General features: G+C 63.7%; 109 protein-coding genes, 1 tRNA gene and 3 pseudogenes (2 of these 113 only partly in view). 71 read left to right on the top strand and 42 right to left on the bottom strand.

From position 1 onward, the window contains the following. The 10 genes from benB to HH800_RS24475 all read left to right on the top strand — a co-directional run. A protein-coding gene (gene benB, locus HH800_RS24520) for a benzoate 1,2-dioxygenase small subunit (protein ID WP_169862969.1) crosses the window boundary here: on the top strand, window positions 1-113 show its end. 403 nt of this gene lie to the left of the window's left edge; the window shows 113 of its 516 coding nt (coding positions 404-516); its start codon lies beyond the left edge, outside the window; its stop codon occupies window positions 111-113. Window positions 114-123: 10 nt separating this feature from the next. Continuing rightward, window positions 124-909: a benzoate diol dehydrogenase BenD gene (benD, locus tag HH800_RS24515; RefSeq protein ID WP_169862968.1), complete on the top strand. Its 786-nt coding sequence runs from the start codon at window positions 124-126 to the stop codon at window positions 907-909. Window positions 910-922: 13 nt separating this feature from the next. Continuing rightward, window positions 923-1,630 carry a CoA transferase subunit A gene (locus HH800_RS24510; RefSeq protein ID WP_169862966.1) on the top strand — a complete coding sequence of 236 codons (708 nt, stop codon included), beginning with the start codon at window positions 923-925 and terminating at the stop codon, window positions 1,628-1,630. Continuing rightward, the gene (locus HH800_RS24505; protein ID WP_169862964.1) at window positions 1,630-2,277 is read left to right on the top strand and encodes a 3-oxoacid CoA-transferase subunit B; all 648 of its coding nucleotides are present in this window, start codon (window positions 1,630-1,632) and stop codon (window positions 2,275-2,277) included. Before HH800_RS24510 ends, HH800_RS24505 begins: the two co-directional genes overlap by 1 nt. 14 nt (window positions 2,278-2,291) lie before the next feature. Then, window positions 2,292-2,609: a 2Fe-2S iron-sulfur cluster-binding protein gene (locus HH800_RS24500; RefSeq protein ID WP_169862962.1), complete on the top strand. Its 318-nt coding sequence runs from the start codon at window positions 2,292-2,294 to the stop codon at window positions 2,607-2,609. A 2-nt stretch (window positions 2,610-2,611) separates the two neighbouring features. After that, the gene (gene pcaD, locus HH800_RS24495) at window positions 2,612-3,382 is read left to right on the top strand and encodes a 3-oxoadipate enol-lactonase (RefSeq protein WP_169862960.1); all 771 of its coding nucleotides are present in this window, start codon (window positions 2,612-2,614) and stop codon (window positions 3,380-3,382) included. A gap of 5 nt (window positions 3,383-3,387) precedes the next feature. Next, complete coding sequence (gene pcaF, locus HH800_RS24490; protein ID WP_169862959.1) at window positions 3,388-4,590, top strand: 3-oxoadipyl-CoA thiolase; 1,203 nt, start codon at window positions 3,388-3,390, stop codon at window positions 4,588-4,590. Window positions 4,591-4,595: 5 nt separating this feature from the next. After that, entirely contained in the window at window positions 4,596-5,846 is a 1,251-nt protein-coding gene (locus HH800_RS24485; protein ID WP_169863438.1) for an NAD(P)/FAD-dependent oxidoreductase, read from the top strand. 311 nt (window positions 5,847-6,157) lie between these two features. Next, window positions 6,158-6,988 (top strand): 23S rRNA (adenine(2030)-N(6))-methyltransferase RlmJ, encoded by an 831-nt coding sequence (locus HH800_RS24480; RefSeq protein ID WP_169862957.1) that lies wholly within the window; start codon window positions 6,158-6,160, stop codon window positions 6,986-6,988. Window positions 6,989-7,644: 656 nt separating this feature from the next. Next, the gene (locus HH800_RS24475) at window positions 7,645-8,865 is read left to right on the top strand and encodes an MFS transporter (protein WP_169862955.1); all 1,221 of its coding nucleotides are present in this window, start codon (window positions 7,645-7,647) and stop codon (window positions 8,863-8,865) included. Between the two features lie 279 nt (window positions 8,866-9,144). On the opposite strand, the gene HH800_RS24470 is transcribed toward HH800_RS24475, so the two are convergent. Beyond that, window positions 9,145-10,176 (bottom strand): IS110 family transposase, encoded by a 1,032-nt coding sequence (locus tag HH800_RS24470; protein ID WP_020818605.1) that lies wholly within the window; start codon window positions 10,174-10,176, stop codon window positions 9,145-9,147. A gap of 117 nt (window positions 10,177-10,293) precedes the next feature. Then, on the bottom strand, window positions 10,294-11,106 hold the full coding sequence (locus HH800_RS24465) for a TauD/TfdA dioxygenase family protein (RefSeq protein ID WP_169862953.1): 813 nt from the start codon (window positions 11,104-11,106) through the stop codon (window positions 10,294-10,296). A gap of 145 nt (window positions 11,107-11,251) precedes the next feature. Between HH800_RS24465 and HH800_RS24460 the strand changes: the two genes are divergently transcribed. After that, complete coding sequence (locus HH800_RS24460; RefSeq protein ID WP_235681968.1) at window positions 11,252-12,592, top strand: metal-dependent hydrolase family protein; 1,341 nt, start codon at window positions 11,252-11,254, stop codon at window positions 12,590-12,592. A gap of 38 nt (window positions 12,593-12,630) precedes the next feature. Here the strand turns inward: HH800_RS24460 and dmpG are convergent, their stop codons facing one another. Next, complete coding sequence (dmpG, locus tag HH800_RS24455) at window positions 12,631-13,668, bottom strand: 4-hydroxy-2-oxovalerate aldolase (protein WP_169862951.1); 1,038 nt, start codon at window positions 13,666-13,668, stop codon at window positions 12,631-12,633. Then, a pseudogene (locus tag HH800_RS24450) lies at window positions 13,668-14,597 on the bottom strand (acetaldehyde dehydrogenase (acetylating)). Before HH800_RS24450 ends, dmpG begins: the two are co-directional and overlap by 1 nt. A 93-nt stretch (window positions 14,598-14,690) precedes the next feature. Between HH800_RS24450 and HH800_RS24445 the strand changes: the two are divergent. The 4 genes from HH800_RS24445 to HH800_RS24430 all read left to right on the top strand — a co-directional run bounded on the left by HH800_RS24445 (window position 14,691) and on the right by HH800_RS24430 (window position 18,135). Continuing rightward, window positions 14,691-15,491, top strand: coding sequence for an aspartate dehydrogenase (locus HH800_RS24445; RefSeq protein WP_169862950.1), 801 nt, complete (start codon window positions 14,691-14,693; stop codon window positions 15,489-15,491). A gap of 118 nt (window positions 15,492-15,609) precedes the next feature. After that, window positions 15,610-16,296, top strand: a complete 687-nt coding sequence (locus tag HH800_RS24440; RefSeq protein ID WP_235681967.1) for a GntR family transcriptional regulator — start codon at window positions 15,610-15,612, stop codon at window positions 16,294-16,296. Window positions 16,297-16,363: 67 nt separating this feature from the next. Next, complete coding sequence (locus HH800_RS24435) at window positions 16,364-17,599, top strand: FAD-dependent oxidoreductase (RefSeq protein ID WP_169862948.1); 1,236 nt, start codon at window positions 16,364-16,366, stop codon at window positions 17,597-17,599. A gap of 14 nt (window positions 17,600-17,613) precedes the next feature. Continuing rightward, window positions 17,614-18,135, top strand: a complete 522-nt coding sequence (locus HH800_RS24430; RefSeq protein WP_169862946.1) for a cupin domain-containing protein — start codon at window positions 17,614-17,616, stop codon at window positions 18,133-18,135. A gap of 72 nt (window positions 18,136-18,207) precedes the next feature. Here the strand turns inward: HH800_RS24430 and HH800_RS24425 are convergent, their stop codons facing one another. Genes HH800_RS24425 through HH800_RS24410 form a run of 4 tightly spaced genes read right to left on the bottom strand, consistent with a single transcriptional unit; the run spans window position 18,208 to window position 21,296 of the window. Continuing rightward, window positions 18,208-19,020: a protocatechuate 3,4-dioxygenase gene (locus HH800_RS24425; RefSeq protein WP_169862944.1), complete on the bottom strand. Its 813-nt coding sequence runs from the start codon at window positions 19,018-19,020 to the stop codon at window positions 18,208-18,210. Then, window positions 19,013-19,291 (bottom strand): hypothetical protein, encoded by a 279-nt coding sequence (locus HH800_RS24420; protein WP_235682137.1) that lies wholly within the window; start codon window positions 19,289-19,291, stop codon window positions 19,013-19,015. The genes HH800_RS24425 and HH800_RS24420 overlap by 8 nt, the downstream gene beginning before the upstream one ends. Before the next feature lie 2 nt (window positions 19,292-19,293). Next, the gene (locus HH800_RS24415) at window positions 19,294-20,115 is read right to left on the bottom strand and encodes an alpha/beta fold hydrolase (RefSeq protein ID WP_169862941.1); all 822 of its coding nucleotides are present in this window, start codon (window positions 20,113-20,115) and stop codon (window positions 19,294-19,296) included. A 20-nt stretch (window positions 20,116-20,135) separates the two neighbouring features. Further along, window positions 20,136-21,296 (bottom strand): Rieske 2Fe-2S domain-containing protein, encoded by a 1,161-nt coding sequence (locus HH800_RS24410; RefSeq protein ID WP_017503080.1) that lies wholly within the window; start codon window positions 21,294-21,296, stop codon window positions 20,136-20,138. An 83-nt stretch (window positions 21,297-21,379) separates the two neighbouring features. Here HH800_RS24410 and HH800_RS24405 point away from each other — a divergent pair, with 83 nt between their 5' ends. Further along, entirely contained in the window at window positions 21,380-22,411 is a 1,032-nt protein-coding gene (locus HH800_RS24405) for an IS110 family transposase (RefSeq protein ID WP_020818605.1), read from the top strand. A 274-nt stretch (window positions 22,412-22,685) separates the two neighbouring features. On the opposite strand, the gene HH800_RS24400 is transcribed toward HH800_RS24405, so the two are convergent. After that, on the bottom strand, window positions 22,686-23,471 hold the full coding sequence (locus HH800_RS24400) for a 2-keto-4-pentenoate hydratase (protein ID WP_169862939.1): 786 nt from the start codon (window positions 23,469-23,471) through the stop codon (window positions 22,686-22,688). A gap of 69 nt (window positions 23,472-23,540) precedes the next feature. Here HH800_RS24400 and HH800_RS24395 point away from each other — a divergent pair, with 69 nt between their 5' ends. Both HH800_RS24395 and HH800_RS24390 read left to right on the top strand, forming a co-directional pair. Further along, entirely contained in the window at window positions 23,541-24,536 is a 996-nt protein-coding gene (locus tag HH800_RS24395) for an FAD-binding oxidoreductase (RefSeq protein ID WP_169862937.1), read from the top strand. Window positions 24,537-24,645: 109 nt separating this feature from the next. Then, complete coding sequence (locus HH800_RS24390) at window positions 24,646-24,957, top strand: non-heme iron oxygenase ferredoxin subunit (RefSeq protein WP_051035668.1); 312 nt, start codon at window positions 24,646-24,648, stop codon at window positions 24,955-24,957. Between the two features lie 27 nt (window positions 24,958-24,984). On the opposite strand, the gene HH800_RS24385 is transcribed toward HH800_RS24390, so the two are convergent. After that, complete coding sequence (locus HH800_RS24385; protein ID WP_206379187.1) at window positions 24,985-26,793, bottom strand: gamma-glutamyltransferase family protein; 1,809 nt, start codon at window positions 26,791-26,793, stop codon at window positions 24,985-24,987. 163 nt (window positions 26,794-26,956) lie between these two features. Between HH800_RS24385 and HH800_RS24380 the strand changes: the two genes are divergently transcribed. After that, on the top strand, window positions 26,957-28,468 hold the full coding sequence (locus tag HH800_RS24380) for a tannase/feruloyl esterase family alpha/beta hydrolase (protein WP_169862935.1): 1,512 nt from the start codon (window positions 26,957-26,959) through the stop codon (window positions 28,466-28,468). A 78-nt stretch (window positions 28,469-28,546) separates the two neighbouring features. Here the strand turns inward: HH800_RS24380 and HH800_RS24375 are convergent, their stop codons facing one another. Genes HH800_RS24375 through HH800_RS24365 form a run of 3 tightly spaced genes read right to left on the bottom strand, consistent with a single transcriptional unit; the run spans window position 28,547 to window position 31,800 of the window. Beyond that, entirely contained in the window at window positions 28,547-29,323 is a 777-nt protein-coding gene (locus tag HH800_RS24375) for an alpha/beta fold hydrolase (protein ID WP_169862933.1), read from the bottom strand. 11 nt (window positions 29,324-29,334) lie between these two features. After that, window positions 29,335-30,456: an LLM class flavin-dependent oxidoreductase gene (locus HH800_RS24370; RefSeq protein WP_169862931.1), complete on the bottom strand. Its 1,122-nt coding sequence runs from the start codon at window positions 30,454-30,456 to the stop codon at window positions 29,335-29,337. Between the two features lie 24 nt (window positions 30,457-30,480). Continuing rightward, the gene (locus HH800_RS24365) at window positions 30,481-31,800 is read right to left on the bottom strand and encodes an MFS transporter (protein ID WP_169862929.1); all 1,320 of its coding nucleotides are present in this window, start codon (window positions 31,798-31,800) and stop codon (window positions 30,481-30,483) included. Window positions 31,801-32,087: 287 nt separating this feature from the next. Here HH800_RS24365 and HH800_RS24360 point away from each other — a divergent pair, with 287 nt between their 5' ends. From HH800_RS24360 to HH800_RS24335, 6 genes are all read left to right on the top strand, one after another. Continuing rightward, the gene (locus HH800_RS24360; RefSeq protein WP_169862927.1) at window positions 32,088-34,145 is read left to right on the top strand and encodes a TonB-dependent receptor; all 2,058 of its coding nucleotides are present in this window, start codon (window positions 32,088-32,090) and stop codon (window positions 34,143-34,145) included. A gap of 89 nt (window positions 34,146-34,234) precedes the next feature. Then, window positions 34,235-35,758, top strand: coding sequence for an IS21 family transposase (gene istA, locus HH800_RS24355; RefSeq protein WP_086485527.1), 1,524 nt, complete (start codon window positions 34,235-34,237; stop codon window positions 35,756-35,758). After that, a complete protein-coding gene (gene istB / locus HH800_RS24350) occupies window positions 35,748-36,554 on the top strand; it encodes an IS21-like element helper ATPase IstB (RefSeq protein WP_069338825.1) in 807 nt (268 codons plus the stop codon). Before istA ends, istB begins: the two co-directional genes overlap by 11 nt. Window positions 36,555-36,617: 63 nt before the next feature. After that, window positions 36,618-37,145 (top strand): exodeoxyribonuclease III, encoded by a 528-nt coding sequence (locus tag HH800_RS24345; RefSeq protein ID WP_419248217.1) that lies wholly within the window; start codon window positions 36,618-36,620, stop codon window positions 37,143-37,145. A 341-nt stretch (window positions 37,146-37,486) separates the two neighbouring features. Continuing rightward, complete coding sequence (locus HH800_RS24340; RefSeq protein ID WP_235681966.1) at window positions 37,487-38,470, top strand: sensor histidine kinase; 984 nt, start codon at window positions 37,487-37,489, stop codon at window positions 38,468-38,470. Window positions 38,471-39,010: 540 nt separating this feature from the next. Beyond that, on the top strand, window positions 39,011-39,568 hold the full coding sequence (locus HH800_RS24335) for a PRC-barrel domain-containing protein (protein WP_052076527.1): 558 nt from the start codon (window positions 39,011-39,013) through the stop codon (window positions 39,566-39,568). A 223-nt stretch (window positions 39,569-39,791) separates the two neighbouring features. Here the strand turns inward: HH800_RS24335 and tnpC are convergent, their stop codons facing one another. From tnpC to HH800_RS24310, 5 genes are all read right to left on the bottom strand, one after another. After that, the gene (gene tnpC / locus HH800_RS24330; RefSeq protein WP_169863432.1) at window positions 39,792-41,312 is read right to left on the bottom strand and encodes an IS66 family transposase; all 1,521 of its coding nucleotides are present in this window, start codon (window positions 41,310-41,312) and stop codon (window positions 39,792-39,794) included. Between the two features lie 154 nt (window positions 41,313-41,466). Continuing rightward, entirely contained in the window at window positions 41,467-41,820 is a 354-nt protein-coding gene (gene tnpB, locus HH800_RS24325; RefSeq protein WP_010336289.1) for an IS66 family insertion sequence element accessory protein TnpB, read from the bottom strand. Continuing rightward, window positions 41,817-42,278, bottom strand: coding sequence for an IS66-like element accessory protein TnpA (gene tnpA, locus HH800_RS24320; RefSeq protein ID WP_084491345.1), 462 nt, complete (start codon window positions 42,276-42,278; stop codon window positions 41,817-41,819). The genes tnpB and tnpA overlap by 4 nt, the downstream gene beginning before the upstream one ends. A 275-nt stretch (window positions 42,279-42,553) precedes the next feature. Next, entirely contained in the window at window positions 42,554-43,066 is a 513-nt protein-coding gene (locus HH800_RS24315; RefSeq protein ID WP_169862925.1) for a hemerythrin domain-containing protein, read from the bottom strand. 112 nt (window positions 43,067-43,178) lie between these two features. Next, the gene (locus HH800_RS24310; RefSeq protein WP_235681965.1) at window positions 43,179-43,829 is read right to left on the bottom strand and encodes a DUF6766 family protein; all 651 of its coding nucleotides are present in this window, start codon (window positions 43,827-43,829) and stop codon (window positions 43,179-43,181) included. 295 nt (window positions 43,830-44,124) lie between these two features. Here HH800_RS24310 and HH800_RS24305 point away from each other — a divergent pair, with 295 nt between their 5' ends. The 5 genes from HH800_RS24305 to HH800_RS29175 are packed head-to-tail and all read left to right on the top strand — an operon-like array spanning window position 44,125 to window position 47,540. After that, the gene (locus HH800_RS24305; protein ID WP_169862921.1) at window positions 44,125-44,700 is read left to right on the top strand and encodes an SRPBCC family protein; all 576 of its coding nucleotides are present in this window, start codon (window positions 44,125-44,127) and stop codon (window positions 44,698-44,700) included. Continuing rightward, window positions 44,700-45,890 carry a zinc-dependent alcohol dehydrogenase gene (locus tag HH800_RS24300; protein ID WP_169862919.1) on the top strand — a complete coding sequence of 397 codons (1,191 nt, stop codon included), beginning with the start codon at window positions 44,700-44,702 and terminating at the stop codon, window positions 45,888-45,890. The genes HH800_RS24305 and HH800_RS24300 overlap by 1 nt, the downstream gene beginning before the upstream one ends. Window positions 45,891-45,901: 11 nt before the next feature. Next, entirely contained in the window at window positions 45,902-46,684 is a 783-nt protein-coding gene (locus HH800_RS24295) for an SDR family NAD(P)-dependent oxidoreductase (protein WP_169862918.1), read from the top strand. A 9-nt stretch (window positions 46,685-46,693) separates the two neighbouring features. Next, window positions 46,694-46,876 (top strand): hypothetical protein, encoded by a 183-nt coding sequence (locus tag HH800_RS24290; protein ID WP_169862916.1) that lies wholly within the window; start codon window positions 46,694-46,696, stop codon window positions 46,874-46,876. Between the two features lie 28 nt (window positions 46,877-46,904). After that, complete coding sequence (locus HH800_RS29175) at window positions 46,905-47,540, top strand: response regulator (RefSeq protein WP_235681964.1); 636 nt, start codon at window positions 46,905-46,907, stop codon at window positions 47,538-47,540. 242 nt (window positions 47,541-47,782) lie between these two features. On the opposite strand, the gene HH800_RS24275 is transcribed toward HH800_RS29175, so the two are convergent. After that, window positions 47,783-48,355 (bottom strand): DUF4142 domain-containing protein, encoded by a 573-nt coding sequence (locus tag HH800_RS24275; RefSeq protein ID WP_169862914.1) that lies wholly within the window; start codon window positions 48,353-48,355, stop codon window positions 47,783-47,785. Window positions 48,356-48,480: 125 nt separating this feature from the next. On the opposite strand from HH800_RS24275, the gene HH800_RS24270 reads away from it, so the two are divergent. Continuing rightward, the gene (locus HH800_RS24270; RefSeq protein ID WP_169863430.1) at window positions 48,481-48,915 is read left to right on the top strand and encodes a DUF3597 domain-containing protein; all 435 of its coding nucleotides are present in this window, start codon (window positions 48,481-48,483) and stop codon (window positions 48,913-48,915) included. A gap of 107 nt (window positions 48,916-49,022) precedes the next feature. Here the strand turns inward: HH800_RS24270 and HH800_RS24265 are convergent, their stop codons facing one another. Continuing rightward, window positions 49,023-49,916: an SDR family oxidoreductase gene (locus HH800_RS24265; RefSeq protein WP_169862912.1), complete on the bottom strand. Its 894-nt coding sequence runs from the start codon at window positions 49,914-49,916 to the stop codon at window positions 49,023-49,025. Between the two features lie 161 nt (window positions 49,917-50,077). Between HH800_RS24265 and HH800_RS24260 the strand changes: the two genes are divergently transcribed. Then, a complete protein-coding gene (locus HH800_RS24260) occupies window positions 50,078-51,919 on the top strand; it encodes a glycoside hydrolase family 15 protein (protein ID WP_235681963.1) in 1,842 nt (613 codons plus the stop codon). A 48-nt stretch (window positions 51,920-51,967) separates the two neighbouring features. Here HH800_RS24260 and HH800_RS24255 read toward each other — a convergent pair whose 3' ends face one another. The 5 genes from HH800_RS24255 to HH800_RS24235 form a co-directional block, all read right to left on the bottom strand. Next, window positions 51,968-52,165, bottom strand: a complete 198-nt coding sequence (locus HH800_RS24255) for a hypothetical protein (protein WP_137405533.1) — start codon at window positions 52,163-52,165, stop codon at window positions 51,968-51,970. After that, complete coding sequence (locus HH800_RS24250; protein ID WP_161731146.1) at window positions 52,165-52,608, bottom strand: pyridoxamine 5'-phosphate oxidase family protein; 444 nt, start codon at window positions 52,606-52,608, stop codon at window positions 52,165-52,167. The genes HH800_RS24255 and HH800_RS24250 overlap by 1 nt, the downstream gene beginning before the upstream one ends. Before the next feature lie 100 nt (window positions 52,609-52,708). Next, on the bottom strand, window positions 52,709-53,506 hold the full coding sequence (locus HH800_RS24245) for an alpha/beta hydrolase family protein (protein WP_169862910.1): 798 nt from the start codon (window positions 53,504-53,506) through the stop codon (window positions 52,709-52,711). Next, window positions 53,503-54,594: a DUF3182 family protein gene (locus HH800_RS24240; protein WP_235681962.1), complete on the bottom strand. Its 1,092-nt coding sequence runs from the start codon at window positions 54,592-54,594 to the stop codon at window positions 53,503-53,505. Before HH800_RS24240 ends, HH800_RS24245 begins: the two co-directional genes overlap by 4 nt. A 150-nt stretch (window positions 54,595-54,744) precedes the next feature. After that, window positions 54,745-54,954 (bottom strand): hypothetical protein, encoded by a 210-nt coding sequence (locus HH800_RS24235; RefSeq protein ID WP_137405537.1) that lies wholly within the window; start codon window positions 54,952-54,954, stop codon window positions 54,745-54,747. 148 nt (window positions 54,955-55,102) lie between these two features. On the opposite strand from HH800_RS24235, the gene HH800_RS24230 reads away from it, so the two are divergent. From HH800_RS24230 to HH800_RS24220, 3 genes and pseudogenes are all read left to right on the top strand, one after another. Beyond that, complete coding sequence (locus HH800_RS24230; protein WP_169863428.1) at window positions 55,103-55,861, top strand: histidine phosphatase family protein; 759 nt, start codon at window positions 55,103-55,105, stop codon at window positions 55,859-55,861. Continuing rightward, window positions 55,858-56,745: an NAD(P)H-hydrate dehydratase gene (locus HH800_RS24225; RefSeq protein WP_161731148.1), complete on the top strand. Its 888-nt coding sequence runs from the start codon at window positions 55,858-55,860 to the stop codon at window positions 56,743-56,745. The genes HH800_RS24230 and HH800_RS24225 overlap by 4 nt, the downstream gene beginning before the upstream one ends. A gap of 253 nt (window positions 56,746-56,998) precedes the next feature. Then, window positions 56,999-57,780 (top strand): annotated as a pseudogene (locus HH800_RS24220) (IS5 family transposase). Between the two features lie 405 nt (window positions 57,781-58,185). Here the strand turns inward: HH800_RS24220 and HH800_RS24215 are convergent. Further along, window positions 58,186-58,422, bottom strand: a complete 237-nt coding sequence (locus HH800_RS24215; protein ID WP_169862906.1) for a DUF5818 domain-containing protein — start codon at window positions 58,420-58,422, stop codon at window positions 58,186-58,188. Window positions 58,423-58,696: 274 nt separating this feature from the next. Here HH800_RS24215 and HH800_RS24210 point away from each other — a divergent pair, with 274 nt between their 5' ends. After that, on the top strand, window positions 58,697-59,599 hold the full coding sequence (locus tag HH800_RS24210; RefSeq protein WP_235681960.1) for an exonuclease domain-containing protein: 903 nt from the start codon (window positions 58,697-58,699) through the stop codon (window positions 59,597-59,599). Window positions 59,600-59,736: 137 nt separating this feature from the next. On the opposite strand, the gene HH800_RS24205 is transcribed toward HH800_RS24210, so the two are convergent. Further along, window positions 59,737-61,095, bottom strand: a complete 1,359-nt coding sequence (locus HH800_RS24205) for a tyrosine-type recombinase/integrase (protein WP_021226406.1) — start codon at window positions 61,093-61,095, stop codon at window positions 59,737-59,739. 186 nt (window positions 61,096-61,281) lie between these two features. Beyond that, window positions 61,282-61,371, bottom strand: a tRNA-Ser gene (locus tag HH800_RS24200). A gap of 146 nt (window positions 61,372-61,517) precedes the next feature. Here HH800_RS24200 and hspQ point away from each other — a divergent pair. The 7 genes and pseudogenes from hspQ (at window position 61,518) to HH800_RS24165 (ending at window position 70,468) form a co-directional block, all read left to right on the top strand. Further along, complete coding sequence (gene hspQ, locus HH800_RS24195) at window positions 61,518-61,889, top strand: heat shock protein HspQ (RefSeq protein ID WP_004210078.1); 372 nt, start codon at window positions 61,518-61,520, stop codon at window positions 61,887-61,889. Continuing rightward, window positions 61,846-62,634 carry a GDSL-type esterase/lipase family protein gene (locus HH800_RS24190; RefSeq protein ID WP_169862905.1) on the top strand — a complete coding sequence of 263 codons (789 nt, stop codon included), beginning with the start codon at window positions 61,846-61,848 and terminating at the stop codon, window positions 62,632-62,634. Before hspQ ends, HH800_RS24190 begins: the two co-directional genes overlap by 44 nt. A 120-nt stretch (window positions 62,635-62,754) precedes the next feature. Beyond that, on the top strand, window positions 62,755-64,689 hold the full coding sequence (locus HH800_RS24185) for an OPT family oligopeptide transporter (RefSeq protein ID WP_202600257.1): 1,935 nt from the start codon (window positions 62,755-62,757) through the stop codon (window positions 64,687-64,689). Window positions 64,690-64,834: 145 nt separating this feature from the next. Further along, window positions 64,835-64,975, top strand: a complete 141-nt coding sequence (locus HH800_RS24180) for a hypothetical protein (RefSeq protein WP_017499045.1) — start codon at window positions 64,835-64,837, stop codon at window positions 64,973-64,975. Window positions 64,976-65,107: 132 nt separating this feature from the next. Continuing rightward, window positions 65,108-67,909: pseudogene (locus tag HH800_RS24175) on the top strand (TonB-dependent receptor). Window positions 67,910-67,985: 76 nt separating this feature from the next. Continuing rightward, window positions 67,986-69,386: a purple acid phosphatase family protein gene (locus tag HH800_RS24170; RefSeq protein ID WP_169862903.1), complete on the top strand. Its 1,401-nt coding sequence runs from the start codon at window positions 67,986-67,988 to the stop codon at window positions 69,384-69,386. 11 nt (window positions 69,387-69,397) lie between these two features. Continuing rightward, window positions 69,398-70,468 (top strand): phytase, encoded by a 1,071-nt coding sequence (locus HH800_RS24165; RefSeq protein ID WP_169862901.1) that lies wholly within the window; start codon window positions 69,398-69,400, stop codon window positions 70,466-70,468. 42 nt (window positions 70,469-70,510) lie between these two features. Here the strand turns inward: HH800_RS24165 and HH800_RS24160 are convergent, their stop codons facing one another. From HH800_RS24160 to queF, 3 genes are all read right to left on the bottom strand, one after another. After that, entirely contained in the window at window positions 70,511-70,915 is a 405-nt protein-coding gene (locus HH800_RS24160; protein WP_169862900.1) for an NUDIX hydrolase, read from the bottom strand. 49 nt (window positions 70,916-70,964) lie between these two features. Further along, window positions 70,965-73,613, bottom strand: a complete 2,649-nt coding sequence (locus HH800_RS24155; RefSeq protein ID WP_169862898.1) for a M1 family metallopeptidase — start codon at window positions 73,611-73,613, stop codon at window positions 70,965-70,967. A gap of 256 nt (window positions 73,614-73,869) precedes the next feature. After that, window positions 73,870-74,322 (bottom strand): preQ(1) synthase, encoded by a 453-nt coding sequence (gene queF, locus HH800_RS24150; RefSeq protein WP_004210067.1) that lies wholly within the window; start codon window positions 74,320-74,322, stop codon window positions 73,870-73,872. A gap of 109 nt (window positions 74,323-74,431) precedes the next feature. On the opposite strand from queF, the gene HH800_RS24145 reads away from it, so the two are divergent. The 6 genes from HH800_RS24145 (at window position 74,432) to HH800_RS24120 (ending at window position 80,809) form a co-directional block, all read left to right on the top strand. Beyond that, on the top strand, window positions 74,432-75,751 hold the full coding sequence (locus HH800_RS24145; protein WP_169863426.1) for a hypothetical protein: 1,320 nt from the start codon (window positions 74,432-74,434) through the stop codon (window positions 75,749-75,751). 66 nt (window positions 75,752-75,817) lie between these two features. Beyond that, window positions 75,818-76,666 carry a 3-mercaptopyruvate sulfurtransferase gene (sseA, locus tag HH800_RS24140; protein WP_169862896.1) on the top strand — a complete coding sequence of 283 codons (849 nt, stop codon included), beginning with the start codon at window positions 75,818-75,820 and terminating at the stop codon, window positions 76,664-76,666. Then, the gene (metC, locus tag HH800_RS24135) at window positions 76,663-77,871 is read left to right on the top strand and encodes a cystathionine beta-lyase (RefSeq protein WP_169862893.1); all 1,209 of its coding nucleotides are present in this window, start codon (window positions 76,663-76,665) and stop codon (window positions 77,869-77,871) included. The genes sseA and metC overlap by 4 nt, the downstream gene beginning before the upstream one ends. Continuing rightward, window positions 77,868-79,163: a mechanosensitive ion channel family protein gene (locus HH800_RS24130; RefSeq protein ID WP_169862892.1), complete on the top strand. Its 1,296-nt coding sequence runs from the start codon at window positions 77,868-77,870 to the stop codon at window positions 79,161-79,163. Before metC ends, HH800_RS24130 begins: the two co-directional genes overlap by 4 nt. A gap of 271 nt (window positions 79,164-79,434) precedes the next feature. Next, window positions 79,435-80,175 carry a TorF family putative porin gene (locus tag HH800_RS24125; RefSeq protein WP_069335594.1) on the top strand — a complete coding sequence of 247 codons (741 nt, stop codon included), beginning with the start codon at window positions 79,435-79,437 and terminating at the stop codon, window positions 80,173-80,175. A 115-nt stretch (window positions 80,176-80,290) separates the two neighbouring features. Further along, the gene (locus tag HH800_RS24120; RefSeq protein WP_029547609.1) at window positions 80,291-80,809 is read left to right on the top strand and encodes a sterol desaturase family protein; all 519 of its coding nucleotides are present in this window, start codon (window positions 80,291-80,293) and stop codon (window positions 80,807-80,809) included. Window positions 80,810-81,430: 621 nt separating this feature from the next. Here HH800_RS24120 and HH800_RS24115 read toward each other — a convergent pair. After that, a complete protein-coding gene (locus HH800_RS24115) occupies window positions 81,431-82,156 on the bottom strand; it encodes a class I SAM-dependent methyltransferase (RefSeq protein WP_169862890.1) in 726 nt (241 codons plus the stop codon). Beyond that, the gene (gene prfB / locus HH800_RS24110) at window positions 82,156-83,283 is read right to left on the bottom strand and encodes a peptide chain release factor 2 (protein ID WP_004210053.1); all 1,128 of its coding nucleotides are present in this window, start codon (window positions 83,281-83,283) and stop codon (window positions 82,156-82,158) included. The genes HH800_RS24115 and prfB overlap by 1 nt, the downstream gene beginning before the upstream one ends. A gap of 228 nt (window positions 83,284-83,511) precedes the next feature. On the opposite strand from prfB, the gene HH800_RS24105 reads away from it, so the two are divergent. After that, entirely contained in the window at window positions 83,512-83,949 is a 438-nt protein-coding gene (locus HH800_RS24105) for a hypothetical protein (protein WP_169862888.1), read from the top strand. A gap of 33 nt (window positions 83,950-83,982) precedes the next feature. Here the strand turns inward: HH800_RS24105 and HH800_RS24100 are convergent, their stop codons facing one another. Then, entirely contained in the window at window positions 83,983-86,517 is a 2,535-nt protein-coding gene (locus HH800_RS24100; RefSeq protein ID WP_169862886.1) for a penicillin-binding protein 1A, read from the bottom strand. Between the two features lie 136 nt (window positions 86,518-86,653). Further along, window positions 86,654-87,934: an N-acetylmuramoyl-L-alanine amidase gene (locus HH800_RS24095; protein ID WP_169862884.1), complete on the bottom strand. Its 1,281-nt coding sequence runs from the start codon at window positions 87,932-87,934 to the stop codon at window positions 86,654-86,656. A 519-nt stretch (window positions 87,935-88,453) separates the two neighbouring features. Here HH800_RS24095 and HH800_RS24090 point away from each other — a divergent pair. The 9 genes from HH800_RS24090 (at window position 88,454) to HH800_RS24050 (ending at window position 97,143) form a co-directional block, all read left to right on the top strand. Continuing rightward, window positions 88,454-91,180 carry an Rne/Rng family ribonuclease gene (locus tag HH800_RS24090; protein ID WP_235681959.1) on the top strand — a complete coding sequence of 909 codons (2,727 nt, stop codon included), beginning with the start codon at window positions 88,454-88,456 and terminating at the stop codon, window positions 91,178-91,180. A gap of 166 nt (window positions 91,181-91,346) precedes the next feature. Beyond that, on the top strand, window positions 91,347-92,693 hold the full coding sequence (locus tag HH800_RS24085; protein WP_169863424.1) for a M48 family metalloprotease: 1,347 nt from the start codon (window positions 91,347-91,349) through the stop codon (window positions 92,691-92,693). Then, entirely contained in the window at window positions 92,690-93,457 is a 768-nt protein-coding gene (locus HH800_RS24080) for a DsbA family protein (protein ID WP_169862883.1), read from the top strand. The genes HH800_RS24085 and HH800_RS24080 overlap by 4 nt, the downstream gene beginning before the upstream one ends. Window positions 93,458-93,627: 170 nt before the next feature. Next, entirely contained in the window at window positions 93,628-93,762 is a 135-nt protein-coding gene (gene rpmH, locus HH800_RS24075; RefSeq protein ID WP_004210039.1) for a 50S ribosomal protein L34, read from the top strand. A 32-nt stretch (window positions 93,763-93,794) separates the two neighbouring features. Continuing rightward, window positions 93,795-94,196: a ribonuclease P protein component gene (rnpA, locus tag HH800_RS24070; protein WP_037518557.1), complete on the top strand. Its 402-nt coding sequence runs from the start codon at window positions 93,795-93,797 to the stop codon at window positions 94,194-94,196. Further along, window positions 94,193-94,405 (top strand): membrane protein insertion efficiency factor YidD, encoded by a 213-nt coding sequence (gene yidD / locus HH800_RS24065; protein ID WP_004210035.1) that lies wholly within the window; start codon window positions 94,193-94,195, stop codon window positions 94,403-94,405. Before rnpA ends, yidD begins: the two co-directional genes overlap by 4 nt. A gap of 35 nt (window positions 94,406-94,440) precedes the next feature. Beyond that, a complete protein-coding gene (gene yidC / locus HH800_RS24060) occupies window positions 94,441-96,147 on the top strand; it encodes a membrane protein insertase YidC (protein ID WP_169862880.1) in 1,707 nt (568 codons plus the stop codon). Window positions 96,148-96,188: 41 nt separating this feature from the next. Beyond that, window positions 96,189-96,836, top strand: coding sequence for a ribosome biogenesis GTP-binding protein YihA/YsxC (gene yihA, locus HH800_RS24055; RefSeq protein WP_004210031.1), 648 nt, complete (start codon window positions 96,189-96,191; stop codon window positions 96,834-96,836). Between the two features lie 4 nt (window positions 96,837-96,840). Beyond that, a complete protein-coding gene (locus tag HH800_RS24050; RefSeq protein WP_004210029.1) occupies window positions 96,841-97,143 on the top strand; it encodes an alkylphosphonate utilization protein in 303 nt (100 codons plus the stop codon). 6 nt (window positions 97,144-97,149) lie between these two features. Here the strand turns inward: HH800_RS24050 and HH800_RS24045 are convergent, their stop codons facing one another. Beyond that, window positions 97,150-97,701: a 2'-5' RNA ligase family protein gene (locus HH800_RS24045; protein WP_169862878.1), complete on the bottom strand. Its 552-nt coding sequence runs from the start codon at window positions 97,699-97,701 to the stop codon at window positions 97,150-97,152. A 119-nt stretch (window positions 97,702-97,820) separates the two neighbouring features. Here HH800_RS24045 and HH800_RS24040 point away from each other — a divergent pair, with 119 nt between their 5' ends. Further along, the gene (locus HH800_RS24040; protein ID WP_004210025.1) at window positions 97,821-98,255 is read left to right on the top strand and encodes a pyridoxamine 5'-phosphate oxidase family protein; all 435 of its coding nucleotides are present in this window, start codon (window positions 97,821-97,823) and stop codon (window positions 98,253-98,255) included. 17 nt (window positions 98,256-98,272) lie between these two features. Beyond that, a complete protein-coding gene (locus HH800_RS24035; protein ID WP_169863423.1) occupies window positions 98,273-98,650 on the top strand; it encodes a DoxX family protein in 378 nt (125 codons plus the stop codon). A gap of 3 nt (window positions 98,651-98,653) precedes the next feature. On the opposite strand, the gene HH800_RS24030 is transcribed toward HH800_RS24035, so the two are convergent. Continuing rightward, window positions 98,654-99,892 (bottom strand): aminotransferase class V-fold PLP-dependent enzyme, encoded by a 1,239-nt coding sequence (locus HH800_RS24030; protein WP_169862876.1) that lies wholly within the window; start codon window positions 99,890-99,892, stop codon window positions 98,654-98,656. Between the two features lie 151 nt (window positions 99,893-100,043). Here HH800_RS24030 and HH800_RS24025 point away from each other — a divergent pair, with 151 nt between their 5' ends. Continuing rightward, window positions 100,044-102,092, top strand: coding sequence for a carbon starvation CstA family protein (locus HH800_RS24025; protein ID WP_169862874.1), 2,049 nt, complete (start codon window positions 100,044-100,046; stop codon window positions 102,090-102,092). Continuing rightward, complete coding sequence (locus HH800_RS24020; RefSeq protein ID WP_169862873.1) at window positions 102,089-102,274, top strand: YbdD/YjiX family protein; 186 nt, start codon at window positions 102,089-102,091, stop codon at window positions 102,272-102,274. The genes HH800_RS24025 and HH800_RS24020 overlap by 4 nt, the downstream gene beginning before the upstream one ends. Window positions 102,275-102,288: 14 nt before the next feature. On the opposite strand, the gene HH800_RS24015 is transcribed toward HH800_RS24020, so the two are convergent. Both HH800_RS24015 and HH800_RS24010 read right to left on the bottom strand, forming a co-directional pair. Continuing rightward, complete coding sequence (locus HH800_RS24015) at window positions 102,289-103,206, bottom strand: XdhC family protein (protein WP_169862871.1); 918 nt, start codon at window positions 103,204-103,206, stop codon at window positions 102,289-102,291. Between the two features lie 70 nt (window positions 103,207-103,276). Then, window positions 103,277-103,945, bottom strand: a complete 669-nt coding sequence (locus tag HH800_RS24010) for a S24 family peptidase (protein ID WP_169862869.1) — start codon at window positions 103,943-103,945, stop codon at window positions 103,277-103,279. A gap of 115 nt (window positions 103,946-104,060) precedes the next feature. Between HH800_RS24010 and HH800_RS24005 the strand changes: the two genes are divergently transcribed. After that, window positions 104,061-104,246, top strand: coding sequence for a hypothetical protein (locus tag HH800_RS24005; RefSeq protein ID WP_004210013.1), 186 nt, complete (start codon window positions 104,061-104,063; stop codon window positions 104,244-104,246). Continuing rightward, window positions 104,243-104,614, top strand: coding sequence for a hypothetical protein (locus tag HH800_RS24000; protein ID WP_169862867.1), 372 nt, complete (start codon window positions 104,243-104,245; stop codon window positions 104,612-104,614). Before HH800_RS24005 ends, HH800_RS24000 begins: the two co-directional genes overlap by 4 nt. A 9-nt stretch (window positions 104,615-104,623) precedes the next feature. On the opposite strand, the gene HH800_RS23995 is transcribed toward HH800_RS24000, so the two are convergent. After that, complete coding sequence (locus tag HH800_RS23995) at window positions 104,624-105,745, bottom strand: hypothetical protein (RefSeq protein ID WP_235681957.1); 1,122 nt, start codon at window positions 105,743-105,745, stop codon at window positions 104,624-104,626. Window positions 105,746-105,757: 12 nt separating this feature from the next. Further along, window positions 105,758-106,981 (bottom strand): TIGR04063 family PEP-CTERM/XrtA system glycosyltransferase, encoded by a 1,224-nt coding sequence (locus HH800_RS23990; protein WP_169862865.1) that lies wholly within the window; start codon window positions 106,979-106,981, stop codon window positions 105,758-105,760. 101 nt (window positions 106,982-107,082) lie between these two features. On the opposite strand from HH800_RS23990, the gene HH800_RS23985 reads away from it, so the two are divergent. From HH800_RS23985 to HH800_RS23960, 6 genes are all read left to right on the top strand, one after another. Continuing rightward, the gene (locus HH800_RS23985) at window positions 107,083-107,220 is read left to right on the top strand and encodes a hypothetical protein (RefSeq protein WP_169862863.1); all 138 of its coding nucleotides are present in this window, start codon (window positions 107,083-107,085) and stop codon (window positions 107,218-107,220) included. Beyond that, window positions 107,213-108,577: a putative O-glycosylation ligase, exosortase A system-associated gene (locus tag HH800_RS23980; RefSeq protein WP_010336883.1), complete on the top strand. Its 1,365-nt coding sequence runs from the start codon at window positions 107,213-107,215 to the stop codon at window positions 108,575-108,577. Before HH800_RS23985 ends, HH800_RS23980 begins: the two co-directional genes overlap by 8 nt. Beyond that, the gene (locus tag HH800_RS23975) at window positions 108,574-109,287 is read left to right on the top strand and encodes a hypothetical protein (RefSeq protein WP_169862861.1); all 714 of its coding nucleotides are present in this window, start codon (window positions 108,574-108,576) and stop codon (window positions 109,285-109,287) included. The genes HH800_RS23980 and HH800_RS23975 overlap by 4 nt, the downstream gene beginning before the upstream one ends. 78 nt (window positions 109,288-109,365) lie before the next feature. Then, window positions 109,366-110,373, top strand: coding sequence for a DNA topoisomerase IB (locus HH800_RS23970; protein ID WP_169862860.1), 1,008 nt, complete (start codon window positions 109,366-109,368; stop codon window positions 110,371-110,373). Between the two features lie 32 nt (window positions 110,374-110,405). After that, window positions 110,406-111,563, top strand: a complete 1,158-nt coding sequence (locus HH800_RS23965; protein ID WP_037507347.1) for a mechanosensitive ion channel family protein — start codon at window positions 110,406-110,408, stop codon at window positions 111,561-111,563. A 114-nt stretch (window positions 111,564-111,677) separates the two neighbouring features. After that, window positions 111,678-112,076 carry a hypothetical protein gene (locus HH800_RS23960; protein ID WP_004209999.1) on the top strand — a complete coding sequence of 133 codons (399 nt, stop codon included), beginning with the start codon at window positions 111,678-111,680 and terminating at the stop codon, window positions 112,074-112,076. 384 nt (window positions 112,077-112,460) lie between these two features. On the opposite strand, the gene dgcA is transcribed toward HH800_RS23960, so the two are convergent. After that, window positions 112,461-113,021, bottom strand: the 3' portion of a protein-coding gene (gene dgcA / locus HH800_RS23955; RefSeq protein WP_169863421.1) for an N-acetyl-D-Glu racemase DgcA. Its footprint extends 414 nt past the window's final position; 561 of the gene's 975 nt are visible here — the last part of the coding sequence; its start codon lies beyond the right edge, outside the window; the stop codon is at window positions 112,461-112,463.

The raw sequence follows: 113,021 nt of genomic DNA, 5'->3' as shown, positions 1-113,021 counted from the left end.
GAACCAGCTTCGTCACGCTGGACATCAGCGGCGCGGCGCCGAAGATCCTGAAGAAGACGATCGTCCTCAAGGACGACTATATTCATCAGGTCATCGACGTCTATCATATCTGAGGGGCGGGCGATGATCTTCCAGGGACGCTTCGCCGGCAAGGTGATGGTCGTGACCGGCGCGGCGCAGGGTATCGGTGCCGGTGTCGCCACCCGTGCCGCGGCCGAGGGCGCCAGCCTCGTGCTGGTCGACCGGGCGGACTTCGTGACCGATGTCGAGCAGGCGATCGTCGCGGCCGGTGGCAAGGCGATTTCGGTCACCTGCGACCTTGAAACCTATGAGGGCGCGGCGCAAGCGATGGCGGCGGCAATCGCGGCGCTCGGGCGCATCGACATCCTCATCAACAATGTCGGCGGCGCGATCCGCATGCGGCCCTATGCGCAGTTCGAGCCGGATCAGATCGATGCGGAAATCCGTCGCTCGCTGATGCCGACCCTCTATTGCTGCCATGCGGTCCTGCCCGCGATGCTGGAGCAGGGGGCGGGGACGATCGTCAACCTGTCGTCCAACGCCACGCGCGGCATCCGCCGCGTGCCCTATTCGGCGGCCAAGGGCGGGATCAATGGCCTCACGCAAGCACTGGCGATGGAGTATGCGGAGGCGGGCATCCGTGTCGTCGCAACCGCGCCCGGCGGCACCAGCGCGCCGCCGCGCCGCGTGCCGCGCAATGCCGAGGGCGACAACCGCCAAGAACAGGGCTGGATGGCCGAGGCGGTGGAACAGGTGACATCGTCGGCCTTCATGAAGCGCTACGGCACGCTGGACGAGCAGATCGCCCCCATCCTTTTCCTCGCCTCCGACGAGGCCAGCTATGTGACCGGATCGGTCCTGCCCGTTGCGGGCGGCGATATCGGCTGAAGGGACTGAAGACATGCAGAAAATCTACGACAGCCCGGCGCAGGCCCTTGATGGCCTGTTGTTCGACGGGATGACGATCATGTCGGGCGGCTTCGGCCTGTCGGGCAACCCCGAAAGCCTGATCCCGGAAATCCGCGCGAGCGGCGTGAAGGATCTGACCGTCATTTCCAACAATGCCGGCGCCGACGGCTTTGGCCTGTGGATGCTGCTGGAAAGCCGGCAGGTCCGCAAGATGATCTCGTCCTATGTGGGCGAGAACAAGCTGTTCGAAAGCCAGTATCTGTCGGGCGAGCTGGAATTGGAGCTGAACCCGCAGGGGACGCTGGCCGAACGTATCCGTGCCGGTGGCGCCGGCATCCCGGCCTTCTACACCAAGACCGGCGTCGGCACGGTGGTGGCCGAGGGCAAGCCGGTCGAGAATTTCGAGGGCGAGGACTATGTCCGCGAAACCTGGCTGCGCGCTGATCTGTCGATCATCAAGGCCTGGCGCGCCGACCCCGCGGGCAACCTGATGTTCCGCAAGACCGCGCGCAACTTCAACCCGAACATGGCGACCGCCGGCAAGGTGACAGTGGTGGAGGTCGAGGAAATCGTGCCCGAGGGCAGCTTCGACCCCGACTGCATCCATACGCCGGGCATCTATGTCGACCGCATCGTCCTTTCCACCATCAACGAGAAGCGGATCGAGAAGCTGACTGTTCGCGAAAGGGAGACCGCCTGATGCCTTGGACCCGCGACGAGATGGCGGCGCGCGCCGCGAAGGAACTGCGCGACGGCTATTATGTGAACCTTGGCATCGGCATCCCGACTCTGGTGGCGAACCATGTGCCCGAAGGCGTCAACGTGACGCTGCAATCCGAAAACGGCATGCTCGGCATCGGTCCCTTCCCGTTTGCGGGCGAGGCGGACCCGGACCTGATCAACGCCGGCAAGCAGACGATCACCGCGCTGCCGACCAGTAGCTTCTTCTCCTCGGCGGACAGTTTTGCGATGATCCGGGGTGGCCATATCGACATGGCGGTGCTGGGGGCGATGGAGGTGGCCGCCAATGGCGACCTCGCCAACTGGACCATCCCCGGCAAGATGGTGAAGGGCATGGGCGGCGCGATGGATCTGGTCGCGGGCGTCAAGCGCGTGGTCGTGGTGATGGACCATGTGTCGAAAAATGGCAGCCCCAAGATCCTCAACGCTTGCACCCTGCCGCTCACCGGCAAGGCGGTGGTCGACCTCATCATCACCGACCTCGCCGTGATCGCCGTCGATCGGGCGAAGGGCGGCCTCACCCTTGTGGAACTGGCCCCCGGCGTCACCGAAGCCGAAGTGATCGAGAAGACCGGCGCGCCGCTGGCGATCCTCGAAAACGCATAAGACTGGAATTTACCGTGCCCAATCTGATCGTCGTCAACCGTGCGGGGGACGAAACGACCATTGATGCCCGTGAAGGCGTCTCCGTGATGGAGGCTATTCGCGACAATGGCTTTGACGAACTGCTGGCCTTGTGCGGCGGCTGCTGTTCCTGCGCGACCTGCCATGTCTTCGTGGATGAGGCCTGGATCGAGACGGTCGGCGCGGCCAGCGGCGACGAGGATGATCTGCTCGATTCCTCCGACCATCGCGGCGATCGGTCGCGCCTGTCCTGCCAGATCATGATGACGGCCGCGCTCGACGGGCTGCGCGTCGCCATCGCGCCGGAGGATTGAGCATGGCCTTCATCCTGCGTCCCGGCGCCACTCTTTACTGGAAGCGCGATGGGCGCGATGACGCGCCCGCGCTGCTACTGCTGAACAGCATCGGCACCGACATGGATTTGTGGGACGGCGTGCTGCCGCATCTGCGCGATCGCTTCGCGGTGCTGCGGATCGATGCGCGCGGCCATGGCGCCACGATCGCCGAGCCGGGTGATTATGCGCTCGCCATGCTGGCCGACGATGTGCTGGCGGCGGCCGATGCGGCCGGCTTCGATCGCTTCTACGTCGCGGGCGTCTCGCTGGGCGGCATGATCGGCATGGAACTGGCGCTGCGGGCGCCGGGCCGGGTCGAGAAGCTGTTGCCGATCTGCACATCCGCGACGATGGACAGCGCCTCCTGGAACGACCGTATCGCCAAGGTGCGGGGCGAGGGCATGGCCGCCATCGCCGATCTTGCCATGGGTCGTTTCCTGTCCGAGGCTGCCGAGCCGGCCATCTATGAAACGGTGCGGCGCCAGCTGCTGGCGATGGATGCAGAAGGCTATGCCGGTTGCGGCGCGGCGATCCGCGACATGGACTTGGCCGATCGGATCGGCGGCATCGCCTGTCCGACCCTGGTCGTGACCGGCACCCGCGACACATCGACACCCCATGAAGGGCATGGCGAGCATCTGATCGCCCGCATCCCCGGCGCGGCGCATGTGGCGCTGGAAGCCGCGCATCTGGCCCCGCTCGAAGCGCCTGAAGCGCTGGCGGGCGCCATCACCTCTTTCCTGGAAAGCTGAGACATATGGCACAGGCCTTCATCTGCGATGCCGTCCGCACCCCGATCGGCAAGCTCAACGGATCGCTGGCGACCATCCGTGCCGACGATCTGGCGGCGCTGCCGCTCAAGGCGCTGATGGCGCGCAATGGAGGAGCCGACTGGTCGGCACTGGACGATGTGATCCTGGGCTGCGCCAATCAGGCGGGCGAGGATAATCGCAATGTCGCGCGCATGGCGGTGCTGCTGGCGGGCATGGGCGAGGCCGTGCCGGGCGTGACCGTCAATCGGCTCTGCTCCTCGGGCCTTAATGCGCTCGGCATGGCCGCGCAGGCGATCCGCAGCGGCGACGCGGATTTCCTGATCGCCGGTGGCGCAGAAAGCATGACCCGCGCGCCCTATGTGCTGGGCAAGGCCGGCAGTGCCTTTGGCCGCGACCAAAGAATAGAGGACACGACGCTCGGCTGGCGCTTCATCAATCCGGCGATGCAGGCCGCCTATGGCGTCGATACCATGCCCCAGACTGGCGAGAATGTCGCCGAACAATGGGGCGTCAGCCGCGAGGAGCAGGATCGCTTTGCCCTGGCCAGCCAGGAAAAGGCCGCACGCGCGCAGGCGAGTGGGCGCTTTGCCGCTGAGATCGCGCCGGTCTCGATCCCGCAGAAGAAGGGTGATCCCCTGCTGTTCGAGGCGGACGAGCATCTGCGCGCCACCAGCCTGGAGGCTCTGGCGAAGCTGAAGCCGGTGGTGAAGGCCGACGGCACGGTGACGGCGGGCAATGCGTCAGGCCTGAATGACGGCGCGGCGGCGATGCTGGTCGCGTCGGAAGCGGCTGCGGTGACGCACGGCCTGACGCCGCGTGCTCGGGTGATCGGCATGGCAGCGGCCGGCATCGCGCCCCGGATCATGGGTGCCGGCCCGATAGAGGCGGCGCGCAAGCTGCTCGCCCGCAACGACATGACCGTCGATCAACTGGATGTGATCGAACTCAATGAGGCCTTTGCCAGCCAGGCGATCGCCACGCTGCGCGACCTGGCCGTCGATCCGTTCGACCCGCGCGTCAATCCCAATGGCGGCGCGATCGCGCTCGGCCATCCGCTCGGCATGTCGGGCGCGCGCATCGCGCTGTCGGCGGTCGAGGAACTGCATCGGACCGGTGGGCGCCATGCGCTGGCCTTCATGTGCATCGGCGTCGGCCAGGGCCTCGCCGTGCTGCTGGAGCGGGTGTGATGGAGATGGAACGGGCCGATATCGTCATCGTCGGGGCTGGCCATGGCGGCGCGCAATGCGCGATCGCGCTGCGCCAGAACGGCTTTGCCGGGAGCATCATGGTGGTCGGCCGCGAGCCGGAATATCCCTATGAGCGGCCGCCGCTGTCGAAGGATTATTTCGCGCGCGAAAAGGCATTCGAGCGGCTGCTGATCCGGCCGCCCGCCTTCTGGGCTGAAAAGGATGTAAACTTCCTGCTCGGCACCGAAGTGACGGTGGTCGATCCGGCGGGCAAGCAACTGACGCTCTCCGACGGACGCAGCCTTGGCTATGGCAAGCTCATTTGGGCGACCGGCGGCGATCCGCGCCGGCTGAGCTGCGCGGGCGCCGATCTGGCCGGCGTGCATGCGGTGCGGACCCGCGCCGACTGCGACGCGCTGATGGCGGAAATCGATGCCGGCAAGCGCGAGATCGTGGTCATCGGCGGCGGCTATATCGGGCTTGAGGCGGCCGCCGTGCTGAGCAAGATGGGCCTCAAGGTCACTTTGCTGGAAGCGCTGCCACGCGTGCTGGCGCGGGTGGCGGGCGAGGAGTTGTCCGCCTTCTACCAGCAGGTCCATTGCGACCATGGCGTCGACCTGCGCCTGGATGCCAGGGTCGATTGTCTGGAGGGGGCGGACGGCCAGGTGACGGCGGTGCGGCTGGCGGATGGCGAGCGCATCCCCGCGCAGGCGGTGATCGTGGGTATTGGCATCATACCGGCGGTCGAGCCGCTGATCCGGGCCGGGGCCAAGGGCGCCAATGGCGTCGATGTCGATGCCGGGTGCCGGACCTCGCTGCCCGACATCTATGCCATCGGCGACTGCGCCGCCTTTGCCTGCGACTTTGCCGGCGGGCAGGTGATGCGGGTGGAATCCGTCCAGAATGCCAATGACATGGCGACCTGCGTGGCGAAGGCGATCTGCGGCGACGAACGCCCCTATCGCGCCTTCCCCTGGTTCTGGTCGAACCAATATGATCTCAAGCTCCAGACCGCCGGGATCAACGCAGGCTTCGACCAGACGGTGATGCGCGGCACGCCCGCCGACGGCGCCTTCTCGATCGTCTATCTCAGGGACGGCAAGGTCATCGCGCTCGACTGCGTGAACAGCGTCAAGGACTATGTCCAGGGTCGCAAGCTGGTCGAGAATGACGTGCAGATCGATATCGACCGGCTTTCGGATAGCAGTGTCGCGCTCAAGGACACCGTCCGCGCGACACCGGCTGCCGTCGACTAAGTGCAGGCGATCGCCGTGCTCCCATGGCGGCGGCGGTCGCTCACGGGCCGATCATGACCATGCCAAGGGCGTGGCCACGGCACCCGATGCGGCTGTGGCCACGCCCTTATCAATCCACGACATAGGGCGAGCCTGACCTGGTTCCGAAGCCCGGTGCAGGTCTCCGCCCGCCCCTATGCGCGCGCCGGATTGGTTGCTTCAATCACCTCGCATTCGGTTTGTGCGCCCGATAATATCGGCCCGGCCACAACTTCGCTTTGCAGAAGGTCCGGCAGCTCGTCTAAAGGCAGGCCGTCAGGATCTGAAACACAATGAATTATCGCCATTCCTTCCATGCGGGCAACAGCGCCGATGTCGTCAAGCACAGCCTGTTGATCGCCCTGATACGGGCCTTGCAACACAAGCCGGGCGCGCTCACGCTGATCGACACCCATGCCGGTTGCGGCCTGTACGACCTTGGCGGCGATGCCGCTCAACGCACCGGCGAGGCGACGCAGGGCGTGCTGCGGGCCTTTGCCGACCAAAACCCCTTGCTGGACGACTATCGCGCCGCCGTGCGGGCGGTGAATGTGGGGGACGAGCCGCAGCTTTACCCCGGCTCGCCGCGGTTTCTGGCACAGCTTTTGCGCCCGCAGGATGTCCTGATCCTCAACGAGAAGCACCCGGAAGACGCTTACACCCTGCGCGGCGTGATGCGCGGGACCAGCGCTGCCGTGCATGAACGCGACGCCTACGAATTGTGGCTGGCCATGGTGCCGCCCCGCACCGCACGCGGCGTGGTGGTGGTCGACCCGCCCTATGAGCAGACGGACGAACGCGCCCGCATCACCGCCACCCTCGCCGCCGCGCAGCGCAAATGGGCGCATGGCGTGACGGTAATCTGGTTTCCGCTGAAAGACTACGCCACGCATGCGCGGTGGAAGGCGCAGTTGCGCAAGCTCGGCATCCCGAAATTTCTGTGCGTGGAGCATTGGCTATATGATAGCGAGCAACCCGGCATCTATAACGGTGCGGGCCTTTTCATCGTCAATCCGCCCTACGCTTTCACGCAGGCATTACCGCCCATGTTGGAGGCCTTTCGCGCGACGTTGGCACCCGAAGGGCATCGGGGCGAGATTCTCGCCGATTGGTTGAGCGACTAGGATAAACCCAAGCCCACTCTTCATCCAGAGCGAGCATTGCTGCGCTCCAGATTGCAGGCAGACTGGATCGGGCTGATCGCTTCAACACGAAGTTCGCCGATCATATCGCCAAAGCCGCAGCCCGCAGGCATAAGGAGGCGGCAGAGATGATGCGCCTCCAACAGCCCATCCCTTCCCGGAATTGTGCAGCGCACAACCGCGCTTCGTTGAGCATTCCGACACCTCATCCGCTCCGCATTCCGCTAATGGAGCCGGATGAACGGGATAGAATGAGGCAACGCCGGAAACGGCGGCTTTCTAGCGCTTTCCGTCAATCGCCGGTTTTGCTGGATACCCGTGCGAACGAGTAACTGGCAGAGAGAGAGAGAGAGAGAGAGAGAGGCTGAGCAATAACCCATATCCACATGACAGGTCCGGATGCTTTCATCGCCGCATGGGCAGACTGCCTTGGATGACATTCCCGACTGAGAATCCGAGCCTTCGCTCCCCCCTTTGAACGCCTTGCTCCTAGCGCCCCTTAAACTTGAAGCCATCTCTCTCATTTGTGCAGCCGATTCCATTCAGTATGATTGTCATACAATATTGACGGATGATGGCGAGCGCCTATGCTGGTTGAGCAAGCTTCTTCAGCAGCGGATTTCCTGGGCATGCAACCTATGCGCTTCAAAGAATATTCGATCGTCGCGATCAGCCTGTTCGGCATATCGACTGGCCCGGCGGCCTTCGGCCTTGCATCGATCGGCGTCGTGTCGGAGCCGATGTCGATCGAGTTCGGCTGGAGCCGCACCGCGATCAGCGCGGCGGTCTCGATCATGATGCTGTGCACGGCCGCCTGCCTGCCCATTGCCGGGCGGATCATCGACCGGCTTGGCGCGCGCCGAGTGCTCATTCCCTCGATCCTGCTGCTCGCGCTGTCGATGGCAGGTCTCGCTTTCGTGCAAAGCTATTGGCAGTTCATCGCGCTTTACATCGCCATGGGCACGATCGCGGTCGGCACCAACAGCACCGCCTATATGCGCGTCATCACCAGCTGGTTCGATCATCGCCGCGGTCTTGCCATCGGCATCGCCGGCAGCGGGACCGGGCTGGGTTTCGCCTATGTCCCGGTGTTCACGCAGGCTCTGGTCGAACATTGGGGCTGGCGCGCGGGCTATTTGGGCCTGGCGCTGATCCTGTTGCTGGGCACCCTGCCGCTGGTGCTGCTCGCCATCCATGAGGCGCCCGAGCATGACGCCCCCCATGACCGGCCGGAAGCGCGCGCCGCGCAACAGGGGGACAGCATCCGCGAGGCCATGCGCAAGGCCGATTTCTGGGTGCTGGGTGGCATCTTCGTGGTGCTGGCCTTCGTCCTCTACGGCCTCATTCCCCACCTCGTCCCCCTACTGCAGGACCGTGGCGTGTCGGCGGGCCAGGCGGCGTGGATCGCCTCGCTGTTCGGATCGGCCGCCTTTGCCGGCCGCCTGCTGATCGGCTTCATGGTCGATCAGTTCGACGCGCGCCGGATCGCGGTGATCTTCTTCTCGCTGTCGGCCCTTGGCCTCCTGCTGCTGGCATTGCCGTTGCCGACCTGGGCCTTCCTGCCGGCCGCGCTGCTTCTGGGCGGCAGCCTTGGCGCGGAGGTCGACATGCTCGCCTATCTTACCAGTCGCTATTTCGGCCTGCGCAGCTTTGCACAGATATTCTCGACCCTTTTTGCCGCAGTGATGGTCGCGATGGGCCTTGGTCCCCTGGCCTTCGGCTTCGTGTTCGATATGTCGGGAAGCTACACCGCCATCCTGGCGATCGGCGCCCCCATCTGCCTGGTGGCGGCCGGCATGGTCCTGCTGCTGAGCTCCTATGCCCAGCGCGCCCGTGGCGGGCAGGTCACCACCACCTGAAGGCCACGACATCGGGACACAAAAAAACGTATGGCCCGCCCCGTTTGCAAGTAGGATTTTACGGTGTTCTGATCAGTCTGCGTCAACGTATGCGGTCTCACGGGAGCATCCCGTGGCCAAGATGGACATCCGCACGTCTGGAGCCACAATAAGGGAACCGGCAACAGGTGCCATTTTTTTGCCCGGGCTTTCCAGACGCCGATCGACTGTCAGGCCATCTTCACGATCCTTCCTGCAAACATCGTTGGGCTACGCGCGCAGAAGCACGCAGCCGATCCGTTATGCCGCTGCTGGATAGCCGCGTTCGAAGCTCACTTCTTTGCGAAGGGCTGCCCAAGCGATCCGCGCCAGTTTATTAGCCAATGCGACGACGATTGCGTTGCGATGAACTCCTCGCTCGATCATTCCTGTCAACCAACGTCCCAGCGGGGTTTCGCTGCGCGCCAGTGACGGTAATGCTGCCCGGGCGCCATGGATGAGCAAAGTGCGCAAATAGGTGTTGCCACGCTTGGAGATGCCGAGCAGCCGGGGCTTGCCGCCGGTAGTATGTTGCCTGGGTACCAAGCCGAGCCAAGCACCCAAGTCTCGCGCTTTGGCAAAGCTGCTGGCATCGCCCACGGCTGCAATCAAAGCGGTTGCGTTCAACGTGCCGATGCCGGGGATGGACGTGAGCCGCCGGGCAGCTGCATCATTGCGAGCCAGTTCGACAAACTCGCCGTTCAGTGCCTCGACCTTGGTATCAAGTTCGTGCCATTCGGCGCGCAGTTCACCCACCAGTTGCTTCAAGCGTGGTGATAGGGCCGTATCTTCGGCGGCCAGCATGGCATCAATGCCCAACTCCAGCTTGCGCCGGCCGGCCGGAAAAATGGTCCCCCGCTCCAGGAGGATCGCCCGCAGTTGGTTGATAAGGTTTGTGCGCTCGGCTACCAGGCGGGACCTGACGCGGTGGAGGGTCTGGATGTCCAACTGCTCCTGAGTCTTGAGTTCGACGAAGCGCATAGTCGGGCGCGAGGCGGCCTCGGCAATCCCCTCCGCATCACGATCATCATTCTTCTGCGCTTTGACATACGGGCGTACGTACTCCGGCGACATCAATCTGATTTCGTGCCCCTGCGCGGCGAAAAGGCGACCAAGGTTGTGGGCACCACAGCACGCCTCCATTGCAATCACGCAAGCCGGAAGCTTGGTCACGTAATCGATAAGTGTCTGTCGGCGCATCGACTTACGCACGATGACAGCGCCTGCTGCATCAACGCCTACGACACTGCAGGCATTCTTGCCCAAATCAACGCCAAGGATAACAATAGACATCGGTCCGCTCCTTTCCTTTTCAAGCACCGGCATCATACCTGATGCCGGGGAAAAGGGGCGGGCCATCCCATAAGGGGCGCCAAGGCGCCCCTTTTCCTTTTCCTCCGGTCCGGGCGATCAGGCCGCCTGGGCCAGCGCAGCGTCCTCGATCTGCACGCGGAAACCGGAACGCACCTGCGGATAATAATCCCAGATCGCCAGATGCTGGGTGCAACGATTGTCCCAGAAGGCGACCGAATGCGGTTCCCAGCGGAAGCGCACCTGGAAATAGGCATTCTGAATATGTTCGTAGAGGAAGCGCAGCACCGCCTCGCTCTCGTTCGACGGCAGTTCGTTGATATGGCTGGTGAAGCCCTTGTTGACGAACAGGATCTTCCGGCCCGTCACCGGATGGGTGCGGATCACCGGGTGGACCGCGATCGGATATTGGCCGGTCGGGTCGAAGCGGCCGAAAGCCAGCCGTCCGTCATGGGTCGCGGTCAGCCCCTCCAGATAGGCCTTCATCCGGTCCGACAGCGCATCATAGGCCGCGTACATGCTGGCGAACACGGTGTCCCCGCCCATGCTGGGCAGGGTGTGGAGATAGAGGATGCTGCCCATTGGCGGCTTTGGCGCGCAGGTCATGTCGCTGTGCCATTCCTCGCCCGCGACATGTTTGGAATTTTCGTCGGCATGCAGCTTGCGGACTTCGGGATGATCGGGAAGCCCCTTGAGCGCATGCGCCTGAAGATGACCGAAATGCAGGCCGAGACGCTTGAGCGAGGCCGGGTCTAGCCGCTGGTCGCGGAAGAAGATCACCTGATGATCGGCGATCGCCTGCTGCAGATCGGCCACCTGCCGGGTCGACAGCGGGGCGGCAAGATCGATGCCGGAAATCACCGCGCCGATGCGCGGCGTCATCGGATCAGCGGTGATGGTTTCATAGGCCATGCGGACTCCTTCCTGGTCTGGATTTCGTGGCGGCACCTATAGCAAGGGCGCACGCCGCCGCAAAGCATTGCTTGTATGATTGTATGACATTATTCCTGTCACCCTCTCTGCCGAAAAATGGCGGTCAATCAGGGAAGGACGAAGCATGAAGACAGCGCGACATGGCGGTTTCAGGCGCAAAATAGCGATGATGGGCAGTGGCCTTGCGCTGGCATGGGCGATCGCGCCGGCGGCGATGGCGAAGGATGTCGTGATCCATGCCGGCCATCTGTTCGACGGAGAGAAGCGCAGCCTGCAGGGTGCGTCCTCCATCCTGATCCGCGACGACCGCATCGTCTCGATCGAGCCCGGTTTCGTCACGCCGGCGGGGGCCGAGATCATCGACCTCAGCAAGGAGACGGTGCTGCCCGGCCTGATCGATTCCCACACCCATGTCACCTCGCTGCCGCGCACCGGCAACGGCATTGCCAAGACCATGACCTATTCGCCGCTCGACGCCGTGCTGGCCTCGACGGTCAACACCCGCGCCATCCTTGAATCCGGCGTCACCACGGTGCGCGATCTGGGGGGTCTTTATGGCGGGGACATCGCGCTCAAGGTCGCGATCGAGCGCAACGAGATTGTCGGCCCGCGCATGTGGGTTGCGGGCGAGGCGATCGGCCCGACCGGTGGCCATAATGACTGGAGCCATGGCCTGGCTGCCGACGTCACCCGCCCCGAATTCGGTGCCGGTCTGGCCGACGGACCGGACGCGGTGACGGCGCTGGCGCGCAAGGAGCATAAGCTGGGCGCGACCGTCATCAAGATCATGCCGTCGGGCGGCGTCGTCAGCATGGGCGACGACCCCAAGGCGCAACTGATGACCAATGACGAGATCAAGGCGGCGGTTGATGCCGCCCATGCCCTGGGCCTCAAGATCGCGGCGCATGGCCATGGCAAGGCAGCGATCGACAATGCAGTGCGATTGGGTGTCGATTCGATCGAGCATGGCACTTATGCCGATGCCGAAAGCTGGGCACTGATGAAGGCGCATGGCACCTATTTCATCCCCACCCTGCTCACCACCCAGCGCTTATATGAGGCCGCCTCCACCCGGCCGGAAACGCTCAATCCCTCCACCGTCAAGAAGGTGCTGGCGATGGGGAGCGGCGCACAAAAGCTGACCAATGCCTATAAGGCGGGGGTCAGGATCGCCTTCGGCAGCGACACCGGGCTGGGCGAGAATGTGCAGGAAGCCGCCCTGATGGTGAAGGCCGGGATGAGCACGGTGGACGTGCTGATGGCCGCGACCGCCAATGGCGCCGACCTGATCGGTTCCGACGAGATCGGCAAGCTGTTGCCCGGCCGCTATGCCGACATCGTCGCCGTCGCGGGCGATCCGCTGACGGATATCAGCCAGTTGGAGCGGATCGACTTCGTGATGAAGGGCGGCGTCACCTACAAGCGCGACGGCATGGCCGTGCCGGTGAAGCTGGTCAACCCCTGAGGCTGGACGGACCGGGGCAAGCGCCCCGGTCCACCAACCTATGCCGTCCGGGCAGAGGCCCGAGCCAGATCGAGCGCCACGTCGACGATCATGTCCTCCTGCCCGCCGACCATGCGGCGACGGCCCAGTTCGACCAGTATCTCGCGCGTATCGATGCCGTAATCGGCCGACGCCTTTTCCGCATGGCGCAGGAAACTGGAATAGACGCCGGCATAGCCTAGGCTCAGCGTCTCGCGATCAACGCGAACGGGCCGGTCCTGCAGCGGCCGAACCAGCGTCTCGGCGGCATCCATCAGACGGTAGAGGTCGCAACCATGGTTCCAGCCCTTGCGCGCGGCCGCGGCGATGAAGACCTCCAGCGGGGCATTGCCCGCCCCCGCCCCCATGCCGGCCAGGCTGGCATCGATGCGGATAGCGCCCGCCTGGACCCCGACGATCGAATTGGCGACCCCCAGCGACAGGTTGTGATGCGCATGGATGCCGCGCTGCGTCTCGGGCTTGAGCACGCGATCATAGGCTTCGCAGCGGGCGCGATAGCCGTCCATGTCGAGCGCGCCACCGCTGTCGGTGACATAGATGCAATGGGCGCCATAGCTCTCCATCAACTGAGCCTGCCGGGCCAGTGCTTCAGGATCGATCATGTGGCTCATCATCAGGAAGCCCGACACGTCCATGCCCAGGTCGCGGGCGGCGCCGATATGCTGGCGCGCGACGTCGGCCTCGGTGCAATGAGTCGCGACCCGCACCGACCTTACGCCCAACCCATGGGCATGTTTCAGATCCTCGATCGTGCCGATGCCGGGGATCAGCAAGGTCGTGAGCACCGAGTGACTGAGAACATCGGCAACCGCCTCGATCCATTCCCAGTCGGTGTGACGGCCAAAGCCATAGTTGAAGGAAGAGCCATTGAGCCCGTCGCCATGCGACACCTCGATCGCATCGACCTTCGCCGCGTCCAGCGCGCGGGCAATGGCCTGCACATGGTCCAGCTCATATTGGTGGCGGATCGCATGCATGCCATCGCGCAGTGTCACATCCTGGATGTAGAGCTTCGTTTCGGTGGGATCGAAGAGCATCACACAGCCTCCTGCAGCAGCCGGCGCGCGGCGATCTTTTCGGCGGTCGCCAGTGCGGCCGAGGTCATGATGTCGAGATTGCCGGCATAGGCCGGCAGATAATGGGCCGCGCCCTCCACCTCCAGGAAGATGGTGCTCTTGATCCCCTCGAACTGACCGAGCCCAGGAATCTGCACCGGATTGTTGGCGCCGAAACGCTCGAACTGGACCTGCTGCTAGAGGCGATAACCCGGCACATAGGCTGCCACCCGCGCGACCATCGCCTCCACCGCTGCCGCGATCTCCGCCTCCGAAGCGCCGCTCGACAGCGCGAACACCGTGTCGCGCATCAGCATCGGCGGCTCGGCCGGGTTGAGTACGATGATCGCCTTGCCCTTGTGCGCGCCGCCGACCTCTTCGATCGCCCGTGATGTCGTCTCGGTAAATTCGTCGATATTGGCGCGGGTGCCGGGGCCGGCGCTCTTGGACGCGATGGATGCAACGATTTCGGCATAATGGACGGTCGCCACCGCGGAAATGGCGGCAACGATCGGGATGGTCGCCTGCCCCCCGCAGGTCACCATGTTGACGTTGGCTGCGTCCAGATGGGCGTCGCCATTCACCACCGGGATGACATAGGGGCCGATCGCCGCCGGGGTCAGGTCGATCATCGTCTTGCCTGCGCCTGTGACGATCGCGCTGTGCTGCGGATGCGCGCCGGCGGACGTGGCGTCGAACACCAGGTCAATCTGCGACCAGACATCGAGCCGTTGCAATCCGTCCATCCCTTCATGGGTGGTTGCGACGCCCATCCGCGCGGCGCGCGCCAGCCCGTCCGACTGCGGATCGATGCCTACCAGAGCGCCCATTTCCAGCACATCGGACTGCCGCATGACCTTGATCATCAGGTCGCTACCGATGTTGCCCGACCCGATGATCGCGACCTTCATCCTTTTCCGCGCCACATCGCCTCCTTAGTTGCAAATCTGGCCTGACCGCCTAAACTATGTCATATTGTCATACAATGATGGAATGAAAATCCGATGGAAAAGACTGCGACGATCGGCCTGATCGGCCATGGTGCCATCGGTATGGAAATTCTGTCCGCGCTAGGCCGGATCGGCGAGGAAGCGCGGCTCGCGGCGATATTGGTGCGACCGGGGCGGACTGCGCCGCGGGCCGTGCATGACGCGGCCGGACTGATTGCCGCGCAGCCCGACATCGTGATCGAATGCGCCGGCCATCAGGCGGTCCGGGATCATGTGCCAGACCTGCTGCGTGCCGGAATCGATTGTATCCTCTCGTCCATCGGGGTGCTAGCCGATGCGGATTTTGCCGCCGAACTGGCCGATGCGCAGGCACAGGGCGGCGGCCGCATGCTGCTGCCCGCCGGCGCCATTGCAGGACTGGACGGGTTGGTCGCGGCTTCACTCGCTGGTATCGATCAGGTCCGCTACACTTCCTACAAACCGCCCCACGCCTGGCGTGGTACGCCCGCCGAACAGGCGATCGACCTGGACGATCCGGCCGAGGAGCAGATCTTCTTCGAGGGCACGGCCCGCGAGGCGGCATCCGCCTATCCGAAAAATGCCAATGTCTCGGTCGCGGTCGGACTGGCCGGTATCGGCATAGACGCTACCCAGGTCCGGCTGGTATCCTCGCGCCGGGTCGACGACCCGCTGGGCGTGATCGAGGCAGAGGGGGCCTTTGGCCGCTTTCGCTTCGATATTCTGGCGCTGGCATCGCCCAGCAACCCCAAGACATCGGCACTGACCGGCTATAGCCTGCTGCAATGCGCGCGGCTCGGCGGCGCCTGGCCCGTTACGGAACTCGCATGGGGGTAAGGCTATTTCCCAATTGCGCAATTGGCCGTGATATGACTATCGAACTGGTATGATTGTCTGACCATCGCGTATCGATTGGGGCTGCGTGCGATGGCGTGAGTGAACAGGGGAGCCTGAATTGAATATTGAAGACATGCGCATCGTCGCCAACCCGACACTTGTCCGCGAACATGCGCTGGACAAGCTCCGTTCGGCCATCGCTACTGGCCTGTACCAGCCTGGCACGCGCCTCGTCGAACGGGAATTGTGCGAAGCACTGGGCGTCAGCCGCACGTCGGTACGCGAAGCCCTGCGCCAGCTTCAGTCCGAAAGCCTGATCGAAGCCGGCCCGCGCCGGACCATCATTGTCTCCGTGCTCAACGCCCAGGACGCCTTCGATATCTATTCGCTGCGCGAGATGGTGGAGACCACCGCGATCCGTCGGCTTGTCGAGCGGGACGACAGCAAGGCCGCCAAGCGGCTTCAGTCCGCCTTCAAGGCGATCGAAAAATGCGCGCACAAGGGCGACCTGCCCGCCCTCTCGGCCATGGCCGGCACCTTCTACGAGGAGATATTGGACGGGTCGGGCAGCAAGGTCGTGCGCGATACCGGCCGTCAATTGCTGAAGCGCGTCAGCTATCTGCGCCTCGCCTCCATGTCCGAACCACAGCGCATGGAAAACGGCCTGGCGGAATGGTCCCAGATCATGGACGCCGTGATGAAGCGGGATGCGGACAAGGCGGTCGAAGCGCTGGGCCGGCACATTCGCAACTCGCGCGACGCGGTGGTGCGCAAGCTGCGTGCGGCGGAGGAAGTACCCGCCTGATCGCAAGGTCGATCTTTGTATTCTTTTATGATTGTCATACAAAGTATCCATCGTTACGCTGCCGGGCATGGCAGAGAAAGACAACGCATCTGAGCGGGTAATCATCGTGGGCGCCGGTCCCGTGGGGTCGGTTCTGGCGCTTGCACTACGGCAGCGTGGCATCCCCATTTTGCTGATCGACCAGCTCGCCGCCCCGGAGCGGGATTGCCGTGCGGCCTCCTGCCATCCGCCGACCATCGCCATGCTGGAACAGCTAGGGCTGTTGGAGGCGGGGCTTGAACAGGGACTTGTCTCCCCGGTCTTCCACTATCTCGATCGCGTGACCAGCGAACGGATCGGACGTTTTGCCCTGCCCGAGATGCAGGCGCCACCCGCCCATCCCTATGTGCTGCAATGGGAGCAGTACAAGATTACCGAGACGATCGAAGCGCGGTTGCGGGACGATGCAGGGGCCGAAATCCAGCGTGAAACGACGCTGGTCGACATCACGCAGACGCAGGACGGCGTGATCGCCACGGTGGAGCGCGGCGACGGGTCACGCGACACACTGGCCGGCGCCTATCTTGTCGGCTGCGACGGCGGCCGCAGCACGGTGCGCAAGCTCGCCGGCATTGCATTCGAGGGCTTCACCTGGCCCGAGCGCTTCATCAAGATCGATACGCGGCACGATTTCACCACACTGGGATCGCATATCAGCAACCGCAATTATTTCTCCGATCCCGACGAATGGATGAACCTGTTCATGGCGCGCGGCGAGGATGGTTCGGGCATGTGGCGCGCCGTCAGCCCCACCCTGCCCGACCAGCCGGACGAGGAATTGCTGTCCCCCGATGCGATCGAGGCGCGTCTGCAGAAATTCTGCCCGAAGCAGGGGCGCTATGAGATCGTCACGGTGGCGCTCTATAACGTCCACCAACGCATCGCCGCGACCTTCAACCAGGGCCGTGTGCTGCTGGCCGGCGACGCCGCGCATGTGAACAATCCGATCGGCGGCATGGGGATGAATGGCGGCATCCATGACGCGATGAACCTGGCCGCCAAGCTCGATTCCATCCTGCATGATGGCGCAGCCGCGCAGCCCCTGCTCGACCGATATACGCGCCAGCGCCGCAAGGCGCAGGTCGACGGCGTCCAGGCGCAGAGCATCGCCAACAAGCAGATGCTGGGCGAAAAGGATCCGGAAATCCGGGCGCAGAAGCTGGCGGACGTCCGCCACGCGTCACAGACCCCCGAGCTGCACGATGCCTTCATCCGCCGCGCCTGCATGATCGACAGTTTCGCCGCTGCGGAAGCAACGGAATGACCCAGGAGCCAAAGATGAACATCGCTCGCCACGCCCGCCCTGCCGAGATTGCCGACTGGAGCCTTGAACAGATCATGGGGCGTTATGTCGCCCGTTTCGAGGATCGGGTGCCCGACTGGAACGCTTTTTCCGATGCCAGCATCGAGGGCTATCGCCGTGCCCAGCACCGCTTCATCGGCGCCGGCGCGTCCGGCAAGCATGATGACGAGACGGTGGTGCCGGCCGGCAACTTCACCCTGTCGATCATGCTTGTCCCGCCCGGTCAGGGCAATGCCCCGCACACCCATGAGGTGGAGGAGATATTTTTCATCCTCCAAGGCCGGTGCGTCGTGTTCATCGAGGATGAGGATGGTCGCCGGCTGTCGCGTGAACTGGGCCCGTGGGAAATGATCGCCTGTCCGGCGGGCGTCATCCATGGCTATCAGAATGATAGCGATGAGCCCTGCTATCTGCAGGTCATGCTGGGGCGCGGCCGGCCCGAAGTTGCAGGCTTTGCCGACCAGAGCCTGTTCGAAAAGCGCGAATCCCACCTCTGATTGCGAAATGGACTCCGCCCGCCCCGTGTCGGGAGCGGGCGGAGCGGACCAACCGGCAGGCGCCGCATGCCGTCAGGCGACGTGCAGCTCTACCCCCGCCATGCCGGTCGCCCATTGCGGGATCGGCTCGTAGAACAGGCATTCGCCCTTCGCGCCGGGCATGGCCGCGGCAATCACGATCCAGGCATTGACCTCCAGCCCGCCATTGCCGGCCACGGCCAATATTTCGCCATTGTCGCGCGCGGCCAGAGCATCGACATCGCCCGCCAGCATGTCGCTAAGGAAGGCTGCGTCCCAGGGCTGGTTGATCTCGCCTTCCTGCGGCATGCCGACCCAATGGGACAGACCGCCTGCCCCCAGCAATATGACCCGTGCATCGTCAGGCGTTTCGCTGTCGATGAAGGCGCGCAGCATTTCGCCCAGGCGGCGGCTCTCGATCGGCCCCGGCTCGGGGTAGAAGACGGTGTTCACATAAAGCGGCACCGCCGGAATTTCCCGCCGCGGATCGACAATGCCGAGCGGGATCATCACGCCATGGTCGGGCTGAATATCGTCGGCGGCTGCGACCGCCATGCCTTGCGCCCGCGCATAGGCGATCAGCCCTGCGGCAAAATCCGGCCCGCCAGGCACCGGATCGCGCGGCAGGCCCATATCGCCCAGCGGAACAAAGTGATCGGCCGTGCCAATGGCGAAGGGCGCCGGCTGGCCCAGGCTGAAATTGTTCAGATGATCGCTCGTCACCACGACGATCAGGCTGGGTGCCAGCGCCCGGATGCGGCGTCCGATCTCGCGCATGCCGGCAAAGGCCCGCTCGGCCTGCTCCTCCACCCCGTCCGGCGCGCCCAGTTGGTGCGACATGGCGAATGCACCCACGATCCTACCCATCGGCCAGTCTCCGGTCGAAATAATGGCTCATCGCGAAGAAGGGCATGGTCGGCCGCCCGGACCAGATCAGCCATTTGATCACATAATTGCCATGGACGCCCATGCGCGACAGATCGTCCCTGCTGCCCGATTGCAGAAGGTCGCGGGCCGCATCGCCAATCCCGAAGCGGTCGAACAGTGCATCGGGATCCGCCTTTACCAGCCCGCGTTCGTCGGGGTGGCGCACCAGATATTCGATCAGCGCGTGAACCCCAGCGGGCGGCGCCTGCATCGTCACGGCGCCACGCCCAGGAAGCGGTTGACCGCGCCACAGAAATCCTCCGTCGCCTCGATCATCGCCCAATGGCCGCAATGCGGCACGATATAGCCCCAACTGTTCGGGAAGAGCTCGAGGAAGCGATAGGCGCGCGGCATGATCGACACGCCATCATCCTTGCCGTTGACCACCAGCACCGGATGCTCGATCGTCTTGAGCCGTTCCTCGTCATAATTGAGCGTGCCCTTGCGGGTTTCACCGTTGATGGCGTTGAGCGCGGCGCGCGCGGCATCGTCTTCCAGCAGCTGGAAGCGATATTCCACCATCTCGTCACTGGGCTGGAAACCGGGCGCGGTCAGCCCGCCGATCACCCGGCGCATGCCTTCGCGGGTGAAGTCATATTGCAGATTATGCAGCAGGTGCGGCGATGGCTTTGGCGGAATGGGCAGGCCGGCGCTGCCCATTAGCACGATCCTGGCCAGCAGGTCCGGCCGATCGAGCGCTACGCCGATCGCAGTCGCGCCGCCCATGGAATTGCCGACGATATGGACGCCTTTCAGGTCCAGCGCATCCAGGAAGTCGGCGAGATGCCGGTTGCGGCCCGGTTGGTCATAGACATAGGTTTCGGGCGACGGCTTGTCGGTCTTGCCGAAGCCGATCATGTCAGGGGCGATCACGCGAAAATGGCGCGCGAAGGTGGGAATGCAGTCCTTCCAGTTGCCCCAGCTATCGGCGCCGGCACCGCCGCCGTGCATCAGCACCAGCACCGGACCCTCGCCCGCCTCCAGCCAGTGGGTGCGGACCCCGCCTGCATCGACGAAATGGGATGTGAACACCATCGATTTTCCTCCCTTCCGGATCAGCGCAGATCGCTCTTCTGCTGGATGCCACGCCCCTGACGGCTGGCCAGTCGACGCCATTCCAGGATGGTTTCGTCGGGTTCGCACAGCATTTCGTCGACCCAGCCATAATCGTCCTGGTAGAAGGGCTCGGTTACCTCGCGCGCCCAGATGTCGTCGGCATTGAAGCCGTCGAGCCCATGCGGCTTCCAGATCGCCTCGAAATCATTGGCGAAGGACAGGCGTTCCTGCTCATCCTTGCACGGCTTGCCGATGGTCTGGACATAGAGGTGGCGGCCCTCGTCGAGCGGCACATACCATTCATATTGGGTGAGGCCGCCGATCGGGAAATTGTCGACCTTGAGCACACCGGGCATCCAGATCGAGGTGCCGGCCGCGGCCGAAGTGCCCTTGATCTGGGTAGAGCGCGGGCCGCTGACCACGACTTCGCCATCGATCACGCCGTCCCATACCGGCTTGTGCAGGGCGAAATCGTCCATCACCCCCTTGGGGCCATCCTCCTCCTCGATCACCTGCACGGCGCCGGGCAGCGGCGTATGGCCGATCGGGAAGTTGAACGTGCGATAATGGCGCAGCGTCGTATCCTTGTGGATGAAGATGTGCAGACCATCGAAGCCGTTTTCGGCGCCCAGGCGCCAGTTGCTGTTCACGACGCGATGCTTGCCCAGCACCAGCCGATCCTCATCCAGGAAGCCGGGCGGCACATCCTTCTTGAGATCATGAACCTGATCCTCGTCACCCAGGAAGATGAAGATCAGCCCCTGCGCCTCGGTCGCGGGATAGGTCACGATCTTGCGCCGCTTGATCAGCCGGCTGTCGGGCACTGCGAGGATGTTGGCCAGTTCGCCCGTCTGGAAGCGATAGGTATAGCCATGATACCAGCAGGTGATCGTGTCCTTGGTATAGCAATCGGGCTTGCGCGAGAGCGGCACGCCGCGGTGGAGGCACCGGTCGCGCATCGCGTAAACCTGGCCGTCGATCCGCTTGATCAGCAGCTTCTCGCCCATCAACTCGACAACTTCGAGTTGCCCTTCCGCCAGTTCCTTCGAAAAGCGGATCGGATACCAATGGTTGCGAAAGCCGAGCTTTGCTTCGACATAGCCCTTCCAGTCGCCGATCATGCTCAGCACCTCGGGATTGACCAGCGGCTCTTCGTTCATTTCTCGTCCCTTATGGGATGGCCCGCCCCTTTTCCCCGGCATCAGGTATGATGCCGGTGCTTGAAAAGGAAAGGAGCGGACCGATGTCTATTGTTATCCTTGGCGTTGATTTGGGCAAGAATGCCTGCAGTGTCGTAGGCGTTGATGCAGCAGGCGCTGTCATCGTGCGTAAGTCGATGCGCCGACAGACACTTATCGATTACGTGACCAAGCTTCCGGCTTGCGTGATTGCAATGGAGGCGTGCTGTGGTGCCCACAACCTTGGTCGCCTTTTCGCCGCGCAGGGGCACGAAATCAGATTGATGTCGCCGGAGTACGTACGCCCGTATGTCAAAGCGCAGAAGAATGATGATCGTGATGCGGAGGGGATTGCCGAGGCCGCCTCGCGCCCGACTATGCGCTTCGTCGAACTCAAGACTCAGGAGCAGTTGGACATCCAGACCCTCCACCGCGTCAGGTCCCGCCTGGTAGCCGAGCGCACAAACCTTATCAACCAACTGCGGGCGATCCTCCTGGAGCGGGGGACCATTTTTCCGGCCGGCCGGCGCAAGCTGGAGTTGGGCATTGATGCCATGCTGGCCGCCGAAGATACGGCCCTATCACCACGCTTGAAGCAACTGGTGGGTGAACTGCGCGCCGAATGGCACGAACTTGATACCAAGGTCGAGGCACTGAACGGCGAGTTTGTCGAACTGGCTCGCAATGATGCAGCTGCCCGGCGGCTCACGTCCATCCCCGGCATCGGCACGTTGAACGCAACCGCTTTGATTGCAGCCGTGGGCGATGCCAGCAGCTTTGCCAAAGCGCGAGACTTGGGTGCTTGGCTCGGCTTGGTACCCAGGCAACATACTACCGGCGGCAAGCCCCGGCTGCTCGGCATCTCCAAGCGTGGCAACACCTATTTGCGCACTTTGCTCATCCATGGCGCCCGGGCAGCATTACCGTCACTGGCGCGCAGCGAAACCCCGCTGGGACGTTGGTTGACAGGAATGATCGAGCGAGGAGTTCATCGCAACGCAATCGTCGTCGCATTGGCTAATAAACTGGCGCGGATCGCTTGGGCAGCCCTTCGCAAAGAAGTGAGCTTCGAACGCGGCTATCCAGCAGCGGCATAACGGATCGGCTGCGTGCTTCTGCGCGCGTAGCCCAACGATGTTTGCAGGAAGGATCGTGAAGATGGCCTGACAGTCGATCGGCGTCTGGAAAGCCCGGGCAAAAAAATGGCACCTGTTGCCGGTTCCCTTATTGTGGCTCCAGACGTGCGGATGTCCATCTTGGCCACGGGATGCTCCCGTGAGACCGCATACGTTGACGCAGACTGATCAGAACACCGTAAAATCCTACTTGCAAACGGGGCGGGCCATACGTTTTTTTGACTAGATGTTTTTTTCAGCAGAAGCTGGCGGAAACGGTCCCCAGACCGTCAATTTCGGCATGGACGGCATCGCCCGGCGCGACGGCGCGCATCGGGCCAAGCGCACCGGTCAGAATGATCTCGCCGGCAAGCAGTGGCCGCCCCAGACTGTGGCAGCGGCGCGCGAGCCAGGTCGCGGCATTGAGCGGGCTTCCCAGGCAATCGCTGCCCTGCCCCTGCGACACCGTCTCGCCATTGATGGTCATCGTCATGGCGCAATGGGTGAGGTCGATCCCGTCCAGGCGCCGGGCCGGACCACCCAGCACGACAGCGCCGGCCGAGGCATTGTCGGCAACGGTATCGAGGATACCGATCTTCCAGTCGGCAATGCGACTGGCGACCACTTCCAGCGCCGGCACCACATAGGCGGTCGCCGCGATCACGTCGACCACGGTCACATGCGGCATGGCGAGGTCGGCGCCCAGGATCAGCGCCACCTCCGCCTCGATGCGCGGCTGGCGCAGCGTCGCATGAACCAGCTGGACATTGTCACCATGGACCATCTCGTCGGTCAGATGGCCGAAATCCGGTTCATCGACACCAAGCTGACGCTGCACTGCGGGCGAGGTCAGGCCGATCTTGCGACCAACGATCCGGCGGCCGGCGGCGAGCCGTTCCGCGATCTGCCATAATTGCACCTGATAGGCATCCTCGACGGACGCGATCCGATCGGCGACCGGCGGTATCGGCGCACCGTCATAAGCGTCGCGCAAAAGCGCCCCGATCTCTGCCGTCATCATCGCATCACCTGAATCAGCCATTGCTTCCCCCGCATCAGATATGATTGTATGACAAGAATACATTGTCTTTGTCGAGAAGGAAGTTTCACGATGTTTCGAGCCACGCTGCATTTTCAGGATGGTGCGGCTCTGACCCTGCCCGTGGCGGACGGGGAAACCGTGGTGGAAGCGGCACTCAATGCCGAATTGCCGCTGCGATCGGACTGCATGAGCGGCAGTTGCGGCTCCTGCATCGCACGCTGCACATCGGGCGAAGTCATATGTGACCCGATGGACCAGCCGATCGTCGATGCGGACGAGATCTTCGCCGGCATCTACCCCACCTGCCTCACCCGGCTGCGCTCCGACGCGCATTTCGAACTGGACTATCCGCTGACACCACAGCCGAGCCCGGCCGGGCGACAGCGCGGACGGCTGGTGCGCATCGATCGGCTCGCCGCGACCATATCCCGGCTTATCATCGAGGTAGAGGATCCCGACAATTTCCGGTTCCAGCCAGGACAATATCTGCGCCTGCGGCCGCCCGGACTGAAGGTGGCGCGGGCCTATTCCATTGCATCTGCTCCCAATGCCCTGCCCATGATCGAACTGCTGATCCGTCATGTACCGGGCGGACAGGTGAGCGGCTGGCTGGACAGCGACGCCGCTACAGCGGGCGCCAAGCTGGCATTGCAGGGGCCACTGGGCGGTTTTGCGCTCGACGACCGGGCGGAGCGCTCCGTGTTCATCGTCGGCGGAACGGGCCTGGCCCCCGCCCTGTCGATGATCCGCGCGAGCGGTGGCAAGCGCCCGATGCTGCTATGTTTCGGCTGCAGCCGGCGCGAGGATCTGTTCCTGGAGGACGAACTGCGCCACCTCGCCGCTACGACAGCCGGGCTGGAAGTCCGCATCGCCCTGATGGAAGGCGCCAGCGGCAGCATAGCCAGCGGCACCGCCGTCGCCCTGCTCGCGCCCGAAGACATCGCCGGCGCCAGCCATCATCTGTGTGGGCCGCCGGCGATGGTGGACGCCGCTCGTACCGTTCTGCGCGCGGCTGGCATCGCGCCGGGCCACATCCGGGCAGAGCGTTTCGCGATCGGCGGCTGAACATCGCCCTGCACGTCCGGTAGATCGACGGCAGGGCTGGACATCACCGCCTCTTTCGATCATTTATTGTATGACAATCATACATAGAGACAAGATATTGGAAAATGAGATGGCCGAAAAGACGGCGCTTTGCGAAGCAGCATCCCTGGCGCCGGGCGAGATGGCGCGATTCGAGCTGGACGGCGAAGATCCGATGCTGCTGATCAATGATGAGGGCGAATTTCGCCTGATCGACGATGATTGCACCCATGCCATCGCCTCCTTGTCGGAGGGCCGGCTGGAGGGGCAGACGATCTTCTGTCCGCTGCATGGCGGCAGCTTCAACATCCGCACTGGCAAGGCCTGCTCCCTGCCCTGCAAGCAGGCGCTGCGCACCTATGATGTCCGGGTTGAGGACGGCACCGTCTATTTTCTCGGCTGAGCCCCGGTAGGGCCGCGCTGCTTCCGTTCACCGTCCCACTGCATAGGCCTGCATCAGCCGCGGCGTCGCCGCGGCATGCAGCACGCCGTCGGCCGACCGTTCCGCGACGGTCAGCCGCCCTGCCGACCAGGCCGGCGCAACCCGTATGTCATGCCCCCGCGCCCGCAGATCGTCGATGATTCCGGCACCATAGCTTTCCTCGACCACCGCCACGCCCGGCATCGCCTCACGCGGGTAGAAGGACGAAGGGAAATGCAGGCTGTGGAACAGTGGCTGATCCAGTGCCTGCTGCAACCCCATCTTGCCCAATATCCGGCGCAGCAGCAGCACCAGCTGCCATTGATCCTGCTGGTCGCCTCCGGGCGTGCCGCACACCAGGGCCGGCCGCCCCTCATGCAAGGCCAGCGTCGGCGTCAGCGTGGTACGCGGGCGCTTGCCCGGCGCGAGGCTGCCGGGCAGGCCGGGTTCGAGCCAGAACATCTGCGCACGGGTATTCAGCGCGAAACCCAGACCCGGCACCGTCGGCGAGGATTGCGGCCAGCCGCCCGATGGGGTCGCGCTCACCATATTGCCATGACGGTCGATCACATCGATATGTACGGTGTCGCCGGGCTTCAGCGTCGACTTGAGATGCATCATAGTCGGCTCGCCGATGCCCAGGCCAGCCGCCTCGTCCCGGGCCAACCGCACCTGCGCCATGCCACGCGCCACCTGTTCGGCAAAGCCCGGCAGCACGCCCGGCCGCAGGACATGGCTCGCTTGCGTGCCGATCAGGCCGACCCGATCACGGGCATAGCCATCGGACAGCAACGCCTGAACCGGCACCTCGACGAAATCGGGATCGCCATAATAGGCTTCACGGTCGGCGAAGCAGAGCTTCGTTGCTTCCAGCACCAGATGGACGAAATCGACGCTACCCGGATCAATCCGGTCGATGCCGGCCGCATCCAGAAGGCGCAGCATCTGCAGCAACACCGGTCCCTGCCCCCAGCTCGCGGTCTTGCAGACGGTCCAGCCATGAAAATCGGCCGTCACCGGCGCTTCATAGCGGGCCTGCCAGCGCGCCATGTCTTCGCCCGTGAGCAGTCCCGCATGGCGCGCACCGCTCGCATCCATCAGCGGCGATCGGGTAAACTGGTCGATCGCTTCAGCCACAAAGCCCTGGCTCCAGGCATGGCGCGCACGATCTATCCGCGCTTCGCGATTGCCCTGCGTTCCGGCCTCGGCCAGCAGCCGTTGCCAGGTCGCGGCCAGTACCGGATTGCGGAACAGCTTGCCGGCAACGGGAGCTCCCCCGCCCGCCAGCCAGATGTCGGCCCCGCTCGGCCATTCATGGCGCAGCGCCTGCTCGACATCCGCGATCGCCCGCGCTGCCCCCGGCAGCAGCGGATGGCCGTTCTGCGCATAGCCGATTGCCGGCGCCATCACATCGGCCAGTTCCATCGTCCCATGATTGCGCAACAGCGTCAGCCAGGCGTCGAACGATCCCGGCACGACCGCCGCGATCAGGCCTGAGCCCGGCACCATGTCCAGCCCAAGCCCCCGGAAATGGTCGATCGTCGCTGCGGCGGGGGCGATGCCCTGGCCGCACAGCACGCCGATTTCATCGGTCCGGCTGTCATGAAACAGGATCGGCACCTCGCCGGCCGGGCCACACAGATGCGGCTCGACCACCTGCAGGGTGAAGCCGCCAGCTACAGCCGCGTCAAAGGCATTGCCGCCCCGTTCCAATATGCCCATCGCGACCTGCGACACGATCCAGTGGGTGGAGGCGACGACGCCAAAGGTACCGCTGATTTCCGGGCGTGTGGTGAACATCTCTGCCTGCTTTTCCATTGCGTTACGAATCTTGTATGACAATAATACCTGTGACGGGCAATCGCATGGAGGCGGGACGTTGCAGAAAATCAATTGGAACAAGTTAGGGCTGGCGCTGGCCGGAGCGGTGGCGCTCTGTCTCGGGCTGGCGATGCCGGCAAACGCCCGGACAAGCACATTAATGAAGGCACAGACTGACGCACAGCTTGTCAGCACGATCAGTTGCGAGGCATTGGGCAAGGTCGACCTGACGCAGGATCATGAATCGCCAGCAACCATCACCGGCGCGAAGCTCGTCGCAGCCAGCCCGGCGGCGAACGAATATTGCGCGGTGACCGGCTATGTCCAGCCACAGGTCCAGTTCGAGATCCGCCTACCGACCAGCAGTTGGAACGGCCGCTATTTCCAGATCGGCTGCGGCGGATTTTGCGGCTTCGTCAACATCGCCGGCTGCGGCGACATGCTGGCCAGGGATTTCGTCGTCGCAGCTGACAATATGGGCCATGTCGGCGACATACTGAAGGAACCGCTCTGGGGATCGAGCGCCGATGCCCGCCGCGACTATGGCGCGCGCAGCACCCATGTCACCGCGCTGGTCGCCAAGCGGGTGATCGCTGTCTTCTATGGCAAGGCACCGGCCTACAGCTATTTCCGCGGCTGCTCGACCGGCGGGCGTGAAGGGTTGATGGAAGCGCAGCATCATCCGGAGGATTTTGACGGCATCGTTTCGGGCGACCCCGCCTTTGCCGGGCGGCTGGGTGCGATCGCCAATGTCTGGGCCGCGCAGAAATTATTCCGGCGCGGCAATGTGCCGATCTTCGATCAGGCTTCCCTCACCCTGCTGCATCAGCGCACCATCGCCGCCTGCGATGCGATCGACGGGGTGAAGGACGGCATCATCGACGATCCGCGCCAGTGCCGCTTCGATCCGGCCAGCCTGCAATGCCCGGCGACGGGCGGCAGCGACTGCCTGACCGCCGAGCAGGTCGCGGCAGCGAAAGCCGTTTATGACGGTCCGCGCAACAGCAAGGGCCAGCGCCTCTATCCCGGCGGCATGATGCCGGGCAGCGAAGGCGCCTGGGGCGGCGCCGACACATGGAGCCTGCCGCAGGGATCGCTTCGCTATCTGATGTTCGCGCAGAACCCGGCCCGCGATTATGATTATCATGATTTCGACTGGGACCGTGATCTGGCCAAGGTGCGCGATCAGGTCGCGCTCTACGATCCTGTCGCTCCGGGCAGCGCGCCCGATCTCGCCGCTTTCCACGCGCGCGGCGGCCGGCTGATCCTCTACCATGGCTGGTCCGACCAGGGCGCCTCGCCGCTTGGCTCGCTCGATTATTATGCGCAGGTCGCGGCCCGTCAGGGCGGCGTCACCAGCCTGCGCGACTGGTTCCGCCTGTTCATGGTGCCGGGCATGTTTCACTGCCGCGGCGGCAACGCACCCAACAGCTTCGACTTCATGCCCGGCATCATCGCCTGGGTAGAAAAGGGCGCGGCGCCCAATGGCGTGGTGGCAAGCCAGAAGGATGGCGACACGCTGGTCCGCACCCGCCCGCTCTTCGCCTATCCCGCGGTCGCCCGCTATGACGGCAAGGGCGATGTCAACACAGCCGCCAGCTGGCACGCAGCCATGCCGGCCAGCACACCCGATGGCCGCATCGACTGGCTCTGGGGTCCAGCGGCCAAGTAACGAAAAAGGGGGAGGATGGCGCTGCGCCATCCTCCCCCTCCCTGCGACCCGAATGCCCTTGTCAGACGCTTCGGAAGCTCAACAATATTCCCGGCTGGCGACGATGAAGGCCGCCCCCTTGTCGAGGAAATGCCGGGTGACGCGGAACATCGCCTCGGCCTGGTCCACCTGCACCGCATGGGCGGCATCATAGACATAGGTCAGCTTGCCATTGGGCAGGGTGGTGGCGAGATAATGCCCCGCTTGCGGCGGCGTCACCCGGTCCAGCGTGCCCATGATCACCAGCACCGGCGCCGCGATGCCGGGCAGCAACGCCACCAGTTCCTCGTCGACCAGCACCGGCCCGCCATAGGCGCGGAAGGCCGCGCTGTTGCCCTGGGCGATCTCCGGTGTCGGCGCCAGATGCCTGGCCTTGTCGGGATAGGCGAACAGGCCGGTCCGGGCGGCCTGCGGATCCTGCGCTGCCGGGTCGGCGCCCACCGCAACCCCAGCCGGCGCTTCCAGCACCACGTCAGTTACGCGGTCGGGGTGACGCACCGCCAGATAGAGCGCGACCCGGCCGCCGAAGGAGCCACCGAAGAGGTCCACCGGGTCCGCACCGATCTCCGTCGTAATGAAGTCGGCGGCCAGATCGGCCAGATCGGTGACGCTTGCCACACTATCCAGCATCGCCGTCCCGCCAAAGCCTGGCAGCACCGGCATGAAGATGCGCCGCGTCGTCGCCAGCTTCTCGATCAGCGGCGTCCACAACGGCCCGCCCGACGTGTGAAGGACCAGCAAGGGCTCCCCCTCGCCCGCCACCAGATAGGTCAGGGCACCCTTGGCAAGGGTCGCAGTCTTGGTTTCGTAGCTCATGACATTCCCCCTTACAGATCGCGGACCTGCGGCAGCACCTGGTCACGGAACAGGTCCATGCCCTTGCGCACCGTCGCGACCGGCAGGTTGCCGATCTGCATGCTCATATTGATGCCGCCACAGCCCAGTTCGGACTTGAAGCGCTTGATCTGCTCGACGACGCTCTTGGGGCTGCCGCAGAAGATCGAACCGGCGTCGATCATCTCCTGGATGGTCTTCTTGGCGGCAACCTTGTCCAGCCGGCTGTCATAGCTGGCGCCGGCCTTCTGCTTGTTGAAATAGCCCGCCTGCAACACCAGCTTCAGCGCGTCATAGGTCGGCTTCATCAGCGTACCGTGGAAATAGTCGAGCGCGCGGGCGAACACCTCATGCGCTTCCTCGTCGGTCTCGCAGATGCAGGTGCTGGCCCCCATCAGGACCTGGTCGTCCGCCGGATCCCAGCCCGCCTCGTTCGCGGTCTGGCGATAGATGTCGACATTGGCGCGCGCCAGCTTCATGTCGGAAATCAGACCCATCGCCATGATCGCCCGGCTCTGCGCGGCGAAGACCGCCGATTCCTCGTTGCTCGCCGACATCAGCACGCGCGGCGGCTGCTGGATCGGGCGCGGCCAGATCGAAATGGAGCGGAACTGGAAATGCTCGCCTTCCCAGCCGAACGGCTCGGGCTCCGACCAGCATTTCATGATCAGTTCGGCCGCTTCCTTCTGGCGCGAGCGCGATTCCCCCGGCGGCGAATTATAGGCGATATATTCGTGCGGTACGCCGCGCATGAAGCCGGCGATCAGGCGACCGCCGCTCATCACGTCAATCATCGCATATTCCTCTGCCACCCGGATCGGGTTGGACAGCGGCAGCAGGTTGCCAACCATGGCCAGGCCGATCGTCTTGGTCTCGCGCGCTAGGATCGATCCGATCAGGTTGCAGTTGGCCATGGTGCCATAGGGGCTGAAATGATGCTCGTTGCACGCCACCCAGTCGAATCCGCAGGCCTCCGCATGGACCAGCAGGTCGATATAGTCATGATAGAGCTGTTGCCCGACAACCGGATCATAATCCTTGTTGGGCGTGGGATAGACGCGCGGCGGCTCGGGATAGTGCGGCCACGGCATCAGGTTGAAGAAACCAAACTTCATATGCTTCCCCGGTCTTTGTGAAGATTATGGATGCTGAGAAACCGCCGGCGAGGCCTGGCGCAGCGCGCCGCGTCCGGCCAGCAGGGCGACGAAGCCGCCAGCCGCACCGATGCCGCCGACAATGGCCATCGACCGCCCGATACTGGCGGGATTGCCGAATATATGGTCGGTCAGGAATGCGGTGATCAGGGCGATGATCGCCTGCCCCATCACATTCTGAACAAAGAAGAACAGCGCGATATAGAGGCCCCGCAGCCGGTTCGGCGCCACCGACGCGGCCACCACCGCATGATGGCCGACCGAGGCGCAGACCTGAAAGACCAGTAGCGCCAGCGCGATCAGCGCAGCGGTGGCATTGGTCAACAGCGGCATCGCGATCGCCACCGGCACCAGCAGCAGCGCACAGGCAGCCCCGGTGCGGAACGCAGCATCGCCATGCCCCCTGGCCAGCGCGCGATCCGTGACCAGCGCGCCGAACCACTGCCCCAGGGTCGTGGGCACCAGGAAGATCAGCGCCAGCGGCAGGCTCAACTCGCGGGGGCCCATGCCGTGCAACCGGTCGAACAGCGCCGGTCCCCACAGGATGAAGCCGGCAAAGGGCAGGTTGATGAAGCTATAGCCCAATATATAGGCGAGGGAGACGCTGCGGCGGGCCTTCAGAAAGGCCAGGAAGCCGATCCCCTCCTCAATTGCGCCGCCCGGCATGCTGCGCCTTGCGGGTTCGCGCATGGTCAACGTCAATAGAGCCATGAACAGCCCCGGCACGCCCACCGCCACGAACACGAAGCGCCATGGCGCCAATGCACCGAACAGCGGCAGTTCGACCGCGCCATGCGTGGCGGTGAAGCCGATCAGCAACCCGCCCAGCAAATAGGCCACGCTCGACCCGAGGGACACGCCCAATGTGTAAATGGCAACCGCACGCCCCCGCTTGGCGGGAGGGAAATAATCCGCGATCAGCGAATAGGCCGCCGGTGACAAGGCCGCCTCGCCAATGCCCACGCCGACGCGCGCCAGGAACAGCCAGCCAAAGCTGCTGGCCAGTCCGGACGCCACGGTACACAGGCTCCACAGTGCAATGCCGGCCGCCACGATCAGGCGGCGGGGCATCCTGTCCGCCAGCCAGCCGATCGGCAGGCCGACGCTGACATAGAAGAGCGAAAATGCCACGCCCCCGACCAGCGCGAACTGCATGTCGCTCAAATGCAGATCGGCCGAAATCGGCCGGATCAGGATCGAGAGAATGATACGATCGATGAAGGACAGCATGTAGGCGAGCAACAGCAGCAGCAGCGCCCAGTTGGCAGCCGTGCGCTCTGGCCAAGACGTTTCGGATTGGCCCATGAGAGGGGGCGCAGAATCGGCATATGAACTTGTCATACAATCAGACAATCGAGTTTGCAGGCTGTTGGCAAGTCCCTTGATTCATTTTGTCAAAATCTTTCACGCCACGGAAAACAGGCCAAAGTTTCCCGCTTGCAAAGCCAAAAACTTTGTATGACAATCACACCATAACATCGACTTTCGAGCGCTTCACGACTCGCGAGCGGTAGCACCAGATCGCCACAAGGCGACGTGCATGTTCAGCAGCAGGGACGATGGAGGAGTTTCCAGAACGCAAAGGGTTAAACATGAGTCAGTTTCTTCGCGGGCACCTGCGCCGCGCTGCGAACGGCGTCGCCCTGACGTCGATCGCCTTGCCTGCGCTCGCCATTTCGATCTCCGCACATGCGCAAGACGTCGTTTCCAGTCCGACTTCGGCAAATGCCGCCGCCGGGGGCGAGATCATCGTCACCGGGACGCGCCGTGCCGACATGTCGATCAAGGATACGCCGCTCGCGATCTCCGCCTTTTCGGGTGAAACGCTGGAACGCAATCACGTCACCAGCATCGCGGATCTGCGCAATCTCGACCCTTCCGTGAACATCCAGAGCTTCGGCGCGGCCCAGACCAAGATCGTGCTGCGCGGCATCGATTCCAATGTCGGCGCCACGACCGCCCTCTATCTCGATGAATCCGCCGTTCTGGGCGGTGTCGGCGGCAACATTCTGGGCGATGGCAAACCCGGCATCCGCCTCCATGACATCGACCATGTCGAGGTGCTGAAGGGACCGCAGGGGACGCTGTTCGGCACCAGTTCGATGAGCGGCACCCTGCGCGTCATCACCCGCAAGCCGGACCTCGACACATGGGGCGGATCGGCCGAGATCGTCGGCGCCAGCGTCAAGAGCGGCAACACCTATGGTGAAGCGAGCGTCACGATCAACGCACCGATCGTCAAGGATGTGCTCGGCATTCGGGTCACCGGCTGGACGGAGATCGGCGGCGGCTACATCGACCAGACGATCAAGGGCCGGATGCGCACGAACAACAATGACCAGTTCGTTCGCGGCGTGCGTGGCCAGATGCTGTTCAAGCCCAGCGAGGATTTCTCGCTGCTCGCATCGGCAACCCATCAGCAGATCGATGTCGATGGCAGTCAGGCGTTCCAGGAAGCCAATGGCCCCTATCTCAACACTTCGCCAACGGTCGAACTCTATTCGGACAATTACGACCTCTATTCGCTGACGGCCGACTATGATCTGGGCTTTGGCTCGATCATCGCCAATGGCAGCTACAGCAACCAGCAGGTGCTGAACGCCAAGGATTCGACGCCGACCAACATCAATTTCGGCGTCAACGCCCCGCTCAGCTTCGTGCCGCGCATGTGGTTCAAGGACTATAACGCGGAACTGCGCTTCTCGTCCAAGTTCGGCGGCCCGCTTCAGATCGTGGCCGGCGCCTATTATGAGCATAGCAACAGCCTGTACCAGACCAACGCCATTCAGGCGCCCGACGGGATTCCCGTCTGCTTCAGCTATGACGACTGCCACGACAATGGCTTCGCCAACCCCGGCCGCGGCAACAGCGTCTATGAATTCGGCACCAACAACAGGCGCGTGATCGACCAATATGCCTTCTACGGCCAGGCCGACTACAAGATCGTCGACACGCTGACCGCGACGCTGGGCCTGCGCTATTTCTCCGCCGACATCCATGACGTCGTCACCAACCTGCAGACCGTGTTCCCGGACTTCGTTTTCGGCAATGTGACGACGCCCAGTGTCACCGGCGACAGCAAGGGCAGCAACAGCAAGACCAGCTATAATGCCGCGCTGTTGTGGCAGGCGACGAACGATATCAGCCTCTACGCCCGCGCGGCATCGGGCTTCCGCCTGGGCGGCGTCAACACCGCCACCTCGCTTGCGCAGGAAGCCGGCGTCGTCTTTCCCGGCACCTATAATCCGGACAGCCTGTGGAGCTACGAAATCGGCGTGAAGGGCTATCTGCTCGATCGCGCCATCTTCTTCGACCTGACCGGCTATCATGTCGACTGGAAGAACCAGCAGCTCTCGGCCAGCGCGCCCGGCGCCTTTGCCTATACCATCAATGCCGGCAAGACCTCGTCCAACGGCGTCGAGTTCAATACCACGATCAAGCCGGTGACCGGGCTCAGCCTGATGGGCAATGTGACCTATGTCGACTCCAAGCTGGAAGAGGACCTCCCGGCTGACGTCGTGTCTGCAGGCACCATCGGCAACAAGGGCGATCGGGTGCCGCTGTCGCCGAAATGGTCGGCATCGGCGTCCGCCGAATATGAAATGCCGCTGGCTGGTGACCTGAGCGTGTTGATTTCCACTGAGAAGTGACCCGGGTAGGGCGTAAATTTCCACTAAGAATTGACCCATGTTGAACTCGTCCCTGGCTTTGGCAAGCGAGGGTATATGGAGTGTTGGACATGGCGTTATTGAGCGTTATCCGGCGCTGGCATTTTCGCGATCATCTACCGATCCGGGAGATAGCGCGGCGCACCGGACTATCACGCAACACGATCCGCAAATATTTGCGGTCCGAGACGATCGATCCGCGATTCAAGGTGCCTGATCGACCAAGCAAACTGGATCCATTTGCTGAGCATCTGGCGGCCTGGCTGCGGCGCGAGATGGGCCGATCGCGCAAGCAGAAGCGCACGATCAAGCAGTTTCACGCCGATCTGGTGAGCCTGGGTTATGAAGGATCCTACAACCGGGTTGCCGCTTTTGCTCGGGACTGGCGCGAAGATTATCGGCGCCAGCAACAGATTGGCGGGCGTGGGACATTCGTGCCCCTGTCGTTCGCGCCGGGGGAAGCTTTCCAGTTTGATTGGAGTGAGGACTGGGCAATCATTGCCGGGGTTCGGACCAAGCTGCAGGTCGCGCACTTCAAGCTCAGTTACAGCCGGGCATTCATCGTGCGCGCCTACCTTCTGCAAACCCATGAGATGCTGTTCGACGCCCATAATCACGCCTTCCGCGTGCTGGGCGGCGTGCCGCGCCGGGGTATCTATGACAATATGCGCACGGCCGTCGACAAGGTCGGGCGTGGCAAGGAACGCACCGTCAACGCACGCTTTCTGACGATGGTCAGCCACTATCTGTTCGAAGCCGAGTTCTGTAACCCGGCTGCGGGATGGGAAAAGGGGCAGGTCGAGAAGAATGTCCAGGATGCGCGGCACCGTCTGTGGCAACCCACGCCGCAGGCCGAGAGCCTTGATGCGCTGAACCTGTGGCTGGAGGAGCGCTGCAAGGCGTTATGGGAGGACATCTCTCACGGGATCGAACCCGGGTCGGTTGCCAATGCCTGGGCCGATGAATCTGAGTGTCTGATGGTTGCGGGCAGGCCCTTCGATGGTTTTGTGGAATATCGCAAACGGGTATCGCCGACCTGCCTCATCCACTTTGAGCGCAATCGCTACAGCGTACCGGCCTCTTTCGCCAATCGCACTGTCAGCCTGCGCGTCTATCCTGATCGCTTCCAGGTCGTCGCCGAGGGGCAGCCAATCTGCGCACATCAGCGCATCATCAACCGCTCTCACGACGGTCCAGGTCATACGGTTTATGACTGGCGCCATTATCTGGCGGTCGTGCAGCGCAAACCCGGCGCCCTGCGCAACGGAGCGCCCTTCCTTGAGCTACCCGATGCGTTCCAGCGTCTGCAGCGACATCTGTTGCGCAATCCCGGCGGCGACAGGGAAATGGTCGAAATACTGGCGCTGGTTCTTCATCATGATGAGCAACTGGTGCTGACGGCGGTCACCATGGCGCTGGAGGCTGGCGTTCCGACCAAGACCCATATCCTCAATCTGCTCTATAGGCTGGTCGACGGAAAACCGATCTCCACGCCGCCGGTGACGGCGCCCCAGGCGCTCAAACTGGTCAGCGAGCCGATGGCCAATGTCGAACGCTATGATGATCTGCGCAAGGAGAAGCGTCATGCGTCATGACCCTGCCAGCGGCGCCATCGTCGTCATGCTCCGCAGCCTCAAGATGCATGGCATGGCGCAGGCCGTCACCGATCTCATGGAACAGGGATCTCCAGCCTTCGAAGCCGCCATCCCGATCCTCTCCCAGTTGCTCAAAGCCGAGACAGCAGAACGGGAGGTTCGGTCTGTGGCCTATCAGCTCAAGATCGCGCGCTTCCCTGTCTATCGCGATCTGGCCGGCTTCGACTTTACCAGTAGCGAGGTCAATGAAGCTCTAGTGCGTCAGTTGCATCGCTGCGACTTCATCGACATCGCCGACAATATCGTGCTGGTCGGCGGTCCTGGCACCGGCAAGAGCCATGTGGCAACGGCGCTGGGCATCCAGGCCATCGAACATCATCGAAAGCGCGTCCGCTTCTTCTCGACGGTCGAACTGGTCAATGCGCTCGAGCAGGAAAAAGCACAGGGCAAGGCCGGTCAGATCGCCAATCGCCTCCTGCACTCCGATCTCGTTATCCTGGATGAGCTTGGATATCTGCCGTTCAGTGCTTCAGGTGGCGCGCTGCTCTTCCATCTACTGAGCAAACTCTACGAGCGCACCAGCGTCATCATCACCACAAACCTGAGCTTCAGCGAATGGGCCACCGTGTTCGGCGACGCCAAAATGACCACGGCGCTTCTCGATCGGCTTACCCATCACTGCCACATCCTGGAGACCGGCAACGATAGCTTCCGCTTCAAAAACAGCTCTGCCAAGCAGGCCAGAACCCAAAGGAGAAAACCACGGGTTGACCCACCCATGACACCCGAAACATAATCCGCAGACGGGTCACTTCTCGATGGAAAACCCGGGTCACTTCTCAGTGGAAATCAACACTATATGGAGGCGGCGGTCAACGGCGTGCTGATCGCCGGCCTCTATCTGCCGAACGGAAATCCGCGCCCCGGACCGAAGTTCGATTACAAGCTGCGTTGGTTCGATCGGCTGATCGATCATGCGGCGGCGCTGTTACGATCGGGCGCTCCGGTGATCATGCTCGGCGATTTCAACGTCATGCCGACCGAGCGCGATGTCTACAAACCCGAACGCTGGCTCGACGACGCCTTGTTCGCGCCCGAAGTCCGGGCGGCATTCTTCCGGCTCCTCGATCAAGGCTGGACGGATGCCCTTCGCACTATCCATCCGGATGAGACGATCTACACTTTTTGGGATTATTTCCGAAACGCTTATGGCCGAAATGCGGGCCTGCGCATCGATCATCTGTTGCTCAGTCCACTGCTGCGCGACCGGCTCATCGATGCCCAGGTCGACACTCACGTCCGGGGCTGGGAGAAGTCGAGCGATCATGCGCCGGTGTGGGTCGAGCTCTCCGACAACAAGGCTCGACGCCGTACCCCAAGGTCCTGATGCCCCATTCAGGACCGCGCCATTACTGCAAGACCGGGCTTCACAATATTGTCGGCCGAAATCGGTAGGCGGCTCCTGGGTCAAAGCAGTCGTTCGCGAGCACGATCTCGCAAGTCGGCTAGAGGGAAAATCGGACGATCACGAAAGGCCGCTTCGGCGCCCATACAAGCAAGCGCAGCAAGCAGGATGGCTAGCGCACCGCGACATCAGCAGCCAGAAGGCGTTGATGTCATCCGCCGAAATTTTTAATGTCCCCGCGACGCTCGCCACTGCGACTCTGTACGTGGGCCGTCACAACGAGACTTTCAAATGGCCACTGGGCATTCCGGGAATGAGGGGACATGAGCCATTCGACGATGTACGATCCCAAATTCGACGCCGGTTTGTGGCTTTCCTCGGTGGTCGACAATTCCGGCGACGCGATCCTCAGCAAAACGCTCGACGGCGTCATCACCAGCTGGAATGCGGGAGCCGAGAAGCTGTTCGGGTTCTCCGCCGCCGAGGCCATCGGCCAGCCCATCACGCTCATCATCCCTGAGGACCGGCTCCACGAAGAAGCCGAGATTATCGGCAAGCTGCGGGCCGGCGAACGCGTCGATCGGTTCGAAACGGTGCGCCGCCGCAGTGATGGCGAACCCGTCCATATCGAGGTCACCATTTCGCCGGTGCGCAACGCCGAAGGCGAGATTATCGGCGCGTCTAAAATCGCGCGCGATATCGGCGAGCGGCTGCGTCATGCCGAGGACCAGCGGCTCCTGGTCCGCGAGATGCATCACCGCATCAAGAACCTGCTCTCGATCGTGCAGGGGCTGGTCAGCGTTGGCCGACGACGGGCCGACGATGTGGATGACTTCGCCGATAACCTGAGCAGCCGGATCATCGCGCTCGGCGCAGCGCAGCAACTCGTCCTCGGACTTCCAGGCGAAGAACGCTCCGGTGCCGCGCTGAGCGAGCTGATTGGAGCAGTCCTGGAGCCCTATCGCGACGAGGGTCAGATCACCGTCGCGCAGTGCGACGCGCCTGTGGGCGCGGGCGCGTCAACGTCACTAGCGCTGCTCATGCACGAACTCGCCACCAATGCCGTCAAATATGGCGCGCTCTCCAATTCCGACGGCCTGCTCCAGGTTGATATCTCAATGACGCAAGGAAACGTCACCATCGCCTGGCGAGAACGCGGTGGCACTTTCGACAATGGCGATCAGGGTTTCGGGACAGAGCTGATGCGCGCAGCCATGCGTGGACTTGGTGGCACTATCGAACAGGCATGGCGGGACGGCGAACGGGTCGTGACCATTTGCCTCGCACGTGACCATCTGACTCGCTGACAGACGAACCGTAAGCGCTCAGTCGAGACCGAGCTTCGCCTTGAGCACGTCGATGCGCTTTGACGCTTCGGCGGTTCAGAACGTCCTCGCTTCCATCGATGGTTTTTTCACAAGCGTGGATCAGGCGAACCGGTCGTCGACATACTCCGTTTCAGCGGTGCCAGCCTAAATGTGTTCGACCGCCAAGCGTGGGCAATTATCCGTTCACGATGGCTACCATTGGGGTGCAGGACCTACCCGACATATAGCTCGGGTCATCGCGCGCCAGGAACAGCAAACTAGGCGCCCCGTCACTGGTGGTCCGGCATTTTGATCGCGACCATCACTAAAGGCCCCCTGCCCCAACAGAATCTTAGGAGGCTGGCTTCCCGTTTGCTCGGGCTAAAGCGCTGTTGCCGTACGCGCGCAAAGGGCAACCCGAGAAATCTGCCTTCGATCCGGCACCAGCAAGAGCGCTTCGCATTAGTCGCTTCTGACCTTTTGATCATGGAGCTACCCGAGTTGGAAGACCTCGCCGGTTGGATTGCCCCTGCTGCCACCATGATTGCGGCCATGATGACCGCAGCCAATCTGGGCGCACGTGTCACCGGCTGGGGTTTCGGGGTCTTCACCCTGGGATCGATCGCCTGGTCGATAGTGGGATTCTCTTCGGGACAGGCAAACCTGCTGGCCACCAACGGATTTCTAACCCTCGTCAATCTCATCGGCGTCTGGCGCTGGCTTGGCAAGCAGCGCGCATATGAAGATGGCGGCAAATCCGCCGCCCAGGCAAGCCAGCGCTCCCTCTATCCGAGTCTTTTTACCGCGACGAGCGTCGCTGGCATGCCGGTCGTTGATGCTGAAGGCGAGCCGATCGGAAAAGCCGTTGAGGCCCTCGTGACCTGCAAGAGCGGCAGGGTAAGTTACGTCGTCATCGCATCTGGCGGTTGGGGAGGCGTGGATGAAGAACTTCGCGCTTTGGACTGGGCAGACCTGAACTTTGCCAGTGATCGGCTGACGCTGCTGCGCCCACGCGCATGGTTCGATAGCCTGGCGCCTCTAGTCGAGGGAGAGTGGCCCGCAGCACTGGCGGATTTTAACGAGAGGCGGAGCAGATGAGGTTTTTCGCAGCCTTCACGAAATCGCCCTGTCTTTGCCAAAATGTCAGAGCCCAGATAGCTGCCTCGACATGAGAAAGGGAGCATTGTTGCTGTAGAATATCCTCTCGCCAGTTCCCAGGACGATCCGGAACTCGCCAGCACCATCTGCAAGCGCGTGCGGCGAAGTGTAAGCGGTAAAAATCCCCCACGTGGCCTTGAGAACGGGGCTGTAATTTGAACGATCAGGCGGCGCTTGCGATGCTGCTCAGTTCGAACGAGGTTTGCGCGGCGTTGGCATCGGTCCAGCAGTAGGGCAACAGATCGTCGATCGGATCGGTATCCGCGCGGGTGATGATCCGGGTAAGGACATCGCAGAGATAGGCGTAGGGGTTGATGTCCAGCATCTTGCAGGTTTCGACCAGCGAGGAGATCGCCGCCCAGTTTTCTGCACCGAGCTGGTGGCCGGTGAAGAGTGCATTTTTTCTTTGGAGAGTCACCGGCCTGATAGCCCGTTCGGCGGCGTTATTATCGATCTCGATCCTGCCGTCATCGAGGAACCGGGTGAAGCCCGCCCAGCGCTTGAGCGCATATTTCATCGCATCGCTCGTTGCCGATCCGGCCATCATGCGCGGTGCGGTGGCGGCGAACCAGGCATGGAGCTTGTCGACCAGCGGACGGGTCCGCTCCTGCCTGACAGCGAGGCGTTCTTCGGCCGTGCGCCCACGGATTTCCTTTTCGATGCCATAGATCTCGGCAATGCGCTGCAAGGCGTCCTGCGCGACCGGAGCATCGCTGCCTGCATCGACGAACCCGCGCCGCAGATGAGCCCAGCAGTAGGACTTGGTGACGCCGGCGTCGGCGCCATCGTCCTTGCCGAACTGGTCATAGGCCTGCCAGGCATCAACCTGCAGGATGCCCTGGTATGACCCGAGCAACTGCTTGGCCCACATTTTTCCGCGTCCCGGCATATATGTGTATAGCGCCAGAGGCGGATCGACGCCGCCATGAGCGCGATCGTCGCACACTATGACCCACATATAGCCGGTTTTCGTCTTGCCCGTTCCCGGCGCCAGCACCTTGACCGTGGTTTCGTCGACGAACAGACGGGCAAGCGCATCGGCGCGCATCCTGTCGGTGATGGGCATCAGCGCAGCGATGCCACGACCAACCCAGTTCGCCATAGTGGCGCGGCTGATCTCGATGCCTTGCCGGGCGAAGATCTTCGATTGCCGATAGAGCGGCAGGTGATCGCAATATTTGTTGATCAGAACATCGGCGATCAGCGCTTCGGTCGGCAAGCCGCCCGGCACTACATGCGCCGGGGCCGACGCTTGGCGAACGCCGTCGCTGCAGCAGCGGCAGGCATAGCGGGGGCGGATCGTCACCATCACGCGATGCTGGGCCGGGATGATGTCGAGCCGTTCGGAACGGTCCTCGCCGATCTTGTGCAGCGTCCCGCCACAGGCGCATTCTAGGTTTTTGGGCTCGATCACCGTCTCGAAGCGCGGCAGATGGGCCGGCAGCGATGCGCGTTCGGCATCTGGAGCCCGCCGGCGACGCGGCCTGAGGCCGTAACGTCCCGCCTCCTCGGCCGCCTTGTCCTGCAAGCCATCGGCTTCACCAAGCGCGACGTTCTGGTCTTCCAGCGTCAAGGCTAGTTGATCGGCCGGCAGCTTTTCCGAACGCTTGCCGAAGGTCGAGCGGTTGATCAGCTTGAGGATATGTTCGAGCCGTGCCGCGCGAGCGCGCTCGGCCAGCACCATCGCCTTGAGCTGCTCCACATTGTCAGGAAGCTCGTCATATCCAGCCTCCGGGCCGGTCTCGACAGGGGGGTCGGGATGCGCCACCACGCCCGCATTCTAGCCAGTTCCCCACGTCTGGGAACAGCCTTGCGTCAGGTAGAATCAGGCGTGCGATCTACTGCGCATGAAGTGGCTTTGGCACCCGCGGCACGTGCATGCGCGACCAGTCCAGCCCCTCGAACAGCGCGGAAGCCTGGGCCGCCGACAGCTTCATCACTCCGTCTCCCGGGCGGGGCCAGCGGAACTTCCCATCCTGCAACCGCTTCGTCACCAGTACGAGCCCGGTGCCGTCCCACAGCAGGAGCTTCATCCTGTCCGCCCGGCGTGCCCGGAAGACAAAAAGCATGCCTGAGAATGGGTCGAGACGCAGTTCCTGCTGAACCAGTGAGGCGAGGCCCGCCATACCCTTCCTGAAGTCCACAGGCTGCGTCGCGACAAGCACCTTCAACGGTCCGGGCGGAATGATCATGTGTTCACCTGCGCGGCCAGGAGCACCCGCTCGATATGGTCGGCATCCACGTCGGACGGGATGCGGATCGACAGCCCGCGGGTCTCGATAATAATCTCACCGCCACTCCTCGAACTCGCGGGCAACGATGACACTGCAGGCGCCGGTGGCCCAGAAGATGGCGACGGTACGGGAGGTGCCGGCGGGCTTTCGATCACCGCGGGAACAAAGCCCATCCCCTCGGCCCGTTCCCGGAAACGCCCTCGCCAGTTATAAAGCTGTTGCGGGAGCATGCCATGACGCCGGGCTACCTCGGCCACATTCGCGCCCTGCTTGAAACTCTCCTCGATGATCCGCGCCTTCGCCGCAGGCGTCCACCCACGGTTGCCATTCGACAAGGGAATGACGTCAAGACGCTCGGCCTTGCCTGCCCTCCCACCCCTTTCAGTTTCGAAACTGGTTTCGAAATCACCACTCATCACCACCTCGCAAATGCAAGGCTCAACACCTACCAAATCGCAAAATCATGAGAATGTGGGGGATTTTGACCGCTTACGGCGAAGTGTCGCTAGCCCTCACTTCAAGAGGTAGCTGGCCCCTGCAAGGACCTTACCGGACGGCGATTAGCTTCCGGCCAAGCCTTGCGACTTAGAGAGGATGGCCACTGCGGTGGAGGATTCTGTCGGTTAGTGGTCGCAAGAAATGAGCCGCCGCCGTTTTCAGGCGCCAGCCCATTCCCTTTTACTGGCACGGGTCAGGCTGCGAGCAGTTTCACAGCCGTCGGCTTCGCGGCGGGCAGCCCGTTTGTCTTTGCCTTCGCAAGCAATTCCTTCTTGCGTGCGGCCATCGTGTCGCGGAGTGCCACAAGATCAACGTCAGTTTTCCGGCATTGAGCGAACATGCCCTCAGACGGCATTTCCTCCTCATGGACATGATGCTTGATTTCTTCCGAAAGCACCTTGACCTTAGCGTCATAGAAGGCGTCGCCGGGCGAGCCGGCCACTATGTCGTTAATCAGCACCTTGGCGCCATCATGTTCGACATAGGCTTCGTCGAGTGTGTCATCCTCGATCAACCCGCGAAAGGCGGGATAGAAGATTTCTTCCTCGAGGAGCGTGTGGATTTTGAGCTCGACACAAATCTCATGCGCCAGCGCCTGCTTGCGGTCTGCGGATTTCGCAGCCTCGAATTTCTCGAACAGATCCTCGACCTTGCGATGGTCGGCCTTCAGCAGCGCGATCGCATCGGTGAATTGCGGCTCAGCCATCCTAATTCTCCTATTGGGTGATCGCCAATGAAGTTGTCAGCACCAGCTATGGTTCCTCGCTAACGACTCGCAAAAAGGAAGTGGTTCGCGAGTATGAGCCATCCACATATGTTTACTCGCCAGTCTGGTCATGAGGTGCTGCCACGGCCTTGGATTCCGGCGATTCCCGTTGGCGAAGGAAAATGGATAGAAGCACCAGAACTGCAGTCGAGAGAAACTCGCTTTGCCAGTTCTGAAAGGATTCAAACCAAAGCTGAGGATCGCCAAGATAGGCTATCGTTGTGAGTGGCTTTTCACCATGTGCTACAGCATCTTGCGCCGCGACCCTGGCGCTTTGTGTCCAGTGGATGACGAACGAAGCAAGGAAGAGAGACGCGAGGGCCAAACCGAGCGATTGCGCATAGAGCGCGCGCCAGATTGGTCCCCATCGCAGGATTTTCGGTGCACCGGGCTTGCTGGCCTGGAGATCGAGGTCTGCGTCGCGCGGCGGGCCGTCCGGATCCTTGGACTCCGCCGAACCGCGCTGGATGAGGAAAGCGGTCAGCACCACATAGGCTGACATCTGCAGGAACTCGCTCTCCCAATTTTCAAAGACACTGGAGAGAAATTCGGGGCTGAAGCTATAGGCGATGAGCGAAAGCGCCTGTTCACCATGGCGGTGGGCGTCTTCGACCTGAACATGCCAGCCCGCGATCCATTGTCCGATAATAGTCGCCGCAAAAAACAACAGCAGGACGAGCGTCAGTCCGTTGTTCCGCAGCATGACCATCTTCCAGTCCGACTAGTGGAGGATGCCCAAGCTAACGGCTTCAGCTATCGTCCGTTCCAGCGGCAGGAAGCAGGGCATGCACGCCTGAAGAGCCTCGCGCAGCCATTTATGGCGGCACCCGGCGCCTGCTGCGGCACCGACACTGATCTCCATCAATAAGATTTATGCCGGCGCTTATGGGTCCATTACTGCGGCAATGGCGTTGAGTAGCGGCGAGATCAGGGCTCGCCTTTGATGCGCCCTTCCCTGCTGGCGCAGCCGATTTTCTCTTGCCCAAGGAGCTATGCCCATGAGCCGAGCGACAGACGATGCCCCTGCGGCCACTGCCAAGTCGAGCGAACAGAAGAAAGAGGCCGCAACCGACATCAAGGGTGCGGGCCGTGAAAGCCTCATCGGCAAGTCCGTGACCATCAACCGACCTCGCGCCGAACTCTTTGCCTACTGGCGCGACTTCACCCAGCTGCCCAGCTTCATGGACAATGTGGAGCGCGTGGACATTATTGCCGCTGAACGTTCCCACTGGGTGGTGAAGGCGCCGGCGGGAAAGACCGTCGAATGGGATGCCGTGATCACCGAAGAGATAGACGGTGAGCTGATCGCCTGGGCTTCGGTCGAAGGCGCTGACGTCCCCAATAGCGGTCGGATCGAATTTCGCGACGCAGGCGAACGCGGCACCATCGTCACGGCCACCATTGCCTATGATCCGCCCGCCGGGTTCATCGGCAAGATCGTCGCCAAGATGTTCCAGCGCGAACCGGCCATCCAGGCGCGGCGCGATCTGCGGCGCTTCAAGCAGCTCATGGAAACCGGCGAGGTCGCCACTGCCGCCCGCACTTCGCAGCAATTCGCCGAGGAGAAGAACTGATGCGCGCGCTCACCTGGCACGGCAAGCATGATGTCCGCGTCGATACCGTCGACGACCCTGAAATCCTCAATCCGCGCGACGCCATCATCAAGATCAGTTCGACCGCCATATGCGGTTCGGACCTGCACCTTTACGATGGCTACATCCCGACCATGAAAGCGGGCGATATCCTTGGTCATGAGTTCATGGGCGAGGTGGTCGAAACCGGCGCAAAATCGACGTTGAAGAAGGGGCAGCGGGTCGTGGTGCCTTTCACCATCGCCTGCGGGAGCTGCTACCATTGCGGCAAGCACCAATATTCCGCCTGCGATAACGGCAATCCCGCCGACAATCAGGATATCGGCCAGGAAATGTATGGCCAGCCAATGTCCGGACTGTTCGGCTACAGCCATCTTACCGGCGGCTATGCCGGGGGGCAGGCCGAATATGTCCGGGTTCCATTTTCCGACGTCGGGCCGATCGTCGTTCCCGATGGGCTGGAGGATGACCAGGTCCTTTTCCTCTCGGATATTCTCCCCACCGGCTGGCAGGCGGCCGAATTTGCAGACATCGAGCCGGGCGACACCGTCGCGGTCTGGGGCTGCGGACCGGTCGGCCTTTTCGCGGTTCAGTCCGCCTTCCTGATGGGCGCGCAGCGGGTGGTCGCGATCGACCATTTTCCTCATCGCCTTGAGCTGGCGAAGCGCTTCGGCGCGGAAACCATCAATTATGAAAAATCGAAGACCTATGAGGCGCTGATGGAGATGACTGGCGGCATCGGTCCCGACGCAGTCATCGACGCCGTTGGCCTCGAAGCGCACGGCTTCTTCCTTGACAATGTAGTCGATCAGATCAAGGCGTCGATGTTCCTTGGCACCGACAGAACCCATTCGATCCGACAGGCAATCCATGCCTGCCGCAAAGGTGGACGCGTCTCCATGCCGGCAGTTTATGGCGGCTTTGTCGATAAATTCCCACTGGGCGCCTTCATGGAGAAGGGGCTGACGCTCAAGACCGGCCAGACCAGCGTCCAGCATTATATGCCCGCGCTTCTGAACGCGATCGTCGAAGGGAAGATCGATACGACCTTCCTCATCTCGCACCGCATGGGGCTGGAGGATGCTCCCAAGGGCTACAAGATGTTCCACGAGCAACAGAATGAAGTGACCAAGATCGTGCTGAAGCCCGGCCTTGATCGCGTCGCGGCGTGAGGAGAAAAGATATGGCCGATAAATTCGCAATCATCACCGGCGCGTCGAGCGGGATCGGCGCTGAATTGGCAAAACTGGCGGCCGCAGATGGCTATGATCTCCTCCTCGTTGCCGACACGCCCTTTGCCGATGCCTCGGCTGGACTCGCAAGTTTGGGCGTCGCGGTCGATACGCTGGAGGTCGATCTTTCGACCGTCCAGGGTGTCGATCAGTTGCTCGATCACGCCGACGGGCGACAGGTGGACTTGCTCTGCGCCAATGCGGGGCATGGCCTGGGACATGCGTTTCTCGACCAGCAACTGTTCGATTGGCGCCATGTCATCGACACCAACATCACCGGCACCATCTACCTTCTTCACAAGGTGCTCGGCCAGATGGTGGCGCGCGATTCGGGAAAGATCCTGGTCACCGGCTCGATCGCCGGTTTCATTCCGGGCAGCTTTAACGCGGTCTACAACGGCACCAAGGCTTTCATCGACAATTTCACCGAAGCGCTGCGCAATGAACTGAAGGATCATAAGGGCGTCACGCTGACGACGCTGATGCCCGGCGTGACCGACACGGAATTTTTCGACCGCGCTGGCCTGGGCGCCGACACATCGGTTGGTGCCGACGATAACAAGGCCGATCCGGCCAAGGTTGCAAAGGATGGCTGGGACGCGCTCCTGGCCGGAAAGGGACATGTCGTTTCGGGCTTCTCGAACAAGCTGCAGGTCGCGGCCGCGGGTATCGTCCCTCAATCCATTTTGGCTGAGCAGCATCGCAAGATGGCTGAGCCCGGCAGTGCGCAATAGGAGGCTGAGATGTCCGAAGATGCCCGCAAGGTAGCGCGAGGCCCGCTCGGCGATGCGCGTCCAGGCCATGAGGCTGAGGATGATCGGCCTAAGGGAAAGCCCTCCGAAAAGGTGGAAGACCGGCCGAATGTCGGCACGGTAAAACCCGAGGATTATCCGGCCGGGGATCGCGATAGCGCGCGCCCGGATTGAGATGTTTCAAACGAACGCCGGAGGCCCGATGAGCAGCCCGATCCCCTATACGCCCGACGTCGAACGGATTGACCAGGATGAGGCGGACGTAAATGCCGAACTGGCGGACACTTTCCGCCAGATCATCGAGACCACATATCGTGATCTGGGCCACGGGTTTCGCGGCGTCCATGCCAAGAGCCATGCCCTCCTTCAGGCGCGCGTTCGCGTGCTTGAAGGATTGCCGCCTCATTATGCGCAGGGCGTTTTTGCCGAGCCGAACAGCTATGATGCTCTGATAAGAATATCCACCGGTGCTGGCGACATATTGCCTGACAGCGTCTCATTGATCCGTGGCTTCGCAATCAAGCTCGTCGGCGTCGAAGGCGAGCGGCTGGCAGGGAGCGAAGGCGCCCAGCGGGCAGCCAATGCGCTCGAGGCGATCGCCATTTTGGAAATGGATCACGACGATGTCGATATCATATTCTCTGATGTCGTCATGCCGGGGATGAATGGCGTCGAGCTGGGCAAGGAAATCCGGGCCCGCTGGCCCGACAAGACGGTGGTGCTCACCAGCGGCTATAGCCATGCCCTGGCCGAAGATAGCGGGCACGGATTTCCGCTTCTCCATAAACCCTATTCGGTAGAGGAATTATCTCGCATCCTCCGCGATGCGGCCGCCTGAGATGGGCCCGTCGCTCTTGATGTGAGAATATTAAGGCGTCGCAGCGTTGCGCGTTGGGTGCCTTTAGTCCAGGCCGGTATGAGGAGGAACGCGCGATATCCTCGACGCGGCATTTGCTGGCAGGGCCAAAAGCCCCTTCGATCTGCCTCATGCAAGATCGAAGGGGCAGGGAGCCGGGTCATTGGCGATCACCGCCATGGCCCGTCCGTACTCGCAGAGTTTCTGAAAAAGGGAACCTTCGCTCAGGACTTGAGGCCCTTCGCCATGTTGAGATGGGCTGTCACGATGGGAACAAGCTTGGCCGCGAAGTCCTTCAATGAGGGAACCTCGCCACTGGCCGAATATTCTTTAAGCGTGTCGAGCGTCTCCTGATGTCCCCTGGTCTGCGCTTCGATATAGGTGGCATCGAAGTCGGCCCCTTTCTTGCCCTTGAGCGCGTCGAGCGACTGTTGCTGCGCGCTGGACAGGAGCGGCTTGGGCACGATGGCTGGCGACGCAGCGCTCGCAGCCTGGCCGAGCTTTGCCGTTGAATCGGTATGCGCCTTGATCATCGACTCCGCGAATTTCTTGACGGACGCCGACTGGCTGTTTGCTTGCGCCAATCTCGAGCTTTCGATTTCGAATGTATCGCTCGCCGCTGCAGCATTGGCGAACATCTGGCCTGCGCTCTCCGCAACGGGCGCCGGTTCGCTGGCGCTGACGCTGTTCATCGGCGCCGCCGCGGCGTTGTTGGACGTCGTATCGACCTTCTTGCCGCATCCGCCAAGTGCCAGCGCTGCCAATGATATCGCCACCGTCGCGAACTGCATCTTCATCGATTGTCTCCCGGATCATCATCTCTCGGAACGTCAACCCACCGCGTCCAGGCTCGTTCCGATGGGAGCCTTCTTTGCCACCCGCCGTTTGGTGATGATTGAGCCATCACATGGAGGACAGGCACATGGGCATCTTCAGCAAGATCAGAGACAAGATTTTTGGTCGTGACGACCAGAAGGCAGGCAATGGCACCCCTGCACCCGCCCCGAATGTCCAGGCAGCAAGCCCGCCCCCGCCGGCCACTACGCCTCCTGCGTCGCCCGCCACGGCCACCGCGTCACCTGAGGCAGCCTCGCTGCCGCAGGTCGATGTTGGCGCGGTCCTTTCGGCCATGGCCGACGCCAAGGGAGGCGGGGGAAATTATCAAAGTTCGATCGTCGATCTGCTGAAACTGCTCGATATCGATTCCAGCCTTGCGGCGCGCAAGGCGCTGGCCGACGAACTGGCTGTTCATGAGGGCGCTGACGGCAGCGCAGAGCAGAATATCGCGCTGCACAAGGCGGTGATGACGAAACTCGCGGAAAATGGCGGCGTGGTTCCCGATAGCCTGCGCGACTAAGGCCTCTGGCCGTGCCGCTCCTTCTTGAGGTGGCGGCGCGGCGTTTTCCTGTCAGAATCATATCTGTTGGGACGGTGGCCCCGCGGTGACGCGGGGCCATCCTTGCGTCAGGCGATCCCTGCGCCGCCGGTCACGCCATAGACTTCACCGGTGATATAGCTGCCCTCCTGCGAGGCCAACAGCACATAGACGGGCGCGATCTCGACCGGCTGACCGGGACGGCCGAACTGGCTCTGCTCACCGAACTTGGTGACCTTGTCCTGCGGCTGACCGCCACTGGATTGCAGGACCGTCCAGAATGGACCGGGGGCAACGACATTTGCCCGGATGCCCTTTTCGATCAGCTGTTTGGCCAGCGCTTTGGTATAGGCGACGATGCCCGCCTTGGTCGTGGCATAATCGAGCAATATGGCCGATGGCTCATAGGCCTGGACGGAGGCGGTGGTGATTACCGACGCGCCGGCGGGAAGATGGGGCACGGCGGCCTGTGTGATCCAGTGCATGGCGTAGAGATTGGTCTTGAGCGTGCGGTCGAAATCTTCCGAGCTCACGGCTTCCACGTCATCGCGAAATTGCTGGCGGCCAGCGTTGATAACAAGAATGTCGAGCCCGCCAAGGCCATTTACCGCCTCATCGACGAGCTTGCGGCACCAGTTCTCGTCCGTGATGTCGCCAGGCAGCGCGACCGCCTTTCGCCCCTCTGCCTCGATCAGGGCGATGACCGCCTTTGCGTCTTCCTCTTCGCTTGGAAGATAGGAGATGGCGACATCGGCGCCCTCGCGTGCATAGGCTATCGCTGCCGCTCTGCCGATGCCGCTGTCGCCGCCAGTGACCAGCGCCTTGCGGCCCTCGAGCTTACCCGAGCCGGCATAGCTTTCCTCCCCGTGATCAGGCCTGGGATCCATATCCGCGGCGATGCCGGGAACCGGCTGCGGCTGCTCTGGAAACGGGGGCTTGGGATATTGTGCGCGCGGGTCCTGCATGGTGAGACGCTCTGCCATGTTCGCTCCTTGCTGATGGGGATGATGGACGACAGTCCAGTTTGCCGTTCTAGGCGACACGGCAAAATACGGCCGCAGAGCCATCCAGTTCCACACCGGCTCAGCGGGATGGCGATCTTATTCAAAGCTCTGATCTGGATCAGGAAAACAGGTCGCCTCTCGTGCATTCTCGCCTGAAATCAGCTCAAAGGAATGTCGTTATCAACATAATCCGGCTCGACAGTGCACGCCCCCGGCGCGACACGGAAGACTATCTTCATCTCGAACATTATGCGGCCCTGGGCGATGGCCGGACGGTGGCCCTGAGCGGTAGCGATGGGTCCCTCGACTGGTGGTGTGTCCCCAATCTCGATTCTCCGCCCCTGTTCGATCGTTTGCTTGACCCGCAGGAGGGCGGATATTTCGCTATCACGCCTCGTGAAGCGTTCGAGGTCGAGCGGGCATATCGTTCCGAGAGTAATGTGCTCGAGACCATATTCACGACCGCTGGCGGTAAGGCGCGAATGGTCGAATCACTCAACAGCGGTTCTGCGGGACGCTTGCCCTGGTGCGAATTGGCGCGGCGTATCGAGGGGCTGGAAGGCTCGGTACATTTCGACATCGCGTTGAGGCTCGGGCATCGGGCCGGGACTGCCTCCCCCTACATGCAGAATGTCGGAGGCCATGATGTCTTCCATGTCGGCGGCGTGCTGGGCCTCTTTCTGCGGGGATCGAGCGTGATCGTCGAGCATCTGGGCGATAGTGGTGCGACTGCGAGTTTGACGATCGAGGCGGGTCAGAGCGAACTGCTCGCGATCGTGGCGGGCGAGGACGAGCCGCTGGTGGCGCCTTCGCTTGACGAAATAGACGCCCGGATAGATGGCTCGGATGGCGAATGGCGCACATGGGCGCAGACGGTCCAATGTGACGGACCATATCGAGAGGCATTGGTCAGAAGTGCCCTGCTCAAACTCCTGCTCTTTTCACCCAGTGGAGCGATCGCAGCGGCGGCGACCACCTCTCTTCCTGAACGGATTGGCGGGTCGAAAAATTACGACTACCGCTTCGCCTGGGTCCGCGACGCAGGCTATACCATCAACGCCTTCCTGCGCGTTGGTGCCCAGGCGGAGGCGAAGGCTGCTCTGACCTGGTTGCTTAAGCAAATCGAGGAAGTGGGGCCGCGCGTCTGCTATTCGATCTGGGGCGGCGCAGCTTCAGACGTCCGGACAGTCGATCTGCCTGGCTATGACCGTTCAGAGCCGGTTGTTGCTGGAAACCGCGCCACGGATCAGCGGCAGCATGGGATATATGGCGATATCTTCGAGACTGCGGCATGCTTCGTAGACCATGGCAATATCCTGGACGCGCGCAGCGCAGAGATATTGGCCCATCTCGCCGACCAATGTGCGGACATCTGGCGCCAGAAGGATAGCGGCATCTGGGAGCTTGCCGAAGAACAGCATTATACCATGTCGAAAATCAGTTGCTGGCAGGCCCTGGCTCGCGCCGTTGAACTGGCCGACGCAGGACAATTGCCGACGACCTGCCGCGATCGCTGGTCACGCGAACGGGACAGGATCGAGGCCTGGATAACGGAGCATTGCTGGTCCGAGAGCTTGGGCGCCTATAGCTTCTATCCGGGCACCGATCGCCTCGATGCGTCCCTCACCCTTGCCGTGCGCTTTGGGTTCGATGGACGGGATCGCCTGCGTCGAACGGTCGAAGCGATTGATCGAGAGCTCGGCTGTGGACCCTATCATTATCGCTATTCCGGAGCCGACAAGGAAGAAGGCTGCTTCCTCGCCTGCACCTTCTGGATGGTCGAAGCCAAAATTCTGCTGGATCAGCCTGAAGCGGCGTCCAGGGCATTTACCGAAGCCATTGGAGGGCTGGCGCCCACTGCTGGCGTATATCCTGAAATGATCGACCCTGCGTCCGGGCGCTATCTCGGCAACATGCCGCAAGGACTGACCCATCTTGCGATCATTCAGGCTCTCATGTCGCTGCAGGCTCGCAGAGGCTAGGCTCCCGAACATGGCCCAGCTTCCAGGCTCCGCTGAAACCCGCGCCGTTCAAGGCTGCTGATTATAGGATGGGCCAGTATGCTCGGTCGCGACGTTGTTGCCGGTGGCCTGATCCTGCTCAAGTTCCTCGCCATGCCAGACATTCCTCGCGACGAATATGATGATGAACAGGGCGATGATGACGCCGCAAATGAATGCGCCGGCCTTTGCGAGCCGGCGCGGCGAGGGCTTCTCATCTGACGCCATCAGTGAGCGTCCTCCAGCAATAGCTCGCCTTCCTCCTCGCCATCCCAATAATGCGCGCGCTCGCCGATCACCCGGATCAAGACAAGGCCAGGCGTCTGCGTGCCCTGCGGCCACCACCGTTCCAGGCCTTTCGTCCAATGCGCTTCGAACTGGGCCTTGTCGCGGATGAGCATGGCGGTCCCTTCCACCGCCAGAAAGAAGGGACGTTGTCCCAACAAGCCCGATTTACCCTGATAGCTTAGATTTACTGCGGGATCGGCCTTGATATCGGACACCATGAGCGTGGTTTCCTCCGTGAAAAACCAGGCGCTACCGTCATAATCGACCTCGCGGTTGTTGCTCATCGGACGCGATCCGATCGCGCCGCCACCCGTATGGGTAGCAAGCATCGCGAAATCGATCTCCTTCATCTTGCGCGACAGGTCTTCAAGCGACATGGACATGACTGTCTACTCCCATTGTTACGGCATCAACGCACGAGCAGAAACAACGAGCCACCCCACGGCGAAGCGTCGCTACAAGAACGCGTCCGCCTGGACAGGATCAGCCTTGTACGAGCTTTCTCGCCTGCGACGGCAGTTGCGCCTCTGCCTGGGCGTCCGACGATGACGGGCGGCGGCCGCCTCGGACCATCTCCTCTATCCAGGTGAGCAGCAACTGGTTGTAGGCCCGTCGGCCGCCTTCATCCCGCAGCGAATGATCAGCGCCTTTTAGAATACGATAACTCAGCGAATTGCTGTTGTGGAACGCCGACATGTAGGAGCTGATGGTGGCGTGCGGCACATAATCGTCATGTTCCGATTCAACGATCAGAACATCGCCGGCAAAGCGCTCACAAGCGGCCAGAGCCTTGTCTTCCCGGCCCGTTCGAAAGTGTGCCCGATAGGCATTGATGAGATCGCGGTCGAGCTTTGCCTTGGGCACATCCCAATGGTCGTCAGGATAGAGCGCAGGAACACGAAGCGCCAACCAGTTGACCGGGCGAGCCGCAGTCAGCAATGCCGCGAGATAGCCACCATAGCTGGTGCCAACGACCGCAATCGCCGAGGGGTCGACCTGGTCCTGCCTGACGAGAAAATCATAGGCCGCCGTCACGTCCGCAAGACCGTGCGACCGGGTCACGACATTGCGCTCTTCGGCATGTCTGGCATGGCCTCGCAGGTCGAACGTGAAGCAGATGCAGCCCAATTGGGCGATCTCTTCGGCTCTCACCATGTCCTGTTCGCGCGAACCGCCCCATCCATGGATGAAGAGAATGCCAGGGACCAGCTTGTCGGGCGACAACAAGGTTGCCTCCAGGCTCTCGCCCTCGACGTCAAAGCATAGCTGACTGCCTGTCATTCCAGCTCCATCGCATATTTTGTCATCGGTCCTGCCACGGGGTCGACACCGCTATAATAGATAATGCTGCCGTCCGGAGCGGCATCGACCTCGCCATAAATCTCCATCGTCATGCATGTCACAGCCGAGCGGCCGGCATCCCGCGCCAGGGCTTCGAACGCCGCGATCTCCGCGCCGCTCGCGCCGCCGGCGCGCCAACTCTGCTCGAGCACGCCGATGCGACGTTCCCCGTAGGAATTGACGCCCGCGGCGACATCGTAATTGCGGCGAGACGCCAGCAAATCCGGATAGAACCGCGAGAGGATCGCGTCATATGCGATCGCTTTATCGATCCCCTGCTGCAGTTCGTCAGCCAGACCCAGGCTCGCAAGCCGGTCCAGACCGCCCCTCACGACATGAAGGGTGGAGCCACCATAGACAGTCGCGCCACTGTTGTTGGTGGTGAGCCGCTGCGTGCCCCAATAGGAAATCACCTCGCCAAACAGGCGCGTCGTGCCGACGCTGTAGGTGACAACGTCATCGAGATTCTCCTCGATCACCACGCCATGCCTCGAAATGGCAGCCTGGTCGAGCTGGGCGATCGCTTCGTCCAGTTCCTTGACCGAGGTCGCGACGAACTGGCCTAGTCCGGCAGTGGCCTCGACTTCCTTCAGGCGGATCGCCGTGCGTCCGAGCATATCAAGAGCGGCGGCGCGGACCGCATCGAGAGTGAAGGCCGACCAGCCCGAAAGAACGTGAGGAGCAAGAGCCAAGCCCAGTTCAGCGCGCCATCCGGCGGGAATTGCAGGGTCGTCCCCGAGGACCGGATGCGTGATGACCTTGCTCCCGACAAAGGGAAACGGCACGACGCCACCGTAGATCTGGCTCTCAGTCTGGATGCCCAGTTTTCTTGCCGTCGAGAGATCGATTGTGCCTGTCGGAATAAAGAGCGTGTCCGCCTCGCCCCCCGAAAGCTGCTGGTCGCTCAAACTGTCATGATCGACAAATCTTGCCTCGCCGAGCCGGGCAATCCTGCGGGCAAGCTCGCTCCGTGAGGCCTTGTCATGTTCATTGTTCAGGGCGCTGGACTGCGTGGAATGGATCTTCACAAAGTGGGTCTGATGCGAGCGAGCCATTGGGCCTCACGGATTTGGAGGGGCTGCCGAGCGGCATCTTGCTACAACCCCATGCTCAGACATTTTATCCATGATCTCGCGAACCAGGCATCCCTGATTTGCGGCTCCAGATGTATAAGGGGGTCAGGGCTTTTCCTGGAATGCGCGCCACCAGGGCATCTCGCCGCTTAAATGCCCCTGATCGCCTGCAAAATGATCCATGATATCACGCATATGATCTGCGCAGGCTCGGACGAGAATCCAGCTTGGATCGCCTTTACCCTGCGTGGAAAGGTCGCGGAGGAGCGAAATTTCCTCCGCCATGAGCGTCAGCGCTTCGACATCATCACGCATGCGTGAATCCCGGCTAATATGTTCCTCTCATCCTGGTGAACTCGACACAGGAGAGAAATATCCTGATCGGCTTCATTCCCGCGCTCGCAAAGGGGATCATTTGGCCAACCCATCCATTTCTCCGAAAAGGAGAAAGGCGGTGAAGCAAATGCATTGGCCGAGGAAACTGACGGTCGTTCGGCATGGCCAGAGCGCAGGCAACGTCGCGCGAGGTGCAGCCATGCAGGCCAATGTCGATCGCATAGACTTGTCCGAGCGAGACGCTGACGTGCCCCTGAGCGACCTGGGCCGCGACCAGGCCGGAGCGCTGGGACGTTGGTATGCCGGCGAGGCACCGCGTGAGCGTCCGGATGTTCTCCTTGCATCTCCCTATCGACGCGCGTGCGAGACCGCAGATCTGTTCCGTCAAGCCGGAGGTTGCGCAGGCAATGTGCCCATCTGCTTTGACGAGAGGCTGCGGGAAAAGGAATTCGGCATCCTCGATGGGCTAACATCCATGGGGATAAGCAGCATCGAACCGCAGCAAGCAGAATTTCGCAGGCTGCTAGGCAAATTCTATCATCGCCCTCCAGGAGGCGAAAGCTGGTGCGATGTCATTCTGCGACTGCGCTCCGTCATGGATACGATCGCGCTTCATCATGCGGACCGGCACGTGATGATCTTCACGCATCAAGTGGTGGTGCTATGTCTGCGGTACATCATCGAAGGCATGACCGAGGCCGAGATACTGGAAATTGACCGTGATGGCGATGTCGCCAACTGCGCCATCACCGAATATGCATTCGACGCGGAGACGGGCAAGGATGGAGGGCTATTGCTCGGTCGATACAATGTGACGGCCCCGGTCGAGCGGGAGGACATGCCCGTTACCCGCGCGCCCGATGCCATAGCCGGTGCACGCGGATGAGTTGCCAGCAGCTCGACGAGGCGTGGCTGAAGGGACATCCACTGCCAGCGATCGCGCAAGGCGCCGACAAGAACGGCCGCGGCCGCGTCCTGGTGGTTGGAGGTGCCGAATTCGTGCCCGGTGCGCTTCGCCTCACCGGCGAAGCCGCGCTACGCGCAGGCGCCGGAAAGCTGCAGATGGCGACCGTGCGATCTTCGGCCTTGTCACTGGGCGTGCTCGTACCGGAGGCCGCCATGATCGCGCTGCCCGCCGACGAAGAGGGAGAAATCGCTCCTGCAGCAGCGGAAATATTGAAGGCTCGAATCAAGTCCTGCGACACGCTTGTCCTGGGACCAGGCATGAGCTCGGGCAAAGGAGCGCGGACATTTGTCGCCAATCTCCTCGATAGCCTCGATTTTCCTGGCAGTCTCATTCTCGACGCCGCGGCTCTGGTTTCACTGCGTGACTTCGACCCATCACGGTGGCGAGTAAAAGAGAATGTGATTTTTACGCCCCATTATGGGGAGATGGCTGCTCTTAGCGGCCTTTCAGTCGAGGAAATTAAGGCGAGGCCCTTGGCGGTAGCCATCGAAATGGCATCGCGATGGAGCGCAGTCATTCTCCTGAAAGGGGATAAAAGCTATGTGGCGTCGCCCGACGGAGAAAGTCTTGTCTATAGCGATGGCTGTGTCGGGCTCGGCACGGGTGGCTCGGGCGATGTCCTGGCTGGCCTCATCGGGGGCTTGGCAGCGCGGGGTGCACCCGCACTTCGTGCTGCTGCCTGGGGTGCCTGGGTCCATGGAAGAGCAGGAAGAACCTTGACGAAGGTCATTGGCGAAGTGGGTTTTCTGGCGCGCGAACTTGTGCCGCTTATTCCCGAAATCATCGATGGAGAACTTCAATAACCTGCTTTGAGCTGGAAGCTATCGTCAGCAGAAATGTTATGCCGACTACCGGTGAGGCTTAACAGGTGTACGTGGCCGCAGACCAGCAAGCTTTGGAGCGACAATCTGCGGCCGGTATGGGGTGAGGCAAAGGCGCTCGCGCGGTGACGTCATAGGGGCGACTAGCTCGGTCGGGCATATCTAGGTCGCGTTGACAAAAGGGATTCCCAAATCAGCTCCCGTCTGATTCAAGGCTTTCTTTTGGAAGGCAGGCATGGATCGCGGGGACCTGAGCGACGCGGAATGGGAATTGATCGGGCCGCTGTTGCCGCCTGAGCGAGGCAGGCACGCGCGCCCTGCCGGAGACAACCGGCGCTACCTCAACGGAATGCTGCACGTCTTGCGGGTTGGCTGCCCCTGGCGGGACATGCATGAACGCTATGGGAAGTGGAACTCGGTCTACGTCCGCTTCCGCCGCTGGGCCGAGCAGGGCGTCTGGGATGCCATGCTGCAAACTCTGCTCGATCTGGGTCTGACCGACGACTGGCAGCACATGATCGACAGCACCACGGTTCGCGGCCATGTCTCGGCCGTGGGCGGAAAAGGGGGGCTTGTGCGCAGGCTTTTGGTCGATCACGCGGCGGCTTTACGTGCAAAGTCCACGCCCGCTGCGACAATCAAGGCCTCCCTCTCGGCTTCCACCTGACGGGCGGCGAGGCTTCCGATTACGGCGGTGTCGATAGCCTGATGGCCATGCCGGTGCCAAAGCCTGCAGACTTGCTCGCCGACAAGGGCTACGATGGCGACCGCTTCCGCGAAGACCTGCTCCTGAATAACATCCTGCCGGTCATCCCACCGCGGTCGAACCGCAAGGCACCACAGCATCCTGACTATCGACGCTATCGCGATCGCAACCGCGTCGAGCGCATGTTCGGCTTCCTCAAACAACAGCGCCGCATCGCAACACGCTTCGAGAAAACTGCGCTATCCTACCTCAGCTTCCTCAACCTCGCCGCAGCACGGCTATGGCTCAAGCATTTTGTCAACGCGACCTAGCCTTCCCTTCAATCAGGGTGCGTTCGGCAATGATGCCCGACTGAAGATTGCGCTCCATATGGACACCACCGGTCAGACTTGTGTCGCTTGATGGAGCTGCCAATCTCGGCAGTTTGTTTTCACGCTTTCCGTAACGGAACTATTCTCCTTTATGTCCGATTCATACAATGCGAATCGATTGCATGAGCATAGCAGGATAGCGCGACCCGAAGGCTTCAAGCCTTTTACTGGCCCGCTCGGCTTTGCCGGGCGGGCCTTTGTTGTTTACGCGGCCCCTGCTTTTACAGCTGTCTTCTTGGCCCGCTCCTTCGATGCAATCGACGTCGACACAGTCGCACTGTTCCCTCGGCCGCTCGCGACCCAACCCAACCGGCTAGGAGCACCTCAAAGCGCGATTTCCGGACGCTACATGCCGATGCTACTCATCGCATGCTGGATCGGCCTCATGGCCTCGATCCAATTTACTGCCACGCTTTGTGCGCCTGTGCGAATGCCCTCGACGACAACATTGCTTTGCAGCAGATGCCCGACATCCTTCAGCTTTCCGATCTCCCAGAAAGCGCCATCACGAGCCTGGACATACAGGCTTGTCGCGCCCGCAATCAGCATGCCTTCAAGGCGGAAATATGAACTGATATTCATGTGCCTGATCTATGCGGGGCGGTATCGGATTCCATGTTTCGTGCCATATGCCGTGCGATTTCTCCGGCGATCCGAAACCAGTTTGTCATTCCGCAGGAACGAGCCCGCTGATCTTGCTGCCACCGCCCTGCTTCTCGCCTGCCAAAGCGTCTGTGTGATGTTGGACAGCAGATCATCATCGATGTCGGCATGGCTCCCAAAAGCCAATGCACATCGAAGATTGTCCGCGCCAAGGGCCTTGTGCAACGCTTTAAGCGCCGCGTATGATCCTGATATGTTCCAACCCCTTCACGCCAACCTCTCTGCCAACGCCGCGGCAACTGCACGAAATGGCGATACCGAAGAACCAGACTTCGTGGTCATCGACGTCGAGACGGCGTGCTCGCGTGTCAGCAGCATCTGCCAGATAGGCATTGTCGGCTTTCGCAACGGCGCTGTCGCGTTTGAGTATGAGACCCTTGTCGATCCGCAGGATCATTTCAGCAGCTTCAATACGCGGATCCACGGGATTGCTGCCAGCCACGTACTGGGCCAACCCTGTTTCGCTGACGTTCACGGCATCCTTCAAGCCCATCTGAATGGCCGCACGACCGTGGCCCATTCCTATTTTGACAAGGGCGCCCTCGCAGCAGCATGCCGTATAAATGATCGCGCGATGCTCGAGACCACATGGCTGGATAGTGTCCGAGTTGCCAAGCGCGCCTGGCCCGAGCTGCCCAGCCATCGGCTCAATATCGTGGCGAAACATCTGGGTATCCCGCTCAAGCATCATGATGCGCTCAGCGACGCCCGCGCGGCAGGCATGATCGTCGTGAAAGCGATCGATCATACCGGTTTGCAATTATCAGACTGGCTGGTACCCCAGCCAAGAAAACGCGCAACGGCACCGCCCACGCCCGCTCCCGACGGCACATTGAAAGGTCAGCGCATTGCCATTCTTGGCGAGTCTCGCAACGGCCGCCTGGCGCAACAAATTGCCGCCAATGGTGGTCGGATCATGGCATCAGTCGGCGCAACAACGACTATGCTGGTGGTCGCAGCGGACGAGCCATTTGGCTATGTGCGTTATGACGCCGAATTCAAGAAGGCCGAAGCTCGTCGCCTGGCGGGCGATGATATCCATATCGTCTCGGCCAGCGCACTGCTCAGCACATTACCGGATCGGCGCGATGTCTGATCGCAGGACGCTTCGCCAGTGGCGCGTGTTACCTGGGCGAGGACATCTATCCAAGCGGCCATTCCATAATGTGGCGAGCACAATGGAGGGGGCCGACAGCCCCCTCCTGTCATGAAGGATTCTGCACCCGCCTTACTCTAGCGAGCAATGATCTTAGCGGAGCTGCGCCTTCGGGTGGGAAAACGAAACTCGATATCGACAGGTGGTAGCACCCGTCGACGCGATTGCGGTCCCATTGCCTTTGCGGGCAGATCAAGCAGGACTGACGGTGCGGACAAGCCGTCACTCAACATGTCAGCCCAGGCCATGGCGAGTTCCCTGCGACGGGGCATGTAGGCTGCGCGATTATACGCCCCTTCAACCTTGCCCGTAGGGACATGGGCAAGCATGAGGTCGATCACTTTGCGATCATGTTCCTTGCCTTCGCGCTCGGCCCACTCATTCATGATCGTAGAGAAGGCGGCGCGGAACCCATGAGGGACATGGTGGCCGTGGTAACCGGCCCGATTGAGAAGATAGCCGATGGCATTTTCGCTCATGGGGCGATGGGCGTGGCGGTTGCTGGGGAAAACCAGCGGTCCTTCACCCGTAAGCGGCCACACTGCCCTCAATACCGCCAATGCCTGTGGCGTGATCGGCACGAGATGATCGCCGTGGAGCTCATCCTTGCGATCGGCGTCGCCCTTCATCCTCCAGGCCGGAATGCGCCACAAGGGCTCCGAGCCGTTCAGATCCTCGAACTCATCCCACTGCGCGCCGCGCAGTTCACTGGGTCGCACCGCGGTCAGCGCGAGCAGACGAAGGGCGAGACGCGTGACGGGGCGCGCATAATCTTCCTCAGCCGTGCGGATCATCCGGCGAAGGGGAACGAGATCGGTGATTGCAGGCTGACGCCCTTTTCGCAGGGGCTTGAGGACCGCTCCCAGCTTCTCGGCAGGATCGCTCGTCGCGATACCCTCTGCGATACCATAGATGAAGACCGCTGAAATGCGCTGCCGGACGCGCTTTGCAGTCTCGATCGCGCCGCGCGCCTCGATCTCCCGCAAGACGCTCAGAACGAGCGGGGGCGTCAGCTGGGCGATCGGCATGTCACCGATGGCCGGAAACACATCCCTTTCCAGGCTGCGAATAATATCGGCGGCATGTACGATAGCCCATTGCGCTTTGGCATTCTCATGCCACGCCCGCGCGACCCGCTCGAAGGTCTGCCTGCCGGCCTCGAGCTTGGCCACAACCTTGAGTTTCCTCAGGATCGTGGGATCGTCGCCTTCCATCAGATGTCCGCTGGCCTCATCCCGCTTCGCTCGGGCATCCGCCAATCCCACCTGGGGCCAGGCGCCGAAGGCCATCGTTTTCTGCTTGCCGTCGTAGCTGTAATTCCACCGCCACAGCTTTCCCCCGCTCGGCGTCACGAGCAGGAACAGGCGATTGGTGTCGGTCAGTTTGTAGGATTTGGGGCGGGGCTTGGCCGCCCGGACTTTGGCGTCACTGAGCATCGGTCGTCGTCTCCAAAAAGTACCACGTTTTTCGACCGCCGAGACCACGAATCAGTACCACAATCACCGCAAAACGCCTGCGGAGGGCTGTGGACGACTGCGGCCGAGCTGGTGAGCCAAGCGTCAGTAATCAGGGAGAAAAAGTCGATATCAGTGGACTTCTGGAGACCCCTGCGGAGGGTCAAATGGCGGAGAGGGAGGGATTCGAACCCTCGGTACCCTCACGGGCACGCCGCATTTCGAGTGCGGTGCATTCGACCACTCTGCCACCTCTCCGCAGAAGACCGGAAGCATTGAACCGCAAGGGAAAATGCCGCACCGATCGGGTCGAGGGGCGCCCATTAGCGAATGATTCCATCCTTGCCAAGCACCCTTTTCGGTATTTTTCTTGTCTCCCTGCGCGGGCACCCTAAATTGGTCATATGAAAGTCACGATTCAGAATATCGGTACCGGCATCACCGCCCCGCCGGTCGTCCATGCCCGCTTCAGCATCGGCGATGTCCTCAAGCATCGCAGCTTCGGCTTTCGCGGCGTAGTGTTCGACATCGACCCGGTCTTCGCCAACAGCGAGGAATGGTATGAATCGATCCCCGAACATGCCCGGCCCGACAAGCAGCAACCCTTCTACCACCTGCTCGCCGAAAATGGCGAGAACAGCTATGTCGCCTATGTCAGCCAGCAGAATCTGGTGGCCGACGACAGCGAGGAGCCGGTCGATCACCCGGCGATCACCGGCCTGTTCGGCGATTATGCGGATGGCAAATATCAGCTGCGCCCGCGCCACCGGCACTGAGCCGCGCTGGCGGGCGGCGCTGGGCCTTGCCCTTCTGCTCGCCGCGGCCGGGCCGTTGCAGGCTGCCCCGTTGCCGACGCAGGCCCCGGCGCCGGACAAGGTCGCGGTTCCCAATGCCGACCCGACCTTCCCCTTCTCCAACGAGATCGCCGCCTTTGCGAAAGCGGAAGCGGCCGGCCCGCCAGTCGCCGACGCCACGCTGTTCCTGGGCAGTTCCAGCATCCGCCTGTGGGACATCAAGGGCAGCTTCACCGATATCGGCACGGTCAATCGCGGCTTTGGCGGCGCGACCACGCCCGACGTGCTGCATTATTACAAGCGGCTGCTGCCCAAGGCCAAGCCACGCTCGATCATCGTCTATGTCGGCGAGAATGACCTGGCCGCCGGCGCCACGCCGGACAAGGTCGCGCGCGACGTGCTGACCCTGCTGCGCCAGCTCCGCGCCGACTATCCCAGGGCGCATATCGCCTATCTCTCGCTCAAGCCCAGCCCGATCCGCTGGACGCTCTGGCCCCAGATGGCGGCGGTCAACATGACCGTTTCGGCGCGCAGCAAGGCGATGAAGTTCGATTATCTCGATGTCGGCCGCCCCTTGCTCGCCACTGACGGCCTGCCCGATGCATCGCTGTTCCGTGCCGATGGTTTGCACATGAATCCGCGCGGTTACGAGCGCTGGACTAGGCTGGTCGACGCCTATCTGGACCATGCCGTGCTGGCGGATGCGGGCGCCGGCCGCGATTCCTGACCGTCCTGCCGGCCAGTTTAAGATTGATCCAAGCGCCAGCAACATTATTACCAGCCGCTTGATCGATCGACTGGCGAAGGGAAAAGAGCAGTGACAACCGATTCGGCCAAGGCCGTGCCGATGGCGGAGCTGACGCTACGCGGCGTCATCCTGGGCGCGCTCATCACCCTGCTGTTCACCGCCGCGAACGTCTATTTGGGCCTCAAGATCGGCCTGACCTTCGCCACCTCGATCCCCGCCGCCGTCATCTCCATGGCGGTGCTGCGCCTGTTCGCCACCGGCACGATCCTGGAAAACAACATCGTCCAGACCATCGCATCGGCCGCTGGCACGCTCTCGGCGATCATCTTCGTGCTGCCGGGCCTGGTCATCATCGGCTGGTGGCAGGGCTTCCCCTATTGGCTGTCGGCCTGCACCATCGCGCTGGGCGGCATATTGGGCGTCATGTATTCGGTGCCGCTGCGCCGTGCGCTCGTCACCGGATCGGACCTGCCCTATCCCGAGGGCGTCGCCGCCGCCGAAGTGCTGAAAGTCGGCGCAGGTTCGCGCGAGGGTCTGGAAGAGAATAAGCGCGGCCTCGCCGCCATCGTCATGAGTTCGATCGCCGCCGCCGGCTTCTCGATCATCGCCAAGACCAAGATCCTAGCCGAGGAAGCCGCCACCTTCTTCAAGCTCGGCGCGGGCGCCAGCTCGGTCTCGACCAGCTTCTCGATGGCGCTGATCGGCGTCGGCCATCTGGTCGGCATCTCCGTCGGCGCCGCCATGTTCGTCGGCCTGCTCATCAGCTGGGTCGGCATCGTCCCCTATCTCACCAGCCCGCTGCCCGCCGGCGCGGACCTGGCCGACCTGGTCGGCACCACCTTCCGCATGAAGGCCCGCTTCATCGGTGCCGGCACGATCGGCATCGCCGCGATCTGGACCCTGCTCAAGATCCTCGGCCCGATCATCAGCGGCATCCGCTCCGCCCTCAACGCCGCCAAGGTCCGCAAGTCGGGCGATGCCGGCACGCTGGACATCACCGAACGCGATCTGCCGATCGGCATCGTCTTTGGCACCATCCTCGCCTCGCTGGTACCGATCGCCGTCTTGCTGTGGATCTTTGCCCAGGGCGGGCCGATCGCCGCCAATCCGGTGCCGATCATCGGCCTGACGCTGGCCTATATCCTGGTCGCCGGCATCGTCATCGCGTCGGTCTGCGGCTATATGGCGGGTCTTATCGGCGCGTCGAACAGCCCGATCTCGGGCGTGGGCATCCTCGCGGTGCTGGGCGCGTCGCTGATCCTCGCCGCCATCTATGGCTCGGGCCATCCCGAACAGAGCCAGGCGCTGATCGCCTATGCCCTGTTCACCACCGCGATCGTGTTCGGCGTCGCCACCATTTCCAACGATAACCTCCAAGACCTGAAGACCGGCCAGCTGGTCGGCGCGACGCCGTGGAAGCAGCAGATCGCACTGGTGCTGGGCGTGCTGTTCGGCGCGCTGGTGATCCCGCCGGTGCTTGACCTGCTGAACAGCGCCTTCGGCTTTGCCGGCGCGCCCGGCGCCAAGGCGACCGCCCTGCCCGCGCCGCAGGCCGCGCTCATTTCCGCGCTCGCCAAGGGCGTGCTGGGCGGCGATCTCGACTGGGGCCTGATCGGCTTTGGCGCCGGCATCGGCGTGGTCGTGGTCGCGCTGGACGAACTGCTCGGCAAGACCGGCAAGATGCGCCTGCCTCCGCTTGCTGTCGGCATGGGCATCTATCTGCCGATGGCGCTGACCCTGCTGATCCCGGTCGGCGCGGTGATCGGCCATTTCTACAATCGCTGGTCGCTGCGCCAGGCGAACCCGGAATTTGCCGAGCGCATGGGCGTGCTGATGGCGACCGGCTTCATCGTCGGCGAAAGCCTGTTCGGCGTCGCCTTTGCCGGCATCGTCGCCTCGACCGACAGCGACGCACCGTTGGCGCTGGTCGGCGAAAGCCATTGGGCGGTGCCGCTGTCGGTGCTGATCTTCGCCGGCGTGATCGCCGCCCTTTATGCGCGCCTGCGCCACTGGGCGACCGCACCGCTCGCCTGACAAGATGAGATGGGGCGACCGACGCCAGGTCGCCCCATTCTTCAAAATCCTACGACAATAGAATGGATATGGGCCGGCCTGCGGCTCGAAACCCTATGTCCGGCGGTTTAATTCTCCAGCATCACCCAAAGGCTGGAGAGCCCACGTGCCGCCCGAATTCCTGATTGCCATCATCTTGTGTATCGGCGCCGTCTTTTTCATCGACCATATGGCGCGGCTCGAAAAAGGCGGCCGGCTGCACCATCGTGGCGGCCTGTCCCGGCGCAGCGGCCGGCGGCGCGACTGAGCGCCCTATAATGTGGCCCCTGCATCACGTCACATAAGTTACATTTTTCAGACTTTTAACTGCAATCATATTGCCATGAAGCCGTAAGGACTCATCGCCAATGGCCTCCCCAACCGAAGGGGAGCATTCACCATGAAGACCTTGTTCCGTGGCGCGAGCCGCGCCGCGATCATCCTTGCCACCACCATGCCCGTCGCCGCCCTAGCCGGCACCATCAGCGGCACCGTGTCCGACGGCACCGGCACCCGTGCGCTGCAGTCGACCCAACTGCGCATCGTCGAAAATGGCCGCATTGCCGAAGCCGGCCGTGACGGCTCCTACCGCTTCCCCGACGTCGCGCCGGGCACCTACACGATCGAAGCCCGCTACACCGGTGCCGACCCGGTGCGCACCACCGTCGTCGTGCCCGCCACCGGCGATGTCGATGCCGACATCCGCATCGGCTCGAACGTCGATGCGTCGATCATCGTCGTCGGCCAGGTCGCCAACCAGGCATCGGCCCTGTCGCGCCAGCGCGCGGCCGACGGTGTCGAAAGCGTCCTGACCCGCGACGCGATCGGCCAGTTCCCCGACCAGAATGTCGCCGAATCGCTGCGCCGTCTGCCCGGCGTCAACATCATGAACGACCAAGGCGAAGGCCGCTTCGTCTCGGTTCGCGGCCTCGACCCGGAACTCAACGCCGCATCGGTCAACGGTGCCCGCCTGCCCGCCCCGGAAAGCGATGTTCGCTCGGTCGCGCTGGACGTCGTGCCTTCGGAATTGATCGAATCGATCGAAGTGAAGAAGTCGCTGACCCCGGACATGGACGCCGACACGATCGGCGCCTCGATCGAGATCAACACCACCAGCGCCTTCGACCGCAAGAAGGATCTCTATTCGGTCAAGCTGGAAGGCAGCTATAACGACTATGCCGACGCCGTAACGCCCAAGGGCAGCGTCGATTTTTCCACCCGCCTCAGCGACAATTTCGGCATCTCGGGCGGCTTCAGCTATTAAAAGCGCAAGTTCGAGACCGACAATATCGAAGCTGCGGACTGGACCACCAGCGACGACGGCATCGCCTATGCAGAAACGCTGGAATATCGCGATTATGACGTTCAGCGTAAGCGCATCGGCGGCACGCTGAACCTGGACTGGAAGCCGTCCGACACCACCAAGCTTTATGCCCGCGGCATCTACAACCAGTTTGAAGACCATGAATATCGTCGCCGCCTGACCTTCGTCCTGGATGAGCAGCCCGCTTCGGGCGATGCGGACAGCGCCAACTTCACCGACGAGGATGGCCGCATCGAAGTGCGCCGCGATCTCAAGGACCGTTTCGAGCGTCAGCGCATCAAGTCGCTGGTGCTGGGCGGCACCACCGAAACCGGCCCGTGGAAGCTGACCTATTCGGGTAGCTGGTCGGAATCGACCGAGAAGGAAAAGGGGTCGATCGACCCGATCCGCTGGCGCGCCCGGTTCGACGACGATGGCGTCGATGTCGGCTTCAACTATGCCGATCCGCGCGTGCCGACCTTCAATGTCACCAGCGGCGCCGACCTGTTCAACGACCCGTCGGAATATAGCTTCAACCGCGTCGAGCAGACTGCCCTGTCGGACTCGCGCGACCGCGAATATGCGCTGAAAGGCGATGTATCGCGCGCCTTCGCCACCGACGGCGGCACCTTCACCGTGCAAGCCGGCATGAAGGCCCGCTGGCGCAAGAAGAGCTATAATTTCAACATGAACTATTATGGCGATGCCGATCTGGACCTGGCCGATGTGCTGGGCGCCCAGACCTATCGCCTGTCCGACCTCGGACCGCTGCCCGGCAAGGGCCAGGCCACCGACTATTTCTACAACAATATCGGTGAGTTCGAACTCGATCCGATCACCAGCGCCTATGAATCGGCAGCGCAGGATTACAGCGCGAAGGAAGATATCCTCGCCACCTATCTGCTGGGCCGTTGGGACAGCGAGAAGGTCCGCATCATCGGCGGCGTCCGCATGGAGCAGACCCGCAACGTGCTGCGCGGCAATGTCACCGAATATGAACTGGATGACGAAGGCGAAACCACTGGCGTCATCTCGACGCCTAATGTCTTCACCAAACATTATACCGACTGGCTGCCCAGCCTGACCGCCCGCTTCGAACCGAGCCAGGGCCTGGTGTTCCGCGCCGCCGCCTACAAGAGCCTGGTCCGTCCCAAGCTGTCGCAGCTCGCACCGCGCTTCATCCTCGACGAGGATTATGCTGCCGAGTTCGGCAATCCGAACCTGAAGCCCTATCGCGCCTGGAACTTCGATGCCTCGGCCGAATGGTATTTCTCGAACAATGGCGCACTGAGCGCCGGCCTCTTCTATAAGTCGATCAAAGACTATAGCGCGCAGGTCCGCGACTTTGATGACGGCGTCTATAATGGCGTCGCCTATAGCGAGGCATCCTATTATGTGAATGGCGACACCGCCAAGGTGAAGGGCGTCGAACTCTCGTTCAGCCAGGTGCTGAACTTCCTGCCGGCGCCGCTCGATGGCTTCCTGGTGAACCTCAACTACACCTTCACCGACGCCGACGGAAAGATCACCAGCTACGACGGGGACGACAACGCCTATACCCGCAAGATCGGCCTGCCCAATGCTTCGCGCCACACCTTCAATGCGGTGCTGGGCTATGAAAAGGGTCCGATCTCGCTGCGCGCCGCCGGCACCTATCGCAGCAAATATCTGGACGAGATCGGCGATGGTCCGGACACCGACCGTATTGTCGACAACCACTTCCAGCTCGACCTGAGCGCGAAGTACAAGATCCTGCCCGGCGTCCGCCTGTTCGCCGACTGGGTCAACGTCAACAACGCCAAATATTTCGCCTATCAGAATTTCGAGGGCAGCAAGCGCCTGCTCCAATATGAGGAATATAACTGGACCGCGAAGTTCGGTATTTCCGCCAGCTTCTGATCCCGTTCGATTTCCCCTGCTTGCCGGTCGCGCCCTTGCGCGGCCGGCAAGTCCCGTTTTCCCGGAAAGGACGCCCATGTCCCGACTGTTCCTGACCATGCTGCTGATGGCGAGCGCCGCGCCGCTCTCCGCCCAGACCGCCGCCAGCCCGCCCGTGCCCCGCTCCGCCGGCACGCCCTATGCGGCGCGCACCCTGCCCGACCGGATCATGCTGACGCCCGCCGCCGACCCTTCGCGCGGCATGGCGGTCGCCTGGCGCACCGATGCCGCCCAGACCGCCAGCGAAGCGCAGATCGCCATCTCCGTCGACGGCCCGACGCTGGAGGAGGAGGCAAGGACCGTGACCGGTCCCGCCGGCACGGCCAAGGACAGCGCCAATGGCCCGGCGCTCTATCACCAGATCCGCTTCGACAATCTGACGCCTGATACCGTCTATGCCTATCGGCTGAAGGGCAGCGCGGGCTGGAGCGAGTGGCTACAATTCCGCACGGCGGCGGCGCAGGCCAGGCCGTTCCGCTTCCTCTATCTGGGCGACATCCAGAACGGTATCCTGACCTATGCCAGCCGCGTCATCCGCCAGGCTTTCCATGCCAATGGCGGGATCGAGCTGGTCGCCCATGCCGGCGATCTTGCCGCGCAGCGCGACGACCTCGACCATGATGACGAATGGGGCGAGTTCAACCAGGCCGGCAGCTATAACTGGTCGATCGTCCCGCAACTGCCCGCGACCGGCAATCATGAATATGTCGATGTGGTGAAGCCCGACGGCAGCGAAAGCCGCAAGCTCGGCCCCTATTTCCCGCTGCAGTTTGCGCTGCCCGCCAATGGCGTGCCGGGCCTCAAGACCACCTATTTTATCGATTATCAGGGGGTGCGCTTCATCATCCTCGATGGCACGTCGGCGATCAACCTCGGCACCATGGCGCAGCAGACCGCATGGCTCGACGCCACCCTGGCGTCCAGCAAGGCGAAATGGAATGTCGTGCTGTTCCACCAGCCCGTCTTCACCTGCGCCCGACCGCAGGACACGTCCGAGGTGAAGGCCGCGTGGAAGCCGGTGTTCGACAAGCGCAAGGTCGATCTGGTGCTGCAGGGCCATGACCATTGCTACAGCCGCCTGACGTCGGAAGCCGGGCGCGAGGCGTCGGCCCAGGCGCGGGCCAATGGCGCGATCCAAGGGCCGGTCTATCTCGTCTCGGTCACCGGCTCCAAAATGTATGGCCTCAACGACCGTGCCCGCACCCAGCCAGACAAGACGGCGGAAGCGACCGAACTCTATCAGGTCGTGGACGTGGATGGCGATCGCCTGAAATTCCGCACCTATACCGCGTCGGGCAAGCTCTATGACGGTTTCGACCTCACAAAGGGCGCGGATGGCAATCACCTGACCAACACCAGCGAACCCACCATCGCGGTGCGCACCTGTACCGGCAATATCGGCCCCGACGGCGGCAAATGCGTCGCGCGCGGCAAGTGAGGAATATCATAATGAAGCCCTTAGCCCTATCGCTCACCAGCCTTCTCGCGCTGACCGCCTGCACCACCGCCGAAACGGAAGTGCCGGTCGAAGTGCGTATCGCCAATGCGACCCCGGCCGTGACCGTCACCGCGCGCGGTGAAACCACGCCCGTCGGGACGCCCAATGCCGACGCGGCAGATGATCCGGCGATCTGGCGCAATGCCGCCAACCCGGCCGCCAGCCTGATCGTCGGCACCGACAAGAAGGCCGGCCTCTATGTCTATGGCCTGGACGGCAAGACGCGCGATTTCCTGGACGCCGGCCGGGTCAACAATGTCGATCTACGCGATGGCGTCAGCATCAATGGCCAGACCGGGATCCTGGTCGTGGCGTCGGACCGCAATGATGTGGCGAACGCCAAGCTCGCCCTGTTCCGCCTCGACGGCGTGACAGCGAAGTTGACAGCCCTCGGCAAGGTCGATGCCGGCAAGGGCGAGGCCTATGGCATCTGCCTGTACAAGGCGCCGGAGGCGACCTACGCCTTCATCGTGCTGAAGGACGGGACGATCAACCAGGTCGCGCTCGATGCGTCCGGCGCCACGCCGACCGGCAGGATCGTCCGCAGCATGAAGCTTGGCACCCAGTCGGAAGGCTGCGCCGTGGATGACCGCACCGGGATCCTCTATGTCGCGGAGGAAGATGTCGGCCTGTGGCGCTTCGACGCGCGCGCATCTGGCGCCACCACGCCCACGAAAATCGCGGCGGCCGACGGCAAGAATCTGGTCATGGATGCCGAAGGCGTCGCCATCGCCCAAATCGGCGAGAAGGACGGCTATGTCCTCGTGTCCAGCCAGGGCGACAATGCCTATGTGGCCTATCGTCTGTCCGACGACGCCTATGTCGGTCGCTTCCGCGTCGTCGATGGCGCCATTGGCGGGTCGGAGGAAACCGACGGCATCGAGCTGATGCTGGGCGATTTCGGCCCGGCCTATCCCGGTGGGCTGTTCATTGCGCAGGACGGCCATAACGCGGCGGCGGCGCAGAATTTCAAGCTGGTCGCCTGGGATGACATCGCCAGGGCATTGGGCCTGCCGAACTGATCAAAACACCGGCAAGGGCGGCCGCGATGCCGCCCTTCCTCATTATCGCGCCTGCAAGGCGGCCAGCGCCGCCCGTGTCGACAGGGTCAGCGGCTGCGGCAGCGCTTCCAGCGCGAACCAGCCGCATGCCGCCAGCGCGTCGGGCTCCTTCACCACCGGTTCGCCCTGCGCATCCTCGACCAGATAGACCGGCGCGACCCAATGCGTGCCGCGCTCCGCATCGATCTGGTCGGTCAGGCACAGCAATTCACACGCGCTGATCGTCAGGCCCAGTTCCTCGAAAATCTCGCGCTCGGTGGCGGCGGCCATGGTTTCCAGCAGGTCGACCTTGCCGCCCGGCAGGCCCCAATGCCCCGCTTCCGGCTCCCGCCGTCGCTGCACCAGCAGCAACTTGCCGTCGCGCAGGATCGCCGCGCCGCATCCGACCCGTGGTTCCGTCTGATTCATGCTCTTCCCATTTGGAAAAGGCGGCGGATCGCTCCGCCGCCCCTTGTCCTTATTTCTTCGCCGCGAACCAGGCCGCGGTCGGCGCCTTCAGGCGGCTGCGCGTCTCGATCCGGGTCTTGATCGCGGCGATCGAGCGATCGACCACCTTGCGCGATTCCGGCGTCAGATACTGGGTCGCATAGGCGTCCAGCTTGGTCACCATCGCCGGGTCGGCCGATCCGCCGCCCAGGCGGGCCAGCGCCTGGCTGCGCGCCGACACGTCGATCAGCGCCTCATATTGCGCCTTGTGCGCCAGCACATAGTCGACCGCCAGCATCGGATGGGCAACGCCCACCTGGCCGATGATCGCGGCGCTGGTGGTCTTGCCCGGCTCGTCGGTCAAAGCGAGATCCAGGGCCTGCTGGCCCAGCTTCTCGTCCTTCGCCTTGCCGAGCAGCGCGTAGAGCGTGCTCTTTTCGAGGTCGCTCTGCGCGCCCTTGGCCATCACGCGCAGCTTGTCCCAGGTCGCCTGGTCGGCATTCTGGGCAATGATGCCCAGCCAGACATTGCGCAGCGGTCCGTCGAGCGCGGCCGGGTTGGTCGCCAGCGCGGCGAAGCGGCGGTTGGCCTCGGCCACCACGCCCTTGTCACCCATGCTGCCCAGCGTCGCGACCAGGCTGGTGCGCAGCACCGGCACCTGCGGCCCTTCGCCGGCCTTGGCATCATAGCCGATCGCCGTCAGCGCCGGGGTCAGCTTGGCCGAGGCATAGGCCGCGACCTTCGCCTGGGCAGCGGCATCGCCCTCCAGCATGTCATAGCTGCTCTTCAAATAGCCGGGCACTTCGGCCAGCACGGCCGGGCTGCCATTGACCGGCACCGCGTCGACCAGGTCGAGCGCCAGGCCGATCGGCTGGTATCCGCCCAGCGCCAGCTGGAAATTGTCCGCCATCAGGCCGGTCTGGTCCATGCTGGAGAGCTGGCTGAAGCCCTTGGCCAGTGCCTGGATATTGGCGGCGGGATAGAGCGAGCGATAATAGCCGGTCTGGCCCGCATTGATCACATAGGCGCCACAGCCCGGCAGCGTGATCTGGCCATTGCCCTGCAGGATCAGGCGCTGCGGCTCGCCGCCCTGCACCTGCGCCTTGACCGGCACATTCCACTTGAGTGGCGCCTTGTCCTTGGCGTCGCGGCTATATTCGCCCTGGCTCAGCGTCAGGACGGTGTTGCCGCCCTGGCACTGGGCGCTCTCCACCTTGACCAGCGGGATGCCCGGCTGGCTGGTGAAATCATGCGCGATGCTGACCAGCCCCTTGGCGCCCGCGCCCTCGACCGCCTTCCACAGATCGTCGGTGACGGTGTTCCCATAGGCATGTTGCTTCATGTAGGACTGGATGCCCGCCTTCCACGCATCCTCGCCGGCATAGCCTTCGAGCATGGTGATGACCGCTTCGCCCTTCTGGTAGGTGATGGCGTCGAACGCCTGATTCACCTGATCGACGGTGGTGATCTTCTGCACGACCGGGTGGGTGGTCTTGAGCGCATCAAGGCTCATCGCCCGCTCGCGGCCATCGACGCGCGACAGCAGGGCTTCCCATTCCGGGTTCAGCTTGTCGGTGACCTTGGTCGCCATCCAGCTCGCAAAACCCTCGTTCAGCCAGAGATCGTCCCACCAGGCCATGGTGACGAGATCGCCGAACCACTGGTGCGCCATTTCATGCGCGGCCACTTCATAGATGGCGCGCTTGGTCTCTTCCGAGGTGAAGCGCGGATCGACCAGCAGGGTGCGTTCGAAGGTGAAGATCGCGCCCCAATTCTCCATCGCGCTGAAGAACTGGCTCTGGCCCGGACCCGCGACATTGTCGAGCTTGGGCAGCGGGAAGGGCACGCCGAAATAGTCGTTATAATAGGGCAGGATCGCCGCCGACGCGTCGAGCGCCAGTTGCGCCTTGCCGGTATTGCCCCGGCCGGTGATGACGCCGACTTCGGTATTGCCCGCCATCTTGGTCGCGCGGTCCAGTTCGCCCAGGCCGAAGAAGAGCAGATAGGACGACATTTTCGGGCTGGTGCCGAAGGTCACCAGCTTTTTCCCGCCACCGATGTCCTTGGTCGCCTTGACCGGCATATTGCCGACCGCCAGCTGGTCCGCCGGCACTACGGCAGAGAGATCGAACGTCGCCTTGTAGCTCGGCTCGTCGAAGCTCGGCACGAAACGGCGGGCGTCGGGTGCCTCGAACTGGGTGAAGAGCGCGCGCTTCGCGGCGCCTTCATTGTCGGTATAGTCGAGCGCGAACAGGCCGTTCGCCTGCTGGTTGATGATGCCGGCATAGACCATGGTCAGCTTGTAGCTGCCCGGCTGCACCGGCTTGCCGAAGTCGAGGCTGACGGTCTGGGCATCGGCATCCACCTTGGCCGTGCCGGTGATCGCCTTGCCCTTGGCCGGGGTCAGCGTGACGCTGGAAACGGTCAGGTCGGCCGCGTTGAGCACCAGCGCCGGCATGGCGGTGGCGACGGTGACCTCGATCGTCACCTTGCCGGTGAATTTGAGGTTCGCCGCATCGGGCGTCACTTCGATCGCATAATGGCTGGGCGCAGCGCCACGGGGCAGCTGGGTGGTGACGCCGGCGGCGGGGCCGGCAGGCGCGGTCTGGGCCAGCGCGGGCGCCGCGATCGCCAGCGGCGCGGCCGCCATCAGGAACGGCAGGATTTTCGACAAGGGCATGGGGGAAGCAACTCCGATACGGCTTGGATGGCGCAATGAGACATAGTCACGCGCAACATGTAAACCGGATCGGCCCTTTCCCGCGGAGGGTCAAGTGAACTATCCGCAAGAGAATGTCGTTGGTCGAAGCCTGTTGCGCGTTCGTCCAACAAGAAGGCCAGCCAGCGCCCTCCTCCGTTCGCTTCGAGCCCGGTCGAGTCGAGAAGCGAAAAGCGCCTCTGTTTCTCGACAAGCTCGAAACGAACGGCTGTATGGTTCAGCCGCGGCCGCGATAGCCCGGCACGTCCTGCGGCGGCAGCCACAGGCCGGCGGGCGGTTCGCCCGACTGCCAGAAGACGTCGATCGGGATGCCGCCGCGCGGATACCAGTAACCGCCGATGCGCAGCCAGATCGGCTGCATTTCGGTGAACAGCCGCTCGCCGATGCCGACGGTGCAATCCTCGTGGAAGCCGGCATGGTTGCGGAAGCTGCCCAGGAACAGCTTGAGCGCCTTGGATTCGACGATCGTCGCGCCGGGCGCATAGTCGATCACCAGATGCGCAAAATCGGGCTGGCCAGTCACCGGGCAGAGCGAGGTGAATTCCGGCGCCGTGAAGCGCACCAGATAGGGCTTGCCCGGACGGGGATTGGGGACATAGTCGAGGACGGCGTCCTCGGGCCGCTGCGGCAGGGTGCTGGCGCGGCCGAGATGGAGCGGGGTATCGGTCATGAGGGCGCATGTAGTCGATTACACGCAATTTGTCATCGGTCCGGCGCGCAAGGCCATCCGTTCATCTGGCGTTCAGCAAAATTTCTGCCTTGGCAGGGTCATGGGGTCTATGCGTCTGTTCCTTTCCGCCCTGCCGCTGCTGGCAGTCACGCCCGCGCTGGCACAGCAAGCCACCGGCAGCGATCCGGTCGTCAATCTGCAGCGCGCCGCGCCGCCGCCGCCGGCCGATGACCCGCGCCGTCAAGGCCCGGAACTCGACGTGTTCCGGGGCACGGCAACGCCGACCCCGGCGCCCACGCCGTCGCTGCCGCCGATCGTCGCCCCCACGGTGACGCCGGCGCCGACCCAGCGCGCGCCAGCGACCACGCCTGCCCCCGCATCGCAGCGCCCGGCCCCTACGCCGGCGCCGACGCGCACCGAAACACCGCGCAACGCGCGCACGACGCCCGCCCCCACCCCGGCCGAACGCCCGGCCGCGCGCGACACCATGCCAGCGCAGCCCAGCCCGGCGCCCGCTGTGGCGGAACCGGACAATGCCGCTAATGCGGTGGAAACGCCGCCGCCAGCCGCCCTGCCCACGCCCGAGCCGGTCACGGCCGACAAAAGTGTCACCACTGCCGAACCCGCACCGGACGCCGAAGCGCAGGGGCTGAGCTGGCCCTGGATCGCCGCCGCCATCGCCGCGCTGGCGGTGATCGCCGGCTTCCTGCTGATGCGGCGCCGTCGTGCGGCAGCGGACGTCGACGCCGCGCCGGCGAGCGCGCCAGCCCCGGCAGCGCCCCAACCAGCCCCGGCCCCCGTTGCGCCGCCCCCGCCGGCTCCGGCTCCTGCTCCCGCGCCCATTCCGGCGCCCACGCCAGCCCCTGCCCCCGAACCCGTGGCATCGGCGCCGGCCAGCGACGCCGGCGATCGCCCCTGGATCGACCTCGGCCTCGACATCAGCCTCGCCCGCTCCTCGCTGATCGGCGTGACCATCGGCTATACGCTGCTGCTCCACAATCGCGGCGATCGCCCGGCCCGCGACATCATGGTGCGCGGCATATTGGGCAATGCGGGCGCGCAGCAGGATGCGTTGCTGCGCCATTTCTTCGGTGGCGAGACCGGCATGCCGCTGCATTCGATCGTCTCGATCGCGCCGGGCGAAACCGTGCGCATGACCAACGAGCTGCGCCTGGCGCAGGACGAGATCGTGCCGGTGACGATGGGCGAGCGGTCGCTGCTGGTGCCGATCGCCGCCTTCGACGCCCATTATCGCTGGGGCGAGGATGAGGAAGCGCCCGAAGGCACCGGCCGCACCGGTCGCGCCTTCATCGTCGGCCAGGAGCAGGATCCGCCCGCCGAGCGCCTGTCGCCCTTCCGCCTCGACCAGGGGCCGCGCCAATATCGGCGGCCGGCCGCCCGCGCCGCCGCCGAAGTGCCGCCGGCCTGAGCATTTCCCTTTCCTGTCCGGCCAGGCGCTCCTAAAGTGCCTGCCGGACAAGGCAAAAGGGGCCGCATGGACATTCTCGTTTCCACCGACTGGCTGGCCGGCGAAATCGGCAAGCCCGATCTCGTCATTCTCGACGCCAGCCTGTTTCTGCCCGGCACGCCGCGCGACCCGCGCGCCGAGTTCGACGCGGCCCATATTCCCGGCGCCGCCTTTATGGACCTGCCGCGCCTCAGCGATCCCGCCGATCCGGTGCCGGGCCAGTTGCCGCCCGACGCGCTGATGACGCAGCGCATGCAGGCACTGGGCGTCAACGCCGACAGCCGCATCGTCGTCTATGACAATAGCCCGACCCACAGCGCGGCGCGCGGCTGGTGGATGATGCGCGTCTATGGCCTGGGCGCATCGGCTGCGATCCTGGACGGCGGGCTGCCCAAATGGCTCGCCGAAGGACGGCCGGTCGAAAGCGGCACGCACGCCATCGCGCCCGGCAATACCGTCGCCCGGCTCGACCGCACACAGGTGCGTAACAAGGCGGACATCCTCGCCAACCTCGACAGCGGCACGGCGCAGCTGCTCGACGCGCGCGGCGCGGGCCGTTTCACCGGCGCCGAAGCGGAACCCCGCCCCGGCATGGCGTCGGGCCATATTCCCGGCAGCCGCAACATCCCCTCCTCCGCCTTCTTCGCCGCCGACAACAGCCTGAAGCAGGGCGAGGAACTGCGCCGGCTGCTGCTCGACGCCGGCACCGATCTCGACCGGCCGATCATCACCACCTGCGGCAGCGGCGTGACCGCGGCGATCATCCTCGCAGCGCTCGAAACACTCGGGAAGCGCGACGTCAGCCTCTATGACGGCAGCTGGTCCGAATGGGGCTTCGATCCCGCCACGCCCAAGGCGACCGGGCCAGCCACATGAGCGAGGACAGCAGAAGGCCGCTGACCAAGCTGGCGCAGGCCGGCCGCCGCGCCGACTGGACCGGCATGCCGGGGCAACCCGGCGCGATCGTCAGTCCGGGCGTGTGGCGCGCTTCCACCATCCTCTATGACGATGTCGCCCATCTGCGGAAGGCGGCCGGCAGCAGCACGCATGAACGACTGTTCTACGGGCGCAAGGGCACGCCGACCAGCTGGAGCCTGGCCGATGCGCTGACCGAAATGGAGCCGGGCGCGGAGGGCACAATGCTCTTCCCCTCGGGCGTGGCAGCGATCGCCTGCGCGCTGATGGCGGTGCTGCGGCCGGGCGACCAGTTGCTGATGGTCGACAGCGCCTATGACCCGACCCGCAATTTCTGCGAGCAGGTGCTCAAACCCTTCGGCGTCGAGACGCTCTATTATGATCCGACCATCGGCGCCGGCACCGCCGAGCTGCTGACCGATCGCACCCGCGCCATCTTCCTGGAATGCCCCGGCAGCCTGACCTTCGAGGTGCAGGACGTGCCGGCGATCACCGCCATCGCGCGCGATCGCGGCATCACCACCCTGCTCGACAATACCTGGGCGACGCCGCTCTTCTTCCCGGCGCTGGCCCATGGCGTCGACATCGCGATCCTCGCCTGCACCAAATATATTGTCGGCCATAGCGACGTGATGATGGGGTCGGTCACCGCCACCCCGGCGCTGTTCGCCAAGGTCCGCCAGTCCGCCTATCTGTTCGGCCAGATGACCAGCCCCGACGATGCCTGGCTCGCCAGCCGTGGCCTGCGCACGCTGGGCGTCCGCCTGGCCCAGCATCAGGCGAGCGCACTGCAGATCGCGCAGTGGTTGAAGGACCAGCCCGACGTTGCCCGCGTGCTGCATCCCGCTCTGCCCGATTGCCCCGGCCATGAATTGTGGGCGCGCGATTTCAGCGGCTCGACCGGCCTGTTCAGCTTCGTGCTGCAGGGCGGGGACGAGGCGGCCCGCGCCGCGCTGATCGACGGGCTCGCCCATTTCGGTATCGGCTATAGCTGGGGCGGGTTCGAGAGCCTGGCCCTGCCGGTCGATCCGGCCCGCTATCGCACCGCGACCATATGGCAGGCGGAAGGCCCGGTCATCCGGCTGCAGATCGGGCTGGAGGATCCCGCCGACCTGATCGCCGACCTTGACGCCGGTCTCGCCCGCTTCCGGGCAGCGCGCGGATGACGCAGCTGTCCGCATGGCTGGCCCGGCTGCCGGGCAATGCGGACATCACCCAGCCGCTGATCGCGGTCGGCATCGCGCTGCTGCTCTATGCCATGGCCTATGGTCTGGCGCGGCTGCTGGCCCCGCGCATCCGCGAGCGCCTGCCTGCCCTCAGCGAACTGGCATCCACCCATGTCCGCCCGATGCTGCGCCATGCGATCAGCGCGCCGCTGTTCGCGACGGCGCTGGCGCTGTGGCCGGCGGACAGCATCGCCCATCTGATCCTGGGCGCGGCGCTCGCCTTTGCCGTCGCCCTGTTCGCGCTGCATCTCTTGCAGGCGCTCAGCTTCCCGCGCTGGGCGATCACCCCGCTCGCCCTGCTGCTGTTCGTCATGGTGATATCGGGCAGCAGCGGCGGGATCGCGCCGGTAGGCTCGATGCTCGACGATGTCGCGCTGACGCTGGGCAAGCGGCGGATCAGCCTGCTCGACCTATTGTCGGTTGCGGCGACATTGGTCGCGCTGCTTGCCGGCATCCGCCTTGCCAACCGGCTGATCCGGCGCAGCATCCAGAAGGCGCCCGATCTCGACCCGACCCAGAAGTTGCTGGGCCAGAAGTTGGCCGGCATCGCCGTCATCATCGCCGCCTTCTTCATCGGCATCGACATATTGGGCATCGACCTCACCGCCTTCACCGTCTTTTCCGGGGCGCTGGGCCTGGCAGTCGGCTTCGGCCTGCAGAAGACGGTCGGCAATCTGATCGCCGGCATCATCCTGCTGATGGACCGGTCGATCAAGCCGGGTGACGTGATCGCGGTCGGCGACAGTTTCGGCTGGGTCAGCAAGATCGGCGTGCGCGCCGTGTCGATCATTACCCGCGACGGCAAGAAACATCTCATTCCCAACGAAAATCTGATGACGCAGGAAGTGGAGAACTGGTCCTATTCGGACCGCAATATCCGCGTCCGCATCCCGGTGGGGATCAGCAATGACAGCGACATCGCGCTGGCCCAGCAACTGATGCTGGAAGCGGCCAAGGAAAGCCCGCGCGCGCTCAAGCATCCCGAGCCCAAGGTATGGCTGACCGCGCTCGGCCAATATCGGCTGGAGCATGAGATCCGCGTCTGGATCAACGATCCGGAAAATGGCGTGGGCGGGGTGACCTCCGACGTGCTGATGCGGGTGCTGGACAAGTTCAAGGCACAGGGCATCATCGTCCCCTATCCGCGCCAGATCATCGAATTGCGGCAGCCGCAGGATAGACATGGTCCAGCAATGAATGAGCCCGACATTTCGGACCATTCCCCGTCCTGAGCGACCGCAACAGCGTTCGAGTATTCGAAAAATCACGCCTTATCATATAGATACATCACTCATCCGGCGATCGCAGCCGCACGCCTTGTTGCGTCGTAGCAACAATAAAAGACGTAAAAGACATGAAGCAGCAATAATATCTTGTGCGCCGCAGCGCGCGCAGGCATGGCCAAACTTGTTGAGGCAAGCTGGCCCACTTCCCCTGGGGGAAGCATAGAGGCAGGCGCCTGAACGCAGGCGGGACGATCGCAGAACCATCAAGGGGATTAACATGCGTAAGTCCATTCTCGGCCTCTCGGCCTTCGCTCTTGTTGCGCTGTCGGCACCTGCCATGGCCCAGGATGAGCCCGCTCCCGCGGTCACCGTCACCGGCAATGCCGCCGTCGTCAGCGACTATCGCTTCCGCGGCATTTCACAGACCAACAAGAAGATCGCGCTGCAGGGCGGCATCACCGTCACCCATGAATCGGGCTTCTATGTTTCGACCTGGGGCAGCTCGATCGACGAATATGTCGCCAACGGCTCGGACCAGGAACTCGACCTGATCGGCGGCTATTCGACCACGGTCGGCGGCGCGACGATCGACGTCGGCGTTCTCTATTATTACTATCCGGGCAATGCCGGCGCCAACACCGACTTCGTCGAGCCCTATGCCTCGATCAAGGGCACGTTCGGCCCCGCCACCGCCAAGCTGACCGCCAACTACGCCCCCAAGGCGAAGGCGCTGACCGTCGGCAATGGCAAGGAAGACAATCTCTACCTCGCCGGCGACGTCTCGGCCTCGATCCCCAACACCCCGCTGGGCGTGTCGGCGCATCTGGGCCACAGCTTCGGCCCGAGCTACCTGACCATCGGCAAGGAATATACCGACTGGAATATCGGCGCGACCTACACCTGGGGTCACCTGACCTTCGGCGTATCCTATGTCGACACCGACAAGTCGCTCTATTCGTCGGCAGGCCACAATATCAGCAAGGCCGGCGTGCTCGGTTCGCTCACCGCCTCCTTCTGATCCGCCTTCCCTTCGGGGATGAACAGGGCCGCGCTCTCCAGGGGGGATCGCGGCCCTTTGCCATATGCGGTGTTTACGGGTCGCCTTGGCCCGCGCCGCTGCCTATAAGGCGCCGATGCCTCCGATCGCCCTCCTGCTGCTCTTCGTCGTCACGATCGCGCTGATGGAGGGTTTTGCCTATGTGATGCACCGCTGGGTGATGCATGGGCCAGGCTGGTTCCTCCATGCCAGCCACCACCGCCCCCGCACCGGCTTCTTCGAGGCCAATGACCTTTATTTCGTGATCTTCGCCATGCCCTCCATCCTGCTGCTGCTGGGCGGGGTGCAATGGGGCTGGGGCAATTGGGCGACGGCCGTTGGCGCCGGCGTCGCCGCCTATGGCGCGATCTACCTGGGCTTCCACGACATCATCGTCCATCAGCGGGTGCGCCACCGCTATGTCGCCCGCTCGCGCTACATGAAGCGGATCGTCCAGGCGCATCGGCTGCACCATGCGGTCGAGACCAAGGACGGCACGGTCAGCTTCGGCTTCCTGATCGCGCCCCATCCCACGGACCTGAAACGCGAACTGGCGCGGCGCGGCCGGGCCGGCGTGCGCGCTGCCAGGGATTGGCAGCCCGGCACGCGGGACTAGATCCGCGCGACATCGGTGGGGAGCGGCCATTCCACCTACGTCATGCTGAACTTGTTTCAGCATCTATCAAGCCTAACAAGCCATTGGTCTATTGGGAAAATGGACCCTGAAACAAGTTCAGGGTGACGATGATGGGATGGGCCGCTTCTGGTCGCTTCTGGTCGCTTCTAGACCATCTTCCCCTGCAAGGAGGAATTTGCGACCGACTTTAGTCGTCAGTTGTCAAAGCCGAAGATCGTCATTGCGAGCGTAGCGAAGCAATCCATCTCGCGCCGGGATTGCTTCGCTACGCTCGCAATGACGGGAGACAGTCGTCAGCCGCCCTTTCCTATTCGGTCATTCTCTGCTCCACCCTTGTCCATGGACGAAAGTGCCCGCCAATCCATGCGCGACATCCCGCCAATGGCTGGCCGGCGCCTGACTGGCGCACCCTTGTCGCGTCACTGTCGCTTCGGGCGCGCGTCAGCGACGCGTCGCGTTCTGCCCGGCTGTCGCGTTACAGGCGCGCCACCGGCGCGCGGCAGGCGCATATCTGGCGCAAATAGGGTGAATCACCCCGATAACGGTGTGAACTTCGGCGGACATGAAACTGTCGCGTCGCGAACCGGACTGGGCAGGCCCCTATCCGCGCAGCGCGCAGGGGACGATGCTGGATGGATCAGGGCGGGCAGTGCTGCGGCGGAAGCGGGCCATATAGCCACCGGCGGTCGGCTTGGCGATCATCTCCTCCAGCCGGAAGCCCATTGCCGCCAGTTCGCAGGTGAGCAGGCGCCGGGGCGTGCCATGCTGGTCGGTCGGCCGGTCGGCATCGACCACGATCAGTTCGCCATCGGCTTTCAGCGCGGGGCTGAGGTGCCAGAGGAACGCATAGGGTTCGGCGATCTCATGATACATATGGACCATGAAGATGCGGTCGAAGCTGTTCTCGGGCAGCTTGGGATCTTCAGGCGCGCCCAGCTTCACGCTGACATTGGTCCAGTCCTCGCGAGTAATGCGGCGGCTGAGCGCATCGATCACCTCGGGCAATATATCCTCGGCCAGCACCCGGCCTTTGGCGCCAACGCGCTTGGCCAGGCGCACGGTATAATAGCCCTCGCCAGCACCAATGTCGGCAATGGTCATGCCCGGCCGGATGCCGGCCCGGTCCATGATATCCTCCGCCTCATTGACCCGGTCGCGCGCCTCCTCGCTCGACCAGCGGGTCGACACGATCGGCGCCACCGGCCGGTCGGCGCGGGGGAAGGACGCGGCGCCGGCCGCGCGTTCCGACTGGTTGCCGCCCGACCACTGGCCACAGGCAGCCAGCAGGAGCGACGCCCCCAATGCGGCCACCTGCCGGTGGATCATTAATCCACATCCTCCACGTCGACCTTCTCGCCCGTGACCTTCTGCGACAGGGCAGCGGCCATGAACGGATCGAGCGCGCCATCGAGCACATCGTCCGGCGCGGTCGAGGTGACACCGGTGCGCAGATCCTTCACCAGCTGATAGGGCTGGAGCACATAGGAGCGGATCTGGTGGCCCCAGCCAATCTCGGTCTTGGCGGCATAGTCGGTCGACGCCGCTTCCTCGCGCTTGCGCAGTTCCGCCTCATACAGGCGGGCCTTCAGCATGTTCATCGCGGTGGCGCGGTTCTTGTGCTGCGAGCGGTCATTCTGCGACGCCACGATGATGCCCGAGGGCACGTGGGTGATGCGGACCGCGGAGTCGGTGGTGTTGACGTGCTGGCCGCCCGCACCCGAGGCGCGATAGGTGTCGATCTTGAGGTCGGACTCCTTGACCTCGATATCGATATTGTCGTCGATCACCGGATAGACCCAGACCGACGAGAAGCTGGTGTGGCGACGCGCGGCGCTGTCATAGGGGCTGATGCGGACCAGGCGGTGGACGCCGCTTTCGGTCTTGGCATAGCCATAAGCATTCTCGCCCTTGATGAGGAAGGTGGCCGACTTGATACCGGCGGTTTCGCCCGCTTGATAGTCGACCAGTTCCACCTTGTAGCCGCGCCGTTCGGCCCAGCGGCGATACATGCGGCTGAGGATTTCGGCCCAGTCCTGGCTTTCGGTGCCGCCGGCGCCGGCGTGGATTTCCAGATAGGTGTCGCTGGCATCGGCCTCGCCCGCCAGCAGCGCCTTGATCTTGTCCTCGTCGGCGCGCTCGGCCAGCGCCTTCAGCGCAGCGATAGCTTCGGAGACCATATCCTCATCGCCTTCGGCCTCGGCCATTTCGATCAGTTCGGCATTGTCGGTCTTTTCCGCCTCGATCGCGCGGGTGGCGCCGATTGCGCTGTCAAGACGGGTGCGCTCGCGCATCACCTCCTGCGCCAGCTTGGCATTGTCCCACAGGGTCGGATCCTCGACGCGGGCATTCAGCTCGTCCAGCCGGCGCAGCGCACGGTCCCAGTCGAGGAAGCGGCGCAGCAGGTCCAGCGCGGCGTCGATACGGTCGATATATTGCTGCGCTTCGGCGCGCATGGGAGGTCTCCAGAATCTCGTGGCGTCCAGCGTCAGCTACCCGAACGCATCAAACGCCTGCCCCTATCCCAGGCCGGGCTTTTTGGGAAGATCAATCCGCCGGAGGGGCGGCGCGGCAAAGGTCCGAAATCTGCCGGACATAATGGCATCTTAGCCCGATGGCGCAGACCGCCCCGCGCGAGGGCGGCGCATCAAGGGGGAAAACCTTTTTCCATGAAAGGCGATCCCATGAACCCGACCACGCCCATGCCGGCGACGCACAGCCCGGCCACCCTCTATATCCTGCTCGACGCCGTGCGTTGCTGGGCAGCGGCGCGACGCCGACACCGGCCGGCGATGGCCCAGTTGCACCTGCGGCTGCGGCGCTATGGCTGCGAACAGCTTTCCCCTGCGCTCGACAGCCTGTTGCGGCTGGGCGAGCAAGTGACCGGCCATGGGCTGCGCACCGGCCGGGGGCCGCGCCTGAGCGAGGACGAGAATCTGCTGATCGACCTGTTGCAGGCGCGCTGGACCGGCCCCGTTCCCTATGCCTGTAGCGAGGCGATCGCCTGCGCCTTCTGCTATGCGGTGCGATCGACCCAGATATTGCTGGCGCAGGCGCTGGAGAGCCGGCGCGGCGGCGCCACCAGCCTGTCGATCCGCGACGCCAATCCGCGCCACTGCTGAGGATAAGAGGGCGGGCGCCGACGCGCCCGTCCCTCAATAGATACCGCCCTGGTCCTGCAGGAAGTCGGCGTCGTTGCGCTGGCGAGTGCGGACGGCATCCGCCTTGGCCGCGACCTTGGCCTGGGCCTCCGCCTCTTCCTTGCGGATGGTGCGGCGCGGTTCGGATTCGGGCTTGAACGCTTCCCAGATGACGGCGGGCTTGGGCTCGTCGGTCGGCCAGGCGCCATAGACGCGCTTGCCCGAACGGCGGTCGATCGCGACCATGCGGATGCCGGCCGGGGCGATGAAGGGCGTCTTGGGCATGGTCTCCAGGATCGGGGCCATCGCCTCCTTCCAGATCGGCGCGGCGATGCGGCCGCCCTGTGCCCAGCCGCCCAGGCTACGCGGCTGGTCATAGCCGATATAGACGCCGGCAACGAGGTCGGGCGAGCCGCCGACGAACCAGACATTGGTCGGGCCATTGGTGGTGCCGGTCTTGCCGAACAGGGGGCGCTTGAGGTCCGCCAGCACCGTCGCGGTGCCGCGCTGGATCACGCCCTCGGTGATGTGGACGACCTGATAGGCGGTCATCGGGTTCATCACCTGGCGCCCCTCGAACCCGAAGCGCGGCATCGGCTTGCCGTCCCAATTGGCCATGTTGCAATTGTCGCAGGGATGCCAGCGTTCCGGCCAGATCACCTTGCCGCGCCGATCCTGGACATAGTCCATCAGCTTGGGCGCGAATTGCCGCCCCTGATTGGCGAGCGTGGCATAGGCGTTGACCATCCGCTCCACCGTCGTCTCGCCCGCGCCCAGCGCGAAGGACAGATAGGGCTGATAGTCGCCGATGCCCATATTCTTGATGGTGCGCACGACCCGGTCCATGCCGGTCTGGCTGGCGGCGCGCACGGTCATCAGGTTGCGCGACTGCTCGACGCCCCAGCGCATCGTCTGCGGACCGGCGCTGCCGCCTGAGAAGTTGCGGAAGCATTTCTGGCCAAGGCCCGCGCCCTGATAGACGCACAAGGGACCGTCGACGATGATCGAGGCCGGCGTCATGCCATTGTCGAGCGCGGCGGCATAGACGAAGGGCTTGATCGTCGAACCCGGCTGGCGCTGGGCCTGGGTCGCACGGTTGTAGGAGGAAAGGCGATAGTCGAAGCCGCCCTGCATCGCGCGGATGCGGCCCGAATGCACTTCCTCCACCACCATGCCGCCCGACACTTCGGGAATGTTGCGCAACGCCCAGTTGGCGCCGTCGCGGGCGACGATGATCAGGTCGCCCGGCTTCATCGCCGAGATGGCGGGACCGCCGGTGCGGCGATAGGGCAGCTGCGCCAGGCTGGCGGGCAGCGTGCCGGTGGTGCCGTCGGCAAAGCCGATCTGCGCGCCGCTGCGGTCGCGGCTGATGACGGCGGCGACGCGCCAGCCGGCATAATCGACGCTGATGAAGCTGGCGGCAATTTCGCGTTCCCAGCCCTTGTCGGGGTCGATATGGCCGACCGGGCCGGACCAGCCGCGGCCGGCGCCGAAACGCAACAGGCCGTTGCGCAGCGCGGTCTGGGTATGGTCCTGCGCGACGGGATCATAGGGGCTGCGCACCCACAGGCCGCCGGCATAGACGCTATTGGGGCCATCCGCCGCCTTTTCGCCGAACTGCTGGATCAGGCGACGGCGCACCTCCTCCATATAATAGCCGCCGGCATTGGCGTCGAAACTGGAGCCGTGCGCGGCAACGGTGCCGAGCGGCAGGGCGATAGCGGCGTCGCGCTGGGCCGCGCTGATCCAGCCATTCTTCTCCATCTCGCCCAGCGCCCAGTTGCGACGATCGATCGCGCGGGCATGGCCGGTGGTGCTTTCAGGGCGATAATTGGCCGGCCCCTTGGGCAGGATCGCCAGATAGGCCATTTCGTGCAGCTGGAGATCGGCCACGTCCTTGTCGAAATAGGCCCGCGCCGCCGCCTGCACGCCATAGGCGTTCCGGCCGAGGAAAATCTGGTTGAGATAGAGTTCGAGGATCTGCTGCTTGGTGAGAACATTTTCCATGCGCCAGGCGAGGATCATTTCCTTCACCTTGCGCGTGGGCGAATATTCATCGCCGATCAGCAGATTCTTCGCCACCTGCTGGGTGATGGTGGAGCCGCCACGGGCGCGCTGGCCCGAGCCGAGCTTGCTGGCATAATCGAACACGGCGCCGGCAAAACCGGGAATGTCGACGCCATGATGCTCGAAGAAGGTCTTGTCCTCGGCCGCCAGATAGGCGTGGATCAGCTGCTGGGGATAATCGCTATATTGCAGCTGGACGCGGCGCTCGCGCGCATAGCTGTGAACCGGCTGGCCATTGATGTCGCGCACCATGGTCGGCAGCGGCGGCTCATATTCCAGCAGCGAGGTCGCGTAGGGCAGGCCGCGCGCAAAGATCAGCCAGAACAGGAAGATGGCGAACAGGAAGCCGCCCAGCAGGATCGCGGCCCAGCGGAACAGGCGGCGCTGCCACAAGGGCTTCAACCGGTCGGCAATGCCCCCGGCGCCACGGCGCAGGCGATAGGCGAAGGACGATGCGGGCGGATTGGAACGGGCCTCTTCCATGGTGGAAGAGGCTCTAGAGCCTGATCGCCTGAGATGGAAGCGCTTTGCGTTTCCATCGATGGCGTGAATCAGGCTCTACATCCTGACTCCCGGTCAAAAGTCCTTCAATACCAGTACCGATGCGCGGATAGGCGCGTCAGCCGCCCGACCGGCCGCTGCCCATGGCGAGCTTGCGCGCGAAATGGACGTCGATGGCACGGGCGACGCCGCGCGCGATCGCCTGCTGTCCCTCATGCGAGGAGAGGAAAAGGGCATCATCCGCATTGCTGATATAGCCGGTCTCGAACAGGACCGAGGGCGTGTCCGGGGCCTTCAGCACCATCAGCGAGGCGAAGCGGTGATAGGCGCTGCGGAACGGCACATAGGGCGCCGCTTCCCGTTGCAGCAGCCGCGCAAAATTGGCCGAGATGTTCATCGATTCCCGCTGCGTCAGATCGATGAGGATCGAGGAGACGTCGCCGGACTGGTTGCCGAGATTGACGCCGTTCAGCACATCGGCCTTGTTCTCGCGCGCGGCGAGCCGGGCCGCTTCCCGATCCGATGCGGTTTCCGAGAGGGTATAGACGGTGGCGCCATGGGCATCGGCATTTTCCGCCGAATCGGCATGGACCGAGATGAAGAGATCGGCACCCAGCTTGCGGGCGATGCCATAGCGTTCCTGCAGCACGAGGAAGCGGTCATCGTCGCGGGTCAGGGCCACGCGCACCCGGCCGGACTTGACCAGCTGGTCCCGGATCGCCTGCGCGATCGCCAGCGTCACATCCTTTTCGCGCTTGCCATTATCCTTGTTGATGGCGCCCGGATCATGACCGCCATGGCCGGCATCAATCACCACCAGCGGGCGCGATCCGTCGCGCACGCCCTCAATCGCGGGCAGATCGACGCCGCGTGCCACCGGCGGGATCGGCACGGTGATCGAATGAATGCGCTTTTGCGGCCGGGCGCTCATATTGGCGGGCGCGTCGAAGCGCAGCCGCCCCTGCCCCACGGCGGTGCGGAACCGGCCGTCGGTCACATTCTGGAGCGAGAAGCTGAGCGACTTGCCGTCGGCCGCGATCTGCGGATCGCCGAGCGTTGCCGGCGTCGTCAGGTCTAGCACGATGCGCGCCATGGTGTCGCTGAGCTGGCCCTGGCGAATGCCACTGACCGCAGCATTGGAACCGGCATAGCGGCTGGCACCGGCCTGCGCGCCGGCAACATCCAGCGCGATGCGGCGCGGCCCGTCGAGCAGGAAGGCGGACGCGCCCTCCACCCGATCGTCGAACCGAACGGTGACGCGGTCGCCCTGCACATCCACGGCCGCGATACCGCCGGCATCGCCGGGGGTCGCTGCCAGCATCGTCGTTGCCAGCGCAATTATGTTGAGCATGCGCCGCTTGTGCAACGCGCGCCCATCGGCCGTCCAGCCAATTTTCATGACGTCTATCCGTCCAGCGTCCCCACGCTGAATTTCGGATTAAGCATCGGCTGTTGTGACGGGGTAAAATGAAACGGTTAATATCGGTTTCAGCATGAATCGCCGGCCGGCCGATCAAGGTCATCATAAAGACATAATCTTTTCAGGGACCGTTGCTCCCCGCGCCCATGACTGCTACCCCTTCACATTCCGGGAGGACCGACCATATCAATAAGGTCCTTTGCGGATCTTGATTATTTGCATCGGCGCGCGCCTGTCGCTCGAGCCGATGCGCAACAGGTTGACGCTGCATGAGGCATGACTTTCCTTCCACGCTGGCCCCGATACCGGGTGCTGTGGCGTGGATGGTCCGGCCCGGCGCACTGTCCGGCCCTGCCGACGCAGCAGACACGCAATTCTTCCTTCAAACCTGGACGATGCCGCCTCGCGCGCCGAACCCGGCGCGCGCACGGCCGTCCCATCACTATCGCGTGGCGGCCCGGCCCAGTGCCTGCGGCCGCCATCGCCGGAGACACATAAATGACAATGCGTATGCTGATCGATGCGCGCCACCGGGAAGAAACCCGGGTCGCGGTCGTCAAGGGAAACCGGATCGAGGAATTTGACTTCGAATCCGCTGAGCACAAGCAGCTCAAGGGCAATATCTATCTCGCCAAGGTCACCCGCGTAGAGCCTTCGCTCCAGGCGGCCTTCGTCGATTATGGTGGCAATCGCCACGGCTTCCTCGCTTTCAGCGAAATCCATCCCGACTATTACCAGATTCCGCGCGAAGACCGCGAGGCACTGCTGCGCGAGGAACGCGCGCATGCCGAGGAAGAGGCCGCGCTGCGCGCCGATTATGACGAGGATGAGGACGCCGCCGGCGACGATGGCGTCGAGGTCGTGGAAGCGACCCATCATGACGATGAGGAACGCGCCCACGAAGCCGAAGCCAGCGAAGGCGAAAGCAACGAAGGCGGCCGCCCGAACCGGCGCAAGCGCGAAAAGGGCGACGACGCAGCCGACGAGCTGCGCCGCAAGCGCATGGCGCTGCGCCGTCGCTACAAGATCCAGGACGTCATCAAGCGCCGCCAGGTGCTGCTGGTGCAGGTCGTCAAGGAAGAGCGCGGCAACAAGGGTGCGGCGCTGACCACCTATTTGTCGCTGGCCGGTCGCTATTGCGTGCTGATGCCCAACACCAGCCATGGTGGCGGCATTTCGCGCAAGATCAGCAATGCGGCCGACCGCAAGCGACTGAAGTCGATCATCGCCGAAATGGCGCTGCCTTCGTCGATGGGCTGCATCGTGCGCACCGCCGGCCTGCAGCGCACCAAGCCCGAGATCAAGCGCGACTTCGACTATCTCGCCCGGCTGTGGGACGAGATTCGCGAGAAGACGCTGCGCGCCGCCGCGCCCGAGCTGATCCATAACGACAGCGACCTCATCAAGCGGGCGATCCGCGATATCTACAACAAGGATATCGAGGAAGTGATCGTCGAGGGCGAGCATGGCTACAAGGCCGCCAAGGACTTCATGAAGCTGCTGATGCCGAGCCATGCCCGGCGCGTGAAGCAATATGCCGACGCGGTGTCGCTGTTCCAGCGCGCCAGCGTTGAGGACCAGCTGGCGGCGATGTACAATCCCGTGGTGCAGCTCAAGTCCGGCGGCTATCTGGTGATCAACCCGACCGAGGCGCTGGTGTCGATCGACATCAACTCGGGCCGGTCGACCCGCGAGCATGGCATCGAGCAGACCGCGGTCGCCACCAACCTGGAGGCGGCGCGCGAGATCGCCCGCCAGCTGCGCCTGCGCGACATGGCAGGCCTGGTCGTCATCGACTTCATCGACATGGAGATGAACTCCAACATCCGTAAGGTCGAGAAGGCGATGAAGGAGGCGCTGAAGGACGATCGCGCCCGTATTCAGGTCGGCCGCATTTCGGGCTTTGGCCTGATGGAAATGAGCCGCCAGCGTCTGCGCACCGGCGTGCTGGAAGCATCGACCCGCCAGTGCCCGCATTGCGAAGGCACGGGCCTGGTCCGCACCGCATCGTCGGCGGGCCTGGGCGCGCTGCGCATGCTGGAGGAAGAGGCCGCCCGTGGCCGTGGCAGCGTCATCACGCTGCGCGCCAGCCAGGAAGCCGCCTTCTACGTCCTCAACAACAAGCGTCGCGAACTGGACGAGATCGAACAGCGCTATGGCGTGCGCATCGTCGTCCTGCCCGATGGCGAGATCGAGGGCGCCCGCATGTCGGTCGAGCCCAGCGGTCCGCGTCCCGAACGCGTCGTCACCTATGCCCCGCTCGCGGAGGAAGAGGATGACCTCGACGTGATCGAGGACGAGGAAGAAGAGGAAGAGATCGAGGAAGAAGCCGCCCCCGAACGCCAGGAGCGTGGCGAGCGCGGTGACCGGGGCGAGGAACGCGAAGGCGGACGCCGCCGTCGCCGTCGTCGCCGTCGTCGCGGTGGCCAGCGCGATGATGCGCCGGGCGAAACCGGCGAAGACAATGGCGCCGAAGATGGTGAGGAAGGCGAGGAATCGGCCGAAATCGAGACCGATGCCGAAGCTGTTGCCGCCGAGCCGGCCGCCGAAGGCGAGGATGAAGGTGACAGCCGTCGTCGTGGTCGTCGCGGTCGCCGTGGCGGTCGTCGCCGTCGCGAAGGTGGCGAAGCGGGCGCCGAAGCCGGTGAGACCGCTGGCGAGGACGGCGCTGAGACGGTGATCGAAGCCGAAGCGGCCGCGCCTGTCGAGGAAGCTCCGGTTGCCGAAGCAGCGCCGGAAGAAGCCCCGGCCGAGGAAGCGCCCAAGACGCGCCGTCGCCCCCGTGCCCGCAAGGCGAAGGACGCGGCGGCCGAACCGGCTGCCGTCGAAGCGACCGAAGCCCCGGCCGAGGTTGTTGCCGAAGCGCCCGCCGCCGAGCCGGTTGCCGAGGAAGCGGCCGAAAAGCCCAAGCCCAAGCGCACCCGCAAGAAGAAGGCGGATGTCGAGGCCGAAGCCGCTGCGGCAGCCGAAGCGCCCGCTGTCGAAGCGGTTGCCGAGGAAGTGGCCGAAAAGCCCAAGCCCAAGCGGACCCGCAAGAAGAAGGTCGAACCGGTCGCCGAGGAAGTCGCCGTCGAGGCCGCGCCGGCCGTGACCGAAGTCGCTGCAGCGCCGGCCGAGGCTGCGCCGGCCAGCGAAGCCGTCACTGCCGACCCCGCTGCCGAGGTCGAGAGCGACGAGAATGGCGAGCCGCGCCGTGGCTGGTGGCAGCGCACCTTCGGCCAATAAGGCCAGGGCACAGGCCTGAATGAAACACGCCGCCATCCAGCCCCAGGGGTCGGATGGCGGCGTTTTTCGTGGCTTCACTTGTTTCGTGGCTTCACTTGATGTTCAGGGCGAGAAGGGCATAAATCGGGCCAATGCCTGTTCCCCTTCCCCATCAAGGCTTTGCATGATGACGCGGTGGCTGCGCCTGACGGCGCTCCTGCTGGGGTCGCTGATGCTGATGGCGCGGCCGGCGCTGGCCCAAAGCATCCTGCGCGATGCCGAGACCGAAGCCTTCATGGCGGACATGTCGGGCGATCTGGTCAAGGCGGCCGGCATGCAGCCGCGCAATGTCCAGGTGATGGTGATCAACGATCCGGAGATCAACGCCTTCGTCGCGGGTGGCCAATATGTCTGGGTGCATAGCGGGCTGATTGCGCAGGCCGACAATGTGAACCAGTTGCAGGGCGTGGTCGCGCATGAACTGGGCCATATCGAGGGCGGCCATGTGATCCGCACCGACGGCATCAAGGAAGCGACCAGCATCACCTTGCTGAGCCTGGTGCTGGGCGCGGCGGCGATCGCGGCGGGCGGCGCGGAGGCCGGCATGGGCATCATGGGCCTGGGCCAGCAGGTCGGCATGTCCAAATATCTCGCTTTCTCGCGCGCGCAGGAAAGCTCCGCCGACCTTGCCGGCGCGCGCTATCTGAGCGGCGCGCATCTGAGCGGCAAGGGCAGCCTGGAATTCTTCAAGAAGCTGCAGAATCAGGAATATCGCCTCGCGATCCCGCAGGACAATAGCTATGGCCGCACCCACCCGCTGTCGGGCGAGCGCATCAATGTGCTGCGCGAAGTCTATACGGTCGATCCGGCCTGGGACAATCCGCCCAATCCGCAGCTGGAAGCGCGGTTCGAGCGGATCAAGGCGAAGCTGATCGGCTTCGTATCGGAGCCGCAGCAGACACTGCTCAAATATCCCGAGAGCGACCGGTCGATCCCGGCCCATTATGCGCGCGCCTATGCCTGGCATAAAAGCGCCTATCCCGAGAAGGCGCTGAGCGAAGCGGACGCGCTGCTGACGGCGGCGCCGCATGATCCCTATTTCCTGGAGCTGAAGGGCCAGATCCTGCTGGAGAGCGGGCGGCCGGGCGAGGCGATTCCACCGCTGCGCGAGGCGGTCGCCAAGACGCAGCAGCCGCTGATCGCGGTATTGCTGGGCCATGCGCTGATCGCGACCGAGGATGAGAAAAATTACGCCGAGGCCGAGACCGTGCTGCGCAATGCGATCGCGCGGGACCGCGAAAATCCCTTCGCCTGGTATCAACTGGGCGTCGTCTACGAGCATCGCGGCGACACGCCGCGCGCCGCGCTGGCCAGTGCCGAGCGCTTTTCAATGATCGGGCAGGACAGTATGGCACTGCGAAGTGCGGACGCGGCAATGCAGGGATTGAAGCCCGGAACGGTTGACTATCTGCGGGCGCAGGATATCGCGATGGTCTCGCGGGCTGCCGTCGAGCAGAAGCGGAAGAGAAGATGACAGATCAGACCCGGCCCAGCTTTCGTGCGGCCCTATCCAACAGGAAAATGCAGATGACCCTGGGCGCCCTCGCCTTGATCGCTGGTGCCGCCGGCACCGCCCTTGCCGTGCAGGCGCCCGGCAGCGTCTCCACCGGCGACAAGGCCGCGATCGAAAAGATCGTTCACGACTATATATTGGAGCATCCCGAGATCATCCCGCAGGCGATCGAGAAGCTGCAGGCCAAGCGGATGGAAGGCACGATCGACGCGAATCGCCAGACGATCGAGACGCCCTATGCCGGCGCATGGGAAGGCGCGGCCAATGCCGATGTCACCGTGGTCGAGTTTTTCGACTATGCCTGCGGCTATTGTCGCGCCTCGCTGCCTGACCTTGCCAAGCTGGTTGGCGCCGATGCCAAGGTGAAGATCGTCTATCGCGAATTGCCGATCCTGTCGGAGGAAAGCTCCGACGCGGCCAAGGTGTCGCTGCTGGCGGCCGAACGCAATCGCTACATGGTCTATCACAAGGCGCTCTATGGCGCTGGCAAGGTGACTCGCGAATCGATCATCGGCGCCGCCACCCAGGCCGGAATCACCAAGGCCGATGCCGAAGCGGCGATGGCGTCGAGCAAATATGATGCCGAGTTGCAGTCGAACATCGCCCTCGCCCAGAAGCTGCAGGCGAGCGGCACGCCGACCTTCGTCATCGGCAACCAGGTGCTGAACGGCGCGGTCGGCTATGATTCGCTCAAGGACGCGGTGACGAGCGCCCGCGGGAAGTAAGCCCGAGAGCGGTTCGGGCGGGACAAGCAGGGGTTTGCGGGGAAGCGCGGCGCAGCGCCATTGACTTCCCCGCCCCTTTTCCCTATCGGACGGCCCCTGACTTGCGGTCGCCCCGTGTGGCGGCCCTTTTTTGTCATACCTGATTCTCTAGTTTGTTTGAGGAATGAACGATGAAGCGCACTTTTCAGCCGAGCAATCTGGTTCGGAAGCGCCGTCACGGTTTTCGCGCTCGCATGGCGACCCCCGGTGGCCGCAACATCATGCGCGCCCGTCGTGCCCGCGGCCGCAAGAGCCTGAGCGCCTGAGCGACCTGACGCCGCCGGCCGCGCCTGCCATCATGGGCAAGCGCGCGGATTTCCTGGCGGCGAATCGGGGCCGACGCGCGCCCATGCCGGGATTCGTCCTGCTGGTGCGTGAGCGCGGCGATGGCGATCCGGCGATGCGTATCGGCATCACGGTGACCAAGAAGATAGGCGGCGCTGTCATCCGCAATCGGATGAAGCGCCGTTTTCGCGTCCTGGCACGCGAACTGCTGCCTGTGCATGGTGTGGCTGGTGCCGACCATGTGCTAATCGGCCGTGCCGAAGGCGTGGAGCGCGACTTCGCGCTGCTGCGCGGCGAACTGGAAAAGGCGCTGGGCAAGATATTGACCCGCCCCGAAGGCCAGGGCCGCCCGCCCCGCCGCAAGGGCGATTCCCGACCCGCGCCCCCAGCCGCGAAGACCGGCCAGCCGGCATGATTGCCCGGCTGCTGATCCTGATCGCGCGCGCCTGGCAGCTGGGTCCGTCCCGCATCCTCCCCCCCACCTGTCGCTATGCCCCCTCCTGTTCGGAATATGCGATCCAGGCCGTCGGCAAATATGGTGCGATCAAGGGTAGCTGGCTGGGGTTCAAGCGGCTAATGCGTTGCCACCCATGGGGTGGTTCGGGCTATGACCCGGTCCCCTGAGACATTGACGAGTATAGACGGCGGAGCCGAATAGCGTGGACGACAAGAAGAATATCATTCTGGCGGTGCTGCTGACCGCCGCGATCCTGTTCGGCTGGCCCTATATCTCCGAACATTTCTTCCCGGCGGCCAATCCGCCCGCGACGAAGATCGAGGGCGGCAAGACCACCCCGCTGACCCCGGCGGGCGAGGCCCCGGCGCAGGATGCATCGACCGCGATCCGCGATCGCGCGCTGGTGCTGAAGGAAACGCCGCGCGTCGCCATCCGCACGCCCAAGATCATAGGCTCCATCAACCTGAAGGGGGCGCGCATCGATGATATCGTGCTGCCGACCTACAAGGAGACGATCGCCAAGGATTCGCCGGCGATCCGCCTCTATAGCCCGAGCGGCACCAAGGACGCCTATTTCGCCGGCTTCGGCTGGCAGGGCGAGGGCATCAAGACCCCCGACGCCAACACCGTCTGGACCGCCAGCGGCACCGAACTGACCCCCACCAGCCCGGTCACGCTGAGCTGGAACAATGGCGCGGGCCAGAATTTCGAGATCCGCTATGCGATCGACGAAAATTACATGATTTCCGCCGCGCAGAAGGTGTCGAACAGCGGCACCGGCGCGATCGCGGTCAAATCCTATGGCTATGTCAGCCGTGCCGCCCCCTCGGCCGATCCCGACACCTGGACCATCCATGTCGGCCCGATGGGCGTGTTTAACGGCGCGGCCAATTATGACGTGAACTACAAGGATCTGGAAAAGGGTCCGGCCAGCCAGAGCTTCCAGTCGACCGGCGGCTGGATCGGCTTCACCGACAAATATTGGCTGTCGGCGCTGATCCCCGACCAGAAGGACGCCTTCACCGGTCAGATGCGCAAGGGTGCAGGCACCCAGTTCCAGACCGACATCGCGCTGGCGCCGGTCATGCTGGCTCCCGGCAAGGCGATGACCCAGACCAACCGGCTGTTCGTGGGCGCGAAGGAAGTGAAAACGCTGCAGGCCTATGAGCGTGCCGGCGTGCCGCTGTTCGACCGCGCGATCGACTGGGGCTGGTTCTACTGGTTCGAGCAGCCGATCTTCGCGCTGCTGCACTGGCTGTTCGAGACGCTCGGCAATTTCGGCGTCGCCATCATCTGCCTGACCTTCTGCGTCCGCGCCCTGATGTTCCCGGTCGCCCAGCGCCAGTTCGCCAGCATGGCGGCGATGCGCGCGGTGCAGCCCAAGATGAAGGCGCTGCAGGAGAAATATAAGGACGACAAGCAGCAGCTGCAGCAGAAGATGATGGAGCTGTACAAGCAGGAGAAGGTCAATCCGCTGGCCGGCTGCCTGCCCATCTTCATCCAGATCCCGATCTTCTTCGCGCTCTACAAGGTGCTGCAGCTGACGATCGAAATGCGCCACCAGCCCTTCGTGCTGTGGATCAAGGATCTGTCCGCGCCCGACCCGCTGCATATCCTCAACCTGTTCGGCCTGCTGCCCTTCACCCCGCCCTCCTTCCTGGCGATCGGTGTGCTGGCGCTGCTGCTGGGCATTTCGATGTGGCTGCAGTTCAAGCTGAACCCGGCCCAGATGGACCCGATGCAGCAGCAGGTGTTCGCGATCATGCCGTGGATGATGATGTTCATCATGGCGCCGTTCGCCGCCGGCCTGCTGGTCTACTGGATCACCAACAACTGCCTGTCGATGGCGCAGCAATGGTGGCTGTACAAGCGCCACCCCGTGCTGAACACCGCGACGGCCACCAAGTAAGGAAAAGGAAATCCTCCCCGAAAGGGGGGGATTTTTTCGATATGACAGAAGACGACAACACCGCCCTGATCGAGGAAGCCCGCAAGCTGTTTTCCGGGCCGATCAGCTTCCTCAAATCCGCGCCGACGCTCGACTATCTGCCCGACATGGCGGTGAACGAGGTCGCCTTTGCCGGCCGATCCAATGTCGGCAAATCGTCGCTGCTGAACGCGCTGACCAACCGCAATGGCCTCGCTCGCACGTCGAACACGCCGGGCCGGACGCAGGAACTCAACTTCTTCGACGTCGGCGATCCGCTGCGCTTCCGCCTGGTCGACATGCCGGGCTATGGCTATGCCAAGGCGCCCAAGGATCTGGTCAAGAAGTGGCGGTTCCTGGTGAACGACTATCTGCGCGGACGCGCGGCGCTCAAGCGTGCGCTGGTGCTGATCGACAGCCGCCATGGCATCAAGGATGTCGACACCGACATGCTGGACATGCTCGACGGCGCGGCGGTCAGCTATCGCATCGTCCTGACCAAGAGCGACAAGATCAAGGCGAGCGAACTGGTCGCCGTGACGCAGCGCACCGCCGATGCGATCCGCAAGCGCCCGGCCGCCCATCCAGAGATCATCGCCACGTCGAGCGAAAAGGGCATGGGCATTCCCGAGCTGCGCGCCGCCGTGCTCGAAGCCGTAAGCCAGGGATAAGCCGATGAGCGACGATGACTATGTCTATGACGAGGCGAGCGGCGAATGGATCAGCGCGGCGGATGCCGCCGCCAGGGCCGACGCCGGCGATGCCGTGGAAGTGCGCGATTCGGTCGGCAATCTGCTGGCCGATGGCGACCAGGTGACGCTGATCAAGGATCTGGTGGTCAAGGGCGCCGGCCAGACGCTGAAGCGCGGCACGCTGATCAAGTCGATCCGCCTGACCGGCGACGCGCAGGAAATCGACTGCCGCTATGACGGCATCAAGGGGCTGGTGCTGCGCGCGGAATTCGTGCGCAAGCGCTGAGCGCCTTCAGAACAGGCTATATTGGCCGCTGCCGCGCAGTAGCCATCGCCCCAGCAGCTCATGATGGGTGCGGCCGACATGGCTGCATAGCAGCACGAAATCCTCCACCCGCCAGTGGAAGCCGCTGATCCGCTGGGTGGCCGGGGCACTGTCGCGATAATAGAGCGTCTGGTGCGGGTTGAAGCTCCAGCCCGGACGGGCGCCCACCCCTGCCCGCTTCATCGCCAGCGCCACCTTGCGCTGCAATTCCCGGAGCGGCGGCAGCGCATGCGCCGGCCGCAGCGCGGCCGATCGGCCACCCTCGCTCAACTGATCCAGCGACAGATCGAAAGGATCGGCCAGGATGCCGGTGAAGCTGCGGTGCATCGCCTTCACCAGTGCATAGGGATAATCCGGCCAGTCGTCGGTAATCCCCAGCGTGATATGCTGGTGCGCCGGCAGGATACGATGGGCATCGGGCGCCAGCGTCTCGGCAAAATGGTCGATCTGCCGCGTGATGCGGGTCGGCGGCTTTAGCGCCACGATCAGGCGATAGAGCGACGGCGTGCGGGCAAGCATGGCGAACATCCTCCGAATCGGATTTATGTTCACTATATGTTCTTTTCATCCTCCTGACGAATCCGACGCATCCGAATCCGCTCTGTCAGCGTTGAACCGGGCAGAAGAGGAGAGCGACCATGGCCCAGCAGACCATCGCCACCCTGGCAGACAAGATGCAGCAGATCGATTTCGCGATGCTGTCCACCCATACCGAGGATGGCCAGATCGGCGCCCGGCCGATGAGCAACAACCAGGACGTCGCCTATGGCGGCGACAGCTATTATTTCACGACCGAAGACACGCTGATGGTGAAGGATATCGAGCGCGATCCACGGGTCGGCCTGTCCTTCCATGGCAAGGGCGGCCTGCTCGGGCAGCGCCCCCTGTTCATCGCGGTCGAGGGCCGCGCCGATCTGATCCGCGATCGCAGCGCCTTTGAAGCGCATTGGAATCCGGATCTGGAGCGCTGGTTCGCGCAAGGCGCCGATACGCCCGGCCTGGTGATGATCAAGGTTCATGCCGAACGCGCCCATTATTGGGACGGCGAGGATGAAGGCGAGTTGGAGCTGTAGCCGTTACCGCGCGCGCCATTGTCCGAATCGGGCTGGCACTGGCCTATGCGATTGCGGGCGCGGCGCATCTGATGCGACCGGCCGGTTTCGTGGCAATCACGCCGCATTGGGTGCCGGAGCCGCAGATCGTCGTCGCGCTGACCGGTATCGCCGAACTGGCCGGTGCCGTCGGGCTGATGTTGCCGGCCACGCGCCGCGCCGCCGCGATAGGCCTCGCTCTCTATGCGCTGTGCGTCTGGCCGGCCAATTTCAACCATGCCCTGCATGACATAGCGCTGGGCGGGGTGCATCTGAGCTGGTGGTATCATGGCCCCCGGCTGACGCTGCAGCCGGTGATCATCTGGTGGGCACTCTGGGCCGGGGCGGTAATCGACTGGCCATTCCGCCGACGATAGCGGTCAGGCCTTCGCCAGCAGGTCGGCGATCAGGGCGATCTCGTCGGCACTGTTGTAGATATGGGGCGAGAAGCGGATGGTCGGCTTGCCGTCGGCCTTCGACGGCGCGACCACCACCTTGCCCTGGGTCCACAGATGGTCGCGGATCGCCAGCACATCCTTGCCGGCGAAGGTCGGGGTGATGACCGGGCCGGTCAGCCCCTTGGTGGCCGTGCCGACCAGCTTCGCGCCGGGCAGGCGCAGCACCATGTCGCGCATCTGGTCGCCGATGGCGAAGGCGCGCCGCTCGACTTCCGCCTCGCCGATCGCATCCAGCGCATCGAGCGTCGCGTCGATCGCGATCAGCTTGGGATCGTCGCGCTGGCCAAGAATCTCATATTTTTGCGCGGTATCCAGATTCTTCTCATCGGTCAGCCAATAGCCATGGCTGAGCATGATCGGCTGAAGCTGTGCCTGGCCTTCGCGCCGGACATAGAGGATGCCGCCCTCCAGCGGACCCATCATCCATTTATGGGTGCTGCCCGAATAGGAATCGACGCCGAGCGCCGGCAGGTCGAGCCGCAGCCAGCCGAAGGTCTGGGCGCCATCGCCATGCAGCCAGATGCCCTTGGGCCGGGTCAACTGGGCGATCTGCGCCAGCGGGAAGATCATGCCGGTGACGTTCGACATGTGCGACAGGAAGATGGCGCGGGTGCGCGGCGTGATGGCGGCGGCAAACAGATCGACCACCGTCTGGGCCGAGGTCGCATAGACCGGCACCGGCAAAATCTTGAGCACCAGCCCCTCGCGCGCGGCGCGCAGCTTCCATGTCTCCAGGGTCGAGGGATGGTTGTGGTCGGTCAGGATCACCTCGTCCCCGGCCTTGAGTGCCAGGCCGCGCACGGCGACCGTGTTCGCCTCGCTGCTGTTGCGGACCAGCGCGATTTCCTGCGCACTGACGTTCATCCGCTTGCCCAGGCGCGCGCGCAGGGCATCGGCGGCTGCCGGATATCTGGTGCGATATTGAGGCGAGGGATTGGCCTGGAACGCCTGCGTCTCGCGCTCATGCGCGGCGATCGCGCTGCGGAAGGCCGGGCCGATATTGGCGGCGTTGAAATAATGGATGTCGGGCGCCAGCAGCAACTGGTCGCGCATCGCATTGCCCGTTGTCGCGCCCCGCGCCGCCAGCGGCAGTGCCGCCCCCACGACCGCCGCCGCCTGCAACAAGCCCCTGCGCGAAACGTCCTTGCTCCGGTCGGTCATGCGATGCCTCCTGCCCTGTTCACCCGATGGACGAACGAGCGCGACCGAATCCCCTAATCCCGACAGGCGCCTAACCCAGACTGGCGGTTGTCTTTCGGGGGGAGCGGCCTAGTGTGGCGCCCAATCCCTATCCCGAACCGTTGAGAGAGCGATGACCCGGCATATTCCATGGATCCTGACCGCGCTGGTGGGCGCGGTGTCGCTGGCGGTCGTCGCGGTCTCGCGCGGCGAAACGGTCAATGCGCTGTGGATCGTCGTCGCATCGGTCAGCTGTTTCCTGGTCGCCCATCGTTACTATGCGCTGTTCATCGCGCGCGAGGTGATGCGGCTCGACCCGGCCCGGCCCACCCCGGCGATCCGCCGCGCCGATGGCCTCGACTATGTCGCGACCGACCGCACCGTGCTGTTCGGCCATCATTTCGCGGCGATCGCCGGAGCGGGGCCGCTGGTGGGGCCGGTGCTGGCGGCGCAGATGGGCTATCTGCCCGGCACGCTGTGGATCATTGCCGGCGTCGTGCTGGCCGGCGCGGTGCAGGACTTCATGGTCCTGTTCATCTCCATGCGCCGCGACGGCAAGTCACTGGGCGAACTCATCCGCATGGAAATGGGCCAGGTGGCGGGCACCATCGCCCTGTTCGGCGCCTTCATGATCATGGTCATCATCCTGGCCGTGCTGGCGCTGATCGTGGTCAAGGCGCTGGCGGAAAGCCCCTGGGGCATGTTCACCGTCGCGGCCACCGTGCCACTGGCCATGGCGATGGGCGCCTATACGCGCTGGATTCGGCCCGGTCGCATCGGCGAAGTGTCGATCCTGGGCCTGGTCGGCCTGCTCGCCGCGATCGTCTATGGCCAGGCGATCGCGCAATCGCCGGTCTGGGGGCCGATCTTCACCTTCACGCCCGTGCAACTCTGCTGGATATTGATCGGCTATGGCGCGGTGGCGTCGGTGCTGCCGGTGTGGCTGCTGCTGGCGCCGCGCGATTATCTGTCGACCTTCCTCAAGATCGGGGCGATCGCCGCACTGGCGATCGGCATCGTCATCATGGCCCCGCCGCTGAAGATGCATGCCGTCACCCAGTTCGCCGCCGGCGGCGGGCCGGTCTGGTCGGGCGGCCTCTTCCCCTTCCTGTTCATCACCATCGCCTGTGGCGCGGTGTCCGGCTTCCATGCGCTGATCGCCAGCGGCACCACGCCCAAGCTGATCGCGACCGAGAGCGACGCGCCGCTGATCGGCTATGGCGCGATGCTGATGGAGGCGTTCGTGGCGATCATGGCGCTGGTCGGCGCGTCGATCCTGGATCCGGGCATCTATTTCACGATGAACAGCCCGGCCGCTATGATCGGCACCGACCCCGCCAGCGTGTCCGCCGCCGTCACCGCCATGGGCTTTCCGATCAGTCCGGACCTCATCGTCCAGACGGCAAAGGATGTCGGCGAACATACGATCATCAGCCGGGCCGGCGGCGCACCGACGCTGGCCGTGGCGATGGCGGAAATCTTCAGCCATGTGTTCGGCGGCCCGGCGATGAAGGCCTTCTGGTATCATTTCGCCATATTGTTCGAGGCGCTGTTCATCCTGACCGCCGTCGATGCCGGCACCCGCGCCGGCCGCTTCATGCTGCAGGATCTGATCGCGCTCGCCGTGCCGAGCTTCAAGGACAGCAAGAGCCAGTTGCCCGGCTTCATCGCCACGGGCCTGTGCGTCGCGGCCTGGGGCTTTTTCCTCTATCAGGGCGTCACCGATCCGCTGGGCGGGGTGAACACGCTATGGCCGGTGTTCGGCATCTCCAACCAGATGCTGGCCGCGATCGCGCTGATGCTGGGGACCGCCGTGCTGTTCCGGATGAAGCGCGACCGCTTCGCCTGGGTGACGATGGTGCCCGCCGCCTGGCTGCTGATCTGCACGCTGTCGGCCGGCTTCTTGAAGCTGTTTTCGGCCGATGCGAAGGTCGGCTTCCTGGCCCATGCCGCCAAATATAGCGCGGCGCTGGACAAGGGCGAGGTTCTGGCGCCGGCCAAGTCGATGGCGGAAATGCGCCAGATCCTGTTCAACGATTATGTCGATGCCGGGCTGGTCGCCATCTTCCTGGCGGTGGTGCTGGCATTGCTGGTCTTCACCATCCGCACCTGTATCGCTGCCCGGCGCTTTACCGCACCGACCGCGCGCGAGATTCCCGCGCAACTGGTCACGACGCCATGAACCATGTCCTCCAGACGCTGCGGCGCATGGCGCATCTGATGGTCGGCCAGCCCGATTATGACGCCTATCTGCGCCATATGCGCCACCATCATCCCGGCCATGTGCCGATGGACCGCACCGCCTTTTTCCGGAACCGGCAGGAGGCACGCTATGGCGGCAAGAATGGCGGGAAATGCTGCTGATCAGCAGCGTTTGATCAGCGTTTGGCGTTGAATCCTGCGACCATGCCGGCGGTGATCGACAGGGCGATTTCCGAGGCGCCGATCGCGCCGATGTCCAGCCCCGCCGGCCCGTCGATCCGGGCGAGGTCGTCCGCGCCGAAGCCCTGCGCCGCCAACCGCTCAAGCCGCGCGGCATGGCTGCGCCGGGAGCCCAGCGCCGCGACATAGCCGGTCGGGGCGGCGAGCGCCGCGATCAGCGCGGGATCATCGATCTTGATGTCATGGCTGAGCGTCACGACAGCGGTGGATTCGCCGGGATGGCGCGCGGCGATCGCTGCGTCGGGCCAGCGATCGTCCAGCTCGATGCCGAGGAAACGCTCTGCCGTCAGGAAGCGGCCGCGCGGGTCGATCACCACCGGCGTGACGTCGATCGCCTGCGCCAGCGCAGCGAGCGACTGGGCAATCTGTACCGCGCCGACGATCAGCAACCGGCGGGGCGGATCATAGCGGTTGAGAAACTGCCCCTCGACCGCGCCCTCGCGGGTGATGCCGCTGTCCAGATCGGTCGATAAGGTCAGCGTCCGGCCATGGGCGCTTTCCGCCGCAATCCGGTCGAACAGGTCGGGGGCAAAGCCACCCTCCCCCATCGGCTGCACCAGCACGCTGATCTCACCACCGCACGGCAGGCCAACCTCCCACGCATCGCCATCGGCCACGCCATAATGCGCAACATGGCCGGGCCGGCCGGCAATCACTTCGGCAGCGCGCTGCAACACATCGGTCTCGACACAGCCGCCCGATATGCTGCCCTCCAGCCGGCCATCCTGATGCACGATCATGTGGCTGCCACGCGGGCGCGGCGCCGATCCCCAGGTCGACACGACTGTCGCCAGCGCCATCGGCGCACCGCGCCACTCGATCGCCTTGCGGATCACCGCGCCATTATCGTTCATGATCCAGCCTTCCCCTGTTTTTCCTAGACATAGGAAAGGCACGGCGCCTTTCAAAGACGAACCAGGCTTCTCAGACCAGCCGCCTGCCTGTCCAGACGACCCGGCCGACGATCGCCACCATCGCCGGATCGATATCGGTCCAGTCGGGATAATGGGGATTGTCGCTCAATACGCTGAACCGGCCGCGCAACGGCCCCATCGCAACCCGCTTGACCATCAGCACGCCGTCGAGCCGCAGCACATAGACGCCGTCACGCAGGCGATCGGCGTCATCCTCATGATCGACCATGATGTCATCGCCATCGTTGAGCGTGGGGGCCATCGATTCGCCATCGACCCGGATGATCGACACGCGCTGCGGCCGCACGCCCAGATGCCGTAGCCATTGCGCGTCGAACGCCATCACACCCGCGGTACGCTCATCCTCATCCAGCGAGCCCGCGCCGGCCGAAGCGCCAAGCAACAGGCGCGGCACTGCCACCACCGCCGGCAGGCCGCGCACACGCGGGATCGGTGCGCCGACCGGCACCGGGCTGCCCAGCATCGTTTCCGCCACGCCGAAATAGCGCGCCAGAATACGGCGATCCGCCTCGTCCAGCTTGCGCGGCGTGCCGCGCTTGATGAACTGCTGAATATAGGCGGGATTGCGCCCGATCAGCCGTGACAGATCGGCATAATTTTCCCCGCGTTCGACGATCAGCCGATCGAGGGCAGTCCGGGCGTCCTGCGCTTCATCCATGTTGCATCCATAATGATAGGAATTTTCCTAGACAAGTAGGAAAATGAATATGAGATAGGAAATTGCCTATTGATTCGCAGGGGGCGAATCGGCTCGACAAAGGAGAGGTCCGTCCATGCTGTTGCGCACGATCGAGAAATTCCTGCGAGACTATCAGATAGCGCCGACCCGTTTCGGTCGCGACGCCGTGCGCGATCCGCGCCTGGTCTTCGACCTGCGCATGGGGCGCGATCCGGGCGATCGGGTAAAGAGACGCGTAGAACATTTCATGAACGAATATCGCAGGAGCGTGAGCCAATGACAAGCGCCGACATGCTGCGCACGAGCGCAGATCTGGTCCGTAATCGAGCAGGAGAACGGCGCGAGGCCGATCCACTGGCCCAGTTGCTGGTCCAGTTGATCGCCCGAATCGGCGAGCCGGCGACGGTCGAGCGCGCGGTCAGTCGCCCCTGGGCCAGCGCCCTGTTCGAAGGACGCCGCCATATCATCCTGTTGCGGGTGGCGGGCGGCAGCCTGCGCGCGCGCCGGGAGGCGCTGGCCAGCGAATTGCAGGATGCGGAATGGGCATTGCCGGGCCATTTCGTCGCCGACATGGTGATCGACGACCTGCGCGGCGATGCGGAGGGCGAATGGATCGAGCTGTCCGCCCTCACCATCCGCGACTGGTAGCCTCGCCGTTTAGCGGGGGCGCCCGGTCATGGTGCGCAGCGTGCCGAGTGCGGCACGCAGCGCATCCTCGACATCCTCCGACACCGCCTCGCGCACCGGCACCGCCGAGGCGATCGGCATGTCGGCGATGACGCGCGGCGCGGTCGCCGGTCGGCCACGCTGGACCAGCGCCCGCTCCAGCCGCTCGGTCAGTTCGGTAATCGACAGGCTGTCGATGCTGCGCGCGCTCGGGACGGGCGATGCCTCCGCCCTCAGAACGAAAGGTGCGGGTTCGGGCACAGGATCGAACGCCTGGATCGGTTCTTCGATCATCGGTTCCGGGACGAAGGCAGGGGCCTGCTCGACGACCGGCTCTTCGTCAAAGGCGGCAAATTCCTCCACTGCCTCTTCTTCCCAGGGCTCGAATATAGCGTCTTCCGGCGGCGCGAACGGCGCGCGGCCGAGCGGGATCGGATTGCTCGACGGGGTCGGCATGGCGTCGAACGGACGCGAGAAGGCGGGCGCCGGTGCGATGGCCATATCCTCGACCGGAGCCTCTTCATGCGGGGTCGGCATGGCAAAAGCGGCCGGCGTCTCCATGCGCACCACCGTCGCCGCCACCGGCTCTACCGGATCGCTGTCGACCACCAGACGACGACGCCCCGATTCCGGGCGCGCGAAGATATCGGCGCCGCCAAAGTCGCGGCTGGCAAAGATCGGAGGACGGGGCGGCGCATCGGGATGCGCGTCGGCACGGCGCTGGCTAGGCGCCGCCTCTTCGGCAGCGGGCACATTGCGTCCGCGGGCAAGCGCGGTCAGCTTTGCAAATGCGAAACCCATTTTTCTTGCTCCTTGGGCGTCTGGATGACGCCTTCCGCTTATTCTCAAGCGCCTGTGCGGCGCATCCGATCCATTTCGCCGCACCGCGGCCACAATTCCTACACTCATCAGCGCGGCAAAACCGGCCAGCAGCAATCTTGCCTTCATGCCCAGCGGCGGACCGGCCGCCGGGATCGTCTCGCTCAGGCCGCTCGACGCGACCAGCATTTCCATCCAGCCGACCGGCAGGGTCAGCACCACCAGGGCGCCGCCGCCTGCCGCGGCCAATGCCATGATGGCCAGTCCCCGCATGGACGATGTGAACGTCGGCATCGCCGCCGTTCCTCAGGCCGCCTTTGCGGTCGAGTCCCGTCCCAAAAGTCGCTGGTAAACAGGCTCATAACGCAAAATGTTTGACGACCAGTTACGCTCCCTCTCGACGAAATCGCGCGCAACGACGCGGCGTTCATCCCAGAAGCCGCGATCCGCGAACATGCCTGCCAGCGCCTGCGCGATCGCGGCCGGGTCGTCCGGCGCGAACAGGGTGCCGGTCACGCCATCCTCGATCAGTTCACGATGGCCGCCGACGCTCGACGCAGCAACGAGTCGGCCCTGCGCCATCGCCTCCAGCGGCTTCAATGGCGTCACCAGATCGGTGAGGCGCATCGCCTTGCGCGGATAGGCGAGGACATCAACCTGGGCATAATAATGTTCGACCTGGTCGTGCGGCACCCGGCCGACAAAGACGATATGGTCGGTAAAAGGCGATGCCAGCGCCTGATCGCGCAGCGCCTGTTCCATCGGCCCGCCGCCGACCAGCAGCAGCTTGGCCCTGGGCCGCGCCCGCACGAGTCGCGGCATGGCGGCAATCAGATCGTCCAGCCCTTCATAATCATAGAAGCTGCCGATGAAGCCGACGACATCCGCCCCTTCGAGCCCCAGCTTCGCGGTCAGGGCCGGATCACGCGGCACCGGCGCGCCGAACTGATCGAGATCGACGCCATTGGGCGAGACGGTGATCTTGGCCGAGTCGATTCCGCGCGCAACCAGATCGGACCGCAGCCCTTCGCAGATGACGGCAACCGCGTCGGCCGCACGGACCGCATGGGTTTCGAGCTGGCGGGTCAGCCAGTAGCGTGGGCTGCCTTCGGTCCCGGTGCCGTTACCGACCGCCGCATCCTCCCAGAAGGCGCGAATCTCGTAGATCAGCGGAATGCCGTGGCGGCGCGCGACTCGCTGCGCGGCCATGGCATTGAGCACCGGCGAATGGGCATGGATGATATCCGGCCGCCACTGGCGCACCAGCGACTCGATCGCATCGGCATGGGCGGATATGTCGCGCCACTCGCGCAGCAGCGCATTACCGCTGGCCGCTTCACCCGGCGTGCGGTGGAAATGCAGGCCATCGACCAACTCCTCCTGCGGCCCCGCCGCGACATGGCGCCGGCCGGTCAGCCCGCGCACATCCCAGCCCTTGGCCAGTTGCGCGCGCAGGATCGCCCGCGTGCGGAACGTATAGCCGCTGTGCATCGGCAGGCTGTGATCGAGAACGTGAAGGATACGAGTCATAGCGGTAACTTTTTGCCGAAAAAGGTTTAACGCCCCGTCAACTCTGTCACGCTAGGGATTTTACGGGGCAAGAGTCCAGAACCGGCAGATCAAAACACGCAATGATCGATATCCTATCCCTGCTGATCAGCCATGGCGTCATCCTGCTGGCCGCCTGGCGGCTGCTGTCGCGCCCGGACCTGGATCGCGACATCGACACCCCGCCGGCATCGCCGGACGGAGACGCCGCCGATGCGTGACCTGTTCTTCATCGCCTTCCTGGGCGCCTTCTTCCTGATGGGATTCAAGCGGCCGTTCCTGCTGGTCATCATCTACGCCTATATCGACATCGTTTCGCCCCAGCGGCTCTGCTATTATCTGCTCAATTCGATCCCGATCTCGCTGATCGCCTTCGTCTGTGCGGTCGGTGCCTGGATAGTGGTCGACGACAAGAAGGATTGCCGTTTTTCCGCGCGGCAGGTGCTGCTGCTCGTCCTGCTGGCCTGGTGCGGTTATACGACCGCCACCGCCGATTTCCCGATCAACGCCGCGACCAAATGGGCCTGGGTGTGGAAGGCGATCGTCTTTGCCGTGTTCCTGCCGCTGGTGCTGCGCACGCGGCTGCGGATCGAGGCGCTGGCGCTGTTCATGGTGCTGTGCGCGAGCACGATCATCATCAATGGCGGCATGAAGACCGCGCTGTCGGGCGGCGGCTATGGCGTGCTCAATCTGATGGTCGACAATAATAGCGGCCTGTATGAGGGTAGCATCATTTCCTGCGTGGCGATCGCGCTGATCCCGATCATCCTGTGGCTCACCCAGCATGGCACCATCTTTCCGCCCGACTGGAAGGTGAAGGCCTTTGCCTATGCCTTGTGCCTGGCCTGCATGCTGATGCCGGTCGGCACGGAGGCGCGCACGGGCCTGGTCTGTCTGGTCATCCTGGCCGGCATGATGCTGATGCGGTCGAAGCGCAAATTCGTTTATGGCCCGCTGCTGGCCTTTGCCGCGCTGGCCGCCATCCCCTTCCTGCCCGCCAGCTTCACCAAGCGGATGCAGACGATCGAAAATCACCAGGGCGACGAGAGCGCGTCCACCCGCGTCGCGGTGTGGATGTGGACGCTCGACTATGTGAAGACCCATCCGGGCGGCGGCGGCTTCGACAATTATCTCCAGAACAGCTTCACCTATTTCGCCCAGAGCGAGGTCGGCGATGGCGACGAGAAACGGATCGAACGCCGCCTGGTTACCGACAAGGGCCGTGCCTATCACAGCGCCTATTTCGAGATGCTGGGCGAACAGGGCTATTTCGGCTTCTTCCTGTGGGCGCTGCTGCACCTCAGTTGCTTCATCCGCACCGAATCGATCCGCCGCATGTATCGCAAGCGCGACGGACCGGACGAAGCCTGGATCGCGCCCTTCGCCGTGGCGCTGCAGCAGGGCCATGTCGTCTACATGATCGGATCGCTGTTCGTGGGCATCGCCTATCAGCCCTTCATCTTCATGATGCTCTCGCTCCAGATCGGCCTCGACACTTATTTGACTCGCAAGCGCAAGGACGCCGGACGCGTGCCGTTCTTCGAACAGCCTGGCGCACAGGCTGGAGTGACGGCATGACCATGGAATTGCGGATTTTGGGCTGGCTTCAGGGACTGATGCTGGGATTGATCCTGGCCGCCCCGCTGCTGTCCCCCGCCTATATGCCATGGGGCGTGCAGATGCTGTTTGCCCTGTCCGCCTTCCAGTTGCGGCAGGCCGACCGACGCTGGGCATTGCGGCCGGGCATGACCGGCTGGTTCAGCCATATCCGCATGGCGCCGTCGCGGATGCTGCCCTGGGCGGCGAGCGCGGTCGTCGCCTTCATCGCGGACGGCCAGGGCGCGGCGGCCCCCGGCGCGATCCTGCTGGCGGCGCTGACCTGTGAATTGCTGCTCTATCCGCTGCTCACCCGCCTGATCGGCGGCTGGCAGTGGCGCCGCGCCGCGCTGGCGATGATCGGGCTGATTGCCGCCTGTGCGATCGTGCCGGCCGGCGCGATGCAGAATATCGCCATGTTCGCGCTGGGCGTCACGGGCTGCCTGTTCTGGCTGCGCGGTCCCGACGGCGACCTGCGGGCAACGCTCGCGGCCTTTGGCGGCGGGCTTTCGGCCATCATCCTCGCCTTTGCCATGCCCGCCACCATGATGCTGGCCTTTCCGCTGGCGGTCATCAGCCTGATCGTCGGCTGCGCGCAGGCGACGACGGTGCGCCGTCCGTTGCTGCCCTGGACCGGCCATTATGGCGCGGGCAGCGGCTGGTTGCAGCGGCTGCGATCGCGCCCGTCCTGACAGCGCCGGGCAGGCTGCACGCGGAACGAAGCCGATCATCACGGGTTGGACCGGGAGAAAGAAGGTCGCCCGGTTCCCATGTCGTCCCCCGCCATCATCCACAGCCATGACGGCATGCCCGGCATCAGCCGGCGCGCGCTGAAGCAGGAATGGGCCTATCGCGCGGCGGACGGCAGCCGCATCACCGACCGCGACGAGATCGATCGGCTGAACGCGATCGCCATGCCGCCCGCCTATCGCGACTGCTGGTTCTGCCCTTCGCCCCACGGCCATATCCAGGCGACCGGCTATGACGAGCGGGGGCGCAAGCAATATCGCTATCACCCCGATTTCCGGGCTGCGCGCGAGGCGGAAAAATATGCCGGCTGCCCCGCCTTCGGCCGCGCCCTGCCGCAGCTGCGGGCGCAGATGGAGGAGGATCTGTCGCGGCGCGGCCTGCGCAAGGCGCGGACGATCGCGGCGGTGGTGCGGCTGCTGGACCTCGCCAAGCTGCGCGTCGGCAACGAACATTATGCCACCACCAACAAGAGCTTCGGCGCGACCACGCTGCGGCGGCGGCATGTCGACCTGAATGGCCGCAGCCTGACCCTGCGCTACCGCGCCAAGTCCGGCAAGGAACAGCAATTGAGCATCACCGACAGCCGCCTGCTGCGATTCGTGCGGGCGGTGCAGGATCTGCCGGGCCAGCATCTGTTCCAATATCTGGACGAGGATGGCGAGGCGCATCCGATCAGTTCGAGCGACGTCAACGCCTATATCGCGCAAGCCCTGGGCGGTGACTTCACCGCCAAGCATTTCCGCACCTGGGGCGCGTCGACCATCGCCTTCGAGGCGCTGGCGGCGGGCCATGTCTCGCTCAAGGAGATGATCGAACCGGTCGCGGCGGCGCTGGGCAACACGCCGGCGATCAGCCGCAAATCCTATATCCACCCCGCCCTGATCGACCTGTGCAAGGACGGACAGGATGAATGGCGGCAGGGGCTTCGCCTGCCGCGCCGGACGCGCTATCTGTCGCGTCACGAACGCGGGCTGATCGCGTTCCTCGACGATCTGGCCAACGCGCCCCCGCTGGCAGCAGCAGCCTGATCGAGCCCACGGACCATCAATCAAGGATCAGCATGGCCAACAAGAACGACCCCGGCATCGACATCAATGTGCGCGCGCCCAACCTCACCGAAATGTGGCATTCGACCATCGCCTGGTTCCAGCTTCATTATATCCAGATCCTGATCGCCATCGGCGCGGCCACGATCATCTATCTGGCGCTCGCCACGTTGCGCCGGATCGGCACCAAGCATCGCGGCCGGCGTGGCGACCCGCTGGGCCTTGGCAATGTGCTGAGCCGGGCGGCGGCGCGCACGACGCAATATTTCATGGTCATGGTCGCGGCCCGGCTGGTCGTGGTGTTCGCCGACGCGCCCGCGTCGCTGGACAAGACCGTCACCTTCTTCTTCACCATCGCCGTGGTCGTGCAGGCCGCGATCTGGGCACGGGAGATCATCCTGGGCCTGATCGAGCGCAAGACGCTGGCCGACGATGGCCAGGGCGAGACACTGGCCAATGCGATGGGCCTGATCCGCATCCTGGTGACATTTGCCCTGTTCGCGATCGCCGCGATCGTCGTTCTCGACAATCTGGGCGTCAACGTGACCGGCCTGGTCGCGGGTCTGGGGATCGGCGGCATCGCGATCGGCCTTGCCGCACAGGGCATTTTTTCCGATCTGTTCGCGGCGCTGTCGATCATCTTCGACAAGCCGTTCCGGCAGGGCGAGACGATCACCTATGACACGACCACCGCGACGGTCGAGAAGATCGGCCTGAAATCCACCCGGCTGCGCGCCGTCACCGGCGAGAAGAAGGTGATTTCCAACGCCAATCTGCTGCAGAAGGAAATCACCAGCTATCAGACGCTGGATCATCGCCGGATCAAGTTCCCGATCGGTGTGATCTATCAGACCGCGCCCGATCTGGCGGCGGAGATTCCTTCCATCCTCAAGACCATCATCGAGGAACTGGGCGGCAATTTCGTGCGCTCCGGCTTCATCGGCTTTGGCGCATCCAGCCTGGATTTCGAGGTCGAGTTCGACGTCTATCTGCCCGGCTGGGACGAAATCTACCTGGTGCGGCACAAGATCGGCCTGGCCGTGCTGCGCGAGTTCAACGCGCGCGGCATCGAGTTCGCTTATCCGACCCAGACGACCTTCACCGCCGCGCCCGACGGCCGGATGATCATGCCCTATGCCGAGGTGCAGCCGGTCCGCCGCGTCGACGAGTAGAGCAGGACGGCTCGCTTCACCGCACGACCGATTCGGCTGGTCCCCTTTCCGCTTGCCGGCGGGGACCAGCCGCGCCCTTACCCATCCATCACCAATGACTGATATGGATTTGCCATGAAAATGAACCGGATGGCGGCCCTTTGCCTGCTGATCGCTGCCCCCCTTATGGCGCCTGCCGCCCATGCCGAGGGACTGGGCGCTGAAGTCAATTATGGCCGCGCCGACGGCCATTGGGGCACCGAGATCGGCGCCGGCTATGCGCTCGACATGGCGGGTTTCAGCCTGACGCCGGGCGGCGGCGTCTATCTGCGCGATGGCGACACCAAGCTCTATGGCCGGGTCGAGGCGGCCTATACGATTCCCATGTCGGTCTCGATCGGTGCCGGCGTGCGCTTCAGCGGCGACAATACCCGCCCCTATGCGACGCTGGCGATGCCGCTGATCCCCAAGCTGCGTGCCAAGGCCAATGTCGGCCCGAAATATTATAGCGTCGGCCTGACGCTGGGTTACTGAGCCAAGACAATCTGCCGTGATCGGCGGACCCGGCAGGGTCACGCCGACGCGACAGCCCCGAAGTTCACAGTGTCGTCGGGCAAATCGGGCCGTTTGCGCCGGATATGCGCCACCCACGCCCCTGTCACGCGACAGCGGCGCGACACCTGGGTCACAGCTGCCTGCCGATCGGGTCACGACCAGGCGACGGTGACGCGCCATCGAGGCGACATTTGGGTCACCCCGCCCATGGGCAACGGGCGATGACGCGGATTGCATCGCCGAGGATAGACCAGAGAATGGCCGAGTCGGAAAGCGGTGGCCGGTTGGCGCCACTTGCTTCAGGCGGCCTGCCCCCTCCACCATCCTTCGGATGGTCCCCCTCCCCGCTTGCGGGGAGGAATATCAGCCCTGGCCCCAGAGGGTGCCAGGGTGGAGCAGGCCGTCGCGCAGCGGCAGGGCGCCGCCGCGATCCTTCGCCAGCAGCAGCGCGCCGTCGAGATCGATCCAGTCGGCGCCCTGTGCCACCAAGGCGGCAGGCGCGATGCCGAGCGAGGTGCCGAGCATGCAGCCGACCATGATGCGAAAGCCGCGGGCTCGCGCCGCCTGTGCCAGAGCCAGCGCTTCGGTCAGGCCACCGGCCTTGTCGAGCTTGATATTCACCGCGTCGAAATCGCCCAGCCGGTCGAGATCGGCGCGGGTGTGGCAGCTTTCGTCGGCGCAGAGCGGCAACGGCGCGCGCAGGCCGGCCAGCCTGTCCTCCCGCCCGTGCAGGATCGGCTGCTCCACCATTTCCACGCCCAGTTCGGCGAGCGCCGCTGCCTCCGCCACGATGTCGCGGTCATGCCAGCTTTCATTGGCGTCGACGATCAGCCGGACGCCCGGTGCGCCGGCGCGCACGGCGGCGATGCGGGCATGATCGCCCTCCCCCGTCAGCTTGCATTTGAGCAGGCCAAAGCCGCGTGC

It is taken from the genome of Sphingobium yanoikuyae (assembly GCF_013001025.1).
In the GTDB taxonomy this organism is placed as follows: domain Bacteria; phylum Pseudomonadota; class Alphaproteobacteria; order Sphingomonadales; family Sphingomonadaceae; genus Sphingobium; species Sphingobium yanoikuyae_A.
Note: the sequence above shows the minus strand (reverse complement) of the source record. Positions and strands in the feature narration are given on the sequence as shown.

Coding starts and splice junctions, on each gene's coding strand:
- benD (WP_169862968.1), top strand. CDS start 124: ATGATCTTCCAGGGACGCTTCGCCGGCAAGGTGATGGTCGTGACCGGC.
- HH800_RS24510 (WP_169862966.1), top strand. CDS start 923: ATGCAGAAAATCTACGACAGCCCGGCGCAGGCCCTTGATGGCCTGTTG.
- HH800_RS24505 (WP_169862964.1), top strand. CDS start 1,630: ATGCCTTGGACCCGCGACGAGATGGCGGCGCGCGCCGCGAAGGAACTG.
- pcaD (WP_169862960.1), top strand. CDS start 2,612: ATGGCCTTCATCCTGCGTCCCGGCGCCACTCTTTACTGGAAGCGCGAT.
- pcaF (WP_169862959.1), top strand. CDS start 3,388: ATGGCACAGGCCTTCATCTGCGATGCCGTCCGCACCCCGATCGGCAAG.
- HH800_RS24485 (WP_169863438.1), top strand. CDS start 4,596: ATGGAACGGGCCGATATCGTCATCGTCGGGGCTGGCCATGGCGGCGCG.
- HH800_RS24480 (WP_169862957.1), top strand. CDS start 6,158: ATGAATTATCGCCATTCCTTCCATGCGGGCAACAGCGCCGATGTCGTC.
- HH800_RS24475 (WP_169862955.1), top strand. CDS start 7,645: ATGCGCTTCAAAGAATATTCGATCGTCGCGATCAGCCTGTTCGGCATA.
- HH800_RS24470 (WP_020818605.1), bottom strand. CDS start 10,176: ATGTCTATTGTTATCCTTGGCGTTGATTTGGGCAAGAATGCCTGCAGT.
- HH800_RS24465 (WP_169862953.1), bottom strand. CDS start 11,106: ATGGCCTATGAAACCATCACCGCTGATCCGATGACGCCGCGCATCGGC.
- HH800_RS24460 (WP_235681968.1), top strand. CDS start 11,252: ATGAAGACAGCGCGACATGGCGGTTTCAGGCGCAAAATAGCGATGATG.
- dmpG (WP_169862951.1), bottom strand. CDS start 13,668: ATGCTCTTCGATCCCACCGAAACGAAGCTCTACATCCAGGATGTGACA.
- HH800_RS24445 (WP_169862950.1), top strand. CDS start 14,691: ATGGAAAAGACTGCGACGATCGGCCTGATCGGCCATGGTGCCATCGGT.
- HH800_RS24435 (WP_169862948.1), top strand. CDS start 16,364: ATGGCAGAGAAAGACAACGCATCTGAGCGGGTAATCATCGTGGGCGCC.
- HH800_RS24430 (WP_169862946.1), top strand. CDS start 17,614: ATGAACATCGCTCGCCACGCCCGCCCTGCCGAGATTGCCGACTGGAGC.
- HH800_RS24425 (WP_169862944.1), bottom strand. CDS start 19,020: ATGGGTAGGATCGTGGGTGCATTCGCCATGTCGCACCAACTGGGCGCG.
- HH800_RS24420 (WP_235682137.1), bottom strand. CDS start 19,291: ATGCAGGCGCCGCCCGCTGGGGTTCACGCGCTGATCGAATATCTGGTG.
- HH800_RS24415 (WP_169862941.1), bottom strand. CDS start 20,115: ATGGTGTTCACATCCCATTTCGTCGATGCAGGCGGGGTCCGCACCCAC.
- HH800_RS24410 (WP_017503080.1), bottom strand. CDS start 21,296: ATGAACGAAGAGCCGCTGGTCAATCCCGAGGTGCTGAGCATGATCGGC.
- HH800_RS24405 (WP_020818605.1), top strand. CDS start 21,380: ATGTCTATTGTTATCCTTGGCGTTGATTTGGGCAAGAATGCCTGCAGT.
- HH800_RS24400 (WP_169862939.1), bottom strand. CDS start 23,471: ATGGCTGATTCAGGTGATGCGATGATGACGGCAGAGATCGGGGCGCTT.
- HH800_RS24395 (WP_169862937.1), top strand. CDS start 23,541: ATGTTTCGAGCCACGCTGCATTTTCAGGATGGTGCGGCTCTGACCCTG.
- HH800_RS24390 (WP_051035668.1), top strand. CDS start 24,646: ATGGCCGAAAAGACGGCGCTTTGCGAAGCAGCATCCCTGGCGCCGGGC.
- HH800_RS24385 (WP_206379187.1), bottom strand. CDS start 26,793: ATGGAAAAGCAGGCAGAGATGTTCACCACACGCCCGGAAATCAGCGGT.
- HH800_RS24380 (WP_169862935.1), top strand. CDS start 26,957: ATGAAGGCACAGACTGACGCACAGCTTGTCAGCACGATCAGTTGCGAG.
- HH800_RS24375 (WP_169862933.1), bottom strand. CDS start 29,323: ATGAGCTACGAAACCAAGACTGCGACCCTTGCCAAGGGTGCCCTGACC.
- HH800_RS24370 (WP_169862931.1), bottom strand. CDS start 30,456: ATGAAGTTTGGTTTCTTCAACCTGATGCCGTGGCCGCACTATCCCGAG.
- HH800_RS24365 (WP_169862929.1), bottom strand. CDS start 31,800: ATGGGCCAATCCGAAACGTCTTGGCCAGAGCGCACGGCTGCCAACTGG.
- HH800_RS24360 (WP_169862927.1), top strand. CDS start 32,088: ATGAGTCAGTTTCTTCGCGGGCACCTGCGCCGCGCTGCGAACGGCGTC.
- istA (WP_086485527.1), top strand. CDS start 34,235: ATGGCGTTATTGAGCGTTATCCGGCGCTGGCATTTTCGCGATCATCTA.
- istB (WP_069338825.1), top strand. CDS start 35,748: ATGCGTCATGACCCTGCCAGCGGCGCCATCGTCGTCATGCTCCGCAGC.
- HH800_RS24345 (WP_419248217.1), top strand. CDS start 36,618: ATGGAGGCGGCGGTCAACGGCGTGCTGATCGCCGGCCTCTATCTGCCG.
- HH800_RS24340 (WP_235681966.1), top strand. CDS start 37,487: ATGAGCCATTCGACGATGTACGATCCCAAATTCGACGCCGGTTTGTGG.
- HH800_RS24335 (WP_052076527.1), top strand. CDS start 39,011: ATGATTGCGGCCATGATGACCGCAGCCAATCTGGGCGCACGTGTCACC.
- tnpC (WP_169863432.1), bottom strand. CDS start 41,312: ATGGTGCTGGCCGAGCGCGCTCGCGCGGCACGGCTCGAACATATCCTC.
- tnpB (WP_010336289.1), bottom strand. CDS start 41,820: ATGATCATTCCGCCCGGACCGTTGAAGGTGCTTGTCGCGACGCAGCCT.
- tnpA (WP_084491345.1), bottom strand. CDS start 42,278: ATGAGTGGTGATTTCGAAACCAGTTTCGAAACTGAAAGGGGTGGGAGG.
- HH800_RS24315 (WP_169862925.1), bottom strand. CDS start 43,066: ATGGCTGAGCCGCAATTCACCGATGCGATCGCGCTGCTGAAGGCCGAC.
- HH800_RS24310 (WP_235681965.1), bottom strand. CDS start 43,829: ATGCTGCGGAACAACGGACTGACGCTCGTCCTGCTGTTGTTTTTTGCG.
- HH800_RS24305 (WP_169862921.1), top strand. CDS start 44,125: ATGAGCCGAGCGACAGACGATGCCCCTGCGGCCACTGCCAAGTCGAGC.
- HH800_RS24300 (WP_169862919.1), top strand. CDS start 44,700: ATGCGCGCGCTCACCTGGCACGGCAAGCATGATGTCCGCGTCGATACC.
- HH800_RS24295 (WP_169862918.1), top strand. CDS start 45,902: ATGGCCGATAAATTCGCAATCATCACCGGCGCGTCGAGCGGGATCGGC.
- HH800_RS24290 (WP_169862916.1), top strand. CDS start 46,694: ATGTCCGAAGATGCCCGCAAGGTAGCGCGAGGCCCGCTCGGCGATGCG.
- HH800_RS29175 (WP_235681964.1), top strand. CDS start 46,905: ATGAGCAGCCCGATCCCCTATACGCCCGACGTCGAACGGATTGACCAG.
- HH800_RS24275 (WP_169862914.1), bottom strand. CDS start 48,355: ATGAAGATGCAGTTCGCGACGGTGGCGATATCATTGGCAGCGCTGGCA.
- HH800_RS24270 (WP_169863430.1), top strand. CDS start 48,481: ATGGGCATCTTCAGCAAGATCAGAGACAAGATTTTTGGTCGTGACGAC.
- HH800_RS24265 (WP_169862912.1), bottom strand. CDS start 49,916: ATGGCAGAGCGTCTCACCATGCAGGACCCGCGCGCACAATATCCCAAG.
- HH800_RS24255 (WP_137405533.1), bottom strand. CDS start 52,165: ATGGCGTCAGATGAGAAGCCCTCGCCGCGCCGGCTCGCAAAGGCCGGC.
- HH800_RS24250 (WP_161731146.1), bottom strand. CDS start 52,608: ATGTCCATGTCGCTTGAAGACCTGTCGCGCAAGATGAAGGAGATCGAT.
- HH800_RS24245 (WP_169862910.1), bottom strand. CDS start 53,506: ATGACAGGCAGTCAGCTATGCTTTGACGTCGAGGGCGAGAGCCTGGAG.
- HH800_RS24235 (WP_137405537.1), bottom strand. CDS start 54,954: ATGCGTGATGATGTCGAAGCGCTGACGCTCATGGCGGAGGAAATTTCG.
- HH800_RS24230 (WP_169863428.1), top strand. CDS start 55,103: ATGCATTGGCCGAGGAAACTGACGGTCGTTCGGCATGGCCAGAGCGCA.
- HH800_RS24225 (WP_161731148.1), top strand. CDS start 55,858: ATGAGTTGCCAGCAGCTCGACGAGGCGTGGCTGAAGGGACATCCACTG.
- HH800_RS24215 (WP_169862906.1), bottom strand. CDS start 58,422: ATGAATATCAGTTCATATTTCCGCCTTGAAGGCATGCTGATTGCGGGC.
- HH800_RS24210 (WP_235681960.1), top strand. CDS start 58,697: ATGTTCCAACCCCTTCACGCCAACCTCTCTGCCAACGCCGCGGCAACT.
- HH800_RS24205 (WP_021226406.1), bottom strand. CDS start 61,095: ATGCTCAGTGACGCCAAAGTCCGGGCGGCCAAGCCCCGCCCCAAATCC.
- hspQ (WP_004210078.1), top strand. CDS start 61,518: ATGAAAGTCACGATTCAGAATATCGGTACCGGCATCACCGCCCCGCCG.
- HH800_RS24190 (WP_169862905.1), top strand. CDS start 61,846: ATGCGGATGGCAAATATCAGCTGCGCCCGCGCCACCGGCACTGAGCCG.
- HH800_RS24185 (WP_202600257.1), top strand. CDS start 62,755: ATGGCGGAGCTGACGCTACGCGGCGTCATCCTGGGCGCGCTCATCACC.
- HH800_RS24170 (WP_169862903.1), top strand. CDS start 67,986: ATGTCCCGACTGTTCCTGACCATGCTGCTGATGGCGAGCGCCGCGCCG.
- HH800_RS24165 (WP_169862901.1), top strand. CDS start 69,398: ATGAAGCCCTTAGCCCTATCGCTCACCAGCCTTCTCGCGCTGACCGCC.
- HH800_RS24160 (WP_169862900.1), bottom strand. CDS start 70,915: ATGAATCAGACGGAACCACGGGTCGGATGCGGCGCGGCGATCCTGCGC.
- HH800_RS24155 (WP_169862898.1), bottom strand. CDS start 73,613: ATGCCCTTGTCGAAAATCCTGCCGTTCCTGATGGCGGCCGCGCCGCTG.
- queF (WP_004210067.1), bottom strand. CDS start 74,322: ATGACCGATACCCCGCTCCATCTCGGCCGCGCCAGCACCCTGCCGCAG.
- HH800_RS24145 (WP_169863426.1), top strand. CDS start 74,432: ATGCGTCTGTTCCTTTCCGCCCTGCCGCTGCTGGCAGTCACGCCCGCG.
- sseA (WP_169862896.1), top strand. CDS start 75,818: ATGGACATTCTCGTTTCCACCGACTGGCTGGCCGGCGAAATCGGCAAG.
- metC (WP_169862893.1), top strand. CDS start 76,663: ATGAGCGAGGACAGCAGAAGGCCGCTGACCAAGCTGGCGCAGGCCGGC.
- HH800_RS24130 (WP_169862892.1), top strand. CDS start 77,868: ATGACGCAGCTGTCCGCATGGCTGGCCCGGCTGCCGGGCAATGCGGAC.
- HH800_RS24125 (WP_069335594.1), top strand. CDS start 79,435: ATGCGTAAGTCCATTCTCGGCCTCTCGGCCTTCGCTCTTGTTGCGCTG.
- HH800_RS24120 (WP_029547609.1), top strand. CDS start 80,291: ATGCCTCCGATCGCCCTCCTGCTGCTCTTCGTCGTCACGATCGCGCTG.
- HH800_RS24115 (WP_169862890.1), bottom strand. CDS start 82,156: ATGATCCACCGGCAGGTGGCCGCATTGGGGGCGTCGCTCCTGCTGGCT.
- prfB (WP_004210053.1), bottom strand. CDS start 83,283: ATGCGCGCCGAAGCGCAGCAATATATCGACCGTATCGACGCCGCGCTG.
- HH800_RS24105 (WP_169862888.1), top strand. CDS start 83,512: ATGAACCCGACCACGCCCATGCCGGCGACGCACAGCCCGGCCACCCTC.
- HH800_RS24100 (WP_169862886.1), bottom strand. CDS start 86,517: ATGGAAGAGGCCCGTTCCAATCCGCCCGCATCGTCCTTCGCCTATCGC.
- HH800_RS24095 (WP_169862884.1), bottom strand. CDS start 87,934: ATGAAAATTGGCTGGACGGCCGATGGGCGCGCGTTGCACAAGCGGCGC.
- HH800_RS24090 (WP_235681959.1), top strand. CDS start 88,454: ATGACAATGCGTATGCTGATCGATGCGCGCCACCGGGAAGAAACCCGG.
- HH800_RS24085 (WP_169863424.1), top strand. CDS start 91,347: ATGACGCGGTGGCTGCGCCTGACGGCGCTCCTGCTGGGGTCGCTGATG.
- HH800_RS24080 (WP_169862883.1), top strand. CDS start 92,690: ATGACAGATCAGACCCGGCCCAGCTTTCGTGCGGCCCTATCCAACAGG.
- rpmH (WP_004210039.1), top strand. CDS start 93,628: ATGAAGCGCACTTTTCAGCCGAGCAATCTGGTTCGGAAGCGCCGTCAC.
- rnpA (WP_037518557.1), top strand. CDS start 93,795: ATGGGCAAGCGCGCGGATTTCCTGGCGGCGAATCGGGGCCGACGCGCG.
- yidD (WP_004210035.1), top strand. CDS start 94,193: ATGATTGCCCGGCTGCTGATCCTGATCGCGCGCGCCTGGCAGCTGGGT.
- yihA (WP_004210031.1), top strand. CDS start 96,189: ATGACAGAAGACGACAACACCGCCCTGATCGAGGAAGCCCGCAAGCTG.
- HH800_RS24050 (WP_004210029.1), top strand. CDS start 96,841: ATGAGCGACGATGACTATGTCTATGACGAGGCGAGCGGCGAATGGATC.
- HH800_RS24045 (WP_169862878.1), bottom strand. CDS start 97,701: ATGCTTGCCCGCACGCCGTCGCTCTATCGCCTGATCGTGGCGCTAAAG.
- HH800_RS24040 (WP_004210025.1), top strand. CDS start 97,821: ATGGCCCAGCAGACCATCGCCACCCTGGCAGACAAGATGCAGCAGATC.
- HH800_RS24030 (WP_169862876.1), bottom strand. CDS start 99,892: ATGACCGACCGGAGCAAGGACGTTTCGCGCAGGGGCTTGTTGCAGGCG.
- HH800_RS24025 (WP_169862874.1), top strand. CDS start 100,044: ATGACCCGGCATATTCCATGGATCCTGACCGCGCTGGTGGGCGCGGTG.
- HH800_RS24020 (WP_169862873.1), top strand. CDS start 102,089: ATGAACCATGTCCTCCAGACGCTGCGGCGCATGGCGCATCTGATGGTC.
- HH800_RS24015 (WP_169862871.1), bottom strand. CDS start 103,206: ATGAACGATAATGGCGCGGTGATCCGCAAGGCGATCGAGTGGCGCGGT.
- HH800_RS24010 (WP_169862869.1), bottom strand. CDS start 103,945: ATGGATGAAGCGCAGGACGCCCGGACTGCCCTCGATCGGCTGATCGTC.
- HH800_RS24005 (WP_004210013.1), top strand. CDS start 104,061: ATGCTGTTGCGCACGATCGAGAAATTCCTGCGAGACTATCAGATAGCG.
- HH800_RS24000 (WP_169862867.1), top strand. CDS start 104,243: ATGACAAGCGCCGACATGCTGCGCACGAGCGCAGATCTGGTCCGTAAT.
- HH800_RS23995 (WP_235681957.1), bottom strand. CDS start 105,745: ATGCCGACGTTCACATCGTCCATGCGGGGACTGGCCATCATGGCATTG.
- HH800_RS23990 (WP_169862865.1), bottom strand. CDS start 106,981: ATGACTCGTATCCTTCACGTTCTCGATCACAGCCTGCCGATGCACAGC.
- HH800_RS23985 (WP_169862863.1), top strand. CDS start 107,083: ATGATCGATATCCTATCCCTGCTGATCAGCCATGGCGTCATCCTGCTG.
- HH800_RS23980 (WP_010336883.1), top strand. CDS start 107,213: ATGCGTGACCTGTTCTTCATCGCCTTCCTGGGCGCCTTCTTCCTGATG.
- HH800_RS23975 (WP_169862861.1), top strand. CDS start 108,574: ATGACCATGGAATTGCGGATTTTGGGCTGGCTTCAGGGACTGATGCTG.
- HH800_RS23970 (WP_169862860.1), top strand. CDS start 109,366: ATGTCGTCCCCCGCCATCATCCACAGCCATGACGGCATGCCCGGCATC.
- HH800_RS23965 (WP_037507347.1), top strand. CDS start 110,406: ATGGCCAACAAGAACGACCCCGGCATCGACATCAATGTGCGCGCGCCC.
- HH800_RS23960 (WP_004209999.1), top strand. CDS start 111,678: ATGAAAATGAACCGGATGGCGGCCCTTTGCCTGCTGATCGCTGCCCCC.